101 protein-coding genes and 2 pseudogenes (1 of these 103 only partly in view) are annotated in these 112,803 nt (G+C 64.1%); 33 read left to right on the forward strand and 70 right to left on the reverse strand.

The features are described from left to right. Positions 1-66: 66 nt before the first annotated feature. The gene (locus B4L76_RS04655) at positions 67-1,713 is read right to left on the reverse strand and encodes a Na+/H+ antiporter (RefSeq protein ID WP_296230835.1); all 1,647 of its coding nucleotides are present in this window, start codon (positions 1,711-1,713) and stop codon (positions 67-69) included. A 328-nt stretch (positions 1,714-2,041) separates the two neighbouring features. Here B4L76_RS04655 and B4L76_RS04660 point away from each other — a divergent pair, with 328 nt between their 5' ends. The 4 genes from B4L76_RS04660 to B4L76_RS04675 all read left to right on the forward strand — a co-directional run bounded on the left by B4L76_RS04660 (position 2,042) and on the right by B4L76_RS04675 (position 5,167). Continuing rightward, entirely contained in the window at positions 2,042-2,389 is a 348-nt protein-coding gene (locus tag B4L76_RS04660; RefSeq protein WP_296231073.1) for an ArsC family reductase, read from the forward strand. Positions 2,390-2,420: 31 nt separating this feature from the next. Then, positions 2,421-3,455, forward strand: coding sequence for a 2,3,4,5-tetrahydropyridine-2,6-dicarboxylate N-succinyltransferase (dapD, locus tag B4L76_RS04665; protein ID WP_296230836.1), 1,035 nt, complete (start codon positions 2,421-2,423; stop codon positions 3,453-3,455). Positions 3,456-3,554: 99 nt separating this feature from the next. Then, positions 3,555-4,760 (forward strand): cysteine desulfurase, encoded by a 1,206-nt coding sequence (locus tag B4L76_RS04670; protein WP_296230837.1) that lies wholly within the window; start codon positions 3,555-3,557, stop codon positions 4,758-4,760. Next, complete coding sequence (locus tag B4L76_RS04675) at positions 4,757-5,167, forward strand: SufE family protein (protein WP_296230839.1); 411 nt, start codon at positions 4,757-4,759, stop codon at positions 5,165-5,167. The genes B4L76_RS04670 and B4L76_RS04675 overlap by 4 nt, the downstream gene beginning before the upstream one ends. A gap of 41 nt (positions 5,168-5,208) precedes the next feature. On the opposite strand, the gene tcdA is transcribed toward B4L76_RS04675, so the two are convergent. Next, complete coding sequence (tcdA, locus tag B4L76_RS04680) at positions 5,209-6,018, reverse strand: tRNA cyclic N6-threonylcarbamoyladenosine(37) synthase TcdA (protein ID WP_296230840.1); 810 nt, start codon at positions 6,016-6,018, stop codon at positions 5,209-5,211. A gap of 119 nt (positions 6,019-6,137) precedes the next feature. On the opposite strand from tcdA, the gene B4L76_RS04685 reads away from it, so the two are divergent. The 4 genes from B4L76_RS04685 (at position 6,138) to B4L76_RS04700 (ending at position 11,179) form a co-directional block, all read left to right on the forward strand. Next, complete coding sequence (locus B4L76_RS04685) at positions 6,138-8,729, forward strand: glycosyltransferase (protein ID WP_296230841.1); 2,592 nt, start codon at positions 6,138-6,140, stop codon at positions 8,727-8,729. Between the two features lie 95 nt (positions 8,730-8,824). Beyond that, positions 8,825-9,976, forward strand: a complete 1,152-nt coding sequence (dapE, locus tag B4L76_RS04690) for a succinyl-diaminopimelate desuccinylase (RefSeq protein WP_296230843.1) — start codon at positions 8,825-8,827, stop codon at positions 9,974-9,976. Then, on the forward strand, positions 9,976-10,788 hold the full coding sequence (locus B4L76_RS04695) for a putative RNA methyltransferase (RefSeq protein WP_296230844.1): 813 nt from the start codon (positions 9,976-9,978) through the stop codon (positions 10,786-10,788). The genes dapE and B4L76_RS04695 overlap by 1 nt, the downstream gene beginning before the upstream one ends. 16 nt (positions 10,789-10,804) lie before the next feature. Continuing rightward, on the forward strand, positions 10,805-11,179 hold the full coding sequence (locus B4L76_RS04700) for a hypothetical protein (protein ID WP_296230846.1): 375 nt from the start codon (positions 10,805-10,807) through the stop codon (positions 11,177-11,179). A gap of 121 nt (positions 11,180-11,300) precedes the next feature. On the opposite strand, the gene B4L76_RS04705 is transcribed toward B4L76_RS04700, so the two are convergent. Next, positions 11,301-11,510 carry a cold-shock protein gene (locus B4L76_RS04705; protein WP_003252255.1) on the reverse strand — a complete coding sequence of 70 codons (210 nt, stop codon included), beginning with the start codon at positions 11,508-11,510 and terminating at the stop codon, positions 11,301-11,303. Between the two features lie 231 nt (positions 11,511-11,741). On the opposite strand from B4L76_RS04705, the gene plsB reads away from it, so the two are divergent. The 3 genes from plsB (at position 11,742) to B4L76_RS04720 (ending at position 15,424) form a co-directional block, all read left to right on the forward strand. Then, entirely contained in the window at positions 11,742-14,228 is a 2,487-nt protein-coding gene (gene plsB, locus B4L76_RS04710; RefSeq protein WP_296230852.1) for a glycerol-3-phosphate 1-O-acyltransferase PlsB, read from the forward strand. Between the two features lie 77 nt (positions 14,229-14,305). Then, positions 14,306-14,704, forward strand: a complete 399-nt coding sequence (locus tag B4L76_RS04715; RefSeq protein ID WP_296230853.1) for a YbaY family lipoprotein — start codon at positions 14,306-14,308, stop codon at positions 14,702-14,704. Positions 14,705-14,737: 33 nt separating this feature from the next. Next, the gene (locus tag B4L76_RS04720) at positions 14,738-15,424 is read left to right on the forward strand and encodes a DUF4197 domain-containing protein (RefSeq protein ID WP_296230854.1); all 687 of its coding nucleotides are present in this window, start codon (positions 14,738-14,740) and stop codon (positions 15,422-15,424) included. 128 nt (positions 15,425-15,552) lie between these two features. Here B4L76_RS04720 and B4L76_RS04725 read toward each other — a convergent pair whose 3' ends face one another. Together B4L76_RS04725 and B4L76_RS04730 are read right to left on the reverse strand one after the other, a co-directional pair. Further along, the gene (locus B4L76_RS04725) at positions 15,553-18,618 is read right to left on the reverse strand and encodes an efflux RND transporter permease subunit (protein WP_296230855.1); all 3,066 of its coding nucleotides are present in this window, start codon (positions 18,616-18,618) and stop codon (positions 15,553-15,555) included. 5 nt (positions 18,619-18,623) lie between these two features. Then, positions 18,624-19,724: an efflux RND transporter periplasmic adaptor subunit gene (locus tag B4L76_RS04730; RefSeq protein WP_296230857.1), complete on the reverse strand. Its 1,101-nt coding sequence runs from the start codon at positions 19,722-19,724 to the stop codon at positions 18,624-18,626. Between the two features lie 121 nt (positions 19,725-19,845). Here B4L76_RS04730 and B4L76_RS04735 point away from each other — a divergent pair. Next, positions 19,846-20,328 (forward strand): annotated as a pseudogene (locus B4L76_RS04735) (IS3 family transposase); the annotation flags it as partial. On the opposite strand, the gene B4L76_RS04740 reads toward B4L76_RS04735, so the two are convergent. The 9 genes from B4L76_RS04740 to B4L76_RS04780 all read right to left on the reverse strand — a co-directional run bounded on the left by B4L76_RS04740 (position 20,328) and on the right by B4L76_RS04780 (position 39,717). Then, entirely contained in the window at positions 20,328-21,128 is an 801-nt protein-coding gene (locus tag B4L76_RS04740; protein WP_296230859.1) for a VENN motif pre-toxin domain-containing protein, read from the reverse strand. The pseudogene B4L76_RS04735 and the gene B4L76_RS04740 overlap by 1 nt on opposite strands. A 156-nt stretch (positions 21,129-21,284) precedes the next feature. Next, entirely contained in the window at positions 21,285-21,848 is a 564-nt protein-coding gene (locus tag B4L76_RS04745) for a hypothetical protein (RefSeq protein WP_296230861.1), read from the reverse strand. Next, positions 21,845-22,435 carry a hypothetical protein gene (locus tag B4L76_RS04750; RefSeq protein WP_296230862.1) on the reverse strand — a complete coding sequence of 197 codons (591 nt, stop codon included), beginning with the start codon at positions 22,433-22,435 and terminating at the stop codon, positions 21,845-21,847. The genes B4L76_RS04745 and B4L76_RS04750 overlap by 4 nt, the downstream gene beginning before the upstream one ends. After that, entirely contained in the window at positions 22,407-23,225 is an 819-nt protein-coding gene (locus B4L76_RS04755; RefSeq protein WP_296230863.1) for a VENN motif pre-toxin domain-containing protein, read from the reverse strand. The genes B4L76_RS04750 and B4L76_RS04755 overlap by 29 nt, the downstream gene beginning before the upstream one ends. 245 nt (positions 23,226-23,470) lie before the next feature. Further along, positions 23,471-23,824, reverse strand: coding sequence for a hypothetical protein (locus B4L76_RS04760; protein WP_296230864.1), 354 nt, complete (start codon positions 23,822-23,824; stop codon positions 23,471-23,473). Between the two features lie 6 nt (positions 23,825-23,830). Next, the gene (locus B4L76_RS04765) at positions 23,831-24,157 is read right to left on the reverse strand and encodes an EndoU domain-containing protein (RefSeq protein ID WP_414707163.1); all 327 of its coding nucleotides are present in this window, start codon (positions 24,155-24,157) and stop codon (positions 23,831-23,833) included. Positions 24,158-24,371: 214 nt separating this feature from the next. Beyond that, complete coding sequence (locus B4L76_RS04770) at positions 24,372-24,722, reverse strand: DUF596 domain-containing protein (protein ID WP_296230865.1); 351 nt, start codon at positions 24,720-24,722, stop codon at positions 24,372-24,374. Then, a complete protein-coding gene (locus B4L76_RS04775; RefSeq protein ID WP_296230866.1) occupies positions 24,719-37,963 on the reverse strand; it encodes a hemagglutinin repeat-containing protein in 13,245 nt (4,414 codons plus the stop codon). Before B4L76_RS04775 ends, B4L76_RS04770 begins: the two co-directional genes overlap by 4 nt. A gap of 23 nt (positions 37,964-37,986) precedes the next feature. Beyond that, a complete protein-coding gene (locus B4L76_RS04780; protein ID WP_296230868.1) occupies positions 37,987-39,717 on the reverse strand; it encodes a ShlB/FhaC/HecB family hemolysin secretion/activation protein in 1,731 nt (576 codons plus the stop codon). A gap of 168 nt (positions 39,718-39,885) precedes the next feature. Here B4L76_RS04780 and B4L76_RS04785 point away from each other — a divergent pair, with 168 nt between their 5' ends. Then, entirely contained in the window at positions 39,886-40,527 is a 642-nt protein-coding gene (locus B4L76_RS04785) for a TetR/AcrR family transcriptional regulator (protein WP_296230870.1), read from the forward strand. A 37-nt stretch (positions 40,528-40,564) separates the two neighbouring features. Here B4L76_RS04785 and B4L76_RS04790 read toward each other — a convergent pair whose 3' ends face one another. After that, complete coding sequence (locus B4L76_RS04790; protein ID WP_296231077.1) at positions 40,565-41,341, reverse strand: class I SAM-dependent methyltransferase; 777 nt, start codon at positions 41,339-41,341, stop codon at positions 40,565-40,567. A gap of 104 nt (positions 41,342-41,445) precedes the next feature. Between B4L76_RS04790 and B4L76_RS04795 the strand changes: the two genes are divergently transcribed. Further along, the gene (locus B4L76_RS04795) at positions 41,446-42,066 is read left to right on the forward strand and encodes an energy transducer TonB (protein ID WP_296230872.1); all 621 of its coding nucleotides are present in this window, start codon (positions 41,446-41,448) and stop codon (positions 42,064-42,066) included. A gap of 10 nt (positions 42,067-42,076) precedes the next feature. Here B4L76_RS04795 and B4L76_RS04800 read toward each other — a convergent pair whose 3' ends face one another. From B4L76_RS04800 to ppc, 7 genes are all read right to left on the reverse strand, one after another. Continuing rightward, positions 42,077-42,766, reverse strand: coding sequence for an extensin family protein (locus tag B4L76_RS04800; RefSeq protein ID WP_296230873.1), 690 nt, complete (start codon positions 42,764-42,766; stop codon positions 42,077-42,079). Continuing rightward, a complete protein-coding gene (locus B4L76_RS04805) occupies positions 42,766-43,596 on the reverse strand; it encodes an isocitrate lyase/PEP mutase family protein (RefSeq protein ID WP_296230874.1) in 831 nt (276 codons plus the stop codon). Before B4L76_RS04805 ends, B4L76_RS04800 begins: the two co-directional genes overlap by 1 nt. Before the next feature lie 26 nt (positions 43,597-43,622). Further along, positions 43,623-44,492, reverse strand: a complete 870-nt coding sequence (locus B4L76_RS04810; protein WP_296230875.1) for a DUF72 domain-containing protein — start codon at positions 44,490-44,492, stop codon at positions 43,623-43,625. A 3-nt stretch (positions 44,493-44,495) separates the two neighbouring features. Further along, entirely contained in the window at positions 44,496-44,786 is a 291-nt protein-coding gene (locus tag B4L76_RS04815; protein WP_296230876.1) for a hypothetical protein, read from the reverse strand. A gap of 131 nt (positions 44,787-44,917) precedes the next feature. Next, positions 44,918-45,592 carry a tRNA (adenosine(37)-N6)-threonylcarbamoyltransferase complex dimerization subunit type 1 TsaB gene (gene tsaB / locus B4L76_RS04820; RefSeq protein ID WP_296230877.1) on the reverse strand — a complete coding sequence of 225 codons (675 nt, stop codon included), beginning with the start codon at positions 45,590-45,592 and terminating at the stop codon, positions 44,918-44,920. 134 nt (positions 45,593-45,726) lie between these two features. After that, entirely contained in the window at positions 45,727-46,377 is a 651-nt protein-coding gene (gene adk / locus B4L76_RS04825; protein ID WP_046616115.1) for an adenylate kinase, read from the reverse strand. A gap of 258 nt (positions 46,378-46,635) precedes the next feature. After that, positions 46,636-49,263, reverse strand: a complete 2,628-nt coding sequence (gene ppc / locus B4L76_RS04830; RefSeq protein ID WP_296230878.1) for a phosphoenolpyruvate carboxylase — start codon at positions 49,261-49,263, stop codon at positions 46,636-46,638. A gap of 153 nt (positions 49,264-49,416) precedes the next feature. On the opposite strand from ppc, the gene B4L76_RS04835 reads away from it, so the two are divergent. From B4L76_RS04835 to B4L76_RS04845, 3 genes are all read left to right on the forward strand, one after another. Then, positions 49,417-49,761: a pilin assembly protein gene (locus B4L76_RS04835; protein WP_296230880.1), complete on the forward strand. Its 345-nt coding sequence runs from the start codon at positions 49,417-49,419 to the stop codon at positions 49,759-49,761. Positions 49,762-50,034: 273 nt separating this feature from the next. Next, positions 50,035-50,448 (forward strand): DUF4398 domain-containing protein, encoded by a 414-nt coding sequence (locus B4L76_RS04840; protein ID WP_296230881.1) that lies wholly within the window; start codon positions 50,035-50,037, stop codon positions 50,446-50,448. Between the two features lie 50 nt (positions 50,449-50,498). After that, the gene (locus tag B4L76_RS04845) at positions 50,499-51,290 is read left to right on the forward strand and encodes an OmpA family protein (protein ID WP_296230882.1); all 792 of its coding nucleotides are present in this window, start codon (positions 50,499-50,501) and stop codon (positions 51,288-51,290) included. 107 nt (positions 51,291-51,397) lie between these two features. On the opposite strand, the gene B4L76_RS04850 is transcribed toward B4L76_RS04845, so the two are convergent. The 15 genes from B4L76_RS04850 to B4L76_RS04920 all read right to left on the reverse strand — a co-directional run bounded on the left by B4L76_RS04850 (position 51,398) and on the right by B4L76_RS04920 (position 67,548). After that, a complete protein-coding gene (locus tag B4L76_RS04850) occupies positions 51,398-51,724 on the reverse strand; it encodes a hypothetical protein (protein ID WP_296230884.1) in 327 nt (108 codons plus the stop codon). Then, positions 51,721-52,644 (reverse strand): alpha/beta hydrolase, encoded by a 924-nt coding sequence (locus B4L76_RS04855; RefSeq protein WP_296230886.1) that lies wholly within the window; start codon positions 52,642-52,644, stop codon positions 51,721-51,723. Before B4L76_RS04855 ends, B4L76_RS04850 begins: the two co-directional genes overlap by 4 nt. Continuing rightward, on the reverse strand, positions 52,616-53,893 hold the full coding sequence (locus tag B4L76_RS04860; protein ID WP_186673041.1) for a flavohemoglobin expression-modulating QEGLA motif protein: 1,278 nt from the start codon (positions 53,891-53,893) through the stop codon (positions 52,616-52,618). Before B4L76_RS04860 ends, B4L76_RS04855 begins: the two co-directional genes overlap by 29 nt. A 134-nt stretch (positions 53,894-54,027) precedes the next feature. Then, the gene (locus B4L76_RS04865) at positions 54,028-54,576 is read right to left on the reverse strand and encodes a hypothetical protein (protein WP_296230890.1); all 549 of its coding nucleotides are present in this window, start codon (positions 54,574-54,576) and stop codon (positions 54,028-54,030) included. A gap of 29 nt (positions 54,577-54,605) precedes the next feature. After that, positions 54,606-55,310, reverse strand: a complete 705-nt coding sequence (locus B4L76_RS04870) for a TetR/AcrR family transcriptional regulator (protein WP_225780651.1) — start codon at positions 55,308-55,310, stop codon at positions 54,606-54,608. Positions 55,311-55,458: 148 nt separating this feature from the next. After that, positions 55,459-56,961 (reverse strand): lysine--tRNA ligase, encoded by a 1,503-nt coding sequence (gene lysS, locus B4L76_RS04875; RefSeq protein ID WP_296230892.1) that lies wholly within the window; start codon positions 56,959-56,961, stop codon positions 55,459-55,461. A 93-nt stretch (positions 56,962-57,054) separates the two neighbouring features. Then, positions 57,055-58,150 (reverse strand): peptide chain release factor 2 gene (gene prfB / locus B4L76_RS04880; protein WP_123084286.1). Its coding sequence is split into 2 segments (ribosomal slippage): positions 57,055-58,077 and positions 58,079-58,150, totalling 1,095 coding nucleotides; the frame shifts between segments, so codons are not numbered across the junction. A 160-nt stretch (positions 58,151-58,310) separates the two neighbouring features. Beyond that, the gene (gene wspR, locus B4L76_RS04885) at positions 58,311-59,315 is read right to left on the reverse strand and encodes a Wsp signal transduction system regulator diguanylate cyclase WspR (RefSeq protein WP_296230896.1); all 1,005 of its coding nucleotides are present in this window, start codon (positions 59,313-59,315) and stop codon (positions 58,311-58,313) included. Between the two features lie 51 nt (positions 59,316-59,366). Beyond that, complete coding sequence (locus B4L76_RS04890; protein ID WP_296230897.1) at positions 59,367-60,380, reverse strand: chemotaxis response regulator protein-glutamate methylesterase; 1,014 nt, start codon at positions 60,378-60,380, stop codon at positions 59,367-59,369. Then, positions 60,377-62,674: a hybrid sensor histidine kinase/response regulator gene (locus tag B4L76_RS04895; protein ID WP_296230898.1), complete on the reverse strand. Its 2,298-nt coding sequence runs from the start codon at positions 62,672-62,674 to the stop codon at positions 60,377-60,379. Before B4L76_RS04895 ends, B4L76_RS04890 begins: the two co-directional genes overlap by 4 nt. Then, positions 62,671-63,336, reverse strand: a complete 666-nt coding sequence (locus B4L76_RS04900; protein WP_296230899.1) for a chemotaxis protein CheW — start codon at positions 63,334-63,336, stop codon at positions 62,671-62,673. Before B4L76_RS04900 ends, B4L76_RS04895 begins: the two co-directional genes overlap by 4 nt. Next, positions 63,333-64,601, reverse strand: coding sequence for a CheR family methyltransferase (locus B4L76_RS04905; protein WP_296230901.1), 1,269 nt, complete (start codon positions 64,599-64,601; stop codon positions 63,333-63,335). Before B4L76_RS04905 ends, B4L76_RS04900 begins: the two co-directional genes overlap by 4 nt. Further along, on the reverse strand, positions 64,598-65,104 hold the full coding sequence (locus B4L76_RS04910; RefSeq protein ID WP_296230903.1) for a chemotaxis protein CheW: 507 nt from the start codon (positions 65,102-65,104) through the stop codon (positions 64,598-64,600). Before B4L76_RS04910 ends, B4L76_RS04905 begins: the two co-directional genes overlap by 4 nt. Before the next feature lie 5 nt (positions 65,105-65,109). Further along, entirely contained in the window at positions 65,110-66,732 is a 1,623-nt protein-coding gene (locus B4L76_RS04915; RefSeq protein ID WP_296230905.1) for a methyl-accepting chemotaxis protein, read from the reverse strand. A gap of 135 nt (positions 66,733-66,867) precedes the next feature. After that, positions 66,868-67,548, reverse strand: coding sequence for a tellurite resistance TerB family protein (locus tag B4L76_RS04920; RefSeq protein WP_296230907.1), 681 nt, complete (start codon positions 67,546-67,548; stop codon positions 66,868-66,870). Between the two features lie 217 nt (positions 67,549-67,765). Between B4L76_RS04920 and ydcS the strand changes: the two genes are divergently transcribed. From ydcS to B4L76_RS04955, 7 genes are all read left to right on the forward strand, one after another. After that, positions 67,766-68,917, forward strand: coding sequence for a putative ABC transporter substrate-binding protein YdcS (gene ydcS / locus B4L76_RS04925; RefSeq protein WP_296230908.1), 1,152 nt, complete (start codon positions 67,766-67,768; stop codon positions 68,915-68,917). 149 nt (positions 68,918-69,066) lie between these two features. Further along, the gene (locus B4L76_RS04930) at positions 69,067-70,098 is read left to right on the forward strand and encodes an ABC transporter ATP-binding protein (protein WP_296230910.1); all 1,032 of its coding nucleotides are present in this window, start codon (positions 69,067-69,069) and stop codon (positions 70,096-70,098) included. Between the two features lies 1 nt (position 70,099). Further along, the gene (locus tag B4L76_RS04935; RefSeq protein WP_296230912.1) at positions 70,100-71,011 is read left to right on the forward strand and encodes an ABC transporter permease; all 912 of its coding nucleotides are present in this window, start codon (positions 70,100-70,102) and stop codon (positions 71,009-71,011) included. Then, on the forward strand, positions 71,001-71,807 hold the full coding sequence (locus B4L76_RS04940) for an ABC transporter permease (protein ID WP_296230914.1): 807 nt from the start codon (positions 71,001-71,003) through the stop codon (positions 71,805-71,807). Before B4L76_RS04935 ends, B4L76_RS04940 begins: the two co-directional genes overlap by 11 nt. Positions 71,808-71,824: 17 nt before the next feature. After that, positions 71,825-73,249 carry a gamma-aminobutyraldehyde dehydrogenase gene (locus B4L76_RS04945; protein WP_296230916.1) on the forward strand — a complete coding sequence of 475 codons (1,425 nt, stop codon included), beginning with the start codon at positions 71,825-71,827 and terminating at the stop codon, positions 73,247-73,249. Positions 73,250-73,376: 127 nt separating this feature from the next. Beyond that, positions 73,377-73,631: a type II toxin-antitoxin system HicA family toxin gene (locus B4L76_RS04950; RefSeq protein ID WP_296230917.1), complete on the forward strand. Its 255-nt coding sequence runs from the start codon at positions 73,377-73,379 to the stop codon at positions 73,629-73,631. Continuing rightward, positions 73,628-73,960, forward strand: coding sequence for a type II toxin-antitoxin system HicB family antitoxin (locus B4L76_RS04955; protein ID WP_296230919.1), 333 nt, complete (start codon positions 73,628-73,630; stop codon positions 73,958-73,960). The genes B4L76_RS04950 and B4L76_RS04955 overlap by 4 nt, the downstream gene beginning before the upstream one ends. A 115-nt stretch (positions 73,961-74,075) precedes the next feature. Here the strand turns inward: B4L76_RS04955 and B4L76_RS04960 are convergent, their stop codons facing one another. The 3 genes from B4L76_RS04960 to B4L76_RS04970 all read right to left on the reverse strand — a co-directional run bounded on the left by B4L76_RS04960 (position 74,076) and on the right by B4L76_RS04970 (position 77,590). Next, positions 74,076-75,182, reverse strand: a complete 1,107-nt coding sequence (locus B4L76_RS04960; RefSeq protein WP_296230920.1) for an NADH:flavin oxidoreductase/NADH oxidase — start codon at positions 75,180-75,182, stop codon at positions 74,076-74,078. A gap of 147 nt (positions 75,183-75,329) precedes the next feature. Next, complete coding sequence (gene recJ, locus B4L76_RS04965; RefSeq protein WP_296230922.1) at positions 75,330-77,039, reverse strand: single-stranded-DNA-specific exonuclease RecJ; 1,710 nt, start codon at positions 77,037-77,039, stop codon at positions 75,330-75,332. An 8-nt stretch (positions 77,040-77,047) separates the two neighbouring features. Next, positions 77,048-77,590, reverse strand: a complete 543-nt coding sequence (locus B4L76_RS04970) for a YaeQ family protein (RefSeq protein ID WP_289134166.1) — start codon at positions 77,588-77,590, stop codon at positions 77,048-77,050. Between the two features lie 132 nt (positions 77,591-77,722). Here B4L76_RS04970 and B4L76_RS04975 point away from each other — a divergent pair, with 132 nt between their 5' ends. The 3 genes and pseudogenes from B4L76_RS04975 to B4L76_RS24225 all read left to right on the forward strand — a co-directional run. Continuing rightward, positions 77,723-78,922, forward strand: coding sequence for a CaiB/BaiF CoA transferase family protein (locus tag B4L76_RS04975; RefSeq protein ID WP_296230924.1), 1,200 nt, complete (start codon positions 77,723-77,725; stop codon positions 78,920-78,922). A gap of 20 nt (positions 78,923-78,942) precedes the next feature. After that, a complete protein-coding gene (locus B4L76_RS04980) occupies positions 78,943-79,818 on the forward strand; it encodes a TIGR02285 family protein (RefSeq protein ID WP_296230925.1) in 876 nt (291 codons plus the stop codon). Positions 79,819-79,973: 155 nt separating this feature from the next. Then, a pseudogene (locus tag B4L76_RS24225) lies at positions 79,974-80,342 on the forward strand (DotU family type IV/VI secretion system protein); the annotation flags it as partial. Positions 80,343-80,661: 319 nt separating this feature from the next. On the opposite strand, the gene B4L76_RS04990 reads toward B4L76_RS24225, so the two are convergent. From B4L76_RS04990 to ffh, 12 genes are all read right to left on the reverse strand, one after another. Next, on the reverse strand, positions 80,662-80,943 hold the full coding sequence (locus B4L76_RS04990; protein ID WP_296230927.1) for a DUF3509 domain-containing protein: 282 nt from the start codon (positions 80,941-80,943) through the stop codon (positions 80,662-80,664). A 79-nt stretch (positions 80,944-81,022) separates the two neighbouring features. Then, entirely contained in the window at positions 81,023-81,442 is a 420-nt protein-coding gene (locus B4L76_RS04995; protein WP_296230928.1) for a histidine kinase, read from the reverse strand. A gap of 210 nt (positions 81,443-81,652) precedes the next feature. Further along, the gene (gene thrC / locus B4L76_RS05000; RefSeq protein ID WP_296230929.1) at positions 81,653-83,062 is read right to left on the reverse strand and encodes a threonine synthase; all 1,410 of its coding nucleotides are present in this window, start codon (positions 83,060-83,062) and stop codon (positions 81,653-81,655) included. 54 nt (positions 83,063-83,116) lie between these two features. Further along, positions 83,117-84,421 carry a homoserine dehydrogenase gene (locus tag B4L76_RS05005; protein WP_296230930.1) on the reverse strand — a complete coding sequence of 435 codons (1,305 nt, stop codon included), beginning with the start codon at positions 84,419-84,421 and terminating at the stop codon, positions 83,117-83,119. A gap of 83 nt (positions 84,422-84,504) precedes the next feature. Further along, positions 84,505-85,248 (reverse strand): thioredoxin fold domain-containing protein, encoded by a 744-nt coding sequence (locus B4L76_RS05010; protein WP_296230931.1) that lies wholly within the window; start codon positions 85,246-85,248, stop codon positions 84,505-84,507. A gap of 153 nt (positions 85,249-85,401) precedes the next feature. Continuing rightward, on the reverse strand, positions 85,402-86,298 hold the full coding sequence (xerD, locus tag B4L76_RS05015; RefSeq protein ID WP_296230932.1) for a site-specific tyrosine recombinase XerD: 897 nt from the start codon (positions 86,296-86,298) through the stop codon (positions 85,402-85,404). 152 nt (positions 86,299-86,450) lie between these two features. After that, positions 86,451-86,858 (reverse strand): acyl-CoA thioesterase, encoded by a 408-nt coding sequence (locus tag B4L76_RS05020; RefSeq protein WP_170028512.1) that lies wholly within the window; start codon positions 86,856-86,858, stop codon positions 86,451-86,453. A 97-nt stretch (positions 86,859-86,955) separates the two neighbouring features. Then, positions 86,956-87,306, reverse strand: a complete 351-nt coding sequence (rplS, locus tag B4L76_RS05025) for a 50S ribosomal protein L19 (RefSeq protein ID WP_225780641.1) — start codon at positions 87,304-87,306, stop codon at positions 86,956-86,958. 42 nt (positions 87,307-87,348) lie between these two features. Then, the gene (gene trmD / locus B4L76_RS05030) at positions 87,349-88,101 is read right to left on the reverse strand and encodes a tRNA (guanosine(37)-N1)-methyltransferase TrmD (protein WP_003252146.1); all 753 of its coding nucleotides are present in this window, start codon (positions 88,099-88,101) and stop codon (positions 87,349-87,351) included. A gap of 3 nt (positions 88,102-88,104) precedes the next feature. Next, entirely contained in the window at positions 88,105-88,641 is a 537-nt protein-coding gene (gene rimM / locus B4L76_RS05035) for a ribosome maturation factor RimM (protein WP_170028510.1), read from the reverse strand. A gap of 5 nt (positions 88,642-88,646) precedes the next feature. Then, on the reverse strand, positions 88,647-88,898 hold the full coding sequence (gene rpsP, locus B4L76_RS05040) for a 30S ribosomal protein S16 (protein WP_003259424.1): 252 nt from the start codon (positions 88,896-88,898) through the stop codon (positions 88,647-88,649). A 259-nt stretch (positions 88,899-89,157) separates the two neighbouring features. Then, the gene (gene ffh / locus B4L76_RS05045) at positions 89,158-90,534 is read right to left on the reverse strand and encodes a signal recognition particle protein (RefSeq protein WP_170028509.1); all 1,377 of its coding nucleotides are present in this window, start codon (positions 90,532-90,534) and stop codon (positions 89,158-89,160) included. Positions 90,535-90,848: 314 nt separating this feature from the next. Here ffh and B4L76_RS05050 point away from each other — a divergent pair, with 314 nt between their 5' ends. The 3 genes from B4L76_RS05050 to B4L76_RS05060 all read left to right on the forward strand — a co-directional run bounded on the left by B4L76_RS05050 (position 90,849) and on the right by B4L76_RS05060 (position 94,445). Then, positions 90,849-91,658: a cytochrome C assembly family protein gene (locus B4L76_RS05050; RefSeq protein WP_296230934.1), complete on the forward strand. Its 810-nt coding sequence runs from the start codon at positions 90,849-90,851 to the stop codon at positions 91,656-91,658. Between the two features lie 9 nt (positions 91,659-91,667). Then, complete coding sequence (locus B4L76_RS05055) at positions 91,668-92,867, forward strand: transporter associated domain-containing protein (protein WP_296230936.1); 1,200 nt, start codon at positions 91,668-91,670, stop codon at positions 92,865-92,867. A gap of 276 nt (positions 92,868-93,143) precedes the next feature. Then, a complete protein-coding gene (locus tag B4L76_RS05060; protein ID WP_296230937.1) occupies positions 93,144-94,445 on the forward strand; it encodes an MFS transporter in 1,302 nt (433 codons plus the stop codon). Between the two features lie 38 nt (positions 94,446-94,483). Here B4L76_RS05060 and purT read toward each other — a convergent pair whose 3' ends face one another. The 5 genes from purT to B4L76_RS05085 form a co-directional block, all read right to left on the reverse strand. After that, the gene (gene purT, locus B4L76_RS05065) at positions 94,484-95,665 is read right to left on the reverse strand and encodes a formate-dependent phosphoribosylglycinamide formyltransferase (protein WP_296230938.1); all 1,182 of its coding nucleotides are present in this window, start codon (positions 95,663-95,665) and stop codon (positions 94,484-94,486) included. Positions 95,666-95,741: 76 nt separating this feature from the next. After that, positions 95,742-96,209: a VUT family protein gene (locus B4L76_RS05070; protein WP_296230940.1), complete on the reverse strand. Its 468-nt coding sequence runs from the start codon at positions 96,207-96,209 to the stop codon at positions 95,742-95,744. Between the two features lie 141 nt (positions 96,210-96,350). Beyond that, on the reverse strand, positions 96,351-96,557 hold the full coding sequence (locus B4L76_RS05075; RefSeq protein WP_296230942.1) for a DUF1289 domain-containing protein: 207 nt from the start codon (positions 96,555-96,557) through the stop codon (positions 96,351-96,353). Beyond that, positions 96,550-97,074, reverse strand: a complete 525-nt coding sequence (locus tag B4L76_RS05080) for a gamma carbonic anhydrase family protein (protein ID WP_296230943.1) — start codon at positions 97,072-97,074, stop codon at positions 96,550-96,552. The genes B4L76_RS05075 and B4L76_RS05080 overlap by 8 nt, the downstream gene beginning before the upstream one ends. 45 nt (positions 97,075-97,119) lie before the next feature. Continuing rightward, positions 97,120-97,719, reverse strand: a complete 600-nt coding sequence (locus B4L76_RS05085) for a CoA pyrophosphatase (protein ID WP_003252125.1) — start codon at positions 97,717-97,719, stop codon at positions 97,120-97,122. Positions 97,720-97,843: 124 nt separating this feature from the next. On the opposite strand from B4L76_RS05085, the gene B4L76_RS05090 reads away from it, so the two are divergent. Together B4L76_RS05090 and B4L76_RS05095 are read left to right on the forward strand one after the other, a co-directional pair. Next, complete coding sequence (locus tag B4L76_RS05090) at positions 97,844-98,395, forward strand: NUDIX hydrolase (protein WP_296230944.1); 552 nt, start codon at positions 97,844-97,846, stop codon at positions 98,393-98,395. A gap of 22 nt (positions 98,396-98,417) precedes the next feature. Then, on the forward strand, positions 98,418-98,972 hold the full coding sequence (locus B4L76_RS05095; RefSeq protein WP_296230945.1) for a L,D-transpeptidase family protein: 555 nt from the start codon (positions 98,418-98,420) through the stop codon (positions 98,970-98,972). Between the two features lie 63 nt (positions 98,973-99,035). Here the strand turns inward: B4L76_RS05095 and B4L76_RS05100 are convergent, their stop codons facing one another. The 12 genes from B4L76_RS05100 to B4L76_RS05155 all read right to left on the reverse strand — a co-directional run bounded on the left by B4L76_RS05100 (position 99,036) and on the right by B4L76_RS05155 (position 109,581). Continuing rightward, positions 99,036-99,695: a general secretion pathway protein GspN gene (locus B4L76_RS05100; protein WP_296230948.1), complete on the reverse strand. Its 660-nt coding sequence runs from the start codon at positions 99,693-99,695 to the stop codon at positions 99,036-99,038. Then, complete coding sequence (gene gspM, locus B4L76_RS05105; RefSeq protein ID WP_296230950.1) at positions 99,692-100,078, reverse strand: type II secretion system protein GspM; 387 nt, start codon at positions 100,076-100,078, stop codon at positions 99,692-99,694. The genes B4L76_RS05100 and gspM overlap by 4 nt, the downstream gene beginning before the upstream one ends. Beyond that, positions 100,075-101,151, reverse strand: a complete 1,077-nt coding sequence (locus tag B4L76_RS05110) for a GspL/Epsl periplasmic domain-containing protein (protein ID WP_296230952.1) — start codon at positions 101,149-101,151, stop codon at positions 100,075-100,077. The genes gspM and B4L76_RS05110 overlap by 4 nt, the downstream gene beginning before the upstream one ends. Further along, positions 101,148-101,738 (reverse strand): type II secretion system protein, encoded by a 591-nt coding sequence (locus B4L76_RS05115; RefSeq protein WP_296231080.1) that lies wholly within the window; start codon positions 101,736-101,738, stop codon positions 101,148-101,150. The genes B4L76_RS05110 and B4L76_RS05115 overlap by 4 nt, the downstream gene beginning before the upstream one ends. A 95-nt stretch (positions 101,739-101,833) precedes the next feature. Further along, the gene (locus tag B4L76_RS05120; protein ID WP_296230954.1) at positions 101,834-102,202 is read right to left on the reverse strand and encodes a type II secretion system protein GspI; all 369 of its coding nucleotides are present in this window, start codon (positions 102,200-102,202) and stop codon (positions 101,834-101,836) included. Continuing rightward, positions 102,199-102,636 carry a type II secretion system minor pseudopilin GspH gene (gene gspH / locus B4L76_RS05125; protein ID WP_296230955.1) on the reverse strand — a complete coding sequence of 146 codons (438 nt, stop codon included), beginning with the start codon at positions 102,634-102,636 and terminating at the stop codon, positions 102,199-102,201. Before gspH ends, B4L76_RS05120 begins: the two co-directional genes overlap by 4 nt. Positions 102,637-102,639: 3 nt before the next feature. Continuing rightward, the gene (gspG, locus tag B4L76_RS05130; RefSeq protein WP_296230957.1) at positions 102,640-103,074 is read right to left on the reverse strand and encodes a type II secretion system major pseudopilin GspG; all 435 of its coding nucleotides are present in this window, start codon (positions 103,072-103,074) and stop codon (positions 102,640-102,642) included. A gap of 17 nt (positions 103,075-103,091) precedes the next feature. Further along, complete coding sequence (gspF, locus tag B4L76_RS05135) at positions 103,092-104,294, reverse strand: type II secretion system inner membrane protein GspF (protein ID WP_296230959.1); 1,203 nt, start codon at positions 104,292-104,294, stop codon at positions 103,092-103,094. Between the two features lie 3 nt (positions 104,295-104,297). Beyond that, on the reverse strand, positions 104,298-105,746 hold the full coding sequence (locus tag B4L76_RS05140; RefSeq protein ID WP_296230960.1) for a GspE/PulE family protein: 1,449 nt from the start codon (positions 105,744-105,746) through the stop codon (positions 104,298-104,300). Continuing rightward, positions 105,746-107,515: a type II secretion system secretin GspD gene (gspD, locus tag B4L76_RS05145; protein WP_296230961.1), complete on the reverse strand. Its 1,770-nt coding sequence runs from the start codon at positions 107,513-107,515 to the stop codon at positions 105,746-105,748. The genes B4L76_RS05140 and gspD overlap by 1 nt, the downstream gene beginning before the upstream one ends. Before the next feature lie 3 nt (positions 107,516-107,518). Next, entirely contained in the window at positions 107,519-107,944 is a 426-nt protein-coding gene (locus tag B4L76_RS05150; protein ID WP_296231082.1) for a pilus assembly protein PilZ, read from the reverse strand. Continuing rightward, on the reverse strand, positions 107,941-109,581 hold the full coding sequence (locus B4L76_RS05155) for a lipoprotein UxpA (protein WP_296230963.1): 1,641 nt from the start codon (positions 109,579-109,581) through the stop codon (positions 107,941-107,943). The genes B4L76_RS05150 and B4L76_RS05155 overlap by 4 nt, the downstream gene beginning before the upstream one ends. Before the next feature lie 223 nt (positions 109,582-109,804). Between B4L76_RS05155 and B4L76_RS05160 the strand changes: the two genes are divergently transcribed. After that, complete coding sequence (locus B4L76_RS05160) at positions 109,805-111,865, forward strand: PhoX family protein (RefSeq protein ID WP_296230964.1); 2,061 nt, start codon at positions 109,805-109,807, stop codon at positions 111,863-111,865. A 140-nt stretch (positions 111,866-112,005) separates the two neighbouring features. Here B4L76_RS05160 and gspK read toward each other — a convergent pair whose 3' ends face one another. After that, a protein-coding gene (gspK, locus tag B4L76_RS05165; protein ID WP_296230966.1) for a type II secretion system minor pseudopilin GspK crosses the window boundary here: on the reverse strand, positions 112,006-112,803 show its 3' portion. Its footprint extends 168 nt past the window's final position; 798 of the gene's 966 nt are visible here — the last part of the coding sequence; its start codon lies off the right edge, out of view; it ends in the stop codon at positions 112,006-112,008.

Raw genomic sequence — 112,803 nt, forward strand, 5'->3', positions numbered from 1 at the left:
CATTGCATCTGAGGTTGATGGGGACCTGTGGGAGCGGGCTTGCCGCGCGAAGGGCATCAGCGAGATCTACTTGTCCGGCCCCAGGTTTGCCTCACTCATATCCAGCTCCCCCAGCACCTGCCGAACCACCTCGTCACCTACCAGATGCTGACGATGCAGGTCGTACAGCTCCAGCCGCTGCGCCCGCAGCGCACGCAGGCGCAGGCGTCGCTCCAACTGGTCCATCTGTTGCGCCAGGGCCTTGGCTTCGGCGCTGTCGTTATAGCTGTCCAGTTCATCCCGGTATTCCGCCATCAGGCGCGCCTTGAGCTCGGTGGCCAAGGTCGCCTGCGCGGCATCCTGCGGCGCATTACTGTCGATCACTTCTTCTGCCTCCAGGGCATGAATCGCCGCCTCGGCAGTACGCCGCCAGGCCTCCTGCACTTCCTGATGCAAGCGCTCGTCCGGGCTCTTGGTCACCCCGCGCAGCAGCAGCGGCAGGGCAATACAGGCGGTGATCAGCGACAGCAGGATTACCCCGGCAGCGATGAAGATCAGCAGGTCACGCTCAGGGAACACCTTGTCCGCCCCTATCAACAGCGGGATCGACATCACACCGGCCAGGGTGACTGCTCCGCGTACACCGCCCAGGGTCAGCAGCCAGCAGGAGCGCGCCGTGGGCATCAGTACCAACGCCGGCTTGCCGCGCCAGCGTCGCACCAACCCGATCGAGCGCCAGATGCTCTGCACCCAGATGAAACGCAGCAGGACCAACGCGGCAAAGATTGCCACCACATCCAGGCAACGCCAGGCGAGGGTCGGCCAGACGCTGGTTTCGTGGCTGACCACTGCCTTGATGATGTCCGGCAGCTGCAGGCCCAACAGGAGGAAGATCAGGCCGTTGAAAGCGAACTCCAGCAATGACCAGACGCTGCGGTTGAGCAAGCGGGTGCTGGTCTGCCGCGGCAGCAGGTCGAGCCAGCTCTGCATCATGCCGGCCGCTACCGCGGAGAGGATGCCCGACACGCCCAGGCGCTCGGCCAGTACGTAGGCGGCGAACGGCAGCAGCAACATGAACACCACGTGGGTAGCCGGGTCGTCCCAGCCGCGTGCGATCATCCACGCCCGCAGGCGGCCGATCAGCCAGCTCAGGGCGACACCCACGGCCAGGCCGCCCAGGGCGACCAGGACGAAACTGAAGCTGGCATCGGCCAACGAGAACACCCCGGTGATCGCCGCCGCCAGGGCAAACTTGAAGGTGACCAGGCCGGACGCATCGTTCATCAGGGCCTCGCCTTGCAACATGTGCATCAGCGGGGTGGGCAGGCGGTCCTGGGCAATGGCCGACACCGCCACGGCGTCGGTCGGCGACAATACTGCCGCCAGTGCGAAAGCCACCGGCAGCGGAATGCCAGGCAGCAACCAGTGAATGAAATAACCGGCTCCGACCACGGTGAACAACACCAGCCCCACGGCCAACGCCACCACTGGCCCACGGATGCGCCACAGCTCGCGCTTGGGAATGCGCCAACCATCGGCGAACAGCAAGGGTGGCAGGAACAGGAACAGGAACAGTTCGGGGTCCAGGGCCACATGCAGGCCCAGCGTCGGCCAGGCCAGCAAGGCACCGGCGGCAATCTGCACCAGCGGCAAGGGCAGCGGGATCATACGGCCGACCAGCTTCGACACGCTGACCAGCGTCAGCAGGATGAGGACGGTATAGGCGGACTGCATCCGGTAGGGCTTCCTTTGTGAACCAAAATCGACAGCGGGGCGAGAGAGCGCCATTGAAACAATATGTTAGCGGGGCAGCGTGCGGCGAGGCCGCTGCACGATAGTCGCAGGTGAAGGATGAATATGTAACATGATGAGACGTGGGACGCATGCGTTGAGCCTTGAGCGTCTTTGAGATCCAGCGCCGTCCGCGCGGCGCTCGATCTCACGGGCGCTACAACCCCCAAGGCATGCTCCCCGTGGCGCTCAAAGGATGGTTCCCGCATAATCCCGCGACTGACATTCGAAAACGGAGAAGTTGAGGCAGCCTGTGACCTCAATGCACACAATGACCTACACGCTCTACGGTATCAAAGCCTGCGACACCATGAAAAAAGCGCGTACCTGGCTCGACGAAAAAGCCGTCGCCTACGAATTCCACGATTACAAAACCCAAGGCATTGACCGTGACAGCCTGAACCGCTGGTGCGACGAACACGGCTGGGAAGTCATCCTCAACCGTGCCGGCACCACGTTCCGCAAGCTGGACGACGCCAGCAAGGCCGGCCTTGACCAGGCCAGGGCCGTCGAACTGATGCTGGCCCAGCCGTCGATGATCAAGCGCCCGGTGCTGGACCTTGGCACCCGCACCCTGGTCGGTTTCAAGCCCGACCTGTACGCCGCTGCCCTGGCCTGAGTCCCCACCCTATTTCGCACGAGGTAATCACATGTCCAATACCCTGTTCAGCCTGGCCTTCGGTGTCGGCACCCAGAACCGCCAGGGCGCCTGGCTGGAAGTGTTCTACGCACAACCACTGCTCAACCCGAGCGCCGAACTGGTCGCTGCCGTGGCGCCGCTGCTCGGCTATGCAGGTGGCAATCAGGCCATCGCCTTCAGCACTGCCCAGGCCGCACAACTGGCCGAGGCGGTGAAAGGCGTCGACGCCGCCCAGGCGGCGCTGCTGACCCGCCTGGCCGAGAGCCACAAGCCGCTGGTCGCCACCCTGCTGGCCGAAGACGCTGCATTGACCTCGACTCCGGAGGCATACCTCAAGCTGCACCTGCTGTCGCACCGCCTGGTCAAACCACACGGTGTGAGCCTGGCCGGTATCTTCCCGCTGCTGCCGAACGTGGCCTGGACCAACCAGGGTGCGGTCGACTTGGCCGAACTGGCCGAGCTGCAACTGGAAGCGCGCCTGAAGGGCGAGCTGCTGGAAGTATTCTCGGTGGACAAGTTCCCGAAAATGACCGACTACGTGGTCCCGGCCGGCGTGCGTATCGCCGACACCGCCCGTGTGCGCCTGGGCGCCTACATCGGCGAAGGCACCACCATCATGCACGAAGGCTTCGTCAACTTTAATGCCGGCACCGAAGGCCCGGGCATGATCGAAGGTCGTGTTTCCGCTGGCGTGTTCGTCGGCAAGGGTTCCGACCTGGGCGGCGGCTGCTCGACCATGGGCACCCTGTCCGGTGGCGGCAACATTGTCATCAAGGTTGGCGAAGGCTGCCTGATCGGCGCCAACGCCGGTATCGGTATCCCGCTGGGCGATCGCAACACCGTCGAGGCCGGCCTGTACATCACCGCTGGCACCAAGGTTAACCTGCTGGACGAGAACAACCAGCTGGTCAAAGTGGTCAAGGCCCGCGACCTGGCCGGCCAGACCGACCTGCTGTTCCGCCGCAACTCGCTGAACGGTGCGGTGGAGTGCAAGACCCACAAGTCGGCCATCGAGCTGAACGAAGCGCTGCACGCGCACAACTGAGAACCCTGCTGCCTGCAGCAGCGGATTCTCAGCGCTTGAAATGTTAAGATCGGGTCTGGCACCACGCCAGACCCGATTTTCCTTCCAGGCCCCGCGACCATGTTCCAGCCCTCCCCCTGGCGTGCCGATTTCCCCGCGATCGCCGCCCTGCAACGGCAGCACCAGACCTACCTGGACAGCGCCGCCACCACCCAGAAGCCGCAAGCCCTGCTGTATGCCCTGAGCCATTACTACGGCCATGGCGCTGCCAACGTGCACCGTGCCCAGCATTTGCCCGGCGCACTCGCGACCCAGGCTTTCGAAACCAGCCGCGACAAGGTCGCCGCCTGGCTCAATGCGGCACACTCACGGCAGATCGTCTTCACCCACGGTGCCACGTCGGCGCTGAACCTGCTGGCCTATGGCCTGGAACACCGCTTCGAGGCCGGGGACGAAATTGCCGTCAGCGCCCTGGAGCACCACGCCAACCTGCTGCCCTGGCAGCAGCTGGCGCAGCGGCACAAGCTGCGCCTGGTGGTGCTGCCGCTGGACGCCAATGGCCACATCGACCTGGACCAGGCACTGCAACTGATCGGGCCTCGAACCCGGGTACTGGCGGTAAGCCAGCTGTCCAACGTGCTGGGTACCTGGCAACCGCTGCCGGCGCTGCTGGCCCATGCCCGCGCGCAAGGCGCCCTGACCGTGGTCGACGGTGCGCAAGGGGTGGTGCATGGGCGGCATGACGTGCAGCAGCTGGGCTGCGACTTCTATGTGTTCTCCAGCCACAAGCTGTACGGCCCGGAAGGCGTCGGCGTGCTGTACGGTCGCAGCCAGGCGCTGGAATTGCTGCGCCACTGGCAGTTCGGCGGCGAGATGGTGCAACTGGCCGAGTACCAAAGCGCCAGCTTCCGCCCGGCGCCGCTGGGCTTCGAGGCCGGTACGCCACCGATCGCCGGGGTAATCGGCCTGGGCGCGACCCTGGACTACCTGGCCAGCCTCGATGCCTCGGCGGTCGAAAGCCATGAAACCAGTTTGCACCAGCAGTTGCTGCGTGGCCTGGCGGACCGGGATGGCGTGCGCGTCCTTGGCGCACCACAGGTAGCCCTGGCCAGCTTCGTCATCGAAGACATGCACAACGCCGACATCGCCCACCTGCTGACCGAGCAAGGCATTGCCGTACGTGCCGGACACCACTGTGCCATGCCACTGCTCAAGGGGTTGGGGCTGGAGGGCGCCATCCGCGTGTCGCTGGGGCTGTACAACGACAGCGATGACCTGCAGCGTTTCTTCGACGCGCTGGACCAGGGCCTGGAGCTGTTGCGATGAACCTGCCGGCACAGGCCTGTCAGGCGCTGGAGGCGTTTGCGCAAAGCAAGGGCTGGGAACAGCGTGCACGGCTGCTGATGCAGTGGGGCGACCGCCTGGAGCCCTTGGCCGAGGCGGAAAAGACCGAGGCCAACCGGGTGCATGGCTGTGAAAGCCTGGTGTGGCTGGTGGCCGAGCAAAGCGGCGGCGTGTGGCGGTTCAAGGCCAGCAGCGATGCACGTTTGCTGCGCGGGCTGTTGGCGCTGCTGCTGGTGCGGGTGCAGGGGTTGGCCAGTGCGCAGCTGGCCGCGCTTGATCTGCGTGAGTGGTTTACCCAACTGGGCCTGGAGCGCCAGCTGTCGCCGTCGCGCAGCAATGGGTTGCATGCAGTGTTGCAGCGGATGGCGGAGCTGGCATCGGCAGGCTGAACCCGAAGCCTGCCGGAGCGGCCAAGCCAACCGGAAAGGTTTTACTCAGGCTTGACCCGCTCCGACGGCCGTCGTGCACCGGCCACCAGTTTCTCAACCGCCTTGCTCGCTGCCACCATGCCGAAGGTCGCGGTCACCATCATCACCGCGCCAAAACCACCCGAGCAATCCAGGCGCACGCCTTCACCGACAAAACTCTTCTGCAGGCACACACTGCCATCCCCCTTGGGATAGCGCAGCTGCTCACTGGAAAACACGCACGGCACGCCGTAATTGCGGCTGACGTTGCGCGAGAAGTTGTAGTCGCGGCGCAGGGTGGAACGCACCCGCGAGGCCAACGGGTCGTTGAAGGTCTTGTTCAGGTCGGCGATCTGGATCTGCGTCGGGTCGATCTGCCCGCCAGCGCCACCGGTGGTGACAATGCCGATCTTGCGCCGACGGCACCAGGCGATCAGCGCGGCCTTGGCCATGACGCTGTCGATGCAGTCGATCACCCAGTCGAGGTTTTCGCTGATGTATTCGGCCATGGTGTCACGGGTGACGAAGTCGGCTACCGCATGCACTGTACAGGACGGGTTGATCGCGCGCAGGCGCTCGGCCATGACCTCGACCTTGGGCCGCCCCACCTGGCCTTCCAGGGCGTGGGCCTGGCGGTTGGTATTGCTGACGCAGACGTCGTCGAGGTCGAACAGGGTGATCTCGCCCACGCCGCTGCGGGCCAGCGCTTCGGCCGCCCACGAGCCAACCCCGCCAATACCGACCACGGCCACATGAGCCTGGCCCAGGCGCTGCAAGCCTTGGTCGCCATACAGCCGGGCAACGCCGGCGAAGCGTGGATCTTCTGTACTCATGCTCATACCCCAAAAAACCGGCGCGCATTATATGCCAACGGGCCCATGACCTGCATCGTTAGGAAAGAGGCTACCAACCCTGCTTTAATGTCCTACCACTTCGACACAAATGGACGACAATGTCTTCACGTAAATTCGGCCTGAACCTGGTCGTGGTCCTGGCCATTGCCGCGTTGTTCACCGGTTTCTGGGCACTGATCAATCGCCCGGTTTCCGCGCCTGCCTGGCCAGAGCAGATCTCTGGGTTTTCCTATTCGCCCTTCCGTCTGGGAGAAAGCCCACAAAAAGGCCAGTACCCCACAGATGACGAGATGCGCCAGGACCTGGAGCAACTGAGCAAACTGACCGACAGCATCCGTACCTATACCGTGGAAGGCACCCAGGCCGATATACCGCGGCTGGCCGAGGAGTTCGGCCTGCGGGTCACGCTGGGCATCTGGATCAGCCCGGACCTGGAACGCAACGAGCGCGAGATCGCCACCGCCATCCAGCTGGCCAACACCTCGCGCAGCGTGGTCCGGGTGGTGGTCGGCAACGAGGCGCTGTTCCGCGAGGAGGTCACCCCGGAAAACCTGGTCAAGTACCTGGACCGGGTACGGGCAGCGGTGAAGGTACCGGTGACCACCAGCGAGCAGTGGCACATCTGGAAAGAAAACCCGCAGCTGGCCAAGCACGTCGACCTGATCGCCGCGCACATCCTGCCGTACTGGGAGTTCGTGCCCATGCAGGATTCGGTCGCATTCGTCCTCGACCGGGCCCGCGAACTGAAACACCAGTTCCCGCGCAAGCCTCTGCTGCTGTCGGAAGTCGGCTGGCCGAGCAACGGCCGCATGCGCGGTGGTGCCGATGCCACCCAGGCCGACCAGGCCATCTACCTGCGCACCCTGGTCAATACCCTCAACCGTCGTGGTTACAACTACTTCGTCATCGAAGCCTATGACCAGCCGTGGAAGGCCAGCGACGAAGGCTCGGTGGGCGCCTACTGGGGCGTGTACAACGCCGAGCGCCAGCAGAAATTCAACTTCGACGGCCCGGTGGTGGCGATCCCGCAATGGCGGGCGCTGGCGGTGGCCTCGGTGGTCCTGGCCCTGATTGCGCTCACGGTGCTGTTCATCGACGGTTCTGCCCTGCGCCAGCGCGGCCGCACCTTCCTGACCTTCATCACGTTCCTGTGCGGGTCGGTCCTGGTGTGGATTGCCTACGACTACAGCCAGCAATACAGCACCTGGTTCAGCCTGACCGTGGGCGTGCTGCTGGCCCTCGGCGCGCTGGGGGTATTCATCGTCCTGCTCACCGAGGCCCACGAACTGGCCGAGGCGGTATGGATACACAAGCGTCGCCGCGAATTCCTGCCGGTGCAGGCCGACAGCGCCTACCGGCCCAAGGTGTCGGTGCATGTGCCGTGCTACAACGAGCCGCCAGAGATGGTGAAGCAGACCCTCGACGCCCTGGCCGCCCTGGACTACCCCGACTACGAAGTGCTGGTGATCGACAACAACACCAAGGACCCTGCCGTGTGGGAGCCGCTCAAGGCCCACTGCGAAAAGCTCGGCGAGCGTTTCAGGTTCTTCCACGTCGCGCCATTGGCCGGCTTCAAGGGTGGCGCGCTGAACTACCTGATTCCGCATACCGCCAAGGACGCTGAAGTGATAGCGGTGATCGACTCGGACTACTGCGTCGACCGCAACTGGCTCAAGCACATGGTGCCGCATTTTGCCGACCCGAAAATCGCCGTGGTGCAGTCGCCGCAGGACTACCGCGACCAGCACGAAAGCGCCTTCAAGAAGCTCTGCTACAGCGAGTACAAGGGCTTCTTCCACATCGGCATGGTTACCCGCAATGACCGTGACGCGATCATCCAGCACGGCACCATGACCATGACCCGGCGCAGCGTGCTGGAAGAGCTGGGCTGGGCCGAATGGTGCATCTGCGAGGACGCCGAGCTGGGCCTGCGCGTGTTCGAGAAGGGCCTGTCGGCGGCCTACGCCCACAACAGCTACGGCAAGGGCCTGATGCCCGACACCTTCATCGACTTCAAGAAGCAGCGTTTCCGCTGGGCCTATGGCGCCATCCAGATCATCAAGCACCACGCCAGCGCGCTGCTGCGCGGCAAGGGCAGCGAGCTGACCCGTGGCCAGCGCTACCACTTCCTGGCCGGCTGGCTGCCATGGATCGCCGATGGCATGAACATCTTCTTTACCGTCGGCGCGCTGCTGTGGTCGGCGGCGATGATCATCGTGCCCCACCGGGTCGACCCGCCATTGATGATCTTCGCCATCCCGCCGCTGGCGCTGTTCTTCTTCAAGGTCGGCAAGATCATCTTCCTCTACCGGCGCGCAGTGGGAGTGAACCTGAAGGACGCCTTTGCCGCGGCGCTGGCCGGGCTGGCGTTGTCGCACACCATCGCCAAGGCGGTGCTGTACGGTTTCTTCACCAGCAGCATGCCGTTCTTCCGCACGCCGAAGAACGCTGACAGCCATGGCTTGCTGGTAGCGATCTCCGAGGCCCGGGAAGAGCTGTTCATCATGTTGCTGCTGTGGGGTGCGGCGCTGGGCATCTATCTGGTGCAGGGCCTGCCGAGTTCGGACATGCGTTTCTGGGTGGCGATGTTGCTGGTGCAATCGTTGCCTTATGTGGCGGCGCTGGTAATGGCGTTCCTGTCATCGCTGCCCAAACCCGGGGAAAAGGCCGCCGAGGCGCAACAGGCTTGAGTCAATTGGGGCGCTTTGCGCCCCATTGGCCTGACGGTTTGATATAAGATAACGCCCCTCAGATTTCCTCGCCTTGCCTTGCCCCGGAGTCCCCCATGACGGCCCCAGCCGAGCTTTCGCCCACCCTTCAACTGGCCTGCGACCTGATCCGTCGTCCCTCGGTCACCCCCGTCGACGCCGACTGCCAGGCGCAAATGATGAACCGCCTGGGCGCCGTGGGCTTCCAGCTGGAACCGATGCGTATCGAGGACGTCGACAACTTCTGGGCCACCCACGGCACCCAGGACGGCCCGGTGCTGTGCTTCGCCGGCCACACCGACGTGGTGCCCACCGGCCCGGTGCAGCAATGGCAGCATGAACCGTTCAAGGCGCTGATCGACGCCGACGGCATGCTCTGCGGTCGTGGTGCCGCCGACATGAAAGGCAGCCTGGCCTCCATGGTGATTGCCAGCGAGCGCTTCGTGCAGGACTACCCGAACCACCGGGGCAAGGTCGCGTTCCTGATCACCAGCGACGAGGAAGGCCCGGCCCACCACGGCACCAAGGCGGTGGTCGAGCGCCTGAAAGCGCGCAACGAACGCCTGGACTGGTGCATCGTCGGCGAGCCGTCCAGCACCACCCTGCTCGGTGACGTGGTCAAGAACGGCCGCCGTGGCTCGCTGGGCGCCAAGCTGACCGTGCGCGGCAAGCAGGGCCACGTGGCCTACCCGCACCTGGCGCGCAACCCGATCCACCTGGCCGCCCCGGCCCTGGCCGAACTGGCTGCCGAGCACTGGGACGAGGGCAACGCGTTCTTCCCGCCGACCAGCTTCCAGATCTCCAACCTCAACGCTGGCACCGGTGCCACCAACGTGGTCCCGGGCGAACTGACCGCGCTGTTCAACTTCCGCTTCTCCACCGAGTCCACCGTCGAAGGCCTGCAGGCGCGGGTGGCGGCCATTCTCGACAAGCATCAACTGGACTGGTCGATCGACTGGGCTCTGTCGGGCCTGCCGTTCCTCACCGAACCCGGCGAGCTGCTGGACGCGGTTTCGGCCAGCATCAAGGGCGTCACCGGCCGCGATACCCAGCCGTCCACCAGCGGTGGTACTTCCGATGGCCGCTTCATCGCCACCATGGGCACCCAGGTGGTCGAGCTCGGCCCGGTCAACGCCACCATCCATCAGGTTGACGAGCGGATCCTGGCCAGCGACCTCGACCTGTTGACCGAAATCTACTACCAGACCCTGGTCCGGTTGCTCGCCTGATGCTCGCCTGCCCCCTTTGCCAGGCGCCGCTGAGCCGGCTCGACAACGGCGTGGTGTGCCCGGCCGGGCACCGCTTCGACCGCGCCCGCCAGGGTTACCTGAACCTGTTGCCGGTGCAGCACAAGAACAGCCGCGACCCGGGTGACAACCAGGCCATGGTCGAGGCTCGTCGCGATTTCCTCGATGCCGGCCACTACGCCCCGGTGGCCCGCCGCCTGGCCGAGCTGGCCGCCGAGCGCCAGCCCTCTGCCTGGCTGGACATCGGTTGCGGCGAGGGCTATTACACCGCGCAGCTCGCCCAGGCCCTGCCGACCGCCGAGGGCTATGCCCTGGACATCTCCCGCGAGGCGGTCAAGCGCGCCTGCCGCCGCGCGCCCGAAGTCACCTGGATGGTCGCCAGCATGGCCCGGGTACCACTGGCCGACGCCAGCTGCCAATTCATCGCCAGCGTATTCAGCCCGCTCGACTGGGCCGAGGCCAAGCGCCTGCTCAGCCCCGGCGGCGGCCTGATGCGAGTCGGCCCCACCAGCGGCCACCTGATGGAACTGCGCGAAGTGCTCTACGATGAGGTACGCCCTTACGCCGATGACAAGCACCTGGCGTTGGTCCCCGAAGGCATGGCCCATGCCCACAGCGAAACCCTCGAGTTTCGCCTGAGCCTGGTCGCGCCCAAGGCCCGCGCCGACCTGCTGGCCATGACCCCGCACGGCTGGCGCGCCAGTGCCGAAAGGCGTGCCCGGGTGATCGACCAGCCCGAGCCGTTCGAAGTCACCGTTTCCATGCGTTACGACTATTTCCTGCGCCAAGACTGAGCACACCGGAGCCCTTATGCGCCAACCTGATATCGAGATCTACCTGAAGGACGCCGACGTCGACCACAAGCAGATTGCCGAGTGGCTTGGCCAGGCGATCGGCCCGTGCAGCGAATGGCAGCAGAAAGGCCAGACCTTCAAATGCCAGGCCGGTAACATTCCGGTCACCTGGTTACCCAAAGCTGTAGGGAAATGGAACAGCCTTTACCTGGAAAGCGACCAGACGCCCTGGGCCGATGACGTTGCCTGCGCCCGCGCCGCTTTCGCCGCGCTGGGTGTGGAAGTGCGCTGCGCGCCCGGTGGCTGGGTGGAAGAGGACGGGGAAGAGGATGCTGACCGCTGGATCCGCATCAGTGCCGACGGTGAAGAGGAGATCACCTGGCGTACCTGAACACGGGGTATTCCTGTGGGAGCCAGGCTTGCCGGCGATGCAGGCAACACGGTACCTGGCACCGGCCTCGCCGGTAATCGCCGGCAAGCCAGCTCCCACAACAAGCCTTACAGCATGAGGCTCAGAGCCCTACTACGTCTTCGGCTTGCAGGCCTTTCTGGCCCTGCACGCAGGCGTATTCGACCCGCTGCCCTTCGACCAGGGTACGATGCCCCTCACCGCGAATCGCCCGATAGTGGACGAACACATCCGCACCACCTTCGCGCTGAATGAAGCCATAACCCTTGGCATCGTTGAACCACTTTACATTCCCAGTCTCACGAGACGACATCTGAACTACTCCGGATTTTTATTGTGAAGATCGCCTTGCAGACACGAGGCCTCCGCCACGTGCCGACGCCGCTTGCGCAAATATCCTGCAAGTGGCAGGCCGAGTATATGACACAGAACAAAAAAATTTGATGACCGTCGCGCCGTTCGGCGATTTTTGCTGAACTTGCGCGGATACGGCAGACTAATTGGCCAGATAACCACTGAACTTCACACCCAGGGCACACACCCCATGACCCGTTCCCCCCTGCGCCGCCTGATCTTCGGCGCCCTGCGTCGCCTGTTGTACCTGTGGGTGCGCTCCGAAACCATCAACCAGTCCTCCGTCACCCTCAAGCTCGACCGCAGCCGTCCGGTGTTCTATGCCCTGCCCTCGCCCGCCCTCACCGACCTGGCCGTGCTTGACCACGAATGCACCAAGGCGGGTCTGCCGCGCCCGGTGCTGCCGGTGGCGGTGGGCCCGCTGCAGGAACCGGCTGCATTCTTCTACCTGACCCCGGACCCGGACTGGCTCGGCCGCCACGACAAGCGTGGCGCGCCACCTACCCTGGAGCGCCTGATAACCGCCATCAGCCAGCATGCCGAAGAGGACGCGCAGATCATCCCGGTCAGTGTTTTCTGGGGCCAGACCCCGGCCAGTGAGTCCAGCCCGTGGAAGCTGCTGTTCGCCGACAGCTGGGCGGTAACCGGGCGCCTGCGCCGCCTGCTGACCGTGCTGGTGCTGGGGCGCAAGACCCGCGTGCAGTTCTCGGCACCAATCCACCTGCGCGAACTGGTGCAGCACAACAAGGGCCACGAACGTACCGTGCGCATGGCCCAGCGCCTGATGCGCGTGCATTTTCGCAACCTCAAGACTGCCGTCATCGGCCCGGACATCTCGCATCGACGCACGCTGGTCAAGGGCCTGATCCATGCGCCGCAGGTACGCCAGGCCATCCTCGACGAGGCGCAGCGCGAGAACCTGCCGCTGGCCAAGGCCGAAGCGCAGGCGCTGCGCTATGGCAACGAGATTGCCTCGGACTACACCTACACCGCCATCCGCTTCCTCGAAGTGGTGCTCAGCTGGTTCTGGAACAAGATCTACGACGGCATCAAGGTCAACCACATCGAGCAGGTGCAAGGCATCGCCCCTGGCAACGAAGTGATCTACGTGCCGTGCCACCGCAGCCACATCGACTATTTGCTGCTGTCGTACCTGCTGTTCCGTAATGGCCTCACCCCGCCGCACGTGGCCGCAGGCATCAACCTCAACATGCCGCTGGTAGGTAACCTGCTGCGCCGTGGCGGTGCCTTCTTCATGCGCCGTACCTTCAAGGGCAACCCGCTGTATACCGCGGTGTTCAACGAGTACCTGCACACCCTCTATACCAAGGGCTTCCCGGTGGAATACTTTGTCGAGGGTGGTCGTTCGCGTACCGGGCGCATGCTGCAACCGCGTACTGGCATGCTGGCCATCACCCTGCGCAGCTTCCTGCGCTCATCGCGCACGCCGATCGTCTTCGTGCCGGTGTACATCGGCTACGAGCGCGTGCTCGAAGGCCGGACCTACCTGGGCGAACTGCGCGGGGCCAGCAAGAAGAAGGAGTCGATCTTCGACATCTTCAAGGTGTTCGGCGCGCTCAAGCAACGCTTTGGCCAGGTCTACGTCAACTTCGGCGAACCGATCCGCCTGGCCGGTTTCCTCGATCAGCAGCAGCCGGGCTGGCGGGAACAGGACCATGGTCCGCAGTATCGTCCGGACTGGCTCAATGCCACCACCACCCGCCTGGGCGAAACCGTGGCACGCCACCTCAACGAGGCGGCGGCGATCAACCCGGTCAACCTGGTGGCCCTGGCACTGCTGTCGACCAGCCGCCTGGCCCTGGATGAACGCGCCCTGACCCGCGTGCTCGACCTGTACCTGGCGCTGCTGCGCCAGGTGCCCTACTCGCCGCACACCACCTTGCCCGAGGGCGACGGCCAGGCATTGATCGAACACGTGCGCAGCATGAGCCTGGTGGCCGAGCAGAAGGATGCCCTGGGCCGCATCCTGTATCTGGATGAAAGCAACGCGGTGCTGATGACCTATTACCGCAACAACGTGCTGCACATCTTCGCCCTGCCAGCCCTGCTGGCCAGCTTCTTCCTCAGCAGCTCACGCCTGAGCCGTGAACTCCTGGGCCAGTATGTGCATGCGCTGTACCCATACCTGCAGGGCGAACTGTTCCTGCGCTGGGCACCAGAGCAGTTGGACGAAGTGATCGACCAGTGGCTGGCCGCACTGGTCGAACAGGGCCTGCTGCGCCAGGACCAGAACCTGTACATCCGCCCCGCACCCAGCTCAAGGCAGTTCGTCTTGCTGACCCTGCTCGCCCGCAGCATCACCCAGACCCTGCAGCGCTTCTACATGGCTACCTCACTACTGCTCAACAGCGGGCAGCACAGCCTCAGCGCCGAAGCACTGGAAGACCTGTGCGTGATGATGGCTCAGCGCCTGTCGATCCTGCATGGCCTGAACGCCCCGGAATTCTTCGACAAGACGCTGTTCCGCCACTTCATCCACACCTTGCTCGAGCAGGGCGTGCTGCAGGCCGACAGCCAAGGCAAGCTGGGCTACCACGACAAGCTTGGCGAGCTGGCCGAAGGCGTGGCCAAGCGGGTGTTGTCGGCCGAACTGCGCCTGTCGATCCGTCAGGTGGCGCTGCACCGCGATGACGGCCTGGAAAGTTCGACCCTGTAAAGGGTTCGGCGGCCAGCAAAATCCGCTAAAGTCCCTGGGGTTGGCCACAAGCCAGCCCCAAGGAAAACGGAGACTCCATGAAAAAGCTCTTTATGCTGTGTTGCGCATCCCTGCTCGCAGCCTGTTCCAGCCACACCCCGCCCAGCCAGGCCAGCCTGGATGGCGAAGTCTTCTACCTGCAGCGCAGCGCGCTGCCAGCGACCGCCACCCTCAGTGTGGAGCTGCAGGATGTGTCGCTGATGGACGCCCCGGCGGTGGTGCTGGCCCGCCAGGCCGGCCCGGTCAAAGGCAACGTACCGCTGCCCTTCCACCTCGCCTACGACCCGTCCCAGGTCAAGCCCGGCCACCGCTATGCGGTCAGCGCGCGCATCGAACTGGATGGCAGGCTGCTGTTCATCAACACCGAACACCATGGCGTCAGGCTTGACGGCAATGACCCGCAGTCCGTGCGGATAAAGGTCGATCCGGTCCGCTGATACCCGTATTCATCTGTCTACAAGGAAAGCTTCATGTTCCGCACCACCCTGCGTTTTACCACCCTGTGCGCCGGCCTGCTGCTGTCGGCCAGTGCACTGGCCCTGTCGCTGGGCGACCTGAGCCAGAAAGACGCCACCGGCGGCCTGAAGGATGCCCTGACCCAAGGCGCGCAACTGGCCGTCAAGCAGCTGAGCGCCCCGGGTGGCTTCAGCAACGACCCGGACGTGCGTATCGAGCTGCCGGGCAACCTGGGCAAGGCCGCCAAGGCGATGAAGATGTTCGGCAAGGGTGAACAGGTCGAAGCCCTGGAAACCAGCATGAACAAGGCCGCCGAGGCTGCCGTGCCGCAGGCTCAGGCGATTCTGGTGGATGCCGTCAAGAACATGAGCGTGACCGATGCCAAGGGCATCCTCAGCGGTGGTGACGATTCGGCGACCCAGTACCTGAACAAGAGCAGCCGTGAGCAGATCCGCGCCAGGTTCCTGCCGATCGTCAAGCAGGCCACCGACAAGGTTGGCGTGGCCCAGCAGTACAATGCCTTCGCGGCCCAGGCCAAAGGCCTGGGGCTGGTCAAGGACGACGCCAATATCGAGAACTACGTGACCGAGAAGGCGCTGGACGGCCTGTTCGAGATGATCGCCAAGCAAGAGCAGAGCATTCGCCAGAACCCGGCTGAAGCGGCTACCAGCCTGGCCAAGAAAGTGTTTGGCGCGCTGTGATGGCCGATGGGCTGCCTTGCAGTCCATCGCGGCACAAGGCCGCTCCTGCCCACCTCCCAAGGGCAGCGCCACACCTGTAGGAGTGGCCTGGTGTCGCGAAAGGAGGGCGAAGCCCTCCCCTGCGAACTTCAGCCCTTCTTCACCCTGAACCACGCCGCATACAACGCCGGCAGGAACAGCAAGGTCAACACCGTCGCCACGATCAAGCCGCCCATGATCGCCACCGCCATTGGCCCGTAGAACACACTGCGCGACAACGGGATCATCGCCAGCACCGCCGCCAGTGCGGTCAGCACGATCGGTCTGAAACGCCGCACCGTGGCCTCGATGATCGCCTGCCAACGGTCCAGGCCCGCCGCGATGTCCTGCTCGATCTGGTCCACCAGGATCACCGAGTTGCGCATGATCATCCCGGCCAGGGCAATGGTGCCGAGCATGGCGACAAAGCCGAACGGTTGGCGGAACACCAGCAGGAACAGGGTTACGCCAATCAGCCCCAGCGGCGCGGTGAGGAACACCATCACCGTGCGCGAGAAGCTGCGCAGCTGAATCATCAGCAAGCTCAGCACCACCACCACGAACAGCGGCATGCCGGCATTCACCGACTTCTGCCCGCGCTCGGAGTCCTCCACCGTACCTCCCACCTCCAGCAGGTAGCCGTCAGGCAGGTTGGCGCGGATCTCCTTCAGGGTCGGCTCGATCTGCTTCACCAGCGTCGCCGGCTGCTGCTGGTCATAGATGTCAGCACGCACGGTCACCGTCGGCAAGCGATTGCGGTGCCAGATGATGCCTTCCTCGAAGCCGTACTCCAGGGTTGCCACTTGCGACAACGCCACGCTCTGGCCATTGTCGGTGGGCAACGCCAGGCTGCCGAGGTTGCCCAGCTCGTTGCGTTCCTGGCGGGTGCCACGCAGCAGGATCTCGATCAGTTCGTTGTCTTCGCGGTACTGGCTGACCGTGCTACCGGTCAGCGAGCTTTGCAGGAAGCCCGCCAAGTGCGCGGTAGTCACGCCCAAGGCACGCGCTCGGTCCTGGTCGATTTCCAGGAATACCGCCTTGCTCGGTTCTTCCCAATCCAGGTGCACGTTCACCACATGCGGGTTCTCGCGCACCTTGTCGGCCACTGCGCGAGCCAACGCACGGACTTTCTCGATGTGCTCGCCGGTCACCCGGAACTGTACCGGATAGCCCACGGGCGGGCCGTTTTCCAGGCGGGTGACCCGGGCGCGCAAGTCGGGGAACTGCTGGTCGACGGTGCTGATCAGCCAACTGCGCAGGCGCTCGCGGTCTTCCATCGACTTGGCCAGCACCACGAACTGGGCGAAGCTGGCCGCCGGCAGTTGCTGGTCCAGCGGCAGGTAGAAGCGCGGCGAGCCGGTACCCACGTAGGCCACGTAGTTGTCGATGCCGTCCTGTTGCTTGAGCAGTGCTTCCAGTTGCTTGACCCGCTCGGCAGTGTTGGCCAGCGAGGCACCTTCGGCCAGCTTCAGGTCAACCATCAGCTCCGGGCGCCCGGAGGCCGGGAAGAACTGCTGCGGCACGAAACGGAACAGCAGAATGCTGCCGACAAAGGCGGCCAGGGTCAGCAGGATGACGGTCTTGCGCCGCCGTACGCACCACTCCACCACCCGCCGCACGCGTTGGTAGAACGGCGTAGCGTAAGGGTCTGGCGCGTGGCCGTCCTTGCCATGCCGCGTGGCATGCAACCTGGCCAGGTCGGGCAGCAGGCGCTCGCCCAGGTAAGGCACGAATACCACGGCGGCCACCCAGGAGGTGAGCAAGGCGATGGTCACAACCTGGAAGATCGAACGGGTGTATTCACCCGTGCTGGAAGCTGCCGTGGCAATTGGCAGGAAGCCGGCCGCGGTGATCAGGGTGCCGGTGAGCATCGGGAAGGCGGTGCTGGTCCAGGCATGGCTGGCCGCCTTGAGCCGGTCATAGCCCTGCTCCATCTTGATCGCCATCATTTCCACGGCAATGATCGCGTCATCCACCAGCAGGCCCAGCGCCAGCACCAGCGCGCCAAGGGAGATCTTGTGCAGGCCGATACCGAAGTAGTGCATGGCGGCAAAGGTCATGGCCAGCACCAGCGGAATGGCCAGCGCCACCACCAGGCCGGTGCGCAGGCCCAGCGAGAAGAAGCTCACCAGCAGCACGATGACCAGCGCTTCGACCAGCACCTGGATGAATTCGCCCACACCAGCCTTGACCGCCGCCGGCTGGTCGGAAACCTTGCGCAGCTCCATGCCGGCCGGCAGGCTGCGCGCCAGGCGTTCGAACTCGGCTTCCAGAGCCTTGCCGAGCACCAGGATATCGCCACCGTCCTTCATCGACACAGCCAGGCCGATGGCATCCTCGCCCATGAAGCGCATGCGCGGTGCGGGAGGGTCGTTGAAGCCCCGGTGCACCTCGGCGACGTCACCGATACGGAAGGTACGGTCACCTACCCGGATAGGGAACTGGCGGATCTGCTCGACGCTGCCGAAACGCCCGCTCACCCGCAGTTGCAGACGCTCAGTGGGCGTTTCGAAGAAGCCGGCGGTGCTGACCGCGTTCTGCTCCTGCAGCGCCTGCTGCACGGCCTCCATCGGCACGCCGAGGGTGGCCAGCTTGAGGTTGGACAGCTCGATCCAGACCTTCTCGTCCTGCAGGCCGACCAGCTCGACCTTGCCCACGTCCTTGACCCGCTGCAGCTGGATCTGGATACGGTCGGCATAGTCCTTGAGCACGGCATAGTCGAAACCTTGCCCGGTCAGCGCATAAATGTTGCCGAAGGTGGTGCCGAACTCGTCGTTGAAGAACGGGCCCTGGATCTCCGGCGGCAGGGTGTGGCGGATGTCCGCGACCTTCTTGCGGATCTGGTACCACAGCTCGGGGATGTCCTTGGAGTGCAGCGAATCGCGGGCCATGAAGGTGACCTGCGATTCGCCGGGACGGGAGAACGAGACGATCTTTTCGTACTCGCCGGTTTCCATCAGTTTCTTCTCGATGCGCTCGGTAACCTGGCGCGACACTTCCTCAGCGCTGGCGCCCGGCCACAGGGTACGGATGACCATGGCCTTGAAGGTGAACGGCGGGTCTTCGCTCTGGCCGAGCTTGGTGTAGGACATCGCGCCAATGGCCGCCAGCAGGACCATCAGGAACAGGACGATCTGGCGGTTGCGCAGTGCCCAGGCAGAAAGGTTGAAACCCATCGGACTTACTCCTTGACCGTCAGGTTCACCACACGGTTGGTGCGGTCCACGGGGCGTACTTCCTGGCCCTCGCGCAACACGTGGCCGCCGGCGGCCACTATCCAGTCCCCCGCCTTGAGGCCTTCGAGCACCGGCACGCTGTCGGCCCCGTAGGCCCCCAGGCGCACCATCGCCCGCTCCAGGCGGCTGTCCTGGTTGACCCGCCAGACATACGCCTGACCGTTCTCTGCAGTAACCGCGGACAGCGGCACTGCCAACGGGATCAGCCCTTCATGGGCAATGAATACCCGGGCGCTCTGGCCCAGTTCCGCCGGCGTGGCAGCGGAGGTGAAGGCGATACGTGCCGCGAAGGTGCGCGAACGCGGATCGGCGGCCGGTGACAGCTCGCGGATGCGCCCCTGGAAGCGCTCCTGTGGGTGCGACCACAGCTCCACGCTGACCGGCTGGCCCACGGCGAAGCGGGCGAACTGCTGCTCCGGCAGGCTGATCAGCACTTCCCGTTCGCCATCGGCAGCGAGGGTGAATACGGTCTGCCCGGCCGCAACCACCTGGCCCACCTCCACCTGGCGCTTGGCAATCACCCCGGCCTGCGGCGCTCGTAGCACGGCATATTCGGCCTGGTTTCCAGCGACGTCGAATTCGGCCTTGGCCTGCTTGAGGCGGGCCAGCCCGGCGCGGTAGAGGTTTTCCGCATTGTCGTACTGCGACCGGCTGACCATCTGCCGGTCCAGCAGTTTCTGGTAGCGATCGCGCTCGGCACGCACCAGCGACAGGTTGGCCTCGGCCGCCGCCAGCTGGGCACGGTTGGCTTCCAGTTGCAGACGTACATCCTGGGGGTCGAGCTCGGCCAGCGGCTGCTCCGCCTTGACCCGCTGCCCTTCTTCGACCAGGCGCTTGCTGACCTTGCCAGCGATGCGGAAGGCCAGCTCCGGCTCGAAGCGCGCCCGCACTTCGCCGGGGTAACTGTCGGCAGCGGCTTCGGCCGGCTGCGGCTGCACCACCAGCGCCGGACGGGGCGTGGCCGGTGGGGCTGCTTCCTGGCCGCAGGCTGCCAGGAACAGCACGGCGGCGGCGGGCAGGGCGAGGGACAAGGCATGACGCAACATGATGAATCCTTTCGCGAGGGTGCACGTCTGAATATTTATACTGGCAAGTATATTAAATCAGCGAACCGGAGCCGGGAAGCCAGCGCCGACAGAAAAATCCGTGGCTTTTCACCTGCCTTAGCGCGTGACGGAAGAGCGAGACATCTTAAAGAAGGCCGCCGGGTACTTTGCCAAGGAGTGTGGCTGAAGTACGCCTACATCAAAAAGCACTCGACTGATTATCCGGTGCGGCGCCTTTGCCAAACCCTCAAGGTGCACCCCAGCGGCTACTACGCCTGGCTGGCCGAGCCTCAGTCCGCCCGAGCCCAAGAAGACCAACGGCTACTTGGCTTGATCAAGCATGCTTGGCTGGAGAGTGGCGGTGTGTACGGCTAGCGCAAAATTCACGATGACCTGCGTGAGCTGGGAGAGGAATGCGGTCGAAATCGGGTCGGCCGCTTGATGCACGCGGAGGGGCTGCGTTCTCAAACGGGCTATCGGCGGCGTCCAAGGGTTTTATGGTGGAAAACCAACAGTGGCCTCGCCCAACCACCCCGCGCGGCAGTTCAAGGTCAGTGAGCCGAACAAGGTCTGGGTGATAGATATCAGTTACATCCGCACCTATTAGGGGTGCTGGCCCGCTGCGACAGCGTCTGTCAAGCCTCCGCCCGTTGCAGCACCTGCCAACCCTGATGCAAGCGTTGCCAACGCAGAAATGGTCTGTTTCTCTTCCTCACTCAGTTGATCCCGACTCTTGTCAGGGTAGATTTGGGCAGCAATTAACTCACCCGTAGCTGCACCGGCCGCACCCGCAGCCGCCGAGTTACCCTGGGCCTGCGCCACCACAGCACCCAATACGGCATGGGCCATGACCCGGACGTTGTCGTTATTACCCGCTACTTTCTTGATAACCCCGGCCAGGTAAGGCGCCGACGCGCCTGCAAGCGCACCACCGAGATCGCCGCCCGCCAGCCCCTGCAAGGCAGCTGTAACGGCCTGGGTGACTTTTTGATAATCACCACTGGTGCCGTACTTACCCATGATGCGCTGGTAAGCCTCAGTGGCGACCAGTTGTTCCTGGTACGCCTTGACCGCCTCATCGCTTGCCCCTTCACCCGGCGCCGCGATGCCGCGTGCATCGAGTTCCGCACGCGCCTCCTTGTCGGCCTTCAGCTGCCCCTCGGTACGGACGATGTCCGATACCTGTGTGCCGATTTCACCAATCAGCTGCACCTGCTGCAGCCGCCGCTGTTCCTTCTCCTTGTCGAAGATCGGGCTGATGCTGTCGTTGGCATGCTCGACGTCGTGACTGAGGCTGGCCACATCCTGCTGCTGCCGGCCTGGGTCACGGATTTCCAGCGTGCCCTCGGAAACGGCCGAAGCCGTGGTGCCGCTGGCACTGCCGCTGTGGTTGTAGGCGATCAACGTGCCGCTTGGCATGTTGCTGGTGAACGGGGTGCAGGAAGGGTGCAAGAAAGCGACAAAAAGGGAGCAGATAGGGTGCAAAAACACCGGCGCAAGGCCGGTGTCGAGGGTGTCAGATCAGGTCTGAGACTTTTACATTTTATACATGCAGGCCTGTCATGCCTGAATTACACAAATAGCTGTAATAAGCTGGTTCGGCTGCTCCTCCAGAGGAACCCCCCACCCCGTAACTTCAAGGGCACCATAATCACGACCGGTATAAAACCACTCTTCGGCCTCATCAAACTCTAAGCTAGTGAATGGCAAAATATCAGAAACAAGACTTCCCAAACCTATGCACTCCGACAAAAGCCCCTTGTAAACAAATCTATGCGTAGGCTCGCCTGGAAAGCTAAAGTCATAAACCTTAACTGCGTACACCCGCCCACTACGAATAAGAACAGATAATGCAGGAACTCCTTTTTTTAACTCACTGACAATTTCATCATCAAAAATTGAAAAAGAATAACCACCATTACCGCGCTCATCCAGACCATACCCACTCAAACAAAGGTCTGGCGCCCCTTCAAACCTATACCGCAAAGAATTCTTATCAGTCAAATATTTCGAAAGCACAGCCTCCAGATCGACAGCACTAGCATGCAGCGGTATTCCTGCAAGTGATACACAAGGAATAATTGGAGCATCCCAAACTATAGAAAAACTATCTAGCGGCATCATTCGAAAATCCACGCATTGGTTGCAGGGTTGAATTTCACTTTCTGACCTTGCGGATTCAAGTATATCGTATTTGCATCATAAATTAGCTTAGAAGGCCCCTGGAATGTCGGTCTGTAAGTCGCAGGATCAATGACCTTAGCCTTACTTCCATCAAGGTATGTAATTTTATAGTACTCACCCACATGCACTGATTTGACCGAGGCATCAACAGTAGATGGACTATATTGAATCTCTTTAATGCCAGTTGTGCCACCTTCAACTTTGTACACCTGCGCGTTACCAGATGTTCCAGTTTTCGGGGGCACATAAGTGAGCTTGGCACCATCCATCTTGAACGACTGCTGGATATCATCAATGGATTTCCCCCAAACATTCGCCGAAGCTTCCACCATATTTCGAGGGATTCCGGCTTGCGCTGCTAGGTCTTCCCGCAGTCCTACCCGTGCAGTTGCAGACGTAGCCGGAACTTCAGTTGCACCAGTTGCTTTTGCACCGCTGGTAGCTTTGCCTAGTATCAGCACCGCCGCCAATTTTACTACATCATCCCGCGTAGCACCTTTATCGACAAGGCTGATGATCCTTGGCACATCCACCGGCGCCAGAGTCGAGCCGAGCCGAGCCGAGCAAGCCATCCTGACGTGCCCGCTCAATGATTGCCTCCTCACTTAACCCTTGCCCTCTCCACTCCGCAAACAGCTCACTCGCTCTGATCGCCTTCACATACCGATTGGCAACAACGCCCATAGGCGACCAGTCGCTGCCCGACAGCGCATAGACATCAAGGAAGCTCGCGTCCGCGTCGCTCTTCTGCGCGTCCACTACCCCCCTCATCATCGCAAGGGCATAGTCCGTTACCAGAACATCGTATTCCGCTTTGCTCAGCCTGCCGCTCTGGTACAGCTCAACAAGCTTTTCCCCAGCCTGTTTCTCCTGCTGCCGGTATTCATCACGAATACCAACCTCGCAGTTGCCATTTCCTCCACAGGCTTTATACCGCTCGTGCAACTCATCAATGCTGCCAATACCAGCAGCCTTGAGCTTCTCGTACAGCGCCCGGCTGGCTGCATCCAGCCGTTCAACGCCGTATTTGTTCGCCAGCAGGTTGTTTTCAACCGCGTTACGGCCCGCACCAGCACCTGCGACCGCCCCAGCGCTATTACCTTCCACCAGGCCACCCGAAAGCCCGGCTGCCAACGTCGACAGCGCAGAAACGGTCTGCTTCTGCTCTTCGCTGAGCGAGTTGCTGTCGCTGGTGCCATACAACTGCTGAGTGATCAGGCGGGCAACCAGCTCGCCGCCGGCCGCACCCGCCGCCCCGGCCGCCGCCGAATTGCCCTGCGCCTGGGCGACAACGGCACCCAACACTGCATGGGTCATGACGTTGAGTGCTTTATTGTCGCCAGTGGATTTCTTGATTACCTGCGCGAGGTACGGTGCCGATGCGCCTGCCAGCGCAGAACCGATATCACCGCCCGCCAGGCCTTGCTTTTAGGAAAAAAGGTCTTCCCTTGCTGCCTGGCCACATATGTCCACCGCTGCCAGGTTTATCGCCATACAGAATATGTTGCTTGGTTTCAGGAGAAAGAATATCAACGTAATTCCTCCCAGTTACTTTTGCATCTTCAGATAGTCAAAATGAATTTATTCCAGTCTAATAGAGCCTTCTCAAAGTCGTCAATTGCCATAATTGAAGAATAATCCTCATCATATAGCGAATATATTTTTGCAACTCCATCATTAAGCTCCACGCCCCAACCATCACGACTCCAATCACAACTACTAATAGCTCCAGACCTTACTGAGGCGACTCTAGATAGCCCTTCATCCAGCCAAGCTATGGTGCTTTCATATCTTTGGCCGCCATGATCAGTCAGCAAGCACGCTAAGAAATCTATTCCATCACGGCCTAGCACATCAGACCGACAGCAAGGCTCGCGAGTGTTACCTTCGCCATCCCAGAAGAAAATTATTTTCATATAAGCCTAGCACCTATAGCTTCGGATAACTGTCGTCTTAGGGTTAAGATAGCCCTCAACTTTCACGCCACTTGGAGTAGTGCCCGTCCACTTATTACCTGTTATCGTCTTGTTTTTGAAAGCAACATCAACTTCTACTTTTATCCTATCGGAAGACCACGATTTCGGAAACATCGTAGACACACCTCCATTGTTCGTTTTTGGCAAAAAGCTTCCAGGATTGCTTGGGTCAGCCACTTCGATCTTTGCGCTATAAACACCTTTTGCGTTTGGCGCTGATTCAGTCCCCGGAATAACGCGGACATCGCCCGTCACAGTTGAGTGCCCACCCACTACATTTCCGTTGGCCTTTACCTCGGCCCGAATAATGTGACCGTCAAAGTCAATTGGGGCAGTAATTTTTGCGGCCTGCGCAGCAAGTACGGTATCTGGTTGCTTGCCTGTAAGATCTGGACCTTTAGAATTTTATCCAATTCGCTCCAGAGCTGCTTTTTCAGCATCAACTACCGGATTGCCAGTCGCTTTTGAACCAAACCCAGCTTACAAGCTACGTCCAGAACTCCTTCCCATCCGAGTCTATCCACACAACCCCAGCAGGGGCCTCTGTTATAAACCAAAGCCCGAACCCATCAAGATCGTCTTCACCCGGCTCTTCAGGCCATGCCTCCTTGAGCACATCGAGCTGATTTTGAATAGCACCCACAAGGAAAAGGCCATCATGTGCAAGTCTTATATTCCCCTCCGACATCAAGCGATCCATCAGAGAAAAGAACAGTTCGATTCGGCGTGCGTAATCAACAGACGAACCAACAAGCTCAACTGTCATATGCTGCCATATGGCTCCCATTGGAAGCCCAAACGCGCTCCGTAGAACCGACTTATAGAGACTGTCAATCACTTGAATTTAATCTCCACCATTCTTCCGCCATTAATAGACTTATCCAGAACATCTATCGTCCAGGAAGCTCCCGTCTGCTGCGAAGATGTGGAAAAGTCTCGAAGGGTTATTTTAGCCCCTGCGTCAGTTTTGGCTGTGTATATTGTCCCCTTCCCAGGAATTACTTTGGCTGAAGGCATATTCCCAGCCCCGGCTAACTGTCTAAAGTAAGACATCACATCCGATGTGGTAGCCCCCACATAGACTGGTGCGCCCTTGCTAACCTGCGGATCGGTCTTCAAAACTTTACCGCCCAAATTCAATTGAAAATCTTTCGGCTCAATTGATTTGGTGTTGAACTGCACAGCGAGATCATCAATTCTCTTCTGTGATTGCGCTTGCAGTACAGTGCCAGGCTGCTTGCCTGTCAGATCAGGACCTTTAGGGTTCTGTCCAATGCGATCCAAGGCTGTTTTTTCAGCATCAACTACCGGATTTCCAGTCGCTTTTGCACCGCTGGTAGCTTTGCCTAGTATCAGCACCGCCGCCAATTTTACTACATCATCCCGCGAAGCACCTTTATCGACAAGGCTGATGATCCTTGGCACATCCACCGGTGCCAAGGTCGAGCCGAGCAAGCCATCCTGACGTGCCCGCTCATTGATTGCCTCTTCACTTAACCCTTGCCGACTCCATTCCGCAATCAGCTCACTCGCTCTGATCGCCTTCACATACGGATTGGCAACAACGCCCATTGGCGACCAGTCGCTGCCCGACAGCGCATAGACATCAAGGAAGCTCGCGTCCGCGTCGCTCTTCTGCGCGTCCACTACCCCCCTCATCATCGCAAGGGCATAGTCCGTTACCAGAACATCGTATTCCGCTTTGCTCAGCCTGCCGCTCTGGTACAGCTCAACAAGCTTTTCCCCAGCCTGTTTCTCCTGCTGCCGGTACTCATCACGAATACCAACCTCGCAGCCGCTATTTCCTCCACAGGCTTTATACCGCTCGTGCAACTCATCAATGCTGCCAATACCAGCAGCCTTGAGCTTCTCGTACAACGCCCGGCTGGCTGCATCCAGCCGTTCAACGCCGTACTTGTTCGCCAGCAGGTTGTTTTCAACCGCGTTACGCCCCGCACCAGCACCTGCGACCGCCCCAGCGCTATTACCTTCCACCAGGCCACCCGAAAGCCCGGCTGCCAGCGTCGAAAGCGCAGAAACGGTCTGTTTCTGTTCTTCGCTGAGCGAGTTGCTGTCGCTGGTGCCATACAATTGCTGAGTGATCAGGCGGGCAACCAGCTCGCCGCCGGCCGCACCCGCTGCACCGGCCGCCGCCGAGTTGCCCTGCGCCTGGGCGACAACGGCACCCAACACTGCGTGAGCCATGACGTTGAGTGCAGTATCGTCGCCAGTGGATTTCTTGATCACCTGCGCGAGGTACGGTGCCGATGCGCCTGCCAGCGCAGAACCGATATCACCGCCCGCCAGACCTTGCAGTGCCGCTGTCACGGCCTGGGTCACGCGTTGGTAATCACCACTGGTGCCGTACTTACCCATGATGCGCTGGTAAGCCTCAGTGGCGACCAGTTGTTCCTGGTACGCCTTGACCGCCTCATCGCTTGCCCCTTTACCCGGCGCCGGGATGCCGCGTGCATCGAGTTCCGCACGCGCCTCCTTGTCGGCCTTCAGCTGACCCTCGGTACGGACGATGTCCGATACCTGTGTGCCGATTTCACCCATCAGCTGCACCTGCTGCAGCCGCCGCTGTTCCTTCTCCTTGTCGAAGATCGGGCTGATGCTGTCGTTGGCATGCTCGACGTCGTGACTGAGGCTGGCCACATCCTGCTGCTGCCGGCCTGGGTCACGGATTTCCAGCGTGCCCTCGGAAACGGCCGAAGCCGTGGTGCCGCTGGCACTGCCGCTGTGGTTGTAAGCGATCAACGTGCCGCTTGGCATGTTGCTGGTGAACCTGTCAGTGCCACCATTGCCACCGCTGATGCTGGCGCTGGCCATCTGGCTCTTGAACTCGGCCTTGTTCTCGATACTGCTCCAGCCCAGGGTGCCGGTGCTCAGGCGGTTCTTGTCGGCATCGGCGGTACTGGCAATGACGCTGCCGTCGAGCTGGGTGTGCTTGCCGACATCGACCTGATAACCGTCCTTGCCGGCGAACAGACCGGTCTGCTCCTGCACGCTCTGGTACTTGGAGTCGAGCTTGGTCTTGCTGGCGCTGAGACTGCCGCTCGCCCCGCCGGTACCGATGATGGTGACGCTCAGCCCGCCGCTGACGTTGCTCTGCTTGGACTTGTAGTTGTCGGTGTCCTGCAGGCTTTGTAGCGTCAGGTCACGCCCCACGTCAGCGGTGATCTTCCCGGCGTTGACCTGCGCGCCTTTGAGCGCGGTATCCCGGCCGCTGCGCAGGGTCGCCTCATTACCGGCATCGAGGGTGGTTTCGGTCCAGGTCGTGCCGTTGCCTTTCTCGTTGCCAGCGCCCTTGTTGGCGTTGGCAAAGATGCTGAGGCCACCACCTTCGGAACCAACACCGATGCTGGCGCCGATGGCGCCGCCGCTGCTGCTGTTCTTGCCATCGAGCTTTTGCGTATTGGCCGCAGCCTCAAGCTGGATGTCGCGTTCAGCGGACAACAGCAGGTCGTTGCCGGCCTTGAGCTGGCTGCCTTGGACCCGGATGTCGCCGCCGCTGCCAGCCCCATTGCCGGTGGCCACAATGCTCAGGTCGTTGCCACTGGTCAGGCTGCTGCCCTGGCTGACGGTCTGTTCCTGGGTCTGCCGCGAGCTCGACTTCTGCCCGCCCAGCGATACGGCGACGCCCACGAACTGGCCAGCATTAGCCGCCGTCATGCCGCCGTTCTGCTGGGCAGCCTGCCAGGCCTGAACACCGGTCAGGCCGGCCTTGATGCCCTGAAGGGCAGAAAGCCGGCTGTCCTCTTCCCGGGTCGCTTGCTTGGTAATCTGGTAAGCGGTGTCGATGGCACTGCCAACCGTACCGGACAGCGCCAGGGTCAAGCCGCTGCTCTTGCTCTTGGAGGTCTGCTCGCTGCTGTTGTGGTTTTCGGCAGCAATGATCTCGACGTTCTGCCCGACCAGGGTGATGTCCTTGCCGGCGATAACCTCCGACCCCTTGATGCCGAGGTCCTTGCCCGCCTCGATGGTGACATTGCCCAGCACACTGCCAATAGTGCTGGCCTTGGCGTTCTCACTGGTGCTGGTCGAGGTTTTTTCCAGGCTGGTTGAGCCCAACGTGAAGCCGATGCCACCGCTGCTGAGCAGGCCCGACTTCTTCTTCGAACTGGCGTGGCTTTGTTCGAACGTTTCGGTCGCGCTGTCGATCTGCACGTTGCGACCCGCGAGCAGGCTGGTGTCGTTGGTCGACACGATGCTGCTGCCCGACACGCCGATATCCTGCCCGGCGCGAACGACCACCGTGTCACCACTGACCGACGCGCCTTGCTGAGTGATGGCACTCGAACTGTCGATGCGGGTCTTCTGGCTGCTGGATAGCCCGGAGTGGCTGGTCTTGGTCTTGCGATAGTAGCTGTAGTCGCTGTTCTCCTCCGCGGCCAGCTTCACATCGCCGCCGGCGTAAAGGTATGCCTCATCGCCTGCAGTCACGCGGCTGGCGCTCAGGACAAGGTCGTCTCCAGCCTTCAAGGCCACATTGCCGCCAGCCACCACGGTGCTGCCCACCTGCTGGACATGGTCCTCCTGGCTGGTGACTTTGCGGGTCTTGCTCGCCGAGTGCTGCTCGTTGGCGGCCGCTGCCAGCTGCAGATCGCCCGTCGCAGCCATCGCCACATCCCGCTTGGCCTCGATTGCACTGGCCACCGCGCTGATATCGCGCCCGGCGCTGACAATCAGGTCACGCCCGGCCTGCACGCTCGAGCCGTTCTGGGTAACGCTGCTGTCGGTGTGGCGTACGCCGCGGTCGTTGACCACGACCTGCTCGACCGAGGTCAGCTTCACATCGCGACCAGCCTTCAGGCGGGTGTCGGCAGCGCTGCTGAGCACGCCACCGTGGTTGCTCAGGTCGCGCCCGGCGTTGATCGCCAGGTTGTTCGCGGCTTCCACGCGGGCGGCGGTGTCGACGAAGTCGCGCTGCTGGGCGTAGCTGCCGTTGCTGCTCTGGTGCGAGGTCAGGGTGCGTTCGTTGATCACGTCCTGTACGGCGGACAGGCTGACGTCGCGCCCGGCGATGATGCCGCCGGCCTTGTTCACCAGGTTGTTGCCAGCCAGCAGGTCGAGGCGGTTGCCAGCCTCGACCAGGCCGCTGTTGACCAGGTTGTTGCCGGCCTTGGCCGAGAGGTTGTTGCTGGCGCGCAGGGTGCCGACGTTGTCGAGGTTCTGGCCGGCGATCAGGTTGACATCGTTGCCGGCGATCAGCGCGCCGTTGGGCGCCAGGCGGTTGTTGCCGTGGGCCAGGTAGAGCACCGGCACCAGCACCTGCTCGCCGTTCACCTCGGCGCTTTCCAGCCAGACGATGTCGTGGGTCAGCGCCGCCACCTGTTCAGAGGTCAGGCTCACGCCCACCGCCAGGTTGAGCTTTTGTTTGCTCTGGATGGCGTTGTCCATCAGGTACTTGAACAACTGTTCGTCGGTGTTCTGGCCATCGATGTAGCGCTGCCCGGTGCGGGCGACCACGGCCTGCTGGATCAGCTTCTGCTCGTAGAAGCCATCGCCCAGGCGCTTGGCGCTTTCATCCGGGTTGTAACCAAGGTTCGCCAGCAGGTAGTCGGAACTCATGAACTGCTTGAGGTCGGTGAGCACCGGGTTGGTTTCGATCAGGTACTTGTGCGGGTTGCTGCGCACGTTGCTGTCGGGCAGGCCTTGCACGCGCTCGAGGGTGAGCGGGCCCTGGCCATTGAGCGTGGCGGCCTGGCTGATGCCGTCGTCCACGACCGAGCGACCTGGCAGCACGGGGCCAGCAACGTTGCCGGGCAGGCTGGTGTCGACCGCGCTGGCATTGCCGGCGACGTTAGCCTGCGTGCGGTCGGCAGTGCTCAGGGTGGTGCTGCTAGCAATTGCCTGGTCGGCAGCACCGATGCTGAGCGCACTCCCCTGGGCCAGCGGCAACGGCTGCTGACGCTGCGCCACACTCAGGCTCGCGCCGCCCATGCTCCAGCTTTGCGGGCCGCTGGCGGGTGTGCTGCCAGCCTCGCTGCTCAGGCGGAACAGGCCGTTCTGCCCGCTGGGCAGGCTGAAGCCGGGCAGCGTCAGCGGGTTGACCTGCTGCTGGGCCAGGTCTGGCGGCAACTGCTGGTTGAGGGTGATGCGGGTGGAGAATGCCGTGCCGGGCGCCGTGGTATCGGTACGCGCACCGCTGCCGATGTAGGCATAGCCCGGGCGCACGACGCTGTTGTCGATGCCATTGCCAGCGCTGATGTTCACTGCGCCATTGGCCTGCATCACGGCGGCGTAGCTCTGGTCGCCAGCCGCCAGTTTGCGGGTGCTGCCCAGGATCACCAGCTCCGCTTCGGTCATGCCGATGAACCTGGCCAGGTCGGCTTGCAGGCCCCCCAGGTTGTCAGGGTTGTAACCGGGGCTTTCATACCAGTATTGGCTGGTGATCGAGCTGGCGAGCTGGTACCAGGCACCGGCATTGCGGGTGCGCTCGGAACGGAAAATGCGTGTGGTTTCGGTCTCACCGGTTTCCACACCGCTGTTGGTCAGGCTGCCGACCTTGGCTACCAGGTTGCCAGCAGCGCCGATGGTGCTGCTGCTGTTGAGCAGGTCTGCGCCCTGGATGGTCAGGTTACCGCCGGTGGTGATGCTGGAGGCGGCGCTGGCGTCGATCACCTCGAACTTGTCACGCTGGACGATCTCCCAGACGTGGTTGCGCTTGCCACCGCAGTCGCCGGCGTTATAGCCCTCGATGCAGGCCACCTCGCCGACGCGGGCCGTATAGATGCCCTTGTCCTCCGTCTGCAGCACGGCCCGCACGTTGTGAATGGTGCTCGCCGCCAGGCTCATCGACAGGTCGCTCTGCAGCGAGCCGGAACGGTTGACGATGCTGCTGGCCAGGCCACCCTGGCCGTCGCGGTCGATGGTCAGGCGGCCCAGGCTGTAGACGTCGGCATAGCTGTTGCTCAGGCTGGCGACCCGCAGGCCCATGTCCTTGCCGCTGAAGATCAGCGCGTGGTCGCTGTTGACCAGGGCGCCAGTGGTCACGGTCAGTGCTTCGCCAGCACCCAAAGTACCCTGGTTATTGACGCCGCCCGCGCCGAGATTGAGCGCGGCAGCAGAAGTGAGGCGCCCGGCATTGTTCAGTTGCCCGGCTACCAAGACGCTGGTGGCGCCTCCGCCGGCAATGCTGCCGGCGCTGCCCAGGTATACCTGTGCGGCGCTGAGGCCGAGGGTGCCACGGCTGCTCAGGCGGCCATTGCCGGCATAGGTGCCGCCAAGGTTGAGGCTGAAGCTGCCGTCACTGGCGATCAGGCCGTCGTTGCTCCAGTCGCTGCCGCTGCCGACCAGCGCTTCGCTGGCCAGCAACTGGCCGTTGGCGGTCTGGCTGAAGTTGCCGACATTGAGCGTCAGGCGCCCGGCCTGGATGACGTTGCTATTGCTCCAGCTGCCAGCGTTGAGGGTCAGGCCGCCGCGGGTGACGATACTGCCGCCGGCGCCCGTGACATTGGCGGTGCTGATGGCGAAGTTGCCACTGCCGACGTGCAGCAGGCTGCCGCCCGCGTTAAAGAAGTTGCCGACTGTGAAGCCGAGGTCGCTATTGGCGGTTTCCAGTGTGCCGTTGCGGTTGTCGAACAGCCCGCCGATCTGGAAGCGCGTGGCGCCGCTGGTGCCCAGTGCACGCAATTGGCCGGTCTGGTTGTCGAGGCTGGCCGCCTTGATCGCCAGGGTGCTGTCACTTTCGATGATGCCCAGGCGGTTGTTCAGCGCACCGCTGAGGTCGAGATCGATGCGTTGGCCGGCGATCTGGCCATCGTTGTCGCCGCTGTTGTCGAAATTGCCACCGGTAACCTTGACCAGCCCCTGGGCGTAGAGGCCACCGTTGCGGTTGTCGAAATCGCCGGTGGTGACCAGGGCGTCGCCGGCCTGTGCCGCAATCCGCCCGCCATAGTTGTCGATGCCACCCAGCACCTTGAGGTCGAGGGCCTGGGCCTGGGTGATGCCACCCTGGCGGTTGTTGTTCAGGTCGTAACCGTTCTTCAGCACGCCGCGCAGATCAGCGGCCAACTTGCCTTGCAGGCTGACCAGCACGCCACCGCGGTTGTCCAGGTTGCCGGCCGTGACGTCGAGATCGCCAGCGTCGGCCAGGATGCGGCCACTCTGATTGTCGATATCACCGCTGGCCAGGCGCAAGGCACCCTGGCTCTGCAGGGTGCCCTTGGCATTGTCCAGGCTGGCGGCGCGCACATCGGCACCGCCGCTCTGGCTGTAGATCAGGCCATCGGCGCTGTTCAGCAGTTGGCCGTCAACAGCCAGGGTCAGCTGCTGGTTGGCCGCCACGGTGCCGCGATTGCGGTTGTCCAGGCTGGCGGCGAACAGGCCCAGCAGCCCCTGACTGGCGATCTGGCCGCCCTGGTTGTCGATCTGAGCGGCGTTGTCGATGCGCAGGGGGCCGGCGCTGGCAAGCTTGCCGTTGCGGTTGGTCAGTGCGCCGAGCAGCTTGAGGGTGACGGCGGCGTTACCGATCAGCCTGCCGGCGCTGTTGTCCAGGCTGCCGGCATTCACCTCGAGTGCCTGCTGAGCGCTAATGCTGCCGGCGCCATTGCCCAAGGCCATGGCGTTGAGGGTCAGGGCCGCGCCGCTGTCGATCAGGCCACCCTGGGCGTTGTTCAACAGGCCACTGAGGGTCAGGCGCTGCCCACCCGCGCTGGAGAGGATGCCAGCGCCACTGTTATCGAGGTTGGTCGCAATCACGCTCAGGGCCTGCTGGCTAACCAGCGCGCCACCGGCGCTGTTCTGCAGGTCGCCACTGACTTGTGCGTGCAGCGCGCCGTTGCGGCTGGACAGGGTGCCCTGGTTGCGGTTGTCGAGGCTACCCAGATTCACGCCCAGGCCCTGCCAACCGGAGACCAGGCCGCCCTGGTTGAGCAGGCGCTGGGCGGTGACGTCCAGCTGGCCACTGCTGATCAGTTTGCCGGTGCTGTTGTCCAGGTTGCGGCCGGCCAGGTCGAGATTCTGGCGGGTAGAGATTTCACCGCTGCGGTTGCTCAGGTCGCGCAGATGGTCGAGGTTCAGCGTGCCATCGGTGGTGATCAGGCCGCCGTCGTTGTTGAGATCGCCGGTGGCACTGCCGAAGTCGATGCGGATGACGCTGCCCAGCAGCGAACCCGCCTGGTTGTCGACAGAGCGGGCCGCGATATCCAGCAGGCCAGCGGCGTTGATCAGGCCTTGCTGGCCGTTGTTCAGGCCGCCCGCCAGTTGCAGGCCGAGGCCGCCACGGCTGGTCAGCGTGCCGCCAGTGTTATCCAGGCTGGCAGCGCGTGTGTCGAGGGTCGCGGCGGCTACCAGGCCTTTGATGTTGCTCAAGGCCTGGTCGATGCGCAGAGTCAGCGATTGATTGCTCAGCACCTTGCCGCTGCCGTTGTCCAGGCTGTGCGCAGCCAGGGTGAAGGCCTGGGCCGAGGAGATCTCGCCGCCCTGGTTATTCACCCCATCGAGGTTTTTGAGCACCAGCATCGGGGCATTGATCAGGCCCTGACGGTTGTCCAGCTGACCGTGGTTCAAGTCCAGGGTCAGGGCGCTGTTGCTGAACAGCTTGCCACCTTGCTGGTCAAGCCCAGTGGCATTGACCTCCAGGGCGCCAACACTGGCGATGCGCCCGCCGTCGTGGTTGCTCAGCTGGCCGGTAGTCAGGCCAAGGTTGGCGCCGCTGTCGATGCGGCCGTTGCGGCTGTTGTCGAGGCTACCGGCCGCGATGTTGGCCGGCCCTTTGGCGCTGAGGGTGCCCTGGTCGGTGTTGGTGACCTGGGCCGCGCTGAGTTGCAGCGCAGCATCGGTGACCAGTTCACCGCCCTGGTTGAGGAGGTTGCCGGTGTGCTTGAGGGTCAATGCCCCGGCACTGGAAACGCTGCCAGCGCGGTTGTCGAGTGCGTTGCTCGTCAACCCCAGGGTGCCCTCGGCGCTGATCAGGCCCTGGCGGTTGTCCAGCTTGCCTTGCAGCGTCGCATCCAAGGCTTGCTGGCTGAACAGCAGGCCGCCGGCGTTGTCCAGACTGTCGCCGCTCAGGCTCACGCCGGTTTTGCCCGAGAGCACGCCTTTGCTACGGTTGATCACGTCGGCGACGGCCAGCTGCAACTTGCCGTCGGCCAGCACCTTGCCGCCGTCACTGTTGTCCAGGCGGGAGCCGCCCAACACGACATCCATCTTGCTCGACAGCTCGCCAGCGCGGTTGTCTACCGCCGCGACGTGCAGGTTCAGGCCTCGGGTCGCGCCTACCAGGCCGCCCTGGCGGTTGTCGAGCGTGCCACCGGTCAGCTTCAGGCGCCCAGAGGCAACCAGTATGCCGGCCTGGTTATCGAGGGCGTCGACTTGCGCTTGTAACTCACCCCCTGCGGAAACCTGCCCCTGCTGGTTCACCAGGCTATTGGCCTGCATGTCCAGGTTTTGGTCAGCGATCAGCGTACCGCCCTGGTTGAGCAGCTCGCCGTCGACGACCAGTGCCTGGCCGGCACGGCTGCTGATCAGGCCTTGGCTGTTGTCCAGACTGCCGCTGTGCAGGTCCAGGCCATCGGCCGATACCAGGCCCTTGAGGTTGTTCAGCAACTGCTCGATACGCAGGGTCAGGCCGTGCTCGCCGATCAGCCGGCCATTGCTGTTGTCCAGGCTGCGCGCGGCCACGGTGAAGGCTTGGGCGCTGGAGATCTCGCCCTGTTGGTTATCCACCTCGGCAAGGTTGTTCAGCACCAGCAGGGGGGCGTTGATCAGGCCCTGGCGGTTGCGCAGCTGGCCGTGGTTCAGGTCGAGGGTCAAGGCGCTTTTGCTGAACAGCTGGCCACCGTCCTGGGCCAGGCCAGTGATGCTGGCGACCAGTGCCTTTTCACTGGCGATGCGGCTGCCCTGGCCGTTGTTGAGCTGGCCGGCTTTCAGGTCGAGGCGATCACCGCTGAGCAGCTGTGCGCCTTGGCCGTTGTCGAAGGCCCCGGTGTCGAGCCTGGCCGCGCCCTTGCTGCTGAGCAGGCCGGCCTCGCCGTTATCGAGACTGCGGCTGGTGAGGGCCAACCCGGCGTCGGTGGTGATCGAGCCGTTGCGGTTGCGCAGTGCGCCGGCGCTGGCCAGGGTCAGGTCGGCAGCGCTGGAAAGCTTGCCAGTGCTATTGTCCAGGCTACCGACAGTGGCGCCCAGGCGCCCTTCGGCAGTGATCAGCCCTTGCTGGTTGGCCAGCCCGCCCGCCAAGCCGATGTTCAGGTTGCCGCCACTGACCAGGCGCCCGAGGTTGTTGTTCAGTTGCTGGCCAACCAGGGTCAGCGGGCCCGCAGCAGACAGCAGGCCGAGGTTACGGTTGATCACCTCGGCCATCTGCAGTTGCAGGTGGCTACCGGCAAGGACCTTGCCACTGTCGCTGTTGTCCAGACGGCTGCCTTGCAGCGTCACGCCTTTACTGGTGGAGATCTCCCCGCCACGGTTGTCGATTTCGGCCACATTCAGCTGCAACGCGCTGGTACCGCCGACCAGGCCGTTGCTGCGGTTGTCGAGGCTGGTGCCGGTGAGCAGCAGGTCGCCCTGCGCGACCAGCTCGCCCGCTTGGTTGATGATGCGGCCAAGCTGGGCCACCAGCGCGCGCTGGCTGGAAACCCTGCCGCCGCTGTTGTCCAGGTGGTCGCCCTCCAGGCGAAGCGGCCCGGCGGCGCTGAGCAGGCCGCCACGGTTGTCCAGCTGCTTGCCCTTGTAACTGAACGCCGCCAGGCTGTTCAGCAGCCCTTGCTGGCGATTGTCCAACTGGTCGACATCCAGCCGCGCCTCCTGGCCTGCGCGCAGTTTGCCGGCGCGGTTGTCGAGTTTGCCGGCGCGCAGGTCGAGGCCACCCTTGACGTTGATCTCACCTTGCTGGTTGTCCAGCAGCCCGGCCACCCGGGCAGCCAGGCCAGCGTCGCCGACCAGGCTGCCGGCCTGGCGGTTGTCGAGGCTGGCGGCCTGCAGGTCGATCGCCCCGCCAGCGCCGAGCAAGCCTTGGCGATTGTCCAGGGCGCCAGCCAGGGCCACCTGCAGTGCCGCATCACCGGTCACCTGCCCTGCCCGGTTGTCCAGGCGGCCGCCCTTGAGGCTGGTGGTGCCGACGCTGGCAATCTCGCCTGCCTGGTTGTTGCTGGCACCTGCCACCTGCAGCGCCAGGTTGGCACGACTGGTCAGGGTCCCCTGATGGTTGTCCAGGCTGGCGGCACGCACATCAACGCCGCTTGCGGAAACCAGGCCGCCGGTGTTGTTCAGCGCCTGCTCCAGCTGCACGGTCAGGTTCTGGTTGCCGAGCAGCTTGCCGAGGCTGTTGTCGAGGCTGCGGGCGACCAGTGCGAAGGCCTGGGCGCTGGAAATCTCGCCCTGGCGGTTATCCACGCTGTCGAGATTGCTCAGGGTCAGGCGCGGCGCATTGATCAGGCCGCCCTGGTTGTTCAGCTGGCCCTTGTTCAGGTCCAGGCTCAGCTCGCTGGCACTGGTCAGGCGGCCGCCATCATGCTGGTCGAGCCCGGCGACACCGGCGCGCAGCGCCTGGTTGCTGGCGATGCGTCCGCCATCGCTGTTGTTCACCTGGCCAGCCTCGAGGCTGAGGGTCTGCAGGCTGGTGAGCTGGCCACCACGGTTATCCAGCGCAGCGCTGGCCGTCAGGCCAAGGTGCTGGCCGGCGCGCAGTGTGCCGGCGGTATTGTCCAGCTGGCCGACCTTGGCGTTCACGGTCGCGCCGTCGATCAGCCCGCCTTGGCCATTGAGCAGGCTCGAGGCAGTGACGTCGGCCTGGCTGCCACTGAGCACGCGGCCGGCGTTGCGGTTGTCGAGGGTGCCGGCACTGGCGGCCAGTTGCCGCTGGCCAGCGAGGGTGCCGCCCTGGTTGTTCAGACCTTGCCGTGCCGTGACGCTCAGGTCGCGGCTGGCCACCACGGTGTGGCCATGGTTGTCCACCTGCGTGGCGTTCACACGCACGTCGCCCGTGGCATTGCGGCTATTGTCGGCGTTGACACCCGCTTCGATGATGCCCTGGTTGCTCAGGCGCCCACCGCTGTCGAGGCTGATGCGTTGCCCGGCAGCCAGGGCCTGGCGGTTGTTCAGGTCCCCGTGGGTGCGCATCTTCAGTTCGTTGCCGGCATACACCGCGCCCTGGGCATCAAGCTGGCCAGCCGTGATCGCTACCGAGCCCTTGGCTGCGATGGCCTCGGCCATACGCAACTGGCCGTTGGCATCGAGCTGGATATCGCCGCCGCTGGCAATCAGCTTGCCGTCCAGCTTCACCCCCACGCCGGCCTCGGTGCCCACCAGTTTGATGGTGTTGGCGTACATGCCGCCCAATGCCGAGGAGTCAATGGCCAACTGCGGGGCCTGAGCCGGGTCGGCGCTACGGGCAGTGGCGGCCAGGCTGTGTGCATCCACGTCGTTGCTGCCGGCCACCAGCGCCAGCTGGCGGGCCTGGATCTCGGCGTTGATCCTGGCGCTGCGGGTAATGATCTCGAACTGGTCGACGTTGCTGGCGTTGAGCCCGGCGCCTTCGATGGCGACACTGCCCTGCTCCACCTGGTAGCGCTGCAGTTGCCCGTTCTCGATCACTGGCTTGCCGGTGGTCAGCGTGGCCTTCGGCGTGTTGATGAAACCGCAGCCGTTGCAGGTGACGCCATAAGGGTTGGCGACGATGACATGGGCCGAGCGCCCGGCCACCTCGGTATAGCCCTTGAGCTGGCTCGGGTTGCCACCATTGACCTCATTGAGGATGGTGCTCGCCGCACGGCCGCCGAGGTTGCTGTTGCCGAGAATGATGCCGCCCAGCTGGGTGGCCTGGGCGCGGTCGGTAGCGTTGTTGAGGATGACGCCTTGCTGGCCGACGTTGTAGTCACTGAACTTGTTGTGCGACAGCCCGGCAGCGCTGGGCGCAGCGATATTGACAATGGGCACGCCATTGCCGGCCTGGCCCAGGTGGGTGCCGCTGCCGTTGACCACGATGCCGTCGGCCATGGCCACCAGCGGCTGCCAGAACATCATGTTGGCCAGCATGAAAGCCAGCCCACGCTTGGACAAGCCCCAGAAGGTCTGGCGTGGTTGCAGGGCAGCCGAAGGCTGGCGGGCCAGGAAGGCGAATTGACGAACGTCCATGTCAGTACTCGGGAAAAACGGTGTTAAAGGAAGCAGTCCAGGCGGAAGAAGACCGGCGTTTCTCGCGCCTCGATGGCCGCGGCTCGCTCGAGCGAGTGGGCGAAGGTCACGCTGGCGGCCAGGTGCTTGCCGCGGGCGAACAGCTCGAGTGCATCGCTGGACAGCCGGCCGCTTTGCCCGCTGTTGTAGCGATCATGGCGAATGGCGCCGACGTCGTAGGCCAGGCCCAGGCCATACTCGGTCAGCACCGGCCGCAACCAGTCCCAGGCCACCGGCCGGCTCCAGCGCACATCGTTGCGCCAGTAGTAGCCACTGTCTCCATTGAGGCTCTGGTCCTTGTAACCACGGATCGACGACTGGCTGCCCAGGCTCATGCGTTGCGGGCTGAACAGCAGGTCTTCGCTGCGTTGGCCGGTGACCAGGCTGCTGAACACCAGCTGCTCACCCCACAGCGTGAACGGCTGCAGGTAGCTGACCGTGGCGGTGTACTTGCGGTAGCGGGCGTTGGGCTGGCGCTTGCCGGTAATGCTGCGCTGGTCTTCACGCTGGGCATCGAAGGCGCCGATGCCGTCCTGCATGCCCAGGTCGATGTTGACGAAGGCGTTGCCGAGACGCCGCCCGTGGTTGATGCCGAATTGCGCTTCACTCAGGCGGTTGCTGCTGGTGTCCAGCTTGCTGTCTTCGATGAAGTTGTTGGTGCGCAGGTAGCTCAGGCCGGTGTTGAGCGAGGTCTTGCTCTGGGCATCGCGGTGGATCACCCGTTCCAGGCGCAGCTGGTGGTTCTGGCTGTCACCGGTCTGCTTGAAGTTGAACCCCGAAGCCTCGCCCAGCGAGCGGTACTCGCTCTGGCTGTAGCTGTAGCTGAGGTTCCACCAGCCGAACGGCAGGTTGTAGTAGAGCATGGCGCTGTGCGAGGTTTTCTGGTGGTCGCTGATGGCATCGTGGCTGCCACGCAGCAGCAGCTGGTCGGCCAGGCCCAGCGGGCTGTCCCATTCCAGGCTGCTGCCCCACTGCTGCTCACCGGTACTGCGCTGGCCGTCGTTACTGCGCGACAGGCCCACGCGCCAGGGCTTTTGTGGGGTATTGCGCACCACCACCTCGCTGCCACCCACCGCTTGGCCCGGGGTCAACTCCATTTGCGCCTGATTGGACGGCAGGCGATTGAGCTGATCGACCATTTGCTCGATCTGGCGCAGGTCCAGCAGTTCGCCAACCTGGCCAGGAAAGCTCATGTCCAGTTCGCGCACCGACAGCTTGCTGCCTGGCGCCGGTTTCAGGCCTTCCAGGCGCCCTTCCACCACGATGACTTTCAGGTGGCCGCTGGACAGGTCCTGCTGGGGCAGGTAGGCGCGGCTGGTGACCAGGCCTTTGCCAATGTAGAGGTCGGTGATGTCCTTGAGCAGCGCGTTCAGCTGCGCGACACCCAGGCACTGGCCAAGATAGGGTTTGACCAGGCGCTCGCGCTCCGAGGACGAAAGCGCATCGGCGCCGTCCAGCACGATATCGTCAATAGGAAAACAACGGCTGTCGACGGGCTTGGCCGGCGCGGCCGTTTCGGCGCCTTTGCCAGGCAGTTCCTTCAACTGTTCCAGCCGCCGTTGCTGCTCTTCCAGCAGGCGGTTCTGGCGCTCGCGAATCAGGTCCTGGTCGCCGGGAGTGCCCATCGGCGCTGCACTGGCAGCATCCACGAAAATGGCCAATAGGGCGCATGCGAGCCGGCCAACCGCACGCTGGCTCAAGGAGGGGGGAAGCATATTCGATCCTTCGAATGCAAAGCAGTAGGGCGAAAAAGCCGATGATGCTATTAGGCCTACAATCTGATATCAACCAAACAACGACGCATGGCATGACTTTGCTGTCACATGGTTTTACCTGCAGCCGCAAGCCGTTCGAGCCGGTAAGATGAGCAACCTTTTGAAAAAATGCGGGTTCCCATGTCCCACGACGCACCCATAGGCCCAGGCCGGCCCAAGGACCTGGCCAAGCGCGAAGCGATTCTCGAAGCGGCCAAGGCGCTGTTCCTAAGCCTTGGTTATGCCAACACCAGCATGGATGCGGTCGCTGCGGCGGCAGGTGTTTCCAAACTTACCGTGTACAGCCACTTCACCGACAAGCAGACGCTGTTCGGCTCAGCGGTCATGGCCACCTGCCAAATCCAGCTGCCCGACCTGCTGTTCGAGTACCCCGATGGCGCCCCGGTGGAAGAGGTGCTGCTGAGCATTGCCCGTGGCTTCCAGGCGCTGATCAGCAGTGACGAAGCAGTCAAGCTCAGCCGCCTGATCATGGCCCAGGGCAGCCTGGACCCGAGTTTCGGCGAATATTTCTACGAGGCCGGGCCCAAGCGTGTGCTGACGGGGATGGAAGCGCTGCTGCGCGAGGCGCATGCGCGCGGGCTGCTGCATATCGACAACCCGCTACGGGCGGCGGAGCACTTCTTTTGCCTGGTCAAGGGCGCCCCGGATTATCGCCTGCTGCTCGGATGTGCGGGGCCGCTGGAGGGCGATGAGGCCGAGGCGCATGTGCGCGAGGTGGTCGGGGTGTTCTTGCGAGCGTTCCAACCCTGAGCCGCGCCGCTCCTGCAGGGGTGTTGCACCCCTTGGTTCAGGCCTTGAGCGCCTTCTTCGGGTAAATGTCATACCGGCTCGACTTGCCCTGCAGGCTGTGGCTCGGCTTCGGCCCATCGATGATCGGTGCCTTGCGTGGACGCTTCACCACCACCCGGTGGCTGGCCAGGGCCAGGGCCGCTTCAAGCAGGGCCGGGGCGTCCAGGTCATCCCCCACCAGTGGCCGGAATACGCGCATTTCCTTCTTCACCAAGGCGCTCTTGTCCCGGTGCGGGAACATCGGGTCGAGGTAGATCACCTGCGGCGCCTCCCCTTCCCAGGCACGCATGCGCTCGATGGCATTGCCGTTCAGCAGGCGCATGCGCCCGACGATCGGCGCCACTTCTTCATCAGCCTGGGCCCGCGCCAGGCCGTCCTCCAGCAGCGCGGCGATCAACGGCTGGCGTTCGATCAAGGTCATCTGGCAGCCCAGGCTGGCCAGCACGAAGGCATCCTTGCCCAGCCCCGCCGTGGCATCGAGCACCTGCGGCCGTACCCCTTGGGCAACGCCCACGGCCTTGGCAATCATTTGCCCGGTGCCACCGCCAAACTGGCGCCGGTGCGCAGCCTGGCCCTCGACAAAGTCCACCCGTACCGGCCCCGGTGCCTGCGGGCCCAACTGCTGGATCTGCAGGCCATCGACACCGACCTGCACGGCAAACCCGGCGGCCTCGTCCTGCAGCGGCAGGCCGAGGCGCTCGGCCCATGCCGCAGCTCGCCCCTCGAATTCCGCCGACAGTGCCTCGACCCGGATACCTGTGCCCTGCTCTTCCATCATTCACACCTGAAAATTGAACCCAGCCATTAAGGTATCGGCCATCACGGCCGATACAGGCAATATTCCGCTATTCTGCCAGAGCACAACGCGCGCGACTGCCCATGACAGATACTCTTCCCATCGGCCTGACCTACCTGTCGCCTGTCGGCAACTACAGTCAGCACAACACCCAGGCACTCGGGGGCGTCAGCCACCTGTGGCAGGATTTTTTTGCCCGGGCCATGGCCGAGCAGCAGGAAGAGCCAGCGGATAGCGTCAGCCAGTCGTTCGTCCGTTATGACCAGGACAGTGGCGAACCCATCGGTGGCGCACGTGCCCTGGCGCTGATCGACGCCCAACGAACCTGCCCGGTGCATGACACGGTGGTGGCACCGCCCGAGCCTTTGTTCCTGCCCAAGGCCGAACTCGAGGCCAACCTGTTGCCGCCTGCCCCCGAGCCGTTCAGCGCGGTCGAACTGATCGAGCAGCAGCGTCAACTGGATATCAGCAACAGTTGGCTACGCCCGGTGGTGATGAGCCAGGGCCAGCCGGTTGCCGAGCCTGGCCCGGGCCCAGCCCCACGGCCGTTGTTCCTGCCCATCGCCGAATTCGAGACCGACCTGCTGGACCCGGCGCCCGAACCGTACGACGACATCACCCTGGCCAAGCAGCAGACCGAGCTGGCGTTCGACCTGCACTGGGCACGCCCGGTGGTGCTGAACAACGTGCGCGTGCACGCCTGAGAGCCTGAGGCTAACGGCAGATCTGCCAGCGCCCCATGTCCAGGTGAAAGTGGTCGCGGTGCGCCGCGTTGTAGTCTGGCCCCAATACCGTACTGAAACTCTCGCAGGCCGCCTGCTGTACCTCGCGCAGGAAGTCCGCCTTGCGTCCGCCCGCCTGCCAGTCGCGCGCCAGCACGATACGCTGACCGTCCTGCAGGCGAAAACCGCTGATATCCAGGGCGTTGGCCGTGGCGTGCTGGCTCAGGCTGCCCTGTTTGCGATGGTACAGGTTGCGGCAGGCAAAACTGCCCAGGTGGTCGACCTGCATCACGGGCTGGCCCAACACCCGCTGCGCCACAGGCTGCAAGCCGTGCTGCTCGAACAGCGCGTAGGCCACTGCCAGCGGGCAACTGGCGAGGAAGCTGCTACTGAGCCGCGCCTGGCCGCCTTCGATGCGCCAGACGTTGTGCAGCGGGCAGTCGGCTGACGCAGGGCTGTCGGCTTGCGCGCGGTAGCGCAGGCGGCTGGTTTCCAGCGCCTGGCGACACAGTAGCGGGTCATCCCGCAGGCGTGACAGCTTGTACGGGGTCAGCAGGTTGGGCCGCTGGCGCACGTCCAGTGGAGCCCAGGGGTTCCACGCCGGCGGCGGCCGCCAGCCGAAGTGCCAGGCCAGGCCGGCCAGTGCCAGCAGGCCGACCAGCAGCGCCAGCACGCCCCGCATCAGCGGCGCAACAGCTCGTTGAGCTGGGCGAACGGCAAGGCCTGCTCACCGTAGCCGAACGTGCCCTCTTCGCGAATTTCCAGCGCAGCCCGGTGGAAAGCCCCAAGCGCGGCCCGGGCCAGCGACGAGCCGACACTGATACGGCGTACACCGAGGTCCTGCAGCTGGTTGACGCTCAATGGCACGCCTGGCATGCCCATCAGCACGTTGACCGGCCGCGGCGCAACGGCTTGCACCACCGCACGGATTTCCTCGACAGTGCGTAGCCCCGGCGCATAGAGCACATCGGCACCGGCTTCGGCATAGGCCTGCAGGCGCTGGATGGTGTCGTCCAGGTCCAGGCGGCCGTGCAACAGGTTCTCGGCCCGCGCGCAGAGGGTGAACGGGAACGGCAGGCTGCGCGCGGCATGCACGGCTGCGCGCACACGCTCTACCGCCAGGCCGAGGTCATAGATCGGCATGTCGCTACGGCCACTGGCATCTTCGATGGAACCGCCCACCAGGCCCACTTCGGCAGCGCGCGAAACGGCCTGGGCGCAATTTTCCGGCAGGTCGCCGAAGCCGTTTTCCAGATCCGCAGCCACCGGCAATGCCGTGGCATCGACGATTGCGCCGGCATTGCTCAGCGTATCGTCCAGGCTCAAGGCGCCTTCGGCGTCGGGCCGGCCGAGGCTGAAGGCAAGGCCGGCACTGGTAGTCGCCAGCGCTTCGAAGCCCAGGCTGGCCAGCAGCTTGGCAGAGCCGGCATCCCAGGGGTTGGGGATGACGAAAGCGCTGTCACGCTCATGCAAGGCCTTGAAGGCTTCGGCTCGCAGGGTTTGCACATCCATGGTTCAACCTCCGGAAGTCAGGGTACTCAAAGTAGTCCCAGTTGTTCGACCTCGGGTGCACGCGGCAATTCCGGCAGCGCGGCAAGCCCTGGCAGGCGCCGCATCAGGCGTTGGTGAAAATGCTGGGCCAGGGCGGCAGCCAGGCGGTTGTCCGAAGTGTGCAGGAAGATGTACGGACTGCGGCCTTCCTCGATCCAACCGGCCACCTTGTCCACCCAAGGAATGAGAAACGCCTCGTTGGCCTCCAGCTGCGGATGGCCGATGAAGCGCACCTGTGGGTGCTGGCTGAAGGCCGCGGGGCGTGGCGGTACCCTGGGCTTTTTCGCTTGCGCATGCAGCACTGCCGGGTCGCGCGAGGTGCAGCTGAACAGCGCACGCGGATCCAGGCAGATGCGCTCCACGCCACGCTCGTGCAGCAGGCGGTTAAGCAGCCGCTCTTCTTCACCCTTGGCAAAGAAGGCCTGATGGCGCACTTCCACCGCCACCGGTACCACAGCCTGGTCGAGAAACTGGCAAAGTTCGCCCAGCCGGGCGGGGCCGAACTGGGCCGGCAATTGCAGCCAGTACGGTGATACACGCGGGCCCAGCGGGGCCATCAGGCGAGTAAAGGCGAAGGCGGGCTCGAGTTGCTTGCGCAGGTCGCCGGCGTGGCTGATATCCCGGGGAAACTTGGCGGTAAAGCGAAAATGCTCGGGCATCACCTGCGCCCAGCGGGCGATGGTGCCAGGAGCCGGGCGTGCATAGAAGGTGGTATTGCCCTCGACTGCATTGAACACCTGGCTGTAGAAACCAAGCATCTCATTGCTGTTGGCGTCGGCGGGGTACAGGTAGTCACGCCAGGCGTTTTCGCTCCAGGACGGACAACCGAGAAAATAAGGCAGGGGGGATGGCGTCATCCCTCAAATGTACAGGTCCAGCCCCAGTACTTCCATGTCCCAGTCGGTAAAACCGGCGGTGCTCAGGTAGCTGGCCAGCGCCGTGGCGGTACGGCGGTCCCGTGCGCGGGGGAAGATCATGTCCTGTTGGCGCGCCGGCAGGCCACCGCTGCGACGGCGTGCAGTGGCTTCCTGAGGAGCGACTTCGGCCTCTTCGACCAGCTCGGCATCGTCGATCGCCTCGTCGCGCACCGCAGCCTTGCGCGGCGTGCGCTTGATCGGGTAGGACTGCGGGGTAAAACCGTCGATACGCATGGCATCAGCACTCAGGATCGATGATGGCAATTTAGCAGCATCAGGAATCCATCGCTAATGCTTGAGTGATAACTGGACCACAGATCGGGCAAAAGGTTTTCTGCCACCGGACGCTAACCGACGAACAGTAATCAGGATTTTTTCGGTGTCGCCACGTTGTCGCGCAGGTACACCGGTTGCGCCTGCTCGGCGGCGATCGCCTCCCCGCGCGCCCAGGCGAAACTGGCCAGGCTGAGAATATCCAGGGCGTTGGGCAGGGCACTGGCATTGCTGGCCGCGACTTGCACCGCCAGGCGCTCGGCATAGCCCCAGCCGGTGCCGGCACCGAACCAGTCGCCACTGGCACCTGCGGGCAGCGCCACCTGCTCGGGTGGCAACACCGCCTCGCGGCCAACCAGGCGCATTTCGCCCGCCGTGGCCTGGTAGCACCCCCAGTACACCTCGTCCATGCGCGCATCGATGGCGGCAGCCACCTGCTGCACGCCTTGCTCGCGCAGGGCGCCCTGGGCCAGGGCGGCCAGGTTGGACACCGGCAGCACCGGGCGCTGCAGGGCGAAGGCCAGGCCCTGGACCACGCCGATGGCAATACGCACGCCAGTGAACGCGCCCGGACCGCGACCGAAGGCGATGGCATCCAGCGTATTCAGGGCCACGCCGGCGTCAGCCAGCAGCTGCTTGATCATCGGCAGCAGCTTCTGCGCATGCATGCGCGGGATCACCTCGTAATGGCTGGTTACCTTGCCGTCATGCAGCAGCGCGACGGAACAGGCTTCGGTAGCGGTATCCAGGGCCAGCAGGGTGGTCATCGAACAGGTTTCCAGGTGCGAAAAAAAGAGCGGCAGTATAGAACAGTGGCGGCGTCGTGTCCCTAAGGGCCGCTGTGCGGCCGAAAACGACCACGGCCCGCAAGCGGGCCGTGGTGGGGTGCGTCAGGCGCTGATCAGCTCAGGGCGGCCAGGACCTTGGCGGTAATGGCCTCGACCGAGCCAACGCCTTCGATGTGGCTGTACTTCGGCTTGCCGCCATTGGCAGCCGACAGCTTCTGGTAGAAGTCCACCAGCGGCTTGGTCTGGCTGTGGTAGACCGACAGGCGATGGCGAACGGTCTCTTCCTTGTCGTCGTCGCGCTGGATCAGGTCTTCGCCAGTCTCGTCGTCCTTGCCTTCCACTTTCGGCGGGTTGTACTGAATGTGGTAGGTGCGGCCCGAGGCCAGGTGCACGCGACGGCCAGCCATGCGGCCGACGATTTCTTCGTCGTCCACAGCGATTTCGACCACGGCGTCGATGTCGACACCGGCAGCGACCATGGCTTCGGCCTGCGGGATGGTGCGTGGGAAGCCGTCGAACAGGCAGCCCTTGGCGCAATCAGGCTGGGCGATGCGCTCCTTGACCAGGCTGATGATCAGCTCGTCGGAGACCAGCTGGCCGGCATCCATGACTTTCTTCAGTTCCAGGCCCAGCGGGGTACCGGCCTTGACGGCGGCACGCAGCATGTCACCGGTGGAAATCTGGGGGATACCGAACTTCTCGGTGATGAACTTTGCCTGAGTACCTTTACCGGCCCCGGGAGCTCCCAGCAGAATTACGCGCATCTCGTGCTCCTCAAATTTTTTTATGAAATTCAATGGATTCGGCGACCAGGGCCTAGTCCGGAAAATCGGGTATGACCATAAATCGGTCAGAAGGCTGCTCAAGATACACAGCGCCCGGCAGCCAGACAAGCGTCCCAAAGTTGCAGGAATGCGCCACCTATGGCTTGCCTGGCTGGCGGTTGCGCCCCGGCGCAACCGCCCTCCTCGTACTGCTGCATGCCATGCCTGGCAGGCGCCCGGGATACCCCGCGCCGGCCCTCAGCCGGTATTGCGCAGGCCCGCCGCGATGCCCGCCACCGTGACCAGCAAGGCCTGCTCCAACGGGCTGTCCAGAGCGGCTTCGCGGCTGCGCGAGCGGGCCAGCAACTCGGCCTGCAGGCGATGCAGCGGGTCCAGGTAGGTGTTGCGCAGGCGGATGAATTCCAGCGTCTCGGGGCTGTGCGCCAGTAGCACCGGCTGCCCGGTCAGGCCCAGCACCACCTGGCACGACTGCGACAATAGGTCGCGCAAGTGCGCGCCCAACGGCAGCAGGTGCGGTTGCACTAGACGTTCGTCGTAGGCTTCGGCGATCTGCGCATCGGCCTTGGCCAGGACCATCTCGAGCATGTCGATGCGGGTACGGAAGAATGGCCATTGCTCGCGCATCTGCGCCAGCAGTTCGCCCTGCCCCCGGGCCAGAGCGTTGCTCAGCGCCGTTTCCCAGCCCAGCCAGGCCGGCAGCATCAGGCGGGTCTGGGTCCAGCCGAAGATCCACGGGATCGCCCGCAGGCTTTCGATGCCACCGGCACGACGCTTGGCCGGGCGGCTACCCAGCGGCAGACGGCCAAGTTCCTGCTCCGGCGTTGCCTGGCGGAAGTACTCGACGAAATCGGGGTGGTCGCGCACCACGCTGCGGTAGGCCTTGACGCCATCGGCGGCCAGCTGGTCCATCACCTCGCGCCAGGCCGGCTGTGGCGGCGGCGGTGGCAACAAGGTGGCTTCGAGCACGGCGGCCAGGTACAGGTTCAGGTTCTGCTCGGCGATGCCCGGCAAACCGAACTTGAAGCGGATCATCTCGCCCTGCTCGGTAGTGCGGAACCGCCCCGCCACCGACCCCGGCGGCTGCGACAGGATGGCCGCATGGGCCGGGCCGCCACCGCGGCCAACCGTGCCGCCGCGGCCATGGAACAGCAACAGCTCGACCTGGTGCTCGGCGCAGATGCGTACCAGCTCTTCCTGGGCCCGGTACTGCGCCCAGGCCGCTGCGGTGGTACCGGCGTCCTTGGCCGAGTCGGAATAGCCGATCATCACTTCCTGCGGCCCGCGCAACCCGGCGCGATAGCCCGGCAGGCCGAGCAGGCGCCGCATCACCGGGCCGGCGTTGTCGAGGTCGGCCAGCGTCTCGAACAAAGGCACCACGCGCATGGGCCGGGTGAGGCCGGCCTCCTTGAGCAACAGTTGTACCGCCAGCACATCCGAAGCGGCACCCGCCATGGAGATGACGTAGGAACCCAGCGAGGCCGCCGGCGCGGCGGCGATTTCCCGGCAGGTGGCCAATACCTCGGCGGTGTCCGCCTGTGGCCGGAAATGTGCCGGCAGCAGTGGCCGGCGGTTGTTCAGCTCGGCCTGGAGAAATGCGATGCGCTGCTCTTCATCCCAGTCGGCATAACGGCCCAGGCCCAGGTAGTCGGTTATTTCGCTCAGCGCATCACGGTGGCGGGCCGCGTCCTGGCGCACGTCCAGGCGGCCGAGGAACAGGCCGAAGGTCACCGCGCGGCGCAGGCAATCGAGCAGCGGGCCTTCGGCAATCACCCCCATGCCGCACTCGTGCAGGGACTGGTAGCACAGCTCCAGCGGTGCGATCAGGTCGCGGTTGTCCACCAGCACGTCGGCACCGGCCGGTTGACTACCGGCCAGGGCCGCATGCGCCCAGGCCCGGGTTGCCCGCAGGCGCTCGCGCAGTTGCTTGAGCAGCGCCCGATAGGGTTCGGCGCTGTCGCCCACCCGCTCGCGCAGGGCCGCATTGGCCTGCTGCATGGACAACTCCGACGCCAGTGCATCGATGTCGCGCAGGAACAGGTCGGCAGCCATCCAGCGCGCCAGCAACAGCACCTCGCGGGTGACCACTGCGGTCACGTTGGGGTTGCCATCGCGGTCGCCGCCCATCCAGGAAGCGAAGCGGATCGGCGCGGCTTCCAGCGGCAGGCGCAGGCCGGTGGCCTCCAGCAGGGCCTTGTCGACCTTGCGCAGGTGGCTGGGAATGGCATGCCACAGCGAATGCTCGATCACCGCGAAGCCCCACTTGGCCTCATCCACCGGTGTTGGCCGGGTGCGGCGGATTTCCTCGGTATGCCAGGCTTCTGCAATCAGCCGACGCAGGCGCTCGCGCACCTGCTGGCGTTCGCTCGCGGTCAGGTCGCGGTGATCCTGGGCGGCCAGCTGGCCGGCAATCGCGTCATACTTCTGGATCAGGGTGCGACGCGCCACTTCGGTGGGGTGCGCGGTGAGCACCAGCTGGATATCGAGCTTGGCCAGCTGCCGGGCCAATGCATCGTTACTGTGCCCCGCCTGTTTCAGGCGCGCCAGCAACTCGGGCAACACTCGGCCCTCGAACGGCTCGGGCTGGTCGGCATCGCGGCGGCGGATCAACTGGTACTGCTCGGCCATGTTGGCCAGGTTGAGGAACTGGTTGAAGGCCCTGGCCACCGGCAACAGGTCTTCTTCGGCCAGGTCGGCCAGGGTCGAGCTCAGTTGCTCGGCAGCGCCACGACGGTCGGCCTTGGCGCTGTGGCGGATGTCCTCGATCTTCTGCAGGAACGCCTCGCCATGCTGCTGGCGAATGGTTTCGCCTAGCAGCTCACCCAACACATGGACATCTTCTCGCAAACGCACATCGATATCGGTCATTGGCCTTTTCTCCGCCGCGGCTGTGGCACCCCTTCTGCTGAAGAGTGCCCACAGCCGGGCGCCAATGGCAAGCCGTGGTCGGCCAAAGCAAACTAAAGTGAAAGCACAGCACTCCCATGCCATGCAGACCAGCAGGCGTAAACAGAGGCCATCATGAAAATCCGTGAACTTGTCCAGCACTGGGAACAGAATGCCGCCGGGCCCCTTAGCCGCACCGGCCATGTCCTGCACCTGGACCTGGAATCCGAAGCGCGCCTGGCCGCGCTGATCGACATGTACCCCAAGCGCACCGCAGAGGAACTGCTCGGTGAACTGGTCGCTGCCGCCCTGGAGGAGCTGGAAGCCAGCTTCCCTTATGTGCAAGGCCGGCAGGTCATCGCCACCGACGAGGAAGGCGACCCATTGTACGAGGACATCGGCCCTACACCGCGCTTCCTGTCCTTGTCGCGCCAGCATCTGCACGACCTGAGCAACCCCGTCGCCGACAGCGATAAATGACCTCCTGCGGCCTGTTCCGGGCCCGCAAGGCCCGGAATACCGCGTCAGTAGCGGAAAGTTCCGGTCATGCCAGCACTGACCGATCAGTCAGAAATAGTTGCCTGCAACGGCACTTTTTTCTGAACTATCCGAAAAACGACTCAGTCACAGCCAATAGCCATCACGCTAAAACCCTGCACACCGACCGTTGTGCACCGTTGAGCTGAAGCGCGCGGGGGTGTCAGGGAATAGCGATGGACTGCTACGGACAACGTCGTAAACAGGAGTGATCCAATGGAACTGACCATCAAGAAAACCCGCATCAGCAAACCCTCATCCACACAGCTGCGCGGGTTCAGGCTGGCCGCGCTGGCCCTGGGCAGTAGCCTGGTCCTGGCCGGCTGTGCAGGCAACCCGCCAACCGAGCAGTATGCGGTGACCCAGTCTGCCGTGAACTCTGCCGTCAGCGCTGGCGGCACCGAGTTTGCCGCCGTGGAGATGAAAGCGGCCCAGGACAAGTTCAAGCAGGCCGAAATCGCCATGCACGACAAGAAGTACGACGAAGCCAGGCGCCTGGCCGAACAGGCCGAGTGGGACGCCCGCCTCGCCGAACGCAAGGCACAGGCGGCCAAGGCCCAGAAGGCCGTGCAGGATGCCCGCCAGGGCGTTCAGGACGTACGTGAGGAAGGCCTGCGCAGCGCTCAGTGAGCCCTGCCCCGCCAACCTCTGCCTTCGCACACGATCAAAGGATGAACACTATGCGCAACCACGTCATGATTCCCGCCCTGCTGGCCCTGAGCGTCGGCCTTGCCGCCTGCTCGCACGACCCGAATGCCAACCTGGAAGCAGCCCGTAGCAACTTCTCCGCGCTGCAGAGCGACCCGCAGTCGAGCAAGGTCGCGGCGCTGGAAACCAAGGACGCCCAGGACTGGCTGAACAAGGCCGACAAGGCCTACATGGAGCGTGAGGACGAGCAGAAGGTCGACCAGCTGGCCTACCTGACCAACCAGCGCGTCGAGGTGGCCAAGCAGACCATCGCCCTGCGTACTGCCGAAGGCGAGCTGAAAAACGCCTCGGCCCAGCGTGCCCAGGCCAAGCTGGATGCCCGCGACGCGCAGATCGCCAAGCTGCAGGAAAGCCTCAACGCCAAGCAGACCGACCGCGGCACCCTGGTCACCTTCGGCGATGTGCTGTTCGACTTCAACAAGGCCGAACTCAAGAGCAACGCCTACCCGAACATCACCAAGCTGGCGCAGTTCCTCCAGGAAAACCCGGAGCGCAAGGTGATCGTCGAGGGTTATACCGACAGCGTCGGCTCGGCCAACTACAACCAGACCCTGTCCGAACGCCGCGCCAACAGCGTGCGCATGGCGCTGGTGCGTGCCGGCGTCGATCCGGCGCGGATCGTTTCCCAGGGTTATGGCAAGGAGTACCCGGTCGCGGACAACTCGAGCAACTCGGGGCGTGCGCAGAACCGTCGCGTGGAGGTGACCATCTCCAACGACAACCAACCGGTAGCCCCGCGCTCGGTAAGCCAGATGCAGCAGTAAGGCTGGCTAGTTGCAAGCACAAGCCCCGCGCTCGCCGCGGGGTTTTGCTTTGCCCGACGCTTGTCCAAGGCCGGCTGTACGCGATGCCCGCTTGAACCTTGGCCGGTTCATTGAGCCTGTTGCGGGGTTTCCTCGCCCATGCAGCGCACCGCCCGTTTGCGGTTGTCGACCAGCACGCCGGTCAGGCCTTTCTGCTGGGTATCGAACAGCACCAGCACCCCGTCCACGCACTGGGCCACTTGCGCTGCCGGGTCCAGCGAAACCTTGTAGTCCTCGCCCGGGATGGTCTTGAGCATGGTGAAGTCCTGCAGCAACAGGGCATCCTCGGGTTTGGCGAAATGCAGGTAACCGTAATACCACAAGGCTCCCACCGTCACGATGATGCTGCCGATGCCGGTCAGGATCAGCGGGATGGCGTTGCGTTCTTCACTCATTGCTTGTTTTTCTCGTCAGGGTAGTTGGGCACTTCGGCCAGCCGCCGCAGACCGTTGAAATGCTCGGGATCATCCAGGAAACGCAGCATCACCTGGCGCCAGGTCGGGTCGGCGAAGGTCTGCACGTGGCCCCCGCGGGTCAGCTGCAGCACCCGCGGCGGTGGCGCGTGCTGGTACAGGCGAATACCGTTGTCCAGCGGCACCAGGGTGTCGTCGATACTGTGGAAGAACAGCTTGGGCGGGCTGCTCAACTGCTCGATGGAGTGAATCGCGCTGTCGCCATCCGGCACCAGCCACGATAGCGGCACCTGCAACGGCCATGTCATCCAGGAGGTACTGAGGGCAAAGCGCCCGACCGCCTGGTAGCTGGCCGGCACCCCATCGAACACCAGGGCGCTGAAGCGCTCGCGCTGTTCAGGATGTGCCGCCAGGTAGTGGATGGCCATGGCCCCGCCCAGGCTCTGCCCCAGCAGCACCAGCGGCTTGCCCTCGACCTCGGGCGCCTGGTCCAGCCAGGCCATGGCCGCTGCAATGTCCTCGTACACCTCAGGCAGGCTCGGCTCGCCCTGGGACAGGCCATAGCCGCGATAGTCGATCATCAGCACCTGGTAGCCCTGCTCCGGCAGCCAGTAACTGCCACCCAGGTGCCCAGGCAGGTTGCCACCGTTGCCATGCAGGTGCAGCACCGTGCCCTTGACCGCGACCCCAGCCTTGGCCGGCAGCCACCAACCGTGCAAGCGAATGCCGTCGGCCGTGGTCAGGGTGATATCGCGGTATTCGAGCCTGGCCCGCTCGGGTGTGAACGGTTGGCCGCGCTCGGGATAGAACAGCAAGCTGCTGCAACCCGCCAGCATCACCACGGCCAGGCCCAGGGCCAGCAGGCGGCAGCGTTCAGAGAATGTTCGCGTAGTCGGCTTCAATCCGGTCCAGGCTCAGGTGGTTGAGGAAGTTGGAGAAACACATCCAGGCTGACAGCGCGTTGAGGTCACGGAACTGTTCAGGCAGGTACTTGGGCGGCTCGACCAGGCCCTCCTCGACCAGCTGGCGCAGGGTGCGCATGTCTTCCAGGGTGGTTTTGCCACAGAACAGCAGCGGGATCTGCTCGAGCTTGCCCTTCTTCACGGCCAACTGAATGTAGTTGTAAACCATGATGAAGCCCTTGAGGTAGGACAAGTCCTTGGTGAATGGCAGGCCGTTGGGCACCGAGCCGCGAAATACGCGGCTGGCGTTGCTGTAGCTTTGCGCCATTTCGAAGCCCTGCTCACGGAAGAAGCTGTAGACCTGCATGAAATCGGCACCCTCCTCGACCATGTGAATGGCGCGGGTGCGGTTGGTGAGCTTGCGAAGGCGGCTGGGGTACGAAGCGAAGGCGATCACTTCCATGAGAATGGCCAGGCCTTCCTGGGTCACCGTCGACGAGGGCGGGCCCTTGGCCAGGAAGGTGCAGATCGGCTGGTTCAGGCCATTGAGCGTGGTGCCCACGTGCACCAGCCCTTCGTGCACCTCCAGGGCGCGTACGTCACGCGCGTTGAACATGGCGTCGGCGCGCACCTTGATATAGTCCGCCCCGGCCGCGGCGTCAGCGACGATACCGTCGGACTCGAACACGCGGATGGTTTCCTCCGCTTCGCCGAACACTTTGTTCAGCCGGCGCTGGAGGATGGCCACGGCTTCCTTGGCAGTGAGGTTCTTCGGTTCGTCCTTGAGGTCACCACGGCCATCGATGTTGTTCAGGTAGTCCGACAGCATCAGGCCCAGGTCAGCCAGGGTCGGGTCACCGGCGTGGAAGGCATCCGAGGCCGCGCCGTACAGCTCTTGGGAAATCAGGCCGAAGTCCTCGGTGCCGCGCGCCTCGAGCATGCGGATCACCATGCGGTACTCGCGGCACATGCGCTTCATGATCTGCCCGACCGGGTTGAACTGGCCAAGCTGGCGGATGATGTCGCGTTCGATACCCTGGAACTCGGCCTTGACCGCACTGGAGTCGAACGACAGCGGGCGCGACTGGTAGTAGGCATGGTCGACCGCTGGCGGCTCCTTGCCCTTGGCCTTGAGGAAGCCCTGGCGAATGTTGTCGTCCCACTTCACCGCGTCCAGGACCCGGATCGGGGTCTGCGCCGCGACGATACGGTCGGACAGGGCGCGGATGGTTTGCTGGTATTCGTCCACCGGGGACTCCTTTCTAGTACAGGAAACCTGTACCGGCCTCTTCGCGGCTGAAGCCGCTCCCACAGGTACTGCATCAGGCTCGAAACCGGTGCGGTCCCTGTGGGAGCGGCTTCAGCGCGAACAAGCCAGCACGGTCATTTGCCGGAGCGCTGGAACCGCGCCACTTCGACGAACAGGTCGGAGTTGGCCGGGTCGTCCAGGTACGCCAGCACCCGCGCCGCCGGGCTGTCGATCAGCACGCCCTCACCGTTGTCTTCCGGCACATCGGTGCTGCGCCCGATCAGTTCCTTCTTGTCCACCGCCTGTTGCACCTGCTCGACGTCCAGGTTGTAGATCACCAGTTCCTTGCCATCGACGATATCAAAACCGCCGATCAGGAAATTGCCGCCCAGGCGCTTGGGCACACCGGCCGAGAGGTACCAGCGGTTGCCGTGACGCGACACGGTGAATACGTATTCCTCGGGAGCCTTGCCCTTGGCCGTGGCGACCGCCTTGTAAGCACCGCCGCCACTGCGGCTGATCACCAGCTTCAGTGGCTCGCCCCAGGCATCCTTGCTGCTCCACTTGCCGAGCAGCGCCTTGGGTGCCGCCTGGTTGCTGGGCAACGGCTCGTGGAAGGTCACCAGACAACCACCCAGCAGCAGGAATGACAAAGTCAACAGCACCATACGCCAGGCTTTCATCCGGGTCTCCTTGAAAAGTCAGTCTCGGCTCAGGCCGATGCCAGCACCAGCTGCAGGTATCGGGTAAGCATAGCGAGCATCTGCCCATCGGCTTGCGCGTTCGCGTCCTTGAGCAGGCCCTGATATTCCATCTGCTCGATAATCGCCGTCAACATCTGGGCGTCCTGTTCCGGTTGCCTGGAACCGACCACCTGCAGCAATTGCCGGGTGCCATGCAGCAGGATCTGGTCGTGGGCGCACACCAGCTCGGCCAGGCGCGGGCACAGCAGCGCCTCCTGGCGGAAGGCCTGTTCGGCCATCAGGAAGTCGCGGCGATTCAACAGCTGGCGCTGCACGTAGTCGGCGGTCATGCGCGCCACTTCGTCCGCCAGCCGTGCCCGCGCCTGCGGGCTGCCATCGCCCTGGGCGAGCAACTGGCGCAACACCACCTCGGTGTTGGCCCACAGCTTGGCCATGTAGGCAGCGCTGCGCTCGACGTACTGGGCGAAGGTATCGGTGAGCAGGTCCTCGATGTCCTTGAAGTAGTAGGTGGTGGCCGACAATGGCACGCCAGCCTCGGCAGCCACCGCGCGGTGGCGCACCCCGCGCACGCCATCGCGCACGACGATGCGCATCGCGGCGTCGAGGATCAGTTGGCGGCGCTGTTCGCTGCCTTGGCGGGCAGTCTTGCGGCCTTGGTATTGCACGCTTTCGGCGACGGCGGTGGCGATGCCGGCGGCGCCCTGGTGAGGCATTGCGGGTGTCACGGGGGTACCTCATGGTTCAAAGTCATCTGCGGCCTGTACCAGCCCAGTCGCGACTTAAGCCCGCTTGGGCTGGTACAGGCAACATAAAGCTTCAGACAAGAAAAAGCCGCCTCGAAAGGCGGCTGATTCAAGCGACTCAGGCTTGCGGACGCATGTGCGGGAACAGGATCACGTCACGGATCGATGGCGAGTTGGTCAGCAGCATCACCAGGCGATCGATACCGATGCCTTCACCTGCGGTCGGCGGCATGCCGTACTCCAGGGCACGCACGAAGTCGGCGTCGTAGTGCATGGCTTCGTCGTCCCCGGCGTCCTTCTCGGCCACCTGGGCCAGGAAGCGCTCGGCCTGGTCTTCGGCATCGTTCAGCTCGGAGTAGGCGTTGGCGATCTCGCGGCCACCGATGAACAGCTCGAAACGATCGGTAACCGCCGGGTTGTCGTCGTTGCGACGGGCCAGAGGCGACACTTCGAACGGGTACTCGGTGATGAAGTGCGGCTGCTCCAGCTTGTGCTCGACCAGCTCTTCGAAAATCATCACCTGCAGCTTGCCCAGGCCTTCGTGGCCCAGCACCTTGGCGCCGGCCTTCCTGGCGATCTCGCGGGCACGGTCGACGTCCTGCAGGTCGGCAGCGGTCAGTTCCGGGTTGTACTTGAGGATCGAGTCGAAGACCGACAGGCGGGCGAACGGCTCGCCGAAGTGGAACACCTTGTCGCCGTACGGCACGTCGGTGCTGCCCAGTACCAGCTGCGCCAGCTCGCGGAACAGTTCCTCGGTGAGGTCCATGTTGTCGCGGTAGTCGGCGTAAGCCTGGTAGAACTCGAGCATGGTGAATTCTGGGTTGTGTCGGGTCGAAACGCCTTCATTACGGAAGTTGCGGTTGATCTCGAACACTTTCTCGAAGCCACCCACTACCAGGCGCTTGAGGTACAGCTCCGGCGCAATACGCAGGAACATGGCCATGTCCAGGGCGTTGTGGTGGGTTTCGAACGGCTTGGCCGCGGCACCGCCAGGGATGGTCTGCAGCATCGGCGTCTCGACTTCGAGGAAGTCGCGCTCGCTGAGGAACTTGCGGATATGCGAGATCACCTGCGACCGCACACGGAAGGTGTGGCGGGTTTCTTCGTTGACCATCAGGTCGACGTAACGCTGGCGGTAGCGTTGCTCGGTGTCGGTCAGGCCATGGTGCTTGTCGGGCAGCGGGCGCAGCGACTTGGTCAGCAGGCGCACGTTGGTCATTTCGACGTACAGGTCGCCCTTGCCGGAACGGGCCAGGGTGCCTTCGGCGCTGATGATGTCGCCCAGGTCCCAGGTCTTGACCGCTGCCAGGGTTTCTTCGGGCAGGGTCTTGCGGTTGACGTAGACCTGGATGCGCCCGGTCATGTCCTGGATGACCATGAACGAGCCACGGTTGAGCATGATGCGACCAGCGACCTTGACCGGAATCGCTGCAGCTTCCAGTTCTTCCTTGGTCTTGTCCGCGTACTGCTTCTGCAGGTCGTTGCAGTAGCTGTCGCGACGGAAGTCATTGGGGAAGGCGTTGCCCTTGGCGCGCTCGGCGGCAAGCTTTTCCTTGCGCAGGGCGATCAGGGCGTTTTCTTCCTGTTGCAGGTCTTGCACGTCGGTCTTGAGGTCGCTCATTTCGTCATTCTTTCCATCAGGTGTTCGGTGCCCCTTTCGGGCAGGGCACGCGGTACCGGCACCAGGCCAGGTACCGCGGCAGTTGTGTGCGGTTTACAGCCCTTGCTTGAGGCTCGCTTCCAGGTACTGGTCGAGGTCGCCGTCCAGGACCTTCTGGCAGTCGCTGCGCTCGACACCGGTACGCAGGTCCTTGATGCGCGAGTCATCCAGCACGTAGGAGCGGATCTGGTGGCCCCAGCCGATATCCGACTTGCTGTCTTCCAGTGCCTGCGAGGCGGCGTTGCGCTTCTGCATTTCCAGCTCGTACAGCTTGGCCCGCAGCATTTTCATGGCGGTGTCCTTGTTGGCGTGCTGGGAGCGTTCGTTCTGGCACGCCACCACGGTGTTGGTCGGCACGTGGGTGATACGTACCGCCGAGTCGGTGGTGTTCACGTGCTGGCCACCGGCACCGGAGGAGCGGTAGGTATCGATGCGCAGGTCGGCCGGGTTGATCTCGATCTCGACCTTGTCGTCGATTTCGGGCGACACGAACACCGCCGAGAACGAAGTGTGGCGACGGGCCCCGGAGTCGAACGGGCTCTTGCGCACCAGGCGGTGCACACCGATTTCGGTACGCAGCCAGCCGAAGGCGTACTCGCCCTTGACGTGCACGGTGGCGCCCTTGATCCCGGCGACTTCACCTTCGGAAAGCTCGATGATGGTGGCATCGAAACCACGCTTGTCGGCCCAGCGCAGGTACATGCGCAGCAGGATGTTGGCCCAGTCCTGCGCCTCGGTACCACCGGAGCCGGCCTGGATGTCCAGGTAGGCGTTGTTCATGTCCATCTCGCCGCTGAACATGCGACGGAACTCAAGCTGGGCCAGTTTTTCTTCCAGGCCTTCCAGCTCGGTCACGACGTCGCCGACGGCGCCTTCGTCATTTTCCTCGACGGCCATGTCGAGCAGGTCCTGGCAGTCGGCCAGGCCGCCGGACAGCTTGTCCAGGGTCTCGACGACCTGGGCCAGCATGGCACGCTCGCGGCCCAGGGCCTGGGCGTACTCGGGCTTGTTCCAGACGTTGGGGTCTTCCAGCTCGCGGTTGACTTCGATCAGGCGGTCATGCTTGTGATCGTAGTCAAAGATACCCCCGAATGGACTGGGAACGCTCGGTAAGGTCCTTGATGGTGTTCAGGATCGGTTGGATTTCCATGGGCGGGCGGCTCTCGTGCGAATTCGGTGAAAAGCCTGCGAGTATAACCGACTCCGCCGCAGGGCGGCAGACCCGCCGGGCACCCGAATAGCCCCAACCATCAGTGCAGGGGCGCCCTAATCGCGCCACAAGGCCGTTCCTGCACGGTATGGCGAGCCGCTCAGGCGATACCCACCTGGTTGCGCCCGCTATTCTTGGCCTGATACAGGCCCTTGTCGGCGGCCGAGATCAGCTGCCGGCTATGGCTGCCGATGGCCGGGGTCTGGGTCGCCAGGCCAATGCTCACGGTCAGGTACGAGTCAGCCGTCGGCGCGGTGTGCGGGATACCCAGGCCCAATACGGTCTGACGCAGCTTTTCGGCCACCAGGCGGGCCCCACCCGGTGAGGTGTTGGGCAACACCAGGACAAATTCCTCGCCGCCATAGCGCGCCGGCAGGTCAGTCGGCCGCGAACATGCGCCGCGGATCGCCTCGGCCACCTGGCGCAAGGCCTCGTCACCGGCCAGGTGGCCGAAGCTGTCGTTGTAGGCCTTGAAGAAGTCCACGTCGATCATCAGCAGCGACAACTGCTGCTGCTCACGCATGGCACGGCGCCATTCCAGTTCGAGGTATTCGTCGAAGTGACGGCGGTTGGACAACCCGGTCAGGCCATCGGAGTTCATCAGCCGCTGCAGCATCAGGTTGGAGTCGAGCAACTGTTGCTGGCTGACGCGCAGGGCGCGGTAGGCCTCGTCGCGCTGCAGCAGGGTCAGGTAGGAGCGCGAGTGGTAGCGAATGCGCGCTACCAGTTCGATGGTGTCCGGCAGTTTGACCAGGTAGTCGTTGGCGCCGGCAGCGAAGGCTGCGCTCTTGACCAGCGGGTCTTCCTTGGTCGACAGGACGATGATCGGAATGTCCTGGGTGGCCGGGTTGTTGCGATATTCACGCACCAGGGTCAGCCCGTCCAGGCCAGGCATGATCAGGTCCTGCAGAATCACCGTGGGCTTGATGCGCACCGCCTGGGCCACCGCCTGGTGCGGGTCGGCGCAGAAGTGGAAGTCGATGTTGTCCTCGTTGGCCAGGCCACGCCGCACCGCCTCGCCGATCATGGCCTGGTCGTCGACCAGCAGTACCATCGCCGCGTTTTCGTTGGTGGTCGTGAAACCTTCGATCGGTAAGTCATTCATGGCTGTTCACCCGATCACTACCGGCCTGGCGGCGTGATTCAATACACTTCGTCATTTAGCAAAAAATTCCATCAAGCGCCCGGCTATGCGTTCCAGCGGGCGGACCTCCACCGCGGCATCGATGGCCACAGCAGCCTTGGGCATTCCATACACCGCGCTGCTGGCCTGGTCCTGAGCAATAGTGAGAAACCCCCGCTGGCGCATCGTTTTCAGGCCCTGGGCGCCGTCGCGGCCCATGCCAGTGAGCAGCACGCCCACCGCATCGCCGGTCCAGTAGCGCGCAACGCTCTCGAAGAACACGTCGATCGAGGGCCGGTATATCTCATTGACCGGTTCGGCAGTGTAGGCCAGTTGGCCGTTCTGTAGCAGGCGGATGTGGTGGTTGGTGCCGGCCAGCAGTACCTGGCCAGACTGCGGCGGTTCGCCTTGGCGGGCCAGGCGCACCGGCAGGCCGGCTGCGCTGCTGAGCCATTCGGCCATGCCCGCGGCAAACACCTGGTCCACATGCTGGACCAGCACGATGGCCGCCGGAAACGCTGCCGGCAGGGCCTTCAGCAGCACTTCGAGAGCCGCCGGGCCACCCGCGGACGAGCCGATCGCCACCAGCCCGCGGTGCTGCGACACCGCCCGTACCGGCGCGGCAACCGGCCGCGCTGCCGGGGCATTCTGCTGGCCGATCAACCAGCTTATGTTGAGGATCTTGCGCAACAGTGGCGCTGCTGCCTCGCGCGGGTCGCCCGCCCCCAGCGCCGGCGTGTCGACCACGTCGAGGGCGCCGTGGCCCATGGCCTCGAACACCCGATGCATGTTCTGCTTGCGGTCGACGGTCACGATGACGATGGCGCAAGGGGTTTCGGCCATGATCCTGCGGGTGGCCTCGACGCCGTCCATCACCGGCATGATCAGGTCCATGAGGATCAGGTCTGGCAATTGTTCCGCGCAGCGCTGCACCGCCTCGGCACCGTTGCCGGCCACCCATATCACCTGGTGCTCGGGCTCGAAGGCGACCACCCGGCGCAGTGCCTCGACGGCCATGGGCATGTCGTTGACGATGGCGATCTTCATCCTTGCGCCCCCCCGATCAGCTCGACCACTGCATCCAGCAACGCATCGTCGTGGAAACTGGCCTTTGCCAAATAGTAGTCGGCGCCGGCATCCAGGCCACGCCGTCGGTCTTCCTCGCGGTCCTTGTAGGACACCACCATGACCGGCAGCGATTGCAGGCGCTGGTCGCGGCGCACCAGGGTGACCAGCTCGATGCCGTCCATTCGCGGCATGTCGATGTCAGTGATCAGCAGGTCGAAGTCCTCGGCACGCAGGGCGTTCCAGCCGTCCATGCCATCCACCGCCACTGCCACGTCGTAGCCACGGTTGCCCAGCAATTTGCGCTGCAGTTCCCGCACGGTCAGCGAATCGTCGACCACCAGGATGCGCTTGCGCACCACGCCGCGGGCACCGCTGCTGCCGCGTGCGATGCGTTCAAGGCTGCCGGTGCTGAGCAGTTTGTCCAGCGAACGCAACAGGTCTTCGACATCGATGATCAGCACCACCGAGCCATCGTCGAGCAGGGCGCCGGAAGAAATGTCCTGTACCTTGCCCAGCCGCGGGTCGAGTGGCATCACCACCAGCACCCGCTCGCCCACCAGCCGCTCCACGGCCACGCCGTACAGTTGCTCGCGCTCACGAATCACCACCACCCGCAAGCGGCTCTCTTCGGCCTGCCCGGCCGGGCGGTTGAGCAACTGGCTGGCCGCGACCAGGCCGATGTGGCGGCCTTCGTGCCAGAAGTGCTGGCGCCCTTCGATCTGCACGATCGCTTCGGCAGCCACGTCCAGCGTGCGTTCGATGTGGGCGAGCGGGAAGGCGTAGGCCTCGCCCCCCACCTCGACCACCAGGCTGCGCACCACCGACAGGGTCAGCGGCACCTGCAGGTGGAAACGGCAGCCCTGCCCGGCCGTCTGGGTCAGTTCGATCGAACCGCGCAGCTCACGGATCATGTGCTGCACCGCATCCAGGCCGACACCACGCCCGGACACCTCGGTGACCTTGTCGCGCAAGCTGAACCCAGGCAGGAACAGGAACGTCAGCAGCTCGGCCTCGCTCATCCGCGCCACCGTCTCAGCGGGTGACAGGGCCCGTTCGACGATGCTGCTGCGCAGGCGCTCTAGGTCGATGCCGGCGCCATCGTCGATCAGCTCCAGGCTGAGCATGCCGGCCTGGTGCGAGGCGCGCAGGCGGATCACGCCCTCCTCCGGCTTGCCTGCCAGCAGACGCCGCTCGGGCAGCTCGATGCCGTGGTCGACCGCATTGCGCAACAGGTGGGTCAGCGGCGCTTCGAGCTTTTCCAGCACTTCACGGTCGACCTGGGTCTTTTCCCCTTCCACCAGCAACCGCACCGGTTTGCCCAGCGACCGGCCAAGGTCACGGACCATGCGGCTCTGGCCGGCCAATACATCGGCAAACGGCCGCATCCGGCAGGCCAGCGCCGTGTCGTACAGCAGTTGTGCGCGCTGGCTGGCCTGCCAACCGAATTCATCCAGGTCGGCAGCCTGCTGCTGCAGGATCTGCTGGGTTTCCGCCAGCAGGCGCTGGGTCTGCGCCAGGGCTTCGAGCACCTCGCTGCTCTGGCCACTGTCTTCCAGCTGCCTGCGCAGGCCGTCGAGCGCCTGCATGCCTTGCCCGTGCATGCGCTTGAGGCGTTGCAGGGAGGCCAGGTAAGGCTTGAGACGCTGGGTCTCGACCAGCGATTTGCTGGACAGGTCGAGCAGGCTGTTGAGGCGATCGGCGGTCACCCGCAGCACCCGCTCCGTACCCTCGCCGGCAGGCTTGACCGCCTTGCGACGCGGCGCCGACTCGGCTTCGGGCTCAGGCGCGGAGGCAGCGACGGGCAGCGGCGCTGGCTCGGGTTGCACGGCTGGCGCCTCCGGCGCTGTTGGCACGCCGGGCGCTACGGCAGGCATGGCCGCGCCCGCCGGGACCAGCAGGCTGGCCATCTGGGCGAGAAATACCGGCAGGGTCGCCTGTGCCGCGGTATCCCCAGGCGTGGCGATGCGCATCAGCAGGTCAGTGCCTTGCAGCAGGGCGTCGATATGCTCGGCGCTCAGCTGCAGGCGACCTTCCTGGGCGGCCACCAGGCAGTCCTCCATGACGTGGGCGACGCTGACGCCAGCGTCCACCCCGACGATCCGCGCCGCGCCCTTCAGGGAGTGCGCAGCGCGCATGCACGCCTCGAGCTGGTCGGCCTGCGTAGGGTTGCGCTCCAGTGCCATCAAGCCGGTGCTGAGCACCTGGGTCTGCGCCTCGGCTTCCAGGCTGAACAGCTCGAGCAACGATGCGTCGCGCATTTGCTCCGGGGTCATGACAGGCTCCGCTGCACGGCAGACAGTAAGTGTTGTTCATCCAGCACCCGTACGCTGCGGCCACGCCATTGCAGGACTGCAGCAGTGAAACGGGTGGCATCCTGGCCGCTGTCGAGCAGCTGCGGGTCGAGCCGGTGAATGCCGTCGATTTCCTCGACTGCCAGCACCACCGGCCCACCGTCGGTGGCCAGAATCAGCATGCGTGGCATCACCCGGCCGGCGCGTTGCTCGGTGGCACCGGCCTGTACACCCAGCAGGTCGGCCAGCGACAGGCACGGCACCAGCGCACCGCGTACGTTGGCCACACCCTGCAGCACGCGCGAGCGCTGATGCGGCAGTGAATGCACCGCCTGCAGCGGAGCGATTTCGGCCAGGCAGGCAGTGGCCAGCGCCAGCCACTCTTCACCCAGGCGGAACAGCAGCATCGAACGGCCCGTGGTTTCCTCGGCAGGCGCTGCGCCTACCGCCTGATGGTCCTCCATCAACGCATAACGGTCGAGCAGGCGCGTGGCGGCGGCAGCATAGACCTCGCAGTTTCGGCAGTGAACGTGACGCGCCAGCAGCGGGCATTGCTTGTCGCCGTGTACCCCTATGCGGTTCCAGCAGTCGTCGATGTGCGCATCATCCTCGGCGAGCAGTTGCATCGCGGACTCATTCCTCATCGTTCAGACTCCCGTCCCGCCCGCGCAGCACGCTCCTGCAAGCGCCGGGCACCGGCCAGGTCACCCTGGGCCGCCAGCAAGGCCGCCAGGTGCACCAATGCCTCGGGGTGCTGCGGCTCCAGATACAGGGCTTTGCGATAGTGGCTGAGTGCCTGCTGCGCGTCGCCCTCGGTATCGCTGAGCAACCCCAGCCAGTAATACACCTGCGCCGAAGGTGGGAACTGGGCGAGGTAGCGCTGGCATTCGGCGCGGGCCTGCTCACTGGCTCCGGCATTGGCCAGCCGGGCAATGCCGGCCAGCATTTCGCCAGGCTGCTCGCCCTGGTGCTCGCGCACCGGCGCTGGCCTGGCTGGCACGGGCAGCACGCGCAGTGGCCGTGCCGCACCGGGCAACGAATAGCCTGGCGTCGGTGGCGCTGGCAACCGGCGTCGCGTCGGCAATGCCGGGGCGCCAGCCGGCGCAGCAGCACTGCCCTCATCGCGCACGTAGGCGAACGACTGGGCAATCCCCACCGGGCGCATACCCAACCGCGCCAGCAGGCTGCCTTCGGCCGGGCCGATGAACAGCACCCCTTGCGCGTGCAGCAGGCGCTTGAGCACCTCGAACACCCGTTGCTGGGTTGCCAGGTCGAAATAGATCAGCAGGTTGCGACAGAACACGAAGTCGTACAAACCATCGCGACTGGCCAGCGCCGGGTCGAGCACATTGCCCACCTGCAAGCTGACCTGCTCGCGTACCCGCTGGTGAAGCTGGTGGCCATCGTCGACGGCATCGAAATAGCGCTCGCGAAAACTCAGGTCGCTGCCACGAAAGGCATTGCGCCCATAGATGGCTTGCCCGGCCTTTGCCACCGAACTGGGGCTGATGTCCATGCCATCGATCAGAAATGCACCCGGTGCGATACCAGCGTCGAGCAGGGCCATGGCCAGCGAATAAGGCTCCTCGCCGGTCGAGCATGGCAGGCTGAGCAAGCGCAGCGGGCGCGCCCCGGCAAGTTCGGCCAGGCGCTTCTGCGCCAGGCTGACCAAGGCGGTGAAGGATTCTGGGTAACGGAAGAACCAGGTTTCCGGGACGATGACGGCCTCGATCAGCGCCTGTTGCTCTTCCATCGATTGCTGCAGGCGCAGCCAGTAACCGTCGAGGTCGGCGGCGTTCACGGCTACGCAACGCTGACGCAGCGCACGTTCGACCATGGACGCCCCCACCGACTCCACGTCCAGGCCGATACGTTCACGCAGGAAGCGGAAAAAGTGTTGCTCGTTCATGTCGGCATCCCTGTCGGCTCACCCGTATACAGCAGTCGGTGCACCGCGTCGGGCAGCAAGTCGTTGACCTCGATGCGCTGCAGCAGGCCCTGCTCGTCCTGGCGCACCGGCCCCAGGTAGGGGGCTTCACCGCTGTCCACGCCATAAGGCTGGAATTCGTCGGGGTGGCAGCGCAGGGTTTCGGTCGCCTGTTCCAGGATCAGGCCAAGCTGCAGGCCGCCACGATAATGCACCAGCACCAGCCGGGTACTGGTGCGTTGCGCTGCCGGCTGGCCAAAGCTCAATGCCGCCAGGTCGACCACCGGTACCAGCAGGCCACGGTGGGCGAGGATGCCGGCGACCCAGCCAGGCGCCTGGGCGATCGGCTTGAGCGGCTGGCGCGGCAGTACTTCGATCACCTCGTGCACGCTCAAGGCGAAGCGCTGTTCCTGGATGCGGAACTGCAGGTACAACACCCCTTTGGCGTTGTCCTCCCGCGCGGTGCGCGGTTGCATGTCATTCATCGCAGTCAGACTTTGAAGCGCGACACGCCGCCACGCAGGCCAGCGGCCACCTGGCTCAGCTCATCGATGGCAAAACTGGCCTGGCGCAACGACTCGACCGTCTGGGTGCTGGCATCGCTGAGCTGGGCCAGCGCCTGGTTGATCTGCTCGGCACCAGTGGCCTGGGCCTGCATGCCTTCGTTGACCATCAGCACGCGCGGCGCCAGGGCCTGTACCTGGTGGATGATCTGGCTCAGTTGCTCGCCCACCTGCTGCACCTCGAACATGCCGCGGCGCACTTCCTCGGAGAACTTGTCCATGCCCATGACTCCGGCCGACACGGCCGACTGGATCTCACGCACCATCTGCTCGATGTCGTAGGTGGCCACCGCGGTCTGGTCGGCCAGGCGGCGCACTTCGGTGGCGACCACGGCGAAACCACGGCCGTATTCACCAGCCTTTTCCGCCTCGATGGCGGCGTTGAGCGACAGCAGGTTGGTCTGGTCGGCGACCTTGACGATGGTCACGACCATCTGGGTGATGTTGCTGGCCTTCTCGTTGAGGATGGCCAGCTTGGCGTTGACCAGGTCGGCGGCGCCCATCACCTGGTGCATGGTTTCTTCCATCCGCGCCAGGCCCTGCTGACCGGAGCCGGCCAGGCTGGAAGCCTGGTCGGCCGCCGAAGTCACCTCGGTCATGGTGCGTACCAGGTCACGAGAGGTGGCGGCGATCTCCCGCGAAGTGGCACCGATTTCGGTGGTGGTAGCAGCCGTCTCGGTGGCGGTGGCCTGCTGTTGCTTCGAGGTGGCGGCTATCTCGGTCACCGAGGTAGTCACCTGGACCGACGAACGCTGGGCCTGGGCCACCAGGTTGGCCAGGGCCTCGGCCATTTCGTTGAAGCCGCTTTGGATGGCGCCGAACTCGTCCTGGCGTTCCAGGCTCAGGCGCATGCTCAGGTCGCCTGAACGCAGTTTGTCGAGGGCATGCACAATGCGCTGCATTGGCCCCGAGATGGCGCGCATCGACAGCAGGCCGCAGACGCCCGCGGCAATGATGGCCAGCAACAGTGAAACCACCATGCTGCCCTTGGCCGTGCTCACGGCGTTGACGATGTCGTTGGTGGCGGCGTCGGCTGCAGCGCGATTATCCTCGATGACCTGGGTCAGGTGCTTGCGCCCATCCACCCAGGTCGGGGTGAGCAGGTCGTTGATCAGCCGCTGGGCGCCGTCGTAGTCATGCTGGCGGTAGGCGTCCAGCACCTGGCCAACGATCTTCATGTAGTTCTCTTCGAGTTGCACGAAGGAGTCGAAGCGAGTCTGGTCGTCCTTGGTCCGGATCGTGCCCTGGTAACTCGCCATGTGTTGCTTCAGCCGGTCCTCGAAACCTTTGAACAACTCCATGTCCGCCGAGGTGATTTCGCGGCGGTTGGACAGGCCCACCAGTTGCTGGCTGGTGACATAGCTGTCGACCCAGGCGCTGCGGATCATCGAGCTGTAGTAGACCCCTGGAATGCTGTCGCTGCCCACCGCCTCTTCGGCGGCTTCGATGGCCACCAACCGCGAGTAGGCGGCCACGATCATCAGCAGCATGATGGCGATGATCACGGCGAAACTTGCCAGGATCCGTTGGCGCAAGGTCCAGTTCTTCACATTCAGCCCTCAGGAATTCGCAACAAGTGGGAAAAACCGCCGGAGTATAGCTCAGGCGCCCGGCGCTTTGCGGCTGAATGGAAGGCGTGTGATGGTCCGGTCATTGGGGCTGCGTTGCAGCCCCATCCGCTCAAATCAGCTTGCTGCAAGCCTTGCCTGGCTTTCCAGCTCCTGACGCAGGCCCGGGTCCAGGCGCAGCTGGCGGGCCAGTTCGTCCAGATAGGCGCGCTCCATGAAGTTCTCCTGGTCGACCACCATCACGCTGGCCAGGTACATCTCGGCCGCCATTTCCGGCGTTTGCGCGGCACGGGCCACTTCGGCCGGGTCAAGCGGCTTGTTCAACTCATCGTGCAACCAGTGCTGCAGCTCGCGGTCGCTGTCCAGGCGGGTGAATTCGCCCTCGATCAGCGCCCGCTCGCGCGCATCGACATGGCCATCGGACTTGGCCGCCGCCACCAATGCCCGCAGCACAGCCTGGCTGTGCTGTTCGGCCTGGGCCGGCGGCAGGCGGTCGACGGTCTGGGGCTCGCTTGCAGCCAGTCGCTGACTGGCCTGCCAGTTGCCATAAGCCTTGTAGGCCAACACCCCCAGCGCGGCCAGGCCACCATAAGTCAGCGCCTTGCCGCCGTACTTGCGGGCTTTCTTGCTGCCGAGCAACAGCCCCAGCGCGCCCCCGCCCAACAAACCGCCACCGCTGCCGGACAACAGCCCGCCAAGCCCACCGGCAGCATTGCCGGGCTTGCCGGCAGCCCCCTGTTTGTCGAGCAGTTGCTGGCCGGACTTGAGAAGCTGATCGAGCAGGTTGCGGGTGTTCATTCGCGGCTCTCCACGCAAGAAAATTCATACGCCAGAGTAAGGCTTGGCCAAATGTACGCCACCGTGGATTTGCTTCCGGATGTTGCATTGGCTGGCAAAAAGCCAACTAGACTCGATATCGCCAATACCCCGCGCATGCGCACTACGCTTATAACAACTGCTTCACGGCTTGCTTGATGACTGCCCCCAACAAGATCTCCAAAAAAGAGGGAACACCATGTCAGTGCACAAGACCGCATTGCTCGGCGCCATTACCGGTGCCGTGCTCGCCAGCGCCAGTCTGCAGGCTGCCGAACCGCCCAAGGCCCTGGGCGCTGGTGAGGGGCGCCTGGACATCGTCGCCTGGCCGGGCTACATCGAGCGCGGTGAAAGCGACAAGGCCTACGACTGGGTCAGCGGTTTCGAGAAGGAAACCGGCTGCAAGGTCAGCGTCAAGACCGCCGGCACGTCGGACGAGATGGTCAGCCTGATGACCAAGGGCGGCTACGATCTGGTCACCGCTTCGGGTGACGCGTCGCTGCGGCTGATCGCGGGCAAGCGGGTGCAGCCGATCAATACCGCCCTGATCCCCAACTGGAAACTTATCGACCCACGCTTGCAGAACGGCGGCTGGTACGTGGTCGACAAGCAGGTATACGGCGCCCCTTACCAGTGGGGGCCGAACGTGCTGCTGTACAACACCGAGGTGTTCAAGCAAGCACCCACCAGCTGGGGCGTGCTGTTCGAGCCGCAGAACCTGCCCGACGGCAAGCCGAACAAGGGGCGTGTGCAGGCCTACGACGGGCCGATCTACATCGCCGATGCGGCGCTGTACCTGAAAACAGCCAAGCCGGAGCTGGGCATCCAGGACCCGTACGAACTGAACGAAGCCCAGTACAAGGCCGTGCTGGAGCTGCTGCGCCAGCAGCAACCGCTGGTCCACCGCTACTGGCATGATGCAACCGTGCAGATGAGCGACGTGAAGAATGAAGGCGTGGTCGCAACCAGCTCCTGGGGCTACATGGTCAATGGCCTGAAGGCCGAGAAGCAACCGGTGGCTTCGACCATTCCCAGGGAAGGAGCTACCGGCTGGGCCGATACCACCATGCTGCACAGCGAGGCCAGGCACCCCAATTGTGCCTACAAGTGGATGGACTGGTCATTGCAACCGAAGGTGCAGGGTGACGTGGCGGCCTGGTTCGGCTCGTTACCGGCGGTACCGGCAGCCTGCAGCGGCAACGAACTGCTGGGGGCGCAGGGCTGCAAGACCAACGGCTTCGAAAACTTCGACAAGATAGCCTTCTGGAAAACCCCGCAGGCACAGGGCGGCAAGTTCGTGCCTTACAGCCGCTGGACCCAGGATTACATCGCGATCATGGGTGGCCGCTGAGGTTGCCTGAATGCCTGTGCCGGCCTCTTCGCGAGTGAACCCGCTCCCACAGGTTCATCACTGCCTGTAAGGGTGGTGCTTTACCTGTGGGACGGGCATGCCCGCGAAGAGCCCGGCATACGAGTAAGCCAGTTGTCCGGAGCCTATGCATGCCCCTAGCCGTCCAGTTCACCCAGGTTTCCCGTACTTTCGGCGAGGTCACCGCCGTCGACCAGGTCAGCATCGATATCCTCGATGGCGAGTTCTTCTCCATGCTTGGCCCGTCTGGCTCGGGCAAGACCACCTGCCTGCGCCTGATTGCCGGCTTCGAACAACCCACCAGCGGCTCGATCCGCATACACGGTATCGAGGCCGCCGGCGTGCCGCCATACCTGCGTGACGTCAACACGGTGTTCCAGGACTATGCACTGTTCCCGCACATGAACGTACTGGACAACATCGCCTACGGCCTGAAGGTGAAAGGCGTGGCCAAGGCCGAACGCCACGGCCGCGCCGAAGAAGCACTGGCGATGGTGGCCCTGGCCGGCTACGGTACACGCAAGCCGGCACAACTGTCCGGCGGGCAACGCCAGCGCGTGGCCCTGGCCCGCGCACTGGTCAACCGGCCACGGGTATTGCTGCTGGACGAACCCTTGGGCGCGCTGGACCTGAAACTGCGCGAGCAGATGCAGGGCGAACTGAAAAAGCTTCAGCGCCAGCTGGGGATCACGTTCATCTTCGTCACCCACGACCAGACTGAAGCGCTGTCGATGTCCGACCGGGTGGCGGTATTCAACCGCGGCCGGATCGAGCAGGTCGACACACCGCGCAACCTGTACATGCAACCGGCCACGCCCTTCGTCGCCGAATTCGTCGGCTCCTCCAACGTGCTGCGCGGCGAACTGGCGATGGCGCTCCACGGCAGCCCAACGCCGTTCTCCATCCGCCCCGAGCACATCCGCCTGGGTGGCCCGGTTGCAGACGACCAGGCGGTCCAGGTCAGTGGCGTGCTGCGCGATATCCAGTACCAGGGCAGTGCCACCCGTTACGAGCTGCAGCTCGACAGTGGCCAGCTGTTGGCGGTAAGCCAGGCCAACGACCGCTGGCAGGTCGAGGCACAGGCCTGGCAAACCGGGCAGCGGGTCCAGGCGCACTGGCCACGCGAAGCCATGACCGTATTGCAGGAAGGTGGAGGCCGCTGACATGAGTGCATTGCGCGACCTGTCCAACCTGCTGTACCGACGCCCCAACCTGTATCTGGCCATGCTGCTGGTCCCGCCACTGACCTGGTTTGGCGCGATCTACCTGGGCTCGCTGCTCAATCTGCTGTGGCAAGGGTTCTACACTTTCGACGACTTCACCATGGCGGTTACCCCGGACCTGACCCTGGGCAATTTCGCCGCCCTGTTCAACCCGTCGAACTTCGACATCATCCTGCGCACCCTGGGCATGGCGGTGGCGGTGTCGCTGGCCAGCGCGGTGCTGGCCTTCCCCATCGCCTATTACATGGCGCGCTACACCAGCGGCAAGACCAAGGCATTTTTCTACATCGCGGTGATGTTGCCGATGTGGGCCAGCTATATCGTCAAGACCTACGCCTGGACCCTGCTGCTGGCCAAGGGTGGCGTGGCCCAATGGTTCGTCCAGCAGCTGCACCTGGATGCCCTGTTGCAAACCGTGCTGGCAGTGCCGGGAGTGGGCGGCAGTACCCTGTCGACATCACACCTGGGGCGCTTCATGGTGTTCGTCTATATCTGGCTGCCATTCATGATCCTGCCCATCCAGGCCTCGCTGGAACGCTTGCCACCTTCTCTGCTGCAGGCCTCTGCAGACCTCGGCGCCCGGCCTGGACAAACCTTCGTGCAGGTGATTCTACCGCTGTCGATCCCAGGTATTGCTGCCGGCTCGATCTTCACCTTTTCGCTCACCCTGGGCGACTTCATCGTGCCGCAACTGGTCGGCCCACCCGGCTACTTCATCGGCAGCATGGTGTATGCCCAACAAGGGGCGATCGGCAACCTGCCGATGGCCGCCGCCTTCACCCTGGTGCCGATCGTGCTGATCGCGGTGTACCTGTCTCTGGTCAAGCGCCTGGGGGCCTTCGATGCACTCTGAAAAAGCCTCGCTCGGGCTGCGCCTGGCGGCCTGGGGCGGCCTGCTGTTCCTGCACTTTCCGATCCTGGTCATCGTCCTGTACGCCTTCAACACTGAAGACGCAGCGTTCAGCTTTCCGCCCAAGGGCTTTACCCTGAAGTGGTTCGCCGTGGCCCTGGCCAGGCCCGATGTGCTGGAGGCGATCAAACTGTCACTGCAGGTGGCCTGCCTGGCCACGCTGATCGCCCTGGTGCTGGGCACGCTGGCTTCGGCGGCGCTGTACCGGCGCAGTTTTTTCGGCAAGGAGAGCATCTCGCTGCTGCTGATCCTGCCCATCGCCCTGCCCGGTATCATCACCGGTATCGCCCTGCTTTCGGCGTTCAAGCGTTTGGGCATGGAGCCCGGGGTGCTCACCATCGTGGTCGGCCACGCCACCTTTTGCGTGGTGATCGTCTACAACAACGTCATTGCCCGTCTGCGACGTACTTCGCAGAGCCTGATCGAAGCCTCGATGGACCTGGGCGCCGATGGCTGGCAGACCTTCCGCTACATCATCCTGCCCAACCTCGGCTCGGCGCTGCTGGCCGGCGGCATGCTGGCCTTTGCCCTGTCGTTCGACGAAATCATCGTCACCACCTTCACCGCCGGCCACGAACGCACCCTGCCGATCTGGTTGCTCAACCAGCTCAGCCGCCCGCGTGACGTACCGGTGACCAATGTGGTCGCCATGCTGGTGATGCTGGTGACCATGCTGCCAATCCTTGGCGCCTATTACCTGACCCGTGGCGGCGAAAGTGTCGCGGGCAGTGGCAAATGACCCTGGAGGAGTTCCCGATGCAAACGCAGATGTTGATCAATGGCCAACTGGTTGCGGGTGAAGGCCCGGCCTGGACCGTGCTCAATCCGGCGCTGGGCAGTGCCCTGGCGCAAATCAACGAAGCCACCGAAGCCCAGGTGGACAGTGCCGTGCGCGCCGCCGACCGAGCCTTCGACAGCTGGTCGCAAACCAGCCCCAAGGAGCGTTCACAGGCGTTGCTGGCACTGGCCGACGCGATCGAAGCCCATGCCGATGAACTGGCCCGGCTGGAGTCACAGAACTGCGGCAAGCCGCTGAGCGCAGCATTGAATGACGAGATCCCGGCGATTGCCGATGTGTTTCGCTATTTCGCCGGTGCAGCGCGTTGCCTGGGCGGCTCGGCAGCGGGCGAATACCTGCCGGGGCACACCTCGATGATCCGCCGCGATCCGTTGGGCGTGGTCGCCTCGATCGCGCCATGGAACTACCCGTTGATGATGCTGGCGTGGAAGATCGCCCCGGCCCTGGCCGCCGGCAACACGGTGGTGATCAAGCCCTCCGAGCTGACCCCGCTGACCGCCCTGCGCCTGGGCGAACTGGCCCTGGACCTGTTGCCGCCGGGGGTGTTGAACATCCTCTTCGGCCGCGGCCAGACCGTTGGCACCCCGTTGGTCAGCCACCCCAAGGTGCGCATGGTATCGCTGACCGGCTCGATTCCCACCGGCGCGCGCATCATCAGCGCCACCGCCGACAGCGTGAAACGCATGCACATGGAACTGGGCGGCAAAGCGCCGGTGCTGGTGTTCGACGATGCCGACCTCGACGCGGCCATCGACGGCATCCGCACCTTCGGCTTCTACAATGCCGGCCAGGACTGCACCGCTGCCTGTCGGTTGTACGTGCAGGATGGCATTTATGAGCGCTTCGTCGAACGCCTGGGTGAAGCGGTAGCCAGCCTCAAGACCGGGCTGCAGGAAGCCGAAGACACCGAACTGGGTCCACTGATCAGCGCCCAGCACCGCGACAAGGTCGCTGGCCTGGTACAGCGCGCCATTGCCCAGCCGCATATTCGCCTGGTGACCGGCGGCAAGGCGATCGAGGGTGACGGTTTCTTCTTCGCGCCGACGGTGTTGGCCGATGCCCTGCAGGACGACGAGATCGTGCGTAACGAAGTGTTTGGCCCGGTGGTCTCGGTCACCCGCTTCAGCGACGAAGCGCAGGCGCTGGAATGGGCCAACGACTCCGACTACGGCCTGGCCTCATCGGTATGGACCCGCGATAGCGGACGCGCCCACCGCCTGGCGGCGCGCCTGCAGTATGGCTGCACCTGGGTGAACACCCACTTCATGCTGGTCAGCGAAATGCCCCATGGCGGGCAGAAGCATTCGGGGTATGGCAAGGACATGTCGATGTATGGGCTGGAGGACTACACCTGTGTGCGGCATGTGATGATCAAGCATTAAGCGCTTATGTTGATCGAGGGGCGTTATCTGCCCTCGGTCAACATCTCAGACATTTCCTTCAATCACAATCCCCCTCCTTTACAGCTCATCCGTTGAGCCCACTCCACTGGTATCATAATCTGATACCATGAATAACCATCAGCAAGCCACACTTGAAGCAGTACTGAAAAGGCCGGTTCCCAGGACCCTGGATTGGGCGCGACTGGAGTCACTGTTGGTATCGCCGGGTGCCTGCGTCATCGAAGGAAGAGGTTCACGGGTTCGCTTTGAGCTCAATGGAGCAGTGGCAACCTTCCATCGCCCTCATCCGGACAGGCACGCCAAACCCTATCAACTACGAGACGCCCGCCAGTTCCTTGAGCAGGCAGGAGTAATACCATGAATGTCATGACCTACCGCGGCTACGCCGCTCGTATCGAATACAGCGACGAAGATCAATTGCTGATCGGCCATGTCGCAGGTATTCGCGATGTGATCGGTTTCCATGGCGAATCGATCAGTGAGTTGCGCCAGGCATTCGAAGACGCCGTAAACGATTATCTTGAAACGTGCGAACGCCTAGGCCGTGAACCGCAGAAAACTTACTCTGGCAAACTCAGCCTGCGCCTGGAGCCTAACCTCCACGCCAGCGTGGCGGCCAAGGCCGAGTTGGCCGAGAAGAGTATCAATCAGTGGGTAAGCGATATCCTCAGCAAGGCTGCCTATAGCTGAATCAACACGCCAACGCGGTCGCTGCAGGAGCGGCCTTGTCTCGCGAAAGGGCCGTGCGGCGGCCTCAGGCTTCCAGCTTCGCCACATGAACTGCCGGGGCCGCGTCAGGCTTGGGTCAATCCCGCAGGTCCGACTCGTGAATCGGGTTGGCCCGGCTGGTCGCGCGCTGGTATTGCGCTGGCCAGGTGGCCTTGTTGCCGCCCAGGTCATCATCGGCGTGCAGCGGCCAGTACGGGTCGCGCAGCAGTTCGCGGGCAAGGAAGATGATGTCGGCCTGGCCAGTGCGCAGAATGTGCTCGGCCTGCGCGGGTTCGGTGATCATGCCCACGGTACCGGTGGCGATTTCCGATTCCTTGCGCACACGCTCGGCGAAACGGGTCTGGTAGCCAGGGCCGGTGGGGATCTCGGCATTGACCGAGGTGCCGCCGGAGGACACGTCGATCAGGTCGACACCCAGGCCACGCAGGCGGCGCGCCAGCTCGACGGTTTCATCCGGGTTCCAGCCATCCTCGACCCAATCGGTCGCCGATACCCGCACGAACACCGGCAGTTCGGCCGGCCACACCTTGCGCACGGCTTCCACCACCTGCAAGGTCAGGCGGATACGGTTTTCGAAGCAGCTGCCGTACTCGTCACGCCGCTGGTTGCTCAGTGGTGACAGGAACTGATGCAGCAGGTAGCCATGCGCGGCGTGGATTTCAACGACCTTGAATCCGGCTTTCAGGGCGCGCTCGGTCGCGGCGACGAACGCGTCGATCACACCCCGGATTTCGTCCTGGTTCAACTCGCGAGGCGTGGTGTGCTGCGGGTCGAAGGCAATCCTCGAGGGCCCCACCGGCTGCCAGCCGCCCTCTTCCGGCTTGACGCTGCCTTGCTTGCCCAGCCATGGCCGATAGGTACTGGCCTTGCGCCCGGCGTGGGCCAGCTGGATGCCGGGCACCACGCCCTGGGCCGTGATGAAGCGGGTGATGCGCTGCAACGGGGCGATCTGCGCATCATCCCACAGGCCGAGGTCTTCGGCGGTGATGCGGCCATCGGCGGTCACCGCCACCGCTTCGGTGATGACCAGGCCCGCGCCACCCACGGCGCGGCTGCCTAGATGAACAAGGTGCCAATCGTTGGCCAGGCCATCGACAGCGGAATACTGGCACATCGGCGAAACCGCGATGCGGTTGGGCAGGGTCAGCTGACGCAGGGTGTAAGGCTCGAGCAGCAGGCTCATGAGGGCACCTCCCAAGGACTCCAATGGTGATCCGGCCCGGACACTCAATTGCACGTCCCTGGCCCGGGTCCGGTCAATATTCAGACTAGACCAGAATGCTTGGGGGGAAGGTTCCCTCGAAATTCGGGGGCGATGGCGTCGTTACCGTCAGCGCGGCTCCATGTGGGCAATCATCAACTGCACGCTTTCATTGCCACGAAACTCGTTCACGTCCAGCTTGTATGCCAGTTCAACCCAACGCACCGTCGGGTTCGGCCACACTTCGCGGTCGATACCGAAGGCAATGCCGTCCAGCCGCACCGAGCCGCACTCGCTCTTGAGCACCACCTTCAGGTGCCGCTCGCCGACCACGCGCTGCTCCACCAGCTGGAACACGCCATGGAACAGCGGCTCGGGAAAATGCTGGCCCCAAGGGCCGGCATGGCGCAGGGCCTTGGCCAGGTCGAGGTGAAATTCCTCCACTGCCAGGCTGCCATCCGAGAACAGGCGGCCGGTCAGGTCGTCCTCAGCCAGGTGGCGCCGCACTTCTTCGTCGAACGCCTGGGCAAATGCCGGGAAATTCGCCTCGGGCAGCGACAACCCGGCGGCCATGGCATGGCCGCCGAACTTGCTGATCAGTTGCGGGTGACGCGCGGCCACCGCATCCAGCGCATCGCGAATATGGAAGCCCGGCACCGAACGCGCCGACCCCTTGAGCAGGCCCTCGCCGGCATCGGCGAATGCGATGGTCGGCCGGTGGTAACGCTCCTTCAGGCGCGAGGCCAGAATACCGATCACACCCTGGTGCCAGTCCGCATCGAACAGGCACAGGCCGTAGGGCATCGACTCGATCGGCAGGTCCTTGAGCTGGGCCAGGGCCTCACGCTGCATGCCCTGCTCGATGGATTTGCGGTCCTGGTTCAGGTCGTCCAGCTGCTGGGCCATGTCCAGCGCCAGGGCCGCATCCTCGCACAGCAGGCATTCGATACCCAGGCTCATGTCATCCAGGCGCCCGGCAGCATTCAGGCGCGGGCCGAGGATGAAGCCGAGGTCGGTCGAGGTGATGCGCCGGTGGTCGCGACGGGCCACTTCGAGAATGGCCTTGAGCCCCGGGCGGGCGCGGCCGGCGCGGATACGCTCGAGGCCCTGGTGGACCAGGATGCGATTGTTGGCGTCCAGTGGCACCACGTCGGCGACGCTGCCCAGGGCGACCAGGTCGAGCAGTTCGCCGATGTTCGGCTGTGGCTGCGTCTCGTAGCGCCCAAGGCTGCGCAAGCGTGCACGCAGGGCCATCAGCACATAGAAGATCACCCCGACCCCGGCCAGCGCCTTGCTCGGGAAGGTGCAGCCCGGCTGGTTGGGATTGATGATGGCGTCGGCAGCGGGCAACTGTTCACCGGGCAGATGATGGTCGGTCACCAGCACCTTGAGCCCCGCCGCCTTGGCCGCCGCCACCCCGTCGACACTGGAAATGCCGTTGTCCACGGTAATCAGCAGTTGCGGCTGGCGTTGCAGCGCCACCGCGACGATTTCCGGGGTAAGGCCGTAGCCATACTCGAAGCGGTTGGGCACCAGGTAATCGACATGTGCCGCGCCCAGCAGGCGCAGGCCCAGCACGCCGACCGTACTGGCGGTGGCACCGTCGGCATCGAAGTCGCCGACGATCAGGATGCGCTGACGCTGGTCGATGGCCTCGACCAGCAGGTCGACACCGGCCTCTATCCCTTTGAGCTGCTGGAACGGCAGCAGGCGTGCCAGGCTTTTGTCCAGTTCGGCTTCGCTCTGCACGCCGCGGGCAGCATACAGGCGGGTCAGCAAGGGGGGCAGATTACCAAGGAATGGCAGGGTCGGTGGCAGCGGGCGAGGTTCGATACGCATGGGGTGTCTCAGCCACGCTCACCCAGCAGCCATTCCAGTTGCACTTCATGCTGGCCCCGGTCATCGGTGACGAACAGCGTGCCCTCGCTGATCATCACATCCCACTTGATGCTGCGGGGCATGTCGGTGGCAAGCGTTTCCAGCACTTCTTGCGGAACGGCGGCGATGCTCAGGTTCTTCAGGCCTTTGACCGCGTCCAGCACCTTGTTCTGCCAGACGCGCAGGCTGCCGTAGGCCAGCAGGCTGGTACGTTCGGTACGGCGCGAACACCAGGTCAGGCGCTCGGCGTCCGGCTGGCCCACCTCGATCCAGTGCAGGATGCGATCGTCCAGGCTCTTTTCCCACAGGGCTGCCTCGTCGACATCGGACAGGCCGCGGCCGAACGCCAGGTTCTCGTTGTACCACAGCGCATAGGCCAGCAGGCGCACGGCCATGCGCTCTTCGGTTTCCGAGGGGTGGCGGGCGATGGTCTGGCGGACGTTTTCGTATACACCGCGGTCGAGGTCGGTCAGGTTCAGTTCGAATTTGTAGGTGGTGGACGGCTGGGCCATGGTCGACGGGCTTCTTGCGCAAAGAAAAGTGACACAGTCTAACCGATCCTGCCCTTGGTTGCGCCGCGGCAGTATCTGCCGCTTGCGAGCTATGATAAAACCACGGCTCTGCCCAGTTGCCACGGATGCCCCATGCCTACGCCCAGCAAGCCCCTCGCCGGCCTTAAAGTCATCGAACTCGGCACCCTGATCGCCGGGCCGTTCGCCTCGCGCATCTGTGCCGAATTCGGCGCCGAGGTGGTCAAGGTCGAATCGCCCGATGGCGGCGACCCGCTACGCAAATGGCGCAAGCTGTACGAGGGCACCTCGCTGTGGTGGTTCGTGCAGGCCCGCAACAAACAGTCGCTTACCCTCAACCTCAAGCACCCCGAAGGCCGCGAGATTCTCAAGCGGTTGCTGGCCGAGGCTGACATCCTGATCGAGAACTTCCGTCCGGGCGTGCTGGAAAAACTCGGCCTGGGCTGGGACGTGCTGCATGCCCTCAACCCGCGCCTGGTGATGGTACGCCTGTCGGGCTTTGGCCAGACCGGGCCACTGAAGGACCAGCCAGGCTTCGGCGCCGTGGGCGAGTCGATGGGCGGCCTGCGCTATATCACCGGTTTCGACGACCGCCCGCCGGTGCGCACGGGCATCTCCATCGGTGACTCGATTGCCGCCTTGTGGGGCGTGATCGGCGCGCTGATGGCCCTGCGCCACCGAGAGATCAACGGCGGTGAAGGCCAGGTGGTGGATGTGGCACTGTACGAGGCCATCTTCGCCATGATGGAAAGCATGGTTCCGGAATTCGACGTGTTCGGCTTCATCCGCGAGCGCACCGGCAACATCATGCCGGGTATCACGCCTTCCTCCATTCATACCAGTGCCGACGGCAAGCATGTGCAGATCGGCGCCAACGGCGATGCCATCTTCAAGCGCTTCATGCAGGCTATTGGCCGCACCGACCTGGCCGACGACCCGAGCCTGGCTACCAATGATGGCCGCGACCTGCGTCGCGACGAGCTGTACGGGGTGATCGACCGCTGGGCCAACAGCCTGCCGCTGGACCAGTTGATGCAGGTGCTGACCGCCGCCGAAGTACCGGCCAGCCGCATCTATTCCGCCGAAGACATGTTCAACGATCCACAGTACCTGGCACGTGAGATGTTCCTGCAGGCCCGGCTGCCGGACGGCAAGCCGTTCCGCATGCCCGGCATCGTGCCCAAATTGTCGGATACCCCCGGCTCGGCCGAGTGGGTTGGCCCGGCGCTGGGCGAGCACACCGAGGTGTTGCTCGGCAAGCTGGGCTACGACGCGACTGCCATCGCCAACCTGCGCGCAGCCGGCACGGTCTGACCCCGACGCTGGCCCGGCTCATGTGCGCTGCCCGTTACCTACATCGCCTGGTCCTGCTGTGCGGGCTGTTGCCGGCATTGCTGCTGCAACCTGCCAGCGCCAAGGAGCGCCTGTTCTGGCTGGTGCGCGACCTGCCGCCGTTCACCATCCTCGAAGGGCCGGAAAAGGGCCAGGGGGTGATCGACCAGCTGTTGCCGCGGCTGATCGCCCAGATGCCCGAGTACGACCACAGCATCGTGCGGGTCAACCGCGCCCGCGGTATCCAGATGCTGCAAGACCGCAACAGCTTCACCTGTGACCCGACCTTGTTATGGACACCGGAGCGCGCCAAATACGTGCGCTTTTCCATGCCGTCACTGGGCGTGCTCAGCGGTGGCCTGGTGCTGCGCAAGGACAGCCAGGCGCTGGTTGAGCCCTACCTGGACGACCAGCAGGTAGATCTGCATGCCCTGCTGAGCAAGACCATGCTGCAGCTGGGGGTGGTTGCCGAACGCAGCTACGGCACGCAGATCGACGCGATCCTGCGCCAGCTTCCCGACACCGTGCTCAACCGCCACTATGGCAACGACGCCACCGCCAACCTGCTGCAGATGCAGCAACTGGGGCGCTTGCGCCTGGTGCTTGGGTACTGGCATGAAGTGCGCTACCTGGTCCAGCGGCAAGGCCGGTCACTGGATGACTATCGGTTCTATCCTGTGCAGGGAGTCAAGCGCTTTCAGTTTCTGCATGTGGGGTGCTCGGACTCCGAGTTGGGCCGTGCAGCCATCGCACATATCGACCAATTGCTGCCGCCCCTGCGCCAGGAGGTGTTGCCGGCGCAATATGCGCGCTGGCTGGACCCGGCGTTGCGAGGCGGCTACCTGGAAGACAGCAAAGGTTTTTTCCAACACCAGTGAGCGCCGAGCAAGTCTTCCGCATCCTTCTTTGGCAACTTTCTGCCATGAATTGATTCCTCGTTACTCTTCGCGTTCCACAGATTGCTTGCGTCCGACTGCCTGGAAAGTCCGCAGCCGTTGCGTGAAGTCGCCCCGGTAAGAGAGGAGGATTAAGGATGTCCAACGAGTCCAAGGGTACTGAACAACCAGTGCCCACGAAGAAAAAGACCATACTGCTTGAGGATCTGAAAGAGGGCTAGCTACCTCGCACTGGCGCCGGCCCTCAACACCCAGCAGATCTACCCGGTTACCCGGCCGACCCTGAGTTCCAGCTACGCGGCGGCTTCGACAACCTGATGCTCGACGCGGCAAACCCATTGTTCGGCCTGGTCATTCGCCTGCGCACCCTGGATGACCTGCCAAACATCGAATACGTGCACAAGAGCCTGCAAACGCAGATCAGCGCCATCCGCGAGGAAATCCAGCAGCACGGCTATCCCGCTGCGCATCTCGAAGCGTACTCCTACGCGCTGTGCCTGTACGTCATCTGCGAGGCCGGTAGGCCCGGCAAACCCGTCCCGCCTGTGACAACCCTGGCCGATTACCCGCCAGCGATTCAGGAGCGCCTGCTCGCCAATGCCGATCGTTGGCAGCTAAAGCCCGGCAGGCGTCCAGAGAAACAACCGCGGAAGGCGAAAAAAAGCACACCGATCGTATAGGAACGGGCGGTCCACACAAAAGAAACCCCGGACGCTGGGGAGCACGTCCGGGGCCAAACGAAAGTCCTTGGGGACTTCCTGCGGCAACCCTGCCAACGCCGGAGCAAAGCATTGGCTGGCTGCCCTGCAAAGTCTGATCAGCCAGTCAGGCAAAGGTTCCTGGGGGTTGTTGGCGCTGCTGCAATGCGGCGATGACACAAGGCTGCAAACGCCCCTCGGCGATCTGCAAGTCACGGTGCAAGCCATCTACCAGGTCTATCAACAGGCGATGCTCCTGCAATTGGCGCTCGCTGACCGTACGCCGCAAGATCACGTCGGCCAACGGGTCGCGCACGGTCAACTGGCGATTACCCTGGGCATCGGCGGCGCCAAGGTCGGCCTGGTAGGGGGTCAGGGCTTCGTTGAGCAGTCTGCAGATTTTTTCCATCCGGATCACTCGCTGCATGGTGGGATATATAGGAACTGACCAACAGACGCAGCGGAAAGTTCGTCACATCGCGCCTGCATCAGTGAGCATGCGGGGTGCAGGTGACAGTTTGAATATGTCGCCAGGGGCGTACCTGCAGTGCCTGCAAGGCACGCTGCAGGTGTGGCATCGACAGCGGCCAGGGTAATTCCGCGAGTACCCACAGACCGCGGTTTCTCGCTTCCTGGGCAAGGTTTTGCTGCTTGTCGCTAGCATGGCCGACAAACAACAGAGCGCGTGCACGCTGCTGCTGTTCGAGCAAGGCAAGGCCGGCCTGGGTTGGCATGGCGTGGTCAAGGATCAGCAGGTCGGGGCGACGCTCCAGCGCCAGGCAAGCATCGAGTTCAGTGCTGGTTGCGCTGACTCGCACGTCGAACACACCCTGGGCGTTGAGGGCCTGGTGCAGGAGAATCTGGTGAGATGGGCGAGCCTGGTGGATCACCACGTAGGGCTGGTGCATGAGCCGCTCCTGGTGGGAGGACCGGCTAATCTAGGCGCTGTACAGGTTGACCTGAATAGGATGTTTCTGAGAGGGACGTGAGAAAAAGCCGAGATGTTGGGGCGCTTCGCGGCCCATCGCGGCACAAGGCCGCTCCCACAAGGAAACGCGAGGTTTCTGCAGAGCGGCCTTGGGTCGTGCTGGGCTGCTGCGCAGCCCCAAGTAATGCGATTACAGCGGCTTGCCGCGGTTCCCGTGCTGGCTGACAAAGCTCTGCACGGCCTTCAGGTCATTGGCCAGCACCGTGCAGCGCTCTTCACGGCTGAACAGGTCACTGAGGTGCGCCGGCAGTTCCAGCGCCTTGCCAACACCGGCCTTTTCCACCGCTTCCGGAAACTTCACCGGATGCGCGGTCCCCAGTACCACCATCGGCGTGTCAAGGCTGCGCCGGCATTCGCGCGCGGCCTTGACGCCAATCGCGGTGTGCGGGTCGAGCACCTCACCGGTGGCAGCGAATACCTCTGCGATGGTTTCACAGGTCTGCTCGTCAGTCACCGCCAGCGAGTCGAACAGTTTGCGGGCTTCGCTCCAGCGGTCCTGTTCGACGCTGAAACCACCGCCCTGCTTGAAGTTCGCCATCAGCTCGGCAATCGCGCCGCCATTGCGGCCGTGCAGGTCGAACAGCAGGCGCTCGAAGTTGGACGACACCATGATGTCCATCGACGGCGACAGGGTCGCGTGCAGGGTCTCCTTGACGTACTGATTGCCGCTCATGAAGCGGTGCAGGATGTCGTTGCGGTTGGTGGCGACGATCAGCTGGCTGACCGGCAGCCCCATGTTGCGCGCCAGGTAGCCGGCGAAAATGTCGCCGAAGTTGCCGGTAGGTACCGAGAACGCGACCGAACGGGCCGGGCCACCCAGCTGCAGGGCGGCATGGAAGTAGTAGACGATCTGGGCCATGATTCGCGCCCAGTTGATCGAGTTCACCGCAACCAGGCGAGTGCCCTTGAGGAACGACTGGTCGGCGAAGCTGGCCTTGACCATTTCCTGGCAGTCATCGAAGTTGCCTTCGATGGCGATGTTGTGGATGTTGTCGCCGAAGATGGTGGTCATCTGCCGACGCTGCACTTCCGAAACGCGTTGGTGCGGGTGCAGGATGAAGATGTCGACGTTGTCGCAACGGCGGCAACCTTCGATGGCGGCGGAGCCAGTGTCGCCGCTGGTAGCACCAATGATCACCACGCGCTCGTTGCGCTTGGCCAGTACGTGGTCGAGCAGGCGACCCAGCAGTTGCAGGGCGAAATCCTTGAATGCCAGGGTCGGGCCGTGGAACAGCTCGAGCACCCACTCGTTGCTGTTCAGCTGACGCAGTGGCGCCACGGCAGCATGGGCGAACTCACCATAGGTTTCTTCGAGGATCTTCTTGAAGTCGGCATCGGCGATGCTGCCTTCGACGAACGGGCGCATGACCCGGAAGGCCAGCTCGTGATACGGCAGGCCGGCCCACGAGGCGATTTCTTCCTGGGTGAAGCGTGGCAGGTTCTCTGGCACGTACAGGCCGCCGTCACTGGCCAGACCGGCCAGCAGGACGTCTTCGAAATTCAGGGCCGGTGCCTGGCCGCGGGTGCTGATATAGCGCATGGGTGCAAACCTTCGATACTGGGGCCGGACCGCGCAGGCGGCCCGACGGCAAAATTAATTGAGCTGTTCGACGCGAATGCGCACGACCTTGCCGACCACGTCCTGCAGGGCTTCCAGGGCGACGATGGCATCGTTGATGTGCCGCTCGACCACACCATGGGTCAGCAGGATCATCGGTACCAGGCCGTCCTGTTCCTCGGCTTCCTTCTGCATGATCGATTCGATGTTGATGCCACGCGCCGAGAGGATGCTGGCCACCTGGGCCAGTACGCCCGGGTGATCCTTGGCCTGGATGCGCAAGTAGTAGGCGCTTTTGCAGGCTTCGATCGGCAAGATCGGGTGGGCCGACAACGAGTCCGGCTGGAAGGCCAGGTGCGGTACGCGGTTTTCCGGGTCGGAAGTCATCGCCCGCACCACGTCGACCAGGTCAGCGACCACCGAAGAAGCGGTAGGCTCCATGCCGGCACCGGCGCCGTAGTACAGGGTGGAGCCGGCAGCATCACCATTGACCATGACGGCGTTCATCACACCGTTGACGTTGGCGATCAGGCGATCGGCCGGGATCAGCGTCGGGTGGACCCGCAGCTCGATGCCGTCGGCGGTACGGCGGGCCACGCCCAGGTGCTTGATGCGGTAGCCCAGGGCTTCGGCGTAATTCACGTCAGCAGTGGTCAGCTGGGTGATGCCTTCGGTGTAGGCCTTGTCGAACTGCAGCGGGATGCCGAACGCGATCGAGGCGAGAATGGTCAGTTTGTGAGCGGCATCGATGCCTTCGACGTCGAAGGTCGGGTCGGCCTCGGCGTAGCCCAGCGCCTGGGCTTCGGCGAGCACGTCGGGGAAGGCACGGCCCTTCTCACGCATTTCGGTAAGGATGAAGTTGCCGGTACCGTTGATGATGCCGGCCAGCCAGTTGATACGGTTGGCCGACAGCCCTTCGCGGATGGCCTTGATCACCGGGATACCGCCGGCCACGGCTGCTTCAAAGGCAACGATGACGCCCTTCTCGCGCGCCTTGGCGAAGATTTCGTTGCCGTGCACGGCGATCAGCGCCTTGTTGGCGGTGACCACGTGCTTCCCGTTGTCGATGGCCTTGAGCACCAGGTCGCGCGCCACGGTGTAGCCACCGATCAGCTCGATGACAATGTCGATCTCCGGGTTGCTGGCAACATCGAACACATCAGCGGTAATGGGGGTACCGGTAATCTGGCAGTTCGGGTTCTGCGAGCGCATGGCGATCTGTGCCACTTCAATACCGCGCCCGGCACGGCGGGCAATCTCCTCGGCGTTGCGCTGAAGTACATTGAAGGTTCCGCCACCGACGGTCCCCAACCCACAGATGCCTACTTTGACCGGTTTCACTGTGAACTCCCCATTGAACGGCCGACACCTTTGCCGGCCGTGAAACATGCCGTCACCCCATGACGACGGCGCACTGAATTGGATTATCTGGCCAGTGCCAGCTTGGCCACCTGCGGTGCCGGCTGGTAGCCCGGAATGACCTGGCCGCTTTCAAGCACGATCGCTGGCGTGCCGTTGACACCGATCGACTGGCCCAACTGGAACTGCTTGCTGACCGGGTTGGCGCACTTGGCAGCCTTGATCTCCTCACCTTCGACCATCTTGTCCATCGCCGCCCGGCGATCGCTGGAGCACCACACGGCCTGCAACTGCTGGTCACCCGGCGAGCCGAGGCCCTGGCGCGGGAAGGCGACATAACGCACTTCGATACCGCGGCGGTTGAGTTCGGGCACTTCGGCGTGCAGCTTGTGGCAGTACGGGCAGGTGGTGTCGGTGAAGACGGTGATGTGCGACTTGGTCTCGCCCTTGGCAGGATAAACCACCATCTCGGCGGCTGGAATGCCGTTGACGAGCTTGGCGATACCCAGGCGCTCGGCCTTCTCGGTCAGGTTGACCGGCTTGCCGTCCTGGATCTGGAACAGGTAACCCTGCATCACGAACTGGCCGTCGGCGCTGGCGTAGAGCACGCGGCCGCCTTGCAGCTTGACTTCATACAGGCCGCTGACCGGGCTGCTGGCCACGCTTTCGACGGGAACTTCCAGTTCGAGGTTCTGCAACGATTTACGGATGGCCTGCTCGGCGCCAGCAGTGCTGTCGGTTACCGCGGCAACGGCAAAGGTACTGGCCAGCGCCAACGCGGCGGCGGCGAAAAACTGGGTCACGCGCATGGGAACTCCTGAAGGCGGACAGGGGCCGGAGGGCGTCACCTGCGCAAACATGCGCGGTGCAATACGGCCCTTGGTGCAAACCGCTCAAGCCTACCACATCACACCGTCGATGAAGGGCCTTGCAAGGACCGGTCGGCGGAACATGAAAAACATTCATCCACGCGGGTGATGCTGGGCGTGCAATTGTTGCAGGCGGGCCTTGGCGACATGGGTGTAGATCTGCGTGGTCGACAGGTCGCTGTGGCCCAGCAGCATCTGCACCACCCGCAGGTCGGCGCCGTGGTTGAGCAGGTGGGTGGCGAAAGCATGGCGCAGGGTGTGCGGCGACAACGGCTTGTCGATGCCGGCCACCCGAGCGTGGTGCTTGATGCGGTGCCAGAAGGTCTGGCGGGTCATCTGCTCGCCACGCTGGCTGGGGAACAGCACATCGCTGGGGCGGCCGTTGAGCAATTCGGCCCGGCCATCGCGCAGGTAGCGCTGCAGCCACACCACCGCCTCCTCACCCATCGGCACCAGGCGCTCCTTGCTGCCCTTGCCCATCACCCGCAGCACGCCTTGGCGCAGGTTGACCTGGTCGAGGGTCAGGCTGACCAGTTCGGTGACGCGCAGGCCGCAAGCGTAGAGCACTTCGAGCATGGCCCGGTCGCGCTGGCCGATGGCTTCGCTCAGGTCCGGGGCCTGCAGCAAGGCTTCGACGTCGGCTTCGGAAAGCGACTTGGGCAGGGGCTTGCCCAGTTGCGGCATGTCCACTTGCAGGGTCGGGTCGACAGCCACCAGCTTTTCCCGCAGCAAGTAGCGGAAGAAACCGCGCAGGCCGGACAGGAAGCGTGCAGTGGAACGTGGTTTGTAGCCTTGGTCGAGGCGCCAGGCCAGGTGGTCGAGGATCATATCGCGGCCGGCGTCGGGCAGCGCTACCGAATGCTCCTGGAGCCAGCCGTTGAACAGGGCCAGGTCGCTGCGGTAGGAGGTGCGGGTATTGTCGGACAGGCCTTTTTCGAGCCACAGGGCATCGAGGAACTGGTCGATCAGGGGATGGTCTAGGGCGGGCATGCGGGGCTGCTGGGTGTTGGAGGTGGGCTTAGTGTTTCACAGCCACATGATTTTTGTCTGTACTGGCCTCTTCGCGGCCAAAGTCGCTCCTACAGGGATCGCACAGGCCCTGAGAGCGGTGCTTTAGCCGCGAGAGGCCGGCACAAAACCACTCAGACCTGGGGCAGGACCGGCACCGGGCGCTTGTCCTCGTCGATGGCGACGAAGCTGAATACCCCATGAATCGCCCGCTCGCGCCCGTCCAGATACATGTTCTCGACGAACACATCCACCTGTACTTGCAAGCTGGTATTGCCAACCTTGATCACCGAGCCCACGAGTTCGACGATCGAACCCGCCGGGATCGGGTGCTTGAAATCGATACGGTCGGTAGACACGGTCACCAGTGGCAGGCGGCAGAAGCGCGTGGCGGCGATGAACGACACTTCGTCCATCCAGGCCAGGGCAGTGCCGCCGAACAGGGTGTTGTGGTGGTTGGTGGTGTTGGGGAACACCGCCTTGGTCACGCGGGTCACCGACAACTCGGTGCGGCGCTGGATTTCCTGGTCTCGGGGGGTCATGACAATCACACACATCTGTAGGGTTCAAAACGCAAAAAAGCAGCCCGAAGGCTGCTTTTTTCTCGCTAGGCGGCCTCGGCCACCGGGCAAACTGCACTCAGGACAGTTTTTCCTTGATGCGAGCGGCTTTGCCGGACAGGTCGCGCAGGTAGTACAGCTTGGCTTTACGCACGTCACCACGACGTTTCACGGCCAGGCTGTCGATCTGCGGGCTGTAGGTCTGGAAGGTACGCTCTACGCCAACGCCGCTGGAGATCTTGCGCACGGTGAAGGCGCTGTTCAGACCGCGGTTACGCTTGGCGATAACGACGCCTTCGAACGCCTGCAGACGGGAACGCTCACCTTCCTTCACTTTAACCTGGACGACAACGGTGTCGCCTGGTGCGAAGGCCGGGATTTCCTTGCTCATCTGCTCGGCTTCGAGCTGCTGGATGATCTTGTTGGTCATGCTGTGCTCCTAAGATGGATACGTGATCCACCATCGATACGTTTAACTATCGTCCCGCTCGCGGAGATATTCCTCGAGCAGCTTCTTCTCTTCTCCAGAAAGCGAGCGACTTTCCAGAAGATCGGCGCGTCGTTCGAAGGTCCTACCAAGGGACTGCTTCATTCTCCAACGCCGGATGTGTGCATGGTTGCCACTTAGCAACACGTCGGGAACACGCTGATCCGCATACACCTCAGGTCGGGTATAGTGCGGGCAATCGAGCAGACCGTCGGTGAAGGAATCTTCTTCCGCCGAATCCACATGCCCTAAAGCTCCGGGCAGCAGCCGTGTAACCGCATCGATCAGTACCATGGCCGGCAGCTCGCCACCGGAAAGCACATAGTCGCCAATCGACCACTCCTCATCGACATGAGCCTCGATAAAGCGCTCGTCGATGCCTTCATAACGACCGGCGATCAGGATCAACGATTCCTGTTCGGCCAGGCCTTTGACCGCCTGCTGTGTCAGCTTGCGGCCCTGTGGCGAAAGGTAGATGACCTTCGCCGCTGCTCCGGTTGCCTGCCTGGCACTAACCAGGGCGTCTTCCAGAGGCTTGATTTTCATCACCATGCCCGGACCACCGCCAAACGGCCGATCATCCACCGTGTGGTGACGATCTGTGGTGTAGTCCCGCGGGTTCCAGCAAGTCACCTGAAGCAACCCCTGTTTCACCGCGCGGCTGGTAATGCCGTACTCCGTGATGGCCGAGAACATCTCGGGGAACAACGTGATGACGTCTACGCGAAGGTTACCCATCGTCTAGAAGTCCGCGTCCCACTCAACCCGCATAACGCCTGCTTCCAGGTCGATATCGAGCACGCATTGCGCCGTATAGGGCAACAGACGCTCGCGATCATCCAGGCTGCCTGCGCAGGGCTTGACCACCATGACATCGTTCGCACCGGTCTCCAGCAGGTGATCGACCTTGCCGAACAGCTGTTCGTCCTGGTTGATGACCTTAAGGCCTACCAACTGGTACCAGTAGTACTCGTCGGCAGCCAGGCTGGGCAAAAGGCTCCGCGGAATGCAGATTTCGTAACCACTCAGAAGACGGGCTTCATCACGGTCATCGAGACCTTTCAGCTTCACGACCAGGCCCTTCTGGGAGCCACGACCGTTGACCAGCTCGACCTGCTTTACCTTGCCTTCGTGCCGAAGCGTCCAGCGCGGATAATCCAACAGGTTTTCAATCGGATCGGTAAAGGAATACACCTTCACCTCGCCGCGAACGCCGTGAACCGAAAAAATCTTGCCAACGACGATGAGGTCGTCAGCCTTTTCTGGCGTCGCGTTCATACTGCTCAGGCAGCAGCCTTGGCAGCGTCCTTCAGCAGCTGAGCAACGCGCTCAGACGGCTGTGCACCCTGGCTCAGCCAGTAGTTGACGCGCTCTTGGTTGACCGACAGCTTGACTTCGGCGCCAGCAGCGATCGGGTTGAAGAAACCTACGCGCTCAACGAAACGGCCGTCACGGGCGTTACGCGAGTTGGTCACGGTCAGGTGGTAGAATGGGCGCTTTTTCGAGCCGCCACGGGCCAGACGAATGGTTACCATGTGAACATCGTTCCTATAGTCGGTGCTGCAGTTGATACAGCAGCTGGTACTGCAAATCTGAATGCCAAATAGGCACACGGGTGCCCAAAAGGCCGCATATTCTCGGGGAATACACGGACATTTGCAAATGACTTTTTCGGCAAGGCCGTGCCCTGCCGTCCAGATTCGCCGGTTGAGCCGCGAAATTCGCGGCCGTTGCCCCACCAAGGCAGGGGTTCAGGGCGCCCTCCGAACAAACGGCAGGCACCCGGAATAGGGGTTACAGCTTGGGCATGCCGCCGCCAGGCAGCATCCCGCCCAGGCCACGCATCATCTTGGCCATGCCGCCCTTGGCGGAAAACTTCTTCATCATTTTCTGCATCTGCTTGTGCTGCTTGATCAGGCGGCCCACGTCCTGCACCTGGGTGCCGGAACCGATGGCGATACGGCGCTTGCGCGAGCCGCTGATCAGCTCCGGATCACGGCGCTCGGCCGGGGTCATGGAGTTGATGATCGCTTCCATCTGCTTGAACTGCTTCTCGGCCGCGCCCTGGGCGTTGCCCATCTGCGACAGGTTGACCCCGCCGATGCTCGGCAGCTTGTCCATCAGGCCGCCCAGGCCGCCCATGTTTTTCATCTGTTGCAACTGGTCGCGGAAGTCTTCGAGGTCGAAGCCCTTGCCCTTCTTCAATTTCTTGGCCAGCTTGTCGGCCTTGGCCTTGTCGATGTTCTGCTCGGCCTGCTCGATCAGGCTGAGCACGTCACCCATGCCGAGGATGCGCGAGGCGACGCGGTCGGGGTGGAACGGCTCGAGCGCTTCGGTCTTCTCGCCCATACCGATGAACTTGATCGGCTTGCCAGTGATGGCCCGCACCGACAGGGCGGCACCGCCACGGGCGTCACCGTCGACCTTGGTCAGCACCACGCCGGTCAGCGGCAGCGCCTCGCCAAACGCCTTGGCGGTGTTGGCAGCGTCCTGGCCGGTCATGGCATCGACCACGAACAGGGTTTCGATCGGCTTGACCGCGGCGTGCAGCGCCTTGATCTCGTCCATCATGTCGGCATCGATATGCAGACGGCCGGCGGTATCGACGATGACCACGTCGATGAACTTCAGCTTGGCTTCCCGAATGGCCGCTTCGGCGATGGCCACGGGCTTCTGGCTGATGTCGGACGGGAAGAAGGTGACGCCAATGTCGTTGGCCAGGGTTTCCAGCTGCTTGATCGCCGCCGGGCGGTAGACGTCGGCAGACACCACCATCACGCTCTTCTTCTTGCGCTCCTTGAGGAAGCGCGCCAGCTTGCCGGCGGTGGTAGTCTTGCCCGCACCCTGCAGGCCGGCCATCAGCACCACGGCAGGCGGTGCGGCGTTCAGCGCGAGGTCTTCGTTGGCCGCACCCATCAGGCTTTCCAGCTCGGCCTGAACGATCTTCACGAAGGCCTGGCCCGGGGTCAGGCTGCGCGACACTTCGGTGCCGACCGCACGCTCCTTGACGCTGTTGACGAAATCCTTGACCACCGGCAGGGCAACGTCGGCCTCGAGCAGGGCCATGCGCACTTCGCGCAGCGTGTCCTTGATGTTGTCTTCGGTCAGCTTGGCCTTGCCGGTGACATGGCGCAGCGTCTGTGACAGGCGGTCGGTCAGGTTTTCGAACATGGTGATCCTTTCAGGCCCAGTAAAAGCCGAGGTTTGTCAGGCGCCCAGGGCGGAATGCACACCCGCCGGGCACAGCAAGGCGGCGATTATAGCGAAGTGCGGCGGCGGCGCACACCTTGGGAGATATTCGGTGGCGGTGCCGGTCTGTTCGCGGGCATGCCCGCTTCCAGCGGATCCTCCGCTGCCTGCAGGCCTGCACCAACCCTGCAGGAGCTGGTTGACCCGCGAATGCCACGCCGCGGTCTGCCAGTCTTCCTAGAGCGCCGGGATCTATGCCAAACTCCGTCTCTTTAAAGGCTCGCCAACCAGGACTTATGGTCTCCTCACCCAGCCTCATCCCCAACCTGATCGCCGCCGTCCTCTATATAGCCGCGGCCGTCTACCAGGGCTCGTTCCTGGCCCGCAACCGCAAGGCCGACAAGCGCCTGCTCGCCCTGCTGGGCGCCTTCGCTGTGCTCGCCCAGGGCGGTGCGCTGTTCTCCCAGCTGATCACCCCGCTGGGCCTGAGCCTGGACTTCTTCAGCGCCGCCAGCCTGATCGCCGTGGCAGTCATCGCCCTGACTTTGCTGGCCTGCCTGCGCATACCGGTGGAAAACCTGCTGGTGCTGCTGTTCCCGCTGGGCGCGGTGACCGCGCTGCTGGCGCAGTTCGCCCCCCCCGGCACAGTGCCGCTGATCGACGAGGAACCGGGCATCCTCGCACACATCCTGCTGTCGATCCTGGCCTACGGCCTGTTCACCATCGCGGTGTTCCAGGCGCTACTGTTGCTGCTGCAGGACCGCCAGCTGAAAAACAAGCACCCATCCGGGCTGATCCGCAACTTCCCACCGTTGCAAACCATGGAAAGCCTGCTGTTCGGCTTCCTCTGGGCCGGTTGGTGCCTGCTGTCGCTGTCGCTGATCTCCGGCTGGCTGTTCCTCGACAACCTGTTCGCCCAGCACCTGGTGCACAAGACCTTGCTGGCTTGTGTCGCCTGGGTGGTATTCAGCGTGCTGTTGTGGGGCCGCACCCGCCTGGGCTGGCGTGGCCACAAGGCCATCCGCTGGACACTGGCCGGTTTCTGCCTGCTGATGCTGGCCTATTTCGGCAGCAAGCTGGTTCGCGAATTCATCCTGCATATCTGACGGCCGCCCATGGATACCCTGCCGTACGCACCGCTATTCGGCACCCTGGCACTGGCACTGTTGTGGTCGGCACTGTTCAGCGCCGTGGATGCTGCCCGCCAGCAGCTCAATGGCTCGCGCAACGGCGATGACAGCCCCGCGCTGCCCGCCCAGGCGTTGGTACTGTGTGCCAGCCTGGGCAAGTTGCTGGTGCTGGGCCTGGCCTGCCTGATCGGCCAGCGCCACAGTGGCGAACACGGTTTCTGGCTGGCTGGCCTGGCTGCCACCCTCACCTTGCTGGTGTTCGCCGAGTACCTGCCACGCCGCCTGGCCCGGCGCAACCCGCAGGCCTTCGTCAGCCTCGGTGGCAGCCTGCTGAGAATGCCCCTGGCCCTGCTGCAACCACTGGCCTGCCTGCTGGATGGCATTGCCAGGCTGGTCCTGCGCCCGTTCCGCGTGCAACCCAAGGCAGTGGCCGTGCATCCGCCGGAAGTGGATGATTTCGACGAGGACGACGCACACGAAGCGCCGCGCCATGGCCTGCTTGACGGCCTGCAGTCACTGGACAAGATCACCGTCAATGACATTCTGGTGCCGCGCAACGAAGTGGACGGCATCAACCTCGACGAGCCGATCGAGCGCATCATCGAGCAACTGATCGTCAGCCGCCACACCCGCCTGCCGGTGTACCACAGCGACATCAACCAGGTTGAAGCGATCCTCAACACCAAGCTGATCAGCCACCTGCTGCCCAAGGCCGAGCTGACCCTGGAGAAGCTCCACAGCGCCTGCTACGAGCCCTATTTCGTACCGGAAAGTACGCCCCTGCAGATGCAACTGCTGAACTTCCACAAACAACAACGCCGCCTGGGCGTGGTGGTGGATGAATACGGTGAAGTACTGGGCATCGTCACCCTGGAAGACATCCTCGAAGAAATCGTTGGCGAATTCGAGGACGAGCACACCCTGGACAACCCCCACGTCCACCCCCAGCCTGATGGCACCTTCGTGATCGACGGCACCGCTTCGCTGCGCGAAATCAATCGCACCCTGGGCTGGCACCTGCCCTGCGACGGCGGGCCGAAAACCCTCAACGGGCTGGTCACCGAAGCGCTGGAAAGCATCCCGGAAAGCGCCGTCTGCCTGAAGATTGGCCGCTACCGCCTGGAAATCCTCGAAACAGAGGACAATTGTGCCAGCAAGGTACTGGTATGGACCGTGACCCGATAGCTATACTCGGGCCACGCTTACCCAGCCTCGCCGTCCCGCCTGCTATCCGCACCCGGCGCTCCACGGCCAGTCCGCCCCACTGACACGCCCCGCGGTCCTGCTTCAACACCCCGAACAGTGGCCGTCCCCGCCCCTATCCCCCTTGGGCTATCGTCAGTCTGGCGTGCACAACAACAAAACGCTCCGGCGCCCGCGCAGCCGTGCTGGCTTTTCTGCTTCGCACGCCGTCGCCGGCCACGCCCATGGAGCCGGATCAGACTGTCAGGGACCTACTTAATGACAACCAGCAGCACTTATGCCGAAGCACCTGCCGCGCCGGTCAACTCGCCCGCGCGGGTCGCCACCGCCAGTTTCATTGGCACCGCCATCGAGTTCTATGATTTCTACGTCTACGCCACTGCCGCAGCCCTGGTGATCGGCCCGGTGTTCTTCCCTTCGGGGTCAGGCACCGCGCAGATGCTGGCGGCCTTTCTCACCTTCGGCATCGCTTTCCTGGCGCGCCCGCTGGGTTCGGCACTGTTCGGCCATTTCGGCGACCGCATCGGCCGCAAATCGACCCTGGTCGCCTCACTGTTGCTGATGGGCGTGTCCACCACGGCCATCGGTGTGTTACCGGGCTATGACAGCATTGGTGTATGGGCGCCGATAATCCTCTGCCTGTTGCGCTTCGGCCAGGGCCTTGGCCTGGGTGGAGAATGGGGTGGCGCGGCGTTGCTGGCCACCGAGAACGCACCGCAAGGCAAGCGTGCCTGGTTCGGCATGTTCCCGCAGCTGGGGCCGTCGATCGGCTTTCTGGCCGCCAACGGCCTGTTCCTGACCCTGGCCCTGGTACTCAGCGATGAGCAGTTCCGTGCCTGGGGCTGGCGTATTCCGTTCCTGCTCAGTGCGGCGCTGGTGCTGGTCGGCCTGTATGTGCGCCTGAAACTCGAGGAAAGCCCGGTGTTCGCCAAGGCAGTCGCCCGCCAGGAACGGGTGAAGATGCCGGTGGTCGACCTGTTTGCCAGACACTGGAGGCCGACCCTGCTGGGCGCGGCGGCCATGGTAGTGTGCTATGCACTGTTCTACATCTCGACAGTGTTCTCGCTGAGCTACGGCGTGACCACGCTGGGCTACAGCCGCGAAACGTTCCTCGGCCTGCTGTGCTTCGCGGTAGTGTTCATGGCCCTGGCCACGCCACTGTCGGCCTGGCTCAGTGACCGTTACGGGCGCAAGCCGGTGCTGGTCGTCGGTGGCCTGCTGGCGGTGGCCTCGGGCTTTACCATGGAACCGCTGCTGACCTCGGGGTCTACCGCAGGCGTGGCGCTGTTTCTCGCCATCGAACTGTTCCTGATGGGCGTGACCTTTGCGCCGATGGGGGCACTGCTGCCGGAACTGTTCCCGACCCATGTGCGTTACACCGGGGCGTCGGCTGCGTATAACCTGGGCGGTATCGTCGGGGCCTCGGCGGCACCGTTCTTTGCCCAGAAACTGGTGAGCATGGGTGGGTTGAGCTGGGTCGGGGGGTACGTGTCGGCGGCAGCGGTGATCAGCCTGCTTGCCGTACTGTGCCTGAAAGAAACTCGCGATACTGCGCTTTGAATGATGGGGGCCGCTATGCGGCCCCCTGCGATCGCAGGTCAGAACTCGACCTTGACCGCCTGCGCAGCACGGGTCGCCTTGGCCCGGGCCAGCTCGACCGATTCATCCCGCGCCAGGCACACGCCCATGCGCCGCGTACCGTTGATTTCCGGCTTGCCGAACAGGCGAATGGCGGTATCCGGCTCGCTCAGCGCTGCGCCCAGGTTGGCGAAGCTGGTCTGCTGCGACCGGCCTTCCGGCAGGATCACCGCCGAGGCCGACGGGCCGAACTGGCGCACTGCCGGAATCGGCAGGCCAAGAATTGCCCGCGCATGCAGGGCAAACTGCGAAAGGTCCTGGGAAATCAGGGTGACCAGGCCAGTATCATGCGGGCGTGGCGACACTTCGCTGAACCACACCTGGTCACCCTTCACGAACAGCTCGACACCGAACAAGCCACGGCCGCCCAGGGCATCAGTGACCGCCTTGGCCACACGCTGCGACTCGGCCAGCGCCTTCGGGCTCATGGCCTGCGGCTGCCAGGACTCCTGGTAGTCGCCTTTTTCCTGGCGGTGACCGACCGGCTCAAGGAAGGTCGTGCCGCCTACGTGGCGCACGGTCAGCAGAGTAATCTCGTATTCGAAGTCGATGAAGCCCTCGACGATCACTCGGCCCTTGCCGGCGCGGCCGCCTTCCTGGGCGTATTCCCACGACTTCTGCAGGTCGGCAGCGCTACGCAACAGGCTCTGGCCCTTGCCCGACGAACTCATCACCGGCTTGACCACGCATGGGTAACCGACATCGGCCACGGCCTTGGCATAGTCTTCATAGGTGTCGGCGAAGTGGTACGGCGAGGTCGGCAGGTCCAGCTCCTCGGCGGCCAGGCGGCGGATGCCTTCACGGTTCATGGTCAGTTGGGTGGCGCGGGCAGTCGGCACCACGTTGAAACCTTCGTTTTCCAGCTCGACCAGGGTGGCGGTGGCGATAGCTTCGATTTCGGGGACGATATAGTGCGGCTTCTCGGCCTCGATCACGGCGCGCAGGGCAACGCCATCGAGCATGTTGACCACGTGGCTGCGGTGCGCCACCTGCATAGCCGGGGCATTGGCGTAGCGGTCGACGGCGATCACTTCGACGCCCAGGCGCTGCAGTTCGATCACCACTTCCTTGCCCAGTTCGCCACAGCCGCAAAGCAGTACACGGGTCGCGGTGGGCGACAAAGGGGTTCCGATACGGGTCATTTCAGGTCCTCGAAGGCATCCGGGGCCGCACCAGGCTTGGCGCCGCCCGCTGAAAAAGGACCGCTATTCTACACCATCAACCGGCGGCAGCGGCCCGCCGGGCGCGAAATGCCATGGCCAGCCACACCGCGGTGACACCGGCAAACTTCGAGGCCATGGCCGTACCGACCACGGCCGGGACCAGGGCACCGATCATGCCGAAGAAGATGAACGTGTCCACCGGGATGCTCAACGCCGAGCTCAACCACAGGCGGTCGCGCAGCGGGCGGCGGGTGATGCTGAACACCAGCCAGTCGATCAGTTCGGAAATGAAGAACGCAGTGGCACTGGCCAGCGCGATGGCCGGTTCCGAGGTGACATAGGACAACACCAGCGCCACCAGCATGGCGACCAGCGCGCCGTGGCCGAAGCGGGTCTGCACCATGTCGCGCAGGATGAATACCAGGCCGCCCCAGGCGGACCAGATGATGTCCAGGTGCGGGGCGCTGGAGAAGGCGTAGTTGATCAGCACTACGCTGCTGATGTAGGCAAACAGATAGAACATGGGGAGTGGTCTGTGGGCAAGCCGCACAGAGTAGCGGTGGCCTCTTCGCGGGGCAAGCCCGCTCCCACAGGTACACCAGCGCTTTCGATGCAGCATCCAACCTGTGGGAGCGGGCTTGCCCCGTGAAGAGGCCACCACTGATCAGACGCCGAAGATCACCCCGGCCGCCAGCGCCCGCTCATGGCAGAGCTTGAGCACCGCACGGCGTTCGCTGTTGTCCATTTTCGACCAGCGGCTGATTTCAGCCACCGTACGCTGGCACCCGGTGCAGATGTCCTGCTCGTCCAGGCCGCAGATACTCACACAGGGTGAAGGTACCGGCCGCTCCGCCACAAGCGTGTCACTCATCGTCGACCACCAGCTCGCGAGCATAGCGCTCGGCGTTGTGCACATAGTGCGCGGCGCTGGCCTCGAGCACGCGCTTCTGCTGCTCGGTCAGCTCGCGCACGACCTTGCCCGGTGAGCCCATCACCAGGGAACCGTCGGGAATTTCCTTGCCCTCGGCAATCAGCGCATTGGCGCCGATGATGCAGTGCCTGCCGATACGCGCGCCGTTGAGGATGACCGCATTGATGCCAACCAGGCTGTAGTCGCCCACCGTGCAGCCATGCAGCATGGCGTTGTGGCCGACGGTCACGCCCTTGCCCAGGGTCAGCGGCGAGCCCATGTCGGTGTGCATCACGGTGCCATCCTGCACGTTGCTGCCTTCGCCGATATCGATCAGCTCGTTGTCGCCGCGCAGCACCGCGCCAAACCACACGCTGGCATTGGCCTGCAGGCGTACTTTGCCGATCAGGGTAGCGGTGGGTGCGGCCCAGCTGGTGGGGTGGCTTTCGACCCGCAGGTCGCCCAGGCGGTATTTCATGCTTGCTCCTCAGGCTGCGACGCAGATGGCGGGGTAGGCCCCCGCTCAGTTTTCGATGTAACGCTCAGGCGGCTGGTGCAGGCTGATGCCGGCATCGAACAGCAGGTTGACCAGCTCGACGATCATGATCGCCGACAAGCCCCAGATCTTGTATTCGCCATAGCGATAGCTGGGCACATACCAGCTGCGCCCCTGGTAATCGATACGGTGGGTGTGGTCGCGCGGGTCCTGACGGAAAAATTCCAGCGGCACAGTGAATACTGCCGCGATCTCGGCGTCATTGGCGCGGTATTCGACAAAATCCGGAATGAGCCCGACGAATGGCGTCACTTTCAGGCCATGCAGCGAAATCAACGGGCTGAGCGGGCCGATGACTTCCACCAGGCCGGGCGGCAGGCCGATTTCCTCTTCGGCCTCGCGCAATGCGGTGAACACCAGGTCCGGGTCTTCCGGGTCGCGCCGGCCACCAGGAAAGGCCACTTCGCCACCATGGGTGGACAGGCCTTTGGCGCGCAAGGTAAGAACCAGTTCGGGCGCTTCGCTACGGGTAATGGGCAGGAGCACCGCCGCTTCGGGGAACCGTCGGTCGGTTTCCAGTGACGCGGGTTGGTGGTTGCTCATTCGGCGAAGTAGCTCGTCCAGCATTGCGCACGCTCGTATTCAAGACCTGCCCTGCATGATGCACCAAAGCCGCGCAGCACCCAAGCCCCGGACGCTTGCGGTGCCCAGGCTGTCGCGCCAAGATAAGCCTGAGCGAAAGGAACCCGACATGAAATTCTGTAGCACGTGCGGCCAGCTGGTGACTCAGCAAATCCCTGCAGGCGACAGCCGCCTGCGCTATGTCTGCGAGTCCTGCCAGACCATTCATTACCAGAACCCCAACATTGTCGCGGGCGTGTTGCCGACCTGGGGCAGCCAGGTGCTGCTGTGCAGACGCGCCATCGAGCCGCGCCGGGGCTTCTGGACCCTCCCCGCCGGGTTCATGGAAAATGGCGAGACCCTCGACCAGGCCGCCCGTCGCGAAACCGTCGAGGAAGCCTGCGCCCGGGTCGGCAGCCTGGCCCTGTACCAATTGTTCGACCTGCCGCACATCAATCAGGTGCATGTGTTCTTCCGTGCCGAGCTGGCGGACCTCGACTTTGCCATTGGTGTCGAAAGCCTGGAGGTACGGCTATTCGAGGAACACGAGATACCGTGGGGCGAGCTGGCTTTCCGCACAGTCACACGCACACTAGAATGCTACTATCGTGACCGCATCGGGCAGCACTACCCCATAGGCCATGAATACCTGCCGCCGATGACTGTCTCGACCATTACCTAGAAGCCTTCAGGGATACCGTTACATGCGCTGGTTGCTTGCCCTTTTCTGCCTTTGCGTTACCTCGGTGTCACAGGCGGCGTTCACCGAGACCATCATTCGCAAACCCCAGCCGGCAGCGCAGATTCAGTCGCCTTCGCAAAAGGCCATGCAGCCGCTGATCGACAAGGTACTGGTGATCAAGTCCGAGCGCCGCCTGCAATTGATCAGCCGTGGCGAACCCCTGAAAACCTACCGCATCTCCCTGGGCAAGCAGCCCAAGGGGCCCAAGGAACGGGAGGGTGACAAGAAAACCCCCGAGGGGCTTTACTGGCTGGACTGGCGCAAGCAAAGCGACCGCTTCAACCTGGCCATTCACATCAACTACCCGAACGTCAGCGATGCCGCCCGTGCGACCCGTGAAGGGGTGAGTCCCGGCAGCATGATCATGATTCACGGTACGCCGATCAACGACGAGTATCCGGAGTGGTACTTCCATACGCTGGACTGGACCGATGGCTGCATTGCCATGCGTAACCGCGACATGCAGGAAGTGTGGGACCTGGTGCGCGATGGTACGCTGATCGAGATCCGCCCTTGATATGGGCAGCGATATGAGCGGCTTGCAACAGGCTGAAGGGAGGCTCGGCGTTCTCTGGGCGCCCTACCAGCGAAAGTCCCGCTGCCCGGCCAGTGCCTGCGGCCCGAGCCACTGCATACCACGCAGCAATGGTATCAACGCCGCCTCGGACTGCAATTCATACACCAACCGGGCCCGGCGCCCAGGCAAGTCTACGTCCATTGCCAGCTGATGCTGCCCCTGTTGTGCCAGTTGCCCGCGCAGGCGCCAGCCGTTGCCGCAGTCCATTTCCAGCCAGCCCTGCCCCAGGCCCAGCGACCACGGCTCGCTCATGGCGAGGTCGGTCACCAGCAGGCGGCCGTCGCTGCCCTGGCATTGGCGCCCAGCGCCCTCGACGCGCAACGCGCCCTGCCATTGCCCAGCCAGGCGGTAATCCGTGGATGTCGTCAGCTGCGGCCCCATGGCCGTCGCCGCCAGCTGCCACTGCCATGGCCAGCCTTCAGCACGCAGTTGCCAGGCCTGACCCTGCCAGCCGACCTGCGCGCTCGCCTGCAAGCGCCAAGGCTGCAGCGCCCAGCGCAGCGGCCCTACCCCCCCCAGCTGCTGGGCCTGGCCTTGCCACAGGCTGCCACTGACTTCGCGCATGGGCAGGCCGAACGCACGCACCACCCAACTGGCCGGCAGCTCCAGCAGCAGCGACACGGCGAAAACCAGCAGCACCCAGGCCACACTTCTTCGGCTCATGGCTGCACCACCAGCTCGAAGCGCAGCCTCTTGCCGTCGTGTTCCAGCCCCCATTGCAGTGGCTGTACGCCCTCGGTACGCAGGCTCTGCAGCCAGCCTTGCAGTTGAAGCTCGTCAACCACCTGGCCACGCAGTTGCCAGACCTTGCCTTGCGCATCGACCTCAGCCAGTTCGATGCGCCGGGCCTGGGCCGACTGGCGTAGCCGTTCGAGGTTCAACCCCGGGCCGCCGTGCAGACTGGCGGCCTGTTCCGCCAGCCCGCGCCATTGGCTGAGCTCGCGCCATTGCGCAAGGCCGGTGCGCAGAGCCAGCACGGCCAGCAACAGGGCAATCACTGCCCAGGCGAACTTGAAACGGTGACGCTGTATCCAGTCCCGGTTCATGAGGCCGCCCCCAGATCGAATACCACTTGGCCAGCTTGCACCTGAACAGTCGCACCGGCAGCGCTGGCCATGTCCTGCCAAGGCGGTGCACTACCCTCACCCGCCAGGCGCACATGCCAGCGCTGGCCATCGAAGCGCACCGCGCGCAGGTGCCAGCCGGGGTGCTCACGCAGCCAGGCCTGCAATGCCGCTTGCAGGTCTTCGAGCTGGCGCAGGCGCACTCGTTGTTGCAACTCACCTTCGCGCAGCCGTTTGAGCGCCTGCGCGGCGTGACGCGGGCTGGCCTGGGCGCCGGTCACGGCAACGACCTGGCTGCGCCAGAGTTGCGCCTGGCGCCATTGCTGGGTCATCCACAGCCCGCCCCATGCAGCAGCCAACACCAGGCAAGCGGCAAGCAGGCGGCGCTGCGGTCGGGATACCAGCGGCAGCGCACGCGCCATGCGGGCAGCCTCGAACAGGCCCGGCAATTTATCGAGCGATGGCAACGCCGTTGGCCAGGCACCGCCCAGCGACACCGTGTGCAGCTCCGTCCACGGTTGTGGAAGCGCACCACCCAATGCCTCCGGCCAGGCCAGCCAATGTTCCTGGCCATCTGCGCCCAGCCCTTTGCACAAGCGCAGATCGGCTGTGCGCTGCCAGTGCCAGGCAGTGCCCGCCTCAGGTGTCGGCAGTAGCTGCAGCTCTGCCCAGCAACGTTCCACCGGCAAGTCCCATTCGGCGCACTGAGTTCGCCAGCTGTCCAGCCGCTGTCGCGCCACCACCAGCAAGCGAAGGTAACCGGGCTCACGCACCAGGCAGGCACAAGTCACTTCATCCGGGGCCTGCAGCAAGCGGTCTTCGAGTAGCAGCGGCCATTCTTCACGTCTGAGCCCGGGCGGCGCCGGCACGCGAAAATGGCTGCAGGCCTCGGCAGGCACAATCAGCGCGGCGCGCGCCTGCAGGTGCAGCGGCGGCTTGCCCTGCCCCTGGTCTTGCACTACACCACCATCGACCAGCGCCCAGTGCCAGGTAGCACCTGGTCGCAGCAACAGCCAAGGCCGGGCCGCTGTGCGCCGGCGCCATTCAACTTTCATGAGCGCCCCCATGGGAGCGCGAAGGTGCAGACATAGGGAGCCCCGTCACGCTGCAATTCCAGGCGCACGCCACGGCCGGGGTGCGCGGGTTGGTCGGAAGGCCAGGCCAGCCAGCGGCCGCCCTGGTAATACAGAACATTCATGGCGCTGACCCGCTCGAGCCGTTCACGCTCGAGCCAGCGCGGAGCGGCAGCGGCGTACAGGTCGGCCGAGCTTTCCAGCAGCAGGCGTTGCTCACGGGCCTCGAAACGCAGGCGCTGACGTTGCAGGCGTGCGCCGCCTTCGGCTTCCGGCAGGCCGGTGGAGGCGACCCAGAGCAGCTGGTTGCTGGCTGGCTGCCAGTCGAGCCAGCGGCTGGCCAGGGGCAGGCGCTGTTCGTAGATACGGCGCATTACCGGGCTGTCGAAACGCCGCTCCAGGGCCAGGCAAAAGTCCAGCACCGAGGTTTCCTGGGTGGTGGCCTGCAAGCGCTCGCGCACCTTGAGCCAGCCATTGACCAAAGCGGCAAGCAGAATGCCGAGCACGGCAGTCAGGGCCAGGGCGACCATCAGCTCGATCAGGGTCAGGCCGGCCTGGCGGCGTTTCAGCGGCAAACGCCTGCGCTGATGAGAGGGCTGAACCGGTGTTGCAGCGGGCGTGTTCGCTCCCCCAGGGACCGCACAGGCTTCACGGTTTCCGTAACTCATGGGCGCTCCAGAAACACGGTGTACTGACCTAGCGGCAGGCGCTGGTCACGATCGGCGGACAGCAGTAGTTCCCCGCGACGCAAGTCGCGCACACCGGTGCGGCGCAGCTGCAACTGCCAGTGGCAGGCCTGGCCACCCTGGCTGAGTTCACCGCTCACCTGATCGTTGCTGGGCCAGAACTGCTCGACCGCAAAGCGGGTTTGCAACTCGCGTGCACACAGCAGGCCGAAGCGGTGTTGCTGCAGGTTCTCCTGCACGGCCAAGCGCTGGCGCAGCACCTGGCTGGTGATCACTGCCAGCACGGCGGCGATCGCCAGGGCCACGGTGACCTCGAGCAAGGTGAAGCCGCGCTGATGCCGCTTCATGGCGCCACCGCTATATGCAAGCGGCCATCACGGCCCCAGGCCCAGCGTTGGCTACCATCGGCCCAGCGCCAGTGCACGCTGCCCGGCTGTGCCCAGCCGTGCGGGGTGAACAGCAGCTGAGGCTGCGAGCTGGCTGGCCAATCCGGGTGCAGGCCTTTGGGCCAGTCGCCCAGGGCAACCGTCTCGAGCGCCCAGGCATCGTCTTGGCGGCGCACGAACTCCAAGCGCTGGCCGTTCCAGCGCAGGCCGCGCAGTTGCCCGGCATGCCGGGCCAGCACGGCCTGGCTGCGGATCTCCGCCGCCAGGCGCTGCAAGGCCTGCTCGACAGCGGCCTGGCCGTTGCCGAGAGCGGTCACCGCCAGCCCTGTCATCAGCCCGGCGATGGCCAGCACCACCAGCAACTCGATCAGGCTGAAACCCCGCTGCCGACGCACCCGTTACAGCTCCCAGTTGCCCAGGTCGGCATCCTGGCCTTCGCCTCCCGGCAGGCCGTCGGCGCCCAGCGAGTACACGTCGACCCGGCCATGCTCGCCGGGCATGCGGTACTGATACGGGGTACCCCACGGGTCTTCCGGCAGGCGGCGCACGTAGCCGTCACTGCGCCAAGCCCGGGGCAGCGGCTCGTGAACCGGTTTTTTCACCAGCGCAGCCAGGCCCTGCTCGTTGCTGGGAAAGCGCAGGTTGTCCAGACGGTACATGTCCAGCGCCTGCTCCAGGGTGGCCAGGTCGGCCATGACCTTCTGTTTCATGGCCTTGTCCTGGTTGCCGAGCACGCTGGGCGCGACCACGGCGATGAGCAGGCCGATGATGAAGATCACCACCATGATTTCCATGAGGGTGAAACCGCGCTGGCGGTGGCGTCGATGCTGCATGGCAATACTCCTTGCGTTCACAGTTGCAGGCCCTGGTTGAGTTGCATGATCGGCAGCAGCACCGCCAGCACGATGAACAGCACCACGGCGCCCATCACCAGGATCATCAGGGGTTCGAACAGCGCCATGGCGGTGTCGACCTGGCGGGCGAAGCCGCGCTCCTGGTCGTCGGCCACCCGCTCGAGCATGTTGGCCAGGGTGCCGCTGGCCTCGCCACTGCCGACCATGTTCACCAGCAGTGGTGGGAATTGCTGGCTGGCATCCAGCGCGCGGTGCAGGCTGGTGCCGCCCTGCACCTGCAGGCGCACCTGTTCCATGGCCTGGCGGATACGCCGGTTGCCGACGGTTTCGGTGGCCACTTGCAGGGCTTCGAGCAGGGCCACGCCGCTGCCAGTGAGGATGGCCAGGCTGCGTGCCAGGCGCGCGCTTTCCAGCACCTGCAGCAGGTTGCCGACACGTGGCAGGCGCAACAGCCACTGGTCACGGCGCAGGCACCATTGCGGCTTGCGCAGCAACCAGCCACCGAGCGCCGCGAGCACCACGGCCAGCCCCAGCAGCCAAGGCCCGGCCTGGACCAGCCCCTGGCTCAGGCCGATCAACAGCGAGGTGATCAGCGGCAGGCTCTGCCCGGCATGGGCGAATTGCTCGGTGAGCTTGGGCACGACGAAGGTCATCAGGCCGATGACCACCGCCAGCGACACGCCCATCAGCACCGTGGGGTAGATCAGCGCAGTGCGCGCCTTGTGCTGTTGCCGTTGCACCTGTTCCAGGTGATCGGCCAGGCGGGTCAATACCTGGGCCAGGCGCCCGGAGCGTTCGCCGGCCTCGACCAATGCGCAGTACAGGCCACTGAACGGTGCGCCTTGGCGCGCCAGGCTGCGGGCCAGGCCCAGGCCTTCGGCAAGCGAGCCGCGCAAGGCCACCAGCACGCTATGCAGGGCGGGCTGGCGCAATTGACGTTCAAGGGTGGCCAGGGCGTCGACCAGGGGGATGCCGGCAGCCGTCAGGGTGGCCAGTTGACGGGTCAGTTCGCATAGCTGGGCGCGGCTCAGGCGCTGGCGCCGGGGTTGCCGGGTACCGGCCTCGTGGCGCTGCAACTGGCGGGCGAACAGCCCCTGCTCGCGCAACAACTGGCGCGCGTGGCGTTCGCTGTCGGCTTGCAGGCTGGCCTTGCGGGTCTTGCCGGCAAGGTCGACGGCCTGGTAGCGATAGGTCGGCATGGCTCAGCCCTGCACCACACGCAGCACTTCGGCCAGGCTCGTCTCGCCACGCGCCAGGCAGTCGCTGGCCATCGCCACCAGGCTCTGCCTGCGTTCGGCCAGGTAGTCGTGCATGGCCAGTTCGCTGGCACCGTCATACAGCAGGCCGACCAGACCGGCGTCCAATTCGATGAATTCGTACAAGCCCAGGCGCCCCCGGTAACCGCTGCCCTGGCACTGCTCGCAGCCCACCGCGTGGTAACTGCTGCCGAGCGCCGCCAGCTCGGGCCACAGCCCCCGTTCAGCCGCCTGCAGCGGGTGCGCCACGGCGCAACTGCACAGGCGCCGCACCAGGCGCTGGGCCAGTACGCCGCGCAGGCACGAGGCGATCAGGAACGGTTCGATGCCCATGTCGCGCAGGCGGGTCACTGCGCCCACCGCACTGTTGGTGTGCAGGGTGGACAGCACCAGGTGGCCGGTGAGGCTGGCCTGCACGGCAATCTGCGCGGTTTCCTGGTCGCGGATTTCGCCGAGCATGATGACGTCCGGGTCCTGCCGCAGGATTGCCCGCAAGCCGCTGGCGAAGGTCAGCCCGGCACGCGGGTTGATGGCGGTCTGGCCAATGCCGGCGATGGCGTACTCCACTGGGTCCTCGACAGTGAGGATATTGCGGCTGCCGTCGTTGAGGCTATTGAGGCTGGCGTAGAGGGTGGTGGTTTTGCCCGAACCGGTCGGGCCGGTGGCCAGTACGATGCCGTTGGGCCGCGCCAGGCAACCGCGCAGGCCCTGCAGCACCGCCGGCGGCATGCCCAGGTTGCCCAGCGCCAGCAGGCTGGCCTGCTTGTCGAGCACGCGCATCACCACCCGTTCGCCATGGATGCCAGGCAGGGTCGAGACCCGCACGTCCACCTCGCGCCCGGCTGCACGCAGGGTGATACGGCCATCCTGGGGCTGGCGCTTTTCGGCAATGTCCAGGCGCGCCATGACCTTGATCCGCGACACCAGCATGGCTGAAAGCGCACGGGGTGGGCGCAACACCTCGCGCAGGTGGCCGTCCACCCGCAGGCGCACCACCAGGCTCTGCTCGAAGGTTTCGATGTGGATATCCGAGGCGCGCAGGCGCAGTGCCTGGCCGAACAGGCCGTTGATCAGGCGGATCACCGGGGCTTCGTCGTCGCTTTCCAGCAGGTCCTCGATGCGCGGCATCTCGCTCATCAGGCTGTCCAGGTCAACCTGCTCGCCGATGCCTTCGATCAGTGCCTCGGTGGCGTTGGCCTCAGCCTGGTACAGCTGGCCCAGGCGTTCATCGAACAGCGCAGGCTCGAGATATTCGAGCAGGCTGGGCTGGCCATGCACACGCAGCAGCTCTTGCAGCTGTGCGCTGTCGGCATCGGGCCGCAGCCACAGCTGCCAGCCCTGCTCGGCCGGGGCCATGGCTACCCCACTCTGGCGCGCTTGGCGATAAGGCAGCATCACCAGTCACCGCCTTCCAGGCGCGCGCGGCTGGCGGGGAATACCTGCAGCAACTGCGGGCTGCCTGCTGCCAGGTCCGGCAGTTGCAGCGGCGTGGTCTGTTGCAGGCTGCGGTACTTGCCTTCGCTGAGCCCTGCCAGGCTGGGCCCGTCACGCAGGATACGCGGGCGGATGAACACCATCAGGTTCTGCTTGGTGTTCTTGCTGGCATCGGAGCGGAACAGCCGGCCAAGGTAAGGGATATCGCCCAACAGCGGCACACGCTGGTTGCTGGTACTCAGCTCGTCACTGATCAGGCCACCAAGGATCACCAGGCCGTTGTCCTCGACCATCACCTTGGTCTTGATTTCGCGCTTGTTGGTGATCACGTCGCTGGCGGCGCTCGAGTCGGCGATCGACGACACCTCCTGGACGATATCCAGGCGCACGCTGTTGTCGATGTTGATCTGCGGCTTGATGCGCAGTTTCACGCCGACTTCCTTGCGCTCGATGGTCTGGTACGGGTTGGCGTTGTTCTGGGTCACCGAGCCGGTGACGAAGGGCACTTCCTGGCCAACCAGGATCGACGCCTCGGCGTTGTCCAGGGTCAGCAGGGTGGGCGTGGACAGCAGGTTGAAACCACTCTTGCCCTTCAGCGCATTGACCAGCATGGCAAAGTTGAAGCCACCACCGAAATGGCCGATGCCCGCGGTGGCCCCCGTAGTAGATGACAGCAGGTCGCCCAGTGCCTCGCTGTCGCCGCTGGCGGCCGCCCCGGCGATACTGGCGATGTTTACCCCATTGCTGCCGAAGTTGACGATGCCAGCGCCAAACTTCTCGTCGGCGAACAGCCACTGTACGCCCAGCTCCTGGGCACTGCTGTCGGAGACCTCGGCGATGATTGCCTCCACCACCACCTGGGCACGACGGATATCCAGTTGCTCGACGATACTGCGGTAGGCAGCCAGCTCGCTGTCGGGGCCGACCATGACCACGGCGTTGGTGCCTTCCTCGTATTCCAGGCGGATACCGCTGCCACCGCCGGCAGCCGTCACCGGCCTGTCCTTGGCCTCGGCTGCATTGGCGTCTTCGGCCGGCACCATGCCTTCCTGGCTCAGGCCACGCAGCACCTTGACCACTTCACTGGCACTGGCGTGGCGCAGGTAGATCACCTGGGTGCCGGTGTTGTCCGTCACTTCGCCTGGGCGGTCGAGATGTTGCAGCAAGCTGGCGATACGATCCAGGTTGCTGCGCCAGTCGGTCACCACCAGTTGCTGTGCTGCCGGATACGGCGTGATCACCCCTACTCGCGGGTCGATCAGAGGTTTGAGAATGCCGAGCACCTGTTCGCTGGCCGCGTTGCGCACATTGAAAACCCGGGTGGCCACGCTGTCGCTGCCCTCCCCCTGCTGCCCGGCGGGTTCCACCGGTACCGGCTCCAGGCGCGCGGCCTGGTCCGGGACGATCTTCACGCTGCCGTTGGGCAGGTCGACAGCGGCATAGCCCTGGGCGCGCAACTGCGCCAGGAAGATGTCGTAGATCGCATCGGCGTCGTGCATGTCGACGGTGCGCACGGTGACCTTGCCCTTGACCCGGGGGTCGACGATGAAGGTAGTGCCGGTGATCCGCGACACGCTGTCGATGAACTCGCCCAGGTCGGTGTCGACGAAGTTCACCTCGTACAGGGGCGTGCCATTGTCGTCGAAAACCGGTTCTTCGGCATTGGCGGCAGGCAGGCCCATGGACAAGACCAGGCCCAAGGCGGCCGCAACGCAATATCTGACAGGCATCGTTCATCCTTGCCGCTTGAAGCCGGTCACGACGGGGCGTGGCGGCCAGGGCAGGCGTTCACGCCGCCCCTGGTTGTTGAAAATCAGGCCATCGTTGTCGATGTCCTGCAGCACGATCCCGGGCGCCAGGCGCTGGCCACGGGCCAAGGTGCGCACCTGCTCGCCATAGCGCAACACCACCACGCTGGCGGCCAATGGCTGGGCCTTGAGGCCGCCGAGGTATTGCAAAGGCAGGCGGGTAAGGGCGATGGCTCCATCGTCGACGGGCGTCTGCCAATGGCCGGCCATCAACCCGGGCAGCGGCATGTCGGCCATGCCGGGCGCAATGGCTGGTTGCGGCTGACGGCTCAGTTGCAGCACGCACTGGGCGGCCAGCCAGCCGGCCAGGGTCAGCCCAGCGCCAGTGAGCAGGCGCGAGGCGAGTATCACGAAGCCAGCTGCCGCGGGTGCCAACCTGGGTGTCCTTGCACGTAGCGCACTTCGGGCAACTGCAGCGGCGCGAGTTGCCAGTCTGCTGGCTGGCGGGCAAGCCAGGCCTCAACGCTTTGCCACAATGGCTCACCAGCCTGGGCCTGGAATTGCAGGCCGAAGGTACGGCAAAGGCCTTGCACCGGTGCCAGGCCAGTGATGCGCTTGCCTTGCGGGCTGTAGCTGACCCGCCAGGGCTGGCCCAGCCAGCGCGGCAGGTCCTGGCTGTTGTCCAGCAACAACGGGTCACCGAACAATTGCTCCGCAGCGTTCTCCAGCACCTGCTCAACCTGCCGGGCCGGCGCTTCGACCACCGGGGCCGGGTAACCACCGGTGAGGCTGATCAGATGTTCGCGGGTGATGGCCGCTCCGGCGGGTAGCGGGCAGTCATAACGCAGCCCGGGCAGCAGCACCGGCATGTCGCTGTCGCCGGCCAAGGCCTGGTGCAACAGGCGGTCCCAGCTGCCACCGCGGGTATCACGGCGCCACAGGGCTTGGGGCGCACGGGCCAGGGGTTGATCGAGCCAGGCCGCATGGCCGGCGCGCTGTTGACGCAGCTCGGCCTGCAATGGTGCGACACGCAGCTGCGCAGCGGGGGCCAACTGCTGCTCGAAGGCAGGAAAAAAACGCCCGTCGAACTGCCACAACCCGGCCACACGTCGACAGCGCAGGCGGAAGGCGCCGCTGCCCCGGCAACCGGTGAACAGCACCGGTACCCGACGGCCGCTGGCCTGGCTCACCTCGACCGGAGCCGGCCACAGGTCCTGGCCACGGGCGCACAACAGCACGTCGATCTGCGGCACCCGCTCGGCCAGCCACAGTCCGGGGCCTGTGCCAGCATCGGCCAAGGCCACCACCAGGTCGGCCTCGCGGCGTGCCTGCTCGAACACTGGCTGCAGCGCCTGGTACCACTGCTTGAGGGAGGCCTTCTGGTCCTGGGCGTAGGGGTCGGTCACGCCGACCACGGCAATCCGTGCACCGCCACGCTCGAACAGGTGCAGGCTTTCCAGGCCGAGGGTCTGACGCTGTGCGTCTGCCAACCCGGCCCCCAGGGTAATGGCGCTGGCCTGGCGATACAGGCCCGGGCAGCGTTGTGGCCACAGCACGCGTTCATCACTGCTGACCCGCGCTTCGATTCCCAGCAACTGGCTGCCTTGCACCCCGCTTTCACCCTGGGTCAGGTAGGCCAGGCCACTGCCATTCCAGCCCTGGCCGTTCTCCAGGGTCAGGCTGTTACCTGCCCCGGCCTCATCGCGCAACTGCTCGAGCAACGCCGCCAGCACGGCGTAGCCGCCCAGCTGGGCAGATGCCGCCTGGCTGGCATCGAGCAGGGGTGCCAGCTGCGGATAGGCGAGGCTGGCGTTGCTGCCAGTCATCCATGGCGCGCGGCCCAGGTGGCTGACCGGTCCCAGGCGCGTGGCCGGCACCACGGCCTGGCCCGGCTGGCGAGCATCGAGGGTATCGGCCACATACAGCAGGTCGAGGCTGGCATTGCCGCCCCGTTGCCCAGGAAAGGCGGAGCAGGCGCCGAGCAACGGCGCCAAGGCACCGACACCCATCCAGCCGATCACTTCGCGCCTGTGCACACTGCTTGCCATCGAAGCCGCCATCCTTTTCCATGTCCATTCCGGGCCCCGGATGTTGCGGCGTTGGTATTACAGTTTGATGGCAGAAATCAGACAACATTCCAGACTGATCTGTAGTTCATGTTTTTAAGCGCGCAAGGTTTTAAGCGCCCGTTAACATTTCTGCCAAGGAATCATCATATTTGCCCTCTAAAGTCGCGGTTTCCTCTAACTCAGCCAACATAAGGACACCCTGATGAGTCGAGATACCGGCGACAACCTTGACCGGAACCAAAGCGGCAACCTGCCGATGGCCAGCGTCATGGACGCTTACCTGAGCCGCCGCAGCGTGATGCGCGGCAGCCTGGGCGCCGCCATCGCCATGATTGCCGGTACCGGCCTGACAGGCTGTTTCGACGGTGGCGGTTCGGATCACGATGATCCCGTCACCGAACCGCCGGTGACTGAGCCGGAAAAGCCAAAACTGGCATTGGGTTTCCAGTCCATCCCCGGCTCGCGCACCGACGCCTGCGTGGTTGCAGCTGGCTACAGCGCCTACGTACTGGCGCCCTGGGGCACGCCGATCAACCGCAACGGCAACCCGTGGAAGGCCGACGGCAGCAATACCTCGACCGACCAGGCCAACGCCATGGGCATGCACCACGACGGCATGCACTTCTTCCCCATCAACGGCAGCTCGGAAGATGGCCTGCTGGCGATCAACTTCGAGTACATCGACACCGCGGCCCTGCACCCGGCCGGCCCGACCACCGATATCAACGGCAAGCGCCCGGCCGAGGAAGTACGCAAGGAAATCAACGCCCACGGTGCCGGTGTAGTGCGCCTGCAGAAAATCGGCGGTCGCTGGCAGGTGGTCGATAACGACCCGCTGAACCGCCGTTTCACCACAGCCTCGCGCATGGAAATCACCGGCCCCCTGCGCGGCACCGATCACGTAAAGACCAAGTACTCGCCGGACGGCACCCACTGCCGCGGCACCAACAACAACTGCGGCAACGGCTACACCCCATGGGGTACCTACCTGACCTGTGAAGAGAACTGGCCAGGCATTTTCGTCAACAAAGGCACCCGCCCTGAAGACCAGCGCCGCATTGGCGTGAGCACTTCCAGCGGCCAGTACAAATGGGAAACCGCGGCGGGCGACAGCAGCGAGGTAGCCGACGAATTCGCCCGTTTCGACGTCACCGTCAAAGGTGCCAGCGCCACCGACGACTATCGCAACGAAGCCAGCACCTACGGCTACATCGTCGAGATCGACCCGTACAACAGCGCTACCCTGGCCACCAAGCGCACGGCGCTGGGCCGTTTCCGTCACGAGGGCTGCGCCCCGGGCCTGCCGGTCGCCGGCAAGCCTCTGGTCTGGTACATGGGTGACGACTCGAACAACGAATACCTGTACAAGTGGGTGTCCACCGCCGTATGGGATGCCGCCGACGCCAACCCGGCCGACCGCCTGACCACCGGCGCCAAGTACCTCGACCAGGGCAAGCTCTACGTGGCGCGCTTCAATGCCGACGGCACCGGGGCCTGGCTGCTGCTGGACGTTGCCACCACGACCACTGCCGGCAGCACCCTGGGTGCCTTGTATGGCGACCTGCCGGGGATCATCCTCAACACCCGCGGCGCTGCCGATGCCGTAGGCGCAACGCCAATGGACCGCCCGGAATGGACCACGGTCAACCCGCTGAATGGCGACGTGTACCTGACCCTGACCAACAACAGCGCGCGCACCCCGGAAAAGGTCGATGCAGCCAACCCGCGCGGCCCGAACCGGCACGGCCACATCATTCGCTGGCACGACAGCGACGACCAACTGAGCTTCACCTGGGACATCTTCGTGTTCGGCGCCAATGCAGCCGGCACTGCCGACATCAACCGCTCGGGCCTGACCGAACTGAACCAGTTCGCCAGCCCTGACGGCATGAGCTTCGATAGCCGTGGCGTGCTGTGGTTCGAGACAGACAACGGCGAGAGCAGCGTGACCGACTACACCAATGACCAGCTGTTGGCAGTGATCCCGACCAACCTGGTCGATGCCAGCGGCAAGCAGGTGCCGGTGAACGCACAGAACCAGGTGGACCTGCGCCGCTTCTTCGTCGGCCCGAATGGTTGCGAGGTGACCGGAATTACCTTCACCCCCGACAACAAGACGCTGTTCGTGAACATCCAGCACCCGGACAACTGGCCATATACCGACCAGGCCACCGATGCCACCCCGGCGGGGACCACGGTAAGGCCGCGGGCGGCGACGGTGGTGATTCAGCGGATTGATGGCGGCGAGATCGGGACCGCCTGACATGGTGCCGGTCAGTCAGCCTTGCGCTGGCTGTACCGGCCTTTTCGCGGGTAAACCCGCTCCCACAGGTACTGCACAGGGTTAAAAAAACCGTGCGGTCCCTGTGGGAGCGGGTTTACCCGCGAAGAGGCCGGTGAATACTACCAAACCATCGGCTCGCGGCTACGCACCCGCACCTGCTGCGCCGGCACCCGGGCATGCCACTGCACCACCCCCAGCGCCTCCACCTGGAACTCGCTGCGTATCACCCGCCCCTCCTCCGCGAAGGACAGCTGCAACAGGTAATAGCCGCTGTTCAACAGCAACCCTTCGCTCAGCCGCTCGAACGTCTCGTCATCCACCGCCCCCAGCGCCTGGCGCAACGCGGCGGCATCCACATAGCCGGACGCCGGCCGGCCGCTGACGATACGGCTCAGCAGCGAGCGTGGATAACGCCCTTCGTACAGCGCCTCCAGCAAGGGCAGATGCTCCAGCCCCAGGGCATTGGCATTCAGCCGCCAACCGGTTGTCTGCGGCAAGGCACACAACATGGGGTAACGCCCTTGGCGGCCGGCATCCGGCGCCAGCAACAGGTTCAGTTCGCTGGTGTCCAGCATCGGTTGGTTGGCCGCCAGCCGCGCAGGTTGCTGGCGCAGGTACTGGGCACTCTCGGCGCCTTGCAGGCGGGTGTCGTTATCGGCATCGAGCCAGTCGGCCAGGGCATCGACCAGGCGTTCGGCGGCCATGTCATTGCCCAGCAGGTAACGCAACTGGCGCTCGGCGCGTTCACCATCGGCACCGAGCAAGGCATTGACGTTGAAGCAGGTGTGCAGGTCGCCCACCCTCAGCTGCGCCTGGCCGGCGGCAAAGTCGTAATTCAACGGCTGCCCACGCAAGGCCTGCCAGAACAGCGGACTGAGCCGCCAGGCGGGGTCACGCAGGGCCTGCCCGGCATAGGC

The sequence above is a fragment of the Pseudomonas sp. UBA4617 genome, from assembly GCF_002386445.1.
In the GTDB taxonomy this organism is placed as follows: Bacteria; Pseudomonadota; Gammaproteobacteria; order Pseudomonadales; family Pseudomonadaceae; genus Aquipseudomonas.

What these genes read in the sequence shown, in the direction of transcription:
- B4L76_RS04655 (WP_296230835.1), bottom strand. Translation starts at nt 1,713, where the DNA reads ATGCAGTCCGCCTATACCGTCCTCATCCTGCTGACGCTGGTCAGCGTG.
- B4L76_RS04660 (WP_296231073.1), top strand. Translation starts at nt 2,042, where the DNA reads ATGACCTACACGCTCTACGGTATCAAAGCCTGCGACACCATGAAAAAA.
- dapD (WP_296230836.1), top strand. Translation starts at nt 2,421, where the DNA reads ATGTCCAATACCCTGTTCAGCCTGGCCTTCGGTGTCGGCACCCAGAAC.
- B4L76_RS04670 (WP_296230837.1), top strand. Translation starts at nt 3,555, where the DNA reads ATGTTCCAGCCCTCCCCCTGGCGTGCCGATTTCCCCGCGATCGCCGCC.
- B4L76_RS04675 (WP_296230839.1), top strand. Translation starts at nt 4,757, where the DNA reads ATGAACCTGCCGGCACAGGCCTGTCAGGCGCTGGAGGCGTTTGCGCAA.
- tcdA (WP_296230840.1), bottom strand. Translation starts at nt 6,018, where the DNA reads ATGAGTACAGAAGATCCACGCTTCGCCGGCGTTGCCCGGCTGTATGGC.
- B4L76_RS04685 (WP_296230841.1), top strand. Translation starts at nt 6,138, where the DNA reads ATGTCTTCACGTAAATTCGGCCTGAACCTGGTCGTGGTCCTGGCCATT.
- dapE (WP_296230843.1), top strand. Translation starts at nt 8,825, where the DNA reads ATGACGGCCCCAGCCGAGCTTTCGCCCACCCTTCAACTGGCCTGCGAC.
- B4L76_RS04695 (WP_296230844.1), top strand. Translation starts at nt 9,976, where the DNA reads ATGCTCGCCTGCCCCCTTTGCCAGGCGCCGCTGAGCCGGCTCGACAAC.
- B4L76_RS04700 (WP_296230846.1), top strand. Translation starts at nt 10,805, where the DNA reads ATGCGCCAACCTGATATCGAGATCTACCTGAAGGACGCCGACGTCGAC.
- B4L76_RS04705 (WP_003252255.1), bottom strand. Translation starts at nt 11,510, where the DNA reads ATGTCGTCTCGTGAGACTGGGAATGTAAAGTGGTTCAACGATGCCAAG.
- plsB (WP_296230852.1), top strand. Translation starts at nt 11,742, where the DNA reads ATGACCCGTTCCCCCCTGCGCCGCCTGATCTTCGGCGCCCTGCGTCGC.
- B4L76_RS04715 (WP_296230853.1), top strand. Translation starts at nt 14,306, where the DNA reads ATGAAAAAGCTCTTTATGCTGTGTTGCGCATCCCTGCTCGCAGCCTGT.
- B4L76_RS04720 (WP_296230854.1), top strand. Translation starts at nt 14,738, where the DNA reads ATGTTCCGCACCACCCTGCGTTTTACCACCCTGTGCGCCGGCCTGCTG.
- B4L76_RS04725 (WP_296230855.1), bottom strand. Translation starts at nt 18,618, where the DNA reads ATGGGTTTCAACCTTTCTGCCTGGGCACTGCGCAACCGCCAGATCGTC.
- B4L76_RS04730 (WP_296230857.1), bottom strand. Translation starts at nt 19,724, where the DNA reads ATGTTGCGTCATGCCTTGTCCCTCGCCCTGCCCGCCGCCGCCGTGCTG.
- B4L76_RS04745 (WP_296230861.1), bottom strand. Translation starts at nt 21,848, where the DNA reads ATGATGCCGCTAGATAGTTTTTCTATAGTTTGGGATGCTCCAATTATT.
- B4L76_RS04755 (WP_296230863.1), bottom strand. Translation starts at nt 23,225, where the DNA reads ATGACCCATGCAGTGTTGGGTGCCGTTGTCGCCCAGGCGCAGGGCAAT.
- B4L76_RS04760 (WP_296230864.1), bottom strand. Translation starts at nt 23,824, where the DNA reads ATGAAAATAATTTTCTTCTGGGATGGCGAAGGTAACACTCGCGAGCCT.
- B4L76_RS04775 (WP_296230866.1), bottom strand. Translation starts at nt 37,963, where the DNA reads ATGGACGTTCGTCAATTCGCCTTCCTGGCCCGCCAGCCTTCGGCTGCC.
- B4L76_RS04780 (WP_296230868.1), bottom strand. Translation starts at nt 39,717, where the DNA reads ATGCTTCCCCCCTCCTTGAGCCAGCGTGCGGTTGGCCGGCTCGCATGC.
- B4L76_RS04785 (WP_296230870.1), top strand. Translation starts at nt 39,886, where the DNA reads ATGCGGGTTCCCATGTCCCACGACGCACCCATAGGCCCAGGCCGGCCC.
- B4L76_RS04790 (WP_296231077.1), bottom strand. Translation starts at nt 41,341, where the DNA reads ATGGAAGAGCAGGGCACAGGTATCCGGGTCGAGGCACTGTCGGCGGAA.
- B4L76_RS04795 (WP_296230872.1), top strand. Translation starts at nt 41,446, where the DNA reads ATGACAGATACTCTTCCCATCGGCCTGACCTACCTGTCGCCTGTCGGC.
- B4L76_RS04800 (WP_296230873.1), bottom strand. Translation starts at nt 42,766, where the DNA reads ATGCGGGGCGTGCTGGCGCTGCTGGTCGGCCTGCTGGCACTGGCCGGC.
- B4L76_RS04805 (WP_296230874.1), bottom strand. Translation starts at nt 43,596, where the DNA reads ATGGATGTGCAAACCCTGCGAGCCGAAGCCTTCAAGGCCTTGCATGAG.
- B4L76_RS04810 (WP_296230875.1), bottom strand. Translation starts at nt 44,492, where the DNA reads ATGACGCCATCCCCCCTGCCTTATTTTCTCGGTTGTCCGTCCTGGAGC.
- B4L76_RS04815 (WP_296230876.1), bottom strand. Translation starts at nt 44,786, where the DNA reads ATGCGTATCGACGGTTTTACCCCGCAGTCCTACCCGATCAAGCGCACG.
- tsaB (WP_296230877.1), bottom strand. Translation starts at nt 45,592, where the DNA reads ATGACCACCCTGCTGGCCCTGGATACCGCTACCGAAGCCTGTTCCGTC.
- adk (WP_046616115.1), bottom strand. Translation starts at nt 46,377, where the DNA reads ATGCGCGTAATTCTGCTGGGAGCTCCCGGGGCCGGTAAAGGTACTCAG.
- ppc (WP_296230878.1), bottom strand. Translation starts at nt 49,263, where the DNA reads ATGACCGATATCGATGTGCGTTTGCGAGAAGATGTCCATGTGTTGGGT.
- B4L76_RS04835 (WP_296230880.1), top strand. Translation starts at nt 49,417, where the DNA reads ATGAAAATCCGTGAACTTGTCCAGCACTGGGAACAGAATGCCGCCGGG.
- B4L76_RS04840 (WP_296230881.1), top strand. Translation starts at nt 50,035, where the DNA reads ATGGAACTGACCATCAAGAAAACCCGCATCAGCAAACCCTCATCCACA.
- B4L76_RS04845 (WP_296230882.1), top strand. Translation starts at nt 50,499, where the DNA reads ATGCGCAACCACGTCATGATTCCCGCCCTGCTGGCCCTGAGCGTCGGC.
- B4L76_RS04850 (WP_296230884.1), bottom strand. Translation starts at nt 51,724, where the DNA reads ATGAGTGAAGAACGCAACGCCATCCCGCTGATCCTGACCGGCATCGGC.
- B4L76_RS04865 (WP_296230890.1), bottom strand. Translation starts at nt 54,576, where the DNA reads ATGAAAGCCTGGCGTATGGTGCTGTTGACTTTGTCATTCCTGCTGCTG.
- B4L76_RS04870 (WP_225780651.1), bottom strand. Translation starts at nt 55,310, where the DNA reads ATGCCTCACCAGGGCGCCGCCGGCATCGCCACCGCCGTCGCCGAAAGC.
- lysS (WP_296230892.1), bottom strand. Translation starts at nt 56,961, where the DNA reads ATGAGCGACCTCAAGACCGACGTGCAAGACCTGCAACAGGAAGAAAAC.
- wspR (WP_296230896.1), bottom strand. Translation starts at nt 59,315, where the DNA reads ATGAATGACTTACCGATCGAAGGTTTCACGACCACCAACGAAAACGCG.
- B4L76_RS04890 (WP_296230897.1), bottom strand. Translation starts at nt 60,380, where the DNA reads ATGAAGATCGCCATCGTCAACGACATGCCCATGGCCGTCGAGGCACTG.
- B4L76_RS04895 (WP_296230898.1), bottom strand. Translation starts at nt 62,674, where the DNA reads ATGACCCCGGAGCAAATGCGCGACGCATCGTTGCTCGAGCTGTTCAGC.
- B4L76_RS04900 (WP_296230899.1), bottom strand. Translation starts at nt 63,336, where the DNA reads ATGAGGAATGAGTCCGCGATGCAACTGCTCGCCGAGGATGATGCGCAC.
- B4L76_RS04905 (WP_296230901.1), bottom strand. Translation starts at nt 64,601, where the DNA reads ATGAACGAGCAACACTTTTTCCGCTTCCTGCGTGAACGTATCGGCCTG.
- B4L76_RS04910 (WP_296230903.1), bottom strand. Translation starts at nt 65,104, where the DNA reads ATGAATGACATGCAACCGCGCACCGCGCGGGAGGACAACGCCAAAGGG.
- B4L76_RS04920 (WP_296230907.1), bottom strand. Translation starts at nt 67,548, where the DNA reads ATGAACACCCGCAACCTGCTCGATCAGCTTCTCAAGTCCGGCCAGCAA.
- ydcS (WP_296230908.1), top strand. Translation starts at nt 67,766, where the DNA reads ATGTCAGTGCACAAGACCGCATTGCTCGGCGCCATTACCGGTGCCGTG.
- B4L76_RS04930 (WP_296230910.1), top strand. Translation starts at nt 69,067, where the DNA reads ATGCCCCTAGCCGTCCAGTTCACCCAGGTTTCCCGTACTTTCGGCGAG.
- B4L76_RS04935 (WP_296230912.1), top strand. Translation starts at nt 70,100, where the DNA reads ATGAGTGCATTGCGCGACCTGTCCAACCTGCTGTACCGACGCCCCAAC.
- B4L76_RS04940 (WP_296230914.1), top strand. Translation starts at nt 71,001, where the DNA reads ATGCACTCTGAAAAAGCCTCGCTCGGGCTGCGCCTGGCGGCCTGGGGC.
- B4L76_RS04945 (WP_296230916.1), top strand. Translation starts at nt 71,825, where the DNA reads ATGCAAACGCAGATGTTGATCAATGGCCAACTGGTTGCGGGTGAAGGC.
- B4L76_RS04950 (WP_296230917.1), top strand. Translation starts at nt 73,377, where the DNA reads ATGAATAACCATCAGCAAGCCACACTTGAAGCAGTACTGAAAAGGCCG.
- B4L76_RS04955 (WP_296230919.1), top strand. Translation starts at nt 73,628, where the DNA reads ATGAATGTCATGACCTACCGCGGCTACGCCGCTCGTATCGAATACAGC.
- B4L76_RS04960 (WP_296230920.1), bottom strand. Translation starts at nt 75,182, where the DNA reads ATGAGCCTGCTGCTCGAGCCTTACACCCTGCGTCAGCTGACCCTGCCC.
- recJ (WP_296230922.1), bottom strand. Translation starts at nt 77,039, where the DNA reads ATGCGTATCGAACCTCGCCCGCTGCCACCGACCCTGCCATTCCTTGGT.
- B4L76_RS04970 (WP_289134166.1), bottom strand. Translation starts at nt 77,590, where the DNA reads ATGGCCCAGCCGTCCACCACCTACAAATTCGAACTGAACCTGACCGAC.
- B4L76_RS04975 (WP_296230924.1), top strand. Translation starts at nt 77,723, where the DNA reads ATGCCTACGCCCAGCAAGCCCCTCGCCGGCCTTAAAGTCATCGAACTC.
- B4L76_RS04980 (WP_296230925.1), top strand. Translation starts at nt 78,943, where the DNA reads ATGTGCGCTGCCCGTTACCTACATCGCCTGGTCCTGCTGTGCGGGCTG.
- B4L76_RS04990 (WP_296230927.1), bottom strand. Translation starts at nt 80,943, where the DNA reads ATGGAAAAAATCTGCAGACTGCTCAACGAAGCCCTGACCCCCTACCAG.
- B4L76_RS04995 (WP_296230928.1), bottom strand. Translation starts at nt 81,442, where the DNA reads ATGCACCAGCCCTACGTGGTGATCCACCAGGCTCGCCCATCTCACCAG.
- thrC (WP_296230929.1), bottom strand. Translation starts at nt 83,062, where the DNA reads ATGCGCTATATCAGCACCCGCGGCCAGGCACCGGCCCTGAATTTCGAA.
- B4L76_RS05010 (WP_296230931.1), bottom strand. Translation starts at nt 85,248, where the DNA reads ATGCGCGTGACCCAGTTTTTCGCCGCCGCCGCGTTGGCGCTGGCCAGT.
- xerD (WP_296230932.1), bottom strand. Translation starts at nt 86,298, where the DNA reads ATGCCCGCCCTAGACCATCCCCTGATCGACCAGTTCCTCGATGCCCTG.
- B4L76_RS05020 (WP_170028512.1), bottom strand. Translation starts at nt 86,858, where the DNA reads ATGACCCCCCGAGACCAGGAAATCCAGCGCCGCACCGAGTTGTCGGTG.
- rplS (WP_225780641.1), bottom strand. Translation starts at nt 87,306, where the DNA reads ATGACCAACAAGATCATCCAGCAGCTCGAAGCCGAGCAGATGAGCAAG.
- trmD (WP_003252146.1), bottom strand. Translation starts at nt 88,101, where the DNA reads ATGGGTAACCTTCGCGTAGACGTCATCACGTTGTTCCCCGAGATGTTC.
- rimM (WP_170028510.1), bottom strand. Translation starts at nt 88,641, where the DNA reads ATGAACGCGACGCCAGAAAAGGCTGACGACCTCATCGTCGTTGGCAAG.
- rpsP (WP_003259424.1), bottom strand. Translation starts at nt 88,898, where the DNA reads ATGGTAACCATTCGTCTGGCCCGTGGCGGCTCGAAAAAGCGCCCATTC.
- ffh (WP_170028509.1), bottom strand. Translation starts at nt 90,534, where the DNA reads ATGTTCGAAAACCTGACCGACCGCCTGTCACAGACGCTGCGCCATGTC.
- B4L76_RS05050 (WP_296230934.1), top strand. Translation starts at nt 90,849, where the DNA reads ATGGTCTCCTCACCCAGCCTCATCCCCAACCTGATCGCCGCCGTCCTC.
- B4L76_RS05055 (WP_296230936.1), top strand. Translation starts at nt 91,668, where the DNA reads ATGGATACCCTGCCGTACGCACCGCTATTCGGCACCCTGGCACTGGCA.
- B4L76_RS05060 (WP_296230937.1), top strand. Translation starts at nt 93,144, where the DNA reads ATGACAACCAGCAGCACTTATGCCGAAGCACCTGCCGCGCCGGTCAAC.
- purT (WP_296230938.1), bottom strand. Translation starts at nt 95,665, where the DNA reads ATGACCCGTATCGGAACCCCTTTGTCGCCCACCGCGACCCGTGTACTG.
- B4L76_RS05070 (WP_296230940.1), bottom strand. Translation starts at nt 96,209, where the DNA reads ATGTTCTATCTGTTTGCCTACATCAGCAGCGTAGTGCTGATCAACTAC.
- B4L76_RS05075 (WP_296230942.1), bottom strand. Translation starts at nt 96,557, where the DNA reads ATGAGTGACACGCTTGTGGCGGAGCGGCCGGTACCTTCACCCTGTGTG.
- B4L76_RS05080 (WP_296230943.1), bottom strand. Translation starts at nt 97,074, where the DNA reads ATGAAATACCGCCTGGGCGACCTGCGGGTCGAAAGCCACCCCACCAGC.
- B4L76_RS05085 (WP_003252125.1), bottom strand. Translation starts at nt 97,719, where the DNA reads ATGCTGGACGAGCTACTTCGCCGAATGAGCAACCACCAACCCGCGTCA.
- B4L76_RS05090 (WP_296230944.1), top strand. Translation starts at nt 97,844, where the DNA reads ATGAAATTCTGTAGCACGTGCGGCCAGCTGGTGACTCAGCAAATCCCT.
- B4L76_RS05095 (WP_296230945.1), top strand. Translation starts at nt 98,418, where the DNA reads ATGCGCTGGTTGCTTGCCCTTTTCTGCCTTTGCGTTACCTCGGTGTCA.
- B4L76_RS05100 (WP_296230948.1), bottom strand. Translation starts at nt 99,695, where the DNA reads ATGAGCCGAAGAAGTGTGGCCTGGGTGCTGCTGGTTTTCGCCGTGTCG.
- gspM (WP_296230950.1), bottom strand. Translation starts at nt 100,078, where the DNA reads ATGAACCGGGACTGGATACAGCGTCACCGTTTCAAGTTCGCCTGGGCA.
- B4L76_RS05110 (WP_296230952.1), bottom strand. Translation starts at nt 101,151, where the DNA reads ATGAAAGTTGAATGGCGCCGGCGCACAGCGGCCCGGCCTTGGCTGTTG.
- B4L76_RS05120 (WP_296230954.1), bottom strand. Translation starts at nt 102,202, where the DNA reads ATGAAGCGGCATCAGCGCGGCTTCACCTTGCTCGAGGTCACCGTGGCC.
- gspG (WP_296230957.1), bottom strand. Translation starts at nt 103,074, where the DNA reads ATGCAGCATCGACGCCACCGCCAGCGCGGTTTCACCCTCATGGAAATC.
- gspF (WP_296230959.1), bottom strand. Translation starts at nt 104,294, where the DNA reads ATGCCGACCTATCGCTACCAGGCCGTCGACCTTGCCGGCAAGACCCGC.
- B4L76_RS05140 (WP_296230960.1), bottom strand. Translation starts at nt 105,746, where the DNA reads ATGCTGCCTTATCGCCAAGCGCGCCAGAGTGGGGTAGCCATGGCCCCG.
- gspD (WP_296230961.1), bottom strand. Translation starts at nt 107,515, where the DNA reads ATGCCTGTCAGATATTGCGTTGCGGCCGCCTTGGGCCTGGTCTTGTCC.
- B4L76_RS05155 (WP_296230963.1), bottom strand. Translation starts at nt 109,581, where the DNA reads ATGGCAAGCAGTGTGCACAGGCGCGAAGTGATCGGCTGGATGGGTGTC.
- B4L76_RS05160 (WP_296230964.1), top strand. Translation starts at nt 109,805, where the DNA reads ATGAGTCGAGATACCGGCGACAACCTTGACCGGAACCAAAGCGGCAAC.